Origin of the sequence: Enterococcus sp. DIV0167 (assembly GCF_050541555.1) — a bacterium.
Lineage (GTDB): Bacteria > Bacillota > Bacilli > Lactobacillales > Enterococcaceae > Enterococcus > Enterococcus faecalis.
Window position 1 is genome coordinate 2,570,858 of record NZ_CP172933.1, and the last position, 115,343, is coordinate 2,686,200.

The window sequence follows — 115,343 nt, forward strand, 5'->3', positions numbered from 1 at the left end:
TATCATGAATACCTAATAAATATTCAGGTCGCAATATATTTTTTTAGATAAATGTGCTATAATGAAAACGAAAAGAGAGATATGCATCAACATACCTCTCTGATGTAGAGCCGTTTAAGACGGTGACCAATTTAGTTATAAAAAATAACCGTACTCGATCAAAGTAAACGGTTATTTTTTATTGTCATTTTTAACAGCTTTTTAGTTTCCAAGGACCAATACTTTACTATTAGCAACGAAGTTCACGGTCCTTTGTGCTTGTCTCCACGTTCATTTCTTTTGCTTATTGTTTAAATCCTACTAACGGAAAAATGAAATCAACGAATTTTATCCCCGCATAAAAACATAGGGCAAACATCAAAATCTTAATTAAGATTTTGACAATTGGTCGTTCAGTTATCTTTTTCATTTGTATACTCCTTTCCAATATTTTTAAAGCTCCAACCTTTTTAATCTTTTTGACATCTATATTTTATCTAATTATAATAAAACTCACAATAGAGGAAGCATCATTTTTTCATTTCCTTTTTATTCCTTGATTAGTAGTTCAATTTGTAAACATATCATTCTGATAAAATAGGAAAGGTGGTTGTTATAGTATCGAAACAAAATTATCTACAAAGAAAAAAACACTTCTTTATCTCCTGTTCACTTTTTTGACAGCCCTACCCAGCATAGAAGCATTAACTGGAATGAGCTTAATAGCTATAAAAAATAACGAAAAAGCCTTGATTATCTTTGATAGTGTACTATCTTTAATTATTATTATCGTGCTGTCAGTTTTCTATAAAAAAATAGTAAAGAAAAAAAAGCAAGCTATCTTTAAAAGTCTATTACTAGCTATTGGCATGTTCTTATTTTCTATTATTCTAAATTTACTTTTCTCACGCATTCCTACTCCAGAAAATCAACATTATATTAATGAAGTCCGAAATGTAGCACCTGTTTTAATGGCCCTTCATACTAGACTCTTTTCACCTATAATAGAAGAACTCCTGACTCGTGGCATTTTTATGAACTTATTTTTTATAAAAAACACCTCTCGAAGTGTCTTATGTAAAATATTTTTTTCTGGTCTTTTTTTTGGTCTTAGCCATGGACTATTACCATCAATTTCCATGCTTTTTTATTGTGGAATGGGCTGGGTTTTAGCCTCTACCTATTATTTCTGTAATAACAATCTCACGTATCCTCTTGCTATTCATTTGCTATTAAATAATTTATAATACACAAAAAAACCCGCCCACATCAGAAAAATGATGTGGCGGTTTTTTGTAATTATTTATTTTTTGTTTCAAATAACGGACTAACTGGTTTGTTTTCGTGGATACGTTTAATCGCATCTCCGATTAATTCACCAACGCTGACTTCGTCAATTTTAGCAATTTTACGATCATCAGATAGGTAAATAGAGTCTGTTACAACTAAGCGTTCAATTGCTGAATCTTCAATACGTTGTAAGGCTGGTCCTGATAAAACGGGATGTGTACAAGAAGCGTAAACGTCTTTTGCTCCGGCTTCTTTCAATGCGTTTGCAGCAAGAGAAATTGTCCCCGCTGTGTCAATCATGTCATCAATTAAGACACATGTTTTGCCTTCCACATGACCAATGATATTCATTACTTCTGCTACGTTCGCTTTTGGACGACGTTTGTCAATGATCGCAATTGGTGCTTTTAAGAATTCTGCCAATTTACGCGCACGCGTTACACCACCATGGTCAGGGGAAACGACAACGACGTCATCGCCTTGAATGCCGTGTTCGATGAAGTAATCGGCAATTAATGGTGCACCCATCAAATGATCCACTGGAATATCAAAGAATCCTTGAATTTGGACCGCATGTAAGTCCAATGTCAACATTCTTGTTGCGCCAGCTTTTTCAATCATGTTTGCAACAAGTTTAGCAGTGATTGGTTCCCGGGCACGTGCTTTACGGTCTTGACGTGCATACCCATAATAAGGCATAACCACGTTAATTGTTTTAGCACTCGCACGTTTTAACGCATCAATCATGATTAATAGTTCCATTAAGTTATCGTTAACAGGGCTACTTGTTGATTGAATGACGTAAACATGTGCACCACGAATACTTTCTTCAATATTCACTTGAATTTCGCCATCACTAAATTGTGTTACAGAGCACTTTCCTAGCTCCACACCCACAGCATCCGCAATTTTTTCTGCTAAGGGACGATTAGAGTTCAAAGAAAAGATTTTCAATCTTGGATCAAAATAATGTTTCGACATTAGAACCTCCACTTTCTATTTCAGCCAATTCGTTAAAACTGAACAATACTTTCCTTCTAAAATAATAGTAGTCCTAGCCAAATAAATCAAGAGATTTTCTGTATTTCATACAAGATATTCATCAAAAGTCGCTTTCTTCTAACTATTTTATCGTATTTGTCTAAAAAATGAGGATTATTTGAATAAAGAAAGGTACTCGCCATAGCCTTCTTTTTCTAAATCTGCCACTGGCACAAATCTCAAAGCTGCCGCATTAATGCAATAACGTAAGCCGCCTTCTTGGAGTGGGCCATCAGTGAAAACATGCCCTAAATGTGAATCTGCTTCTTGACTGCGAACTTCTACTCGGTGCATGCCGTGACTAAAATCAGCTTTTTCTTTGACGCCACGTTTTTCAATTGGTTTGGTAAAGGATGGCCAGCCGCAACCAGCATCGTATTTGTCCAGGGAGCTAAACAACGGCTCGCCACTAACAATGTCTACATAGATTCCGTCTTGGTAAAAGTCATCATATTCTCCTGAAAAAGGGCGTTCTGTTGCGTTTTCTTGTGTGACGGCATATTGAAGATCCGTCAAGGTTTGTTTTAATTCTTCTTCTGTTGGTTTTGTCATTCTGTCCACTCCTTTTCTTCTGTTCAATTTATTGGGTTCAATGATACCACGTTTGCCAAACAGGCACCTAATAGTTTGCATAGTAAAAGACAGTCCTTTCTCTTTTGACGAATGAAAAGGACTGTCTTTTATTAGTTGAATTCTTTTAGTAGTCGGGCTACTTTGGCAATTGGTAAGCCCATAATGGCGTAATAATCGCCGGCGATTGCTTCAATTAGTAATGCCCCTTGTCCTTGGATACCATAAGCGCCTGCTTTGTCGGCATATTCTGCGGTATCTAAGTACGCATGGATTTCCGTGTCTGTCAGTGGATAAAACGTAACGGTTGAATGAACTGTCGCGGAGCGCTCTTTTTCCCCTTGTTTCAACGTCACACTTGTATACACGTCATGTGTTTTGCCACTTAACAGGCGCAACATGCGATAACCGTCTTCCCGAGAAGTCGGTTTACCGAGGATTTCTCCCGCCAATGCCACAATTGTATCGCAGCCAATGACTAGTGCTTCGGGGGATTGTTCTGCTATAGCCGCTGCTTTTTGGGCAGCCATTTGCGCCACATATTCTGCTGGTAAGCCGTCTTTGCCAACAGTTTCATCGATATCGGCTGGTGCAATCGTAAAAGTTGGAACCACACGCTTTAATAACTCCTGACGGCGAGGAGATTGGGATGCTAAAATAATTTGCATAAATTGATGACGCCTCGTTTCTTTTTAATGGGGGTCTTGAATGCGTTTAAACATTCGTTCCATATCTGAATTCGTAAAATGAATCAGCACCGGACGTCCATGCGGACAATTAAACGGATTTTCGCACAAGGCTAAATCTTTTAATAGCACGCGTGCTTGTTGCTCATTGAGGTAATGATTGGCTTTGATGGATCGCTTACAGCTCATCATAATGGCAGTTGCTTCACGGAATTTTTTCACGCTGACCGAGCCAGTTGTTAGCAACATGTCAATCATCTCGCGAACAATGCTTTCCTCTTCGCCTGCAGGATACCAAGTTGGGTGCGCCCGCACAATGAAACTATTTTGTCCAAAGTCTTCCAAATGGATGCCGACTTCCGCAAGGGTTTCTTTCTGCTCTTTAATTTTCAAGGCATCGCTATTTGGATAATCAATAACGATTGGTACCAATAGTTCTTGTAAATCATCACTGACTTCGCCAATTTTTTCACGGAAGTACTCGTATTTAATTCGTTCTTGGGCAGCGTGTTGGTCGATAATAAACAGGCCATCTTTGCTTTGTGCGAATAAATAAGTTCCGTGCATTTGACCGAAGTATTCTAGCTCAGGAAAACGTTCTGTCGGTCGTTCTTCTTCCAACTTGTTCAGGGCTTGTTTCAGTTCTCTTTGGCTCGCAGCGCTATTGGCATCGAATTCTGGGTGAAGTTTCATTTCTTCTTGGAAAACCTCGTCAGCAGCCTCTGATGAACGCAGAGAAGGTTCTGAATCAGGCACTTCAGTTATTTTCGTTTCTTCGGCTATTACCTGTTGCTCATTACTAGCTGTTTCCCAATGATTTGCGGAATCAGCAGCTGCCGAAGAGGTTTCGTAAGCTGACGTTTCTTCCGCTACACTCGTTGATTCTGGCACTGGCGGCGCAAATGGGTCGTCCATTGGATCCACTGCTCTTTCTGTCTGGTTGACAGTTTCAGGGGCGCTTGAGACTGGTGTTTCGTCTGTCGCATGTTCCGCATAGAAGCGACCCGTTGCAGGATTATAGCTTAAGCTGCCCGGTCGTTGTTTTACCGCAGGTTGTTCAGTCGATAAAGGAATTTCCATTTGTTCGGCTTTAGGTTCTGGCGGTAGTTTCTTTTTAAAACGCAAATTGTCTGCCGCATTGGGAATCAACTGTTCTTGGCTCAACACTTCTTGAATCGCCTGTTCAATTAATGCCATTAAATCTTTTTCTTTACTTAAACGAACTTCTTGCTTAGTAGGATGGACATTGACATCGACTAACAGCGGATCCATTTCAATTTCTAACACAGCAATTGGAAAACGCCCCACCATTAGTTTCGAACCATAGCCGGCTACAATTGCTTTATTTAACGCGAAATTTTTAATATAACGACCATTGATAATCGTTGATAAATAGTTGCGGCTGGCCCGTGTGACTTCTGGCAATGAAACATACCCTGTCAAAGTAAAATCAAGGTCTTTTCCTTCAATTTTCAACATTTTCTTTGCGGTACTAATGCCATAAATCCCGGCAATCGTTTGTTTTAAATCACCATTGCCTGTTGTACTCATCATTTTGTGGCCGTCATGAACCAAGCGAAAAGCGACTTTAGGGTGGCTTAACGCCAGACGATTGACAATGTCACCAATATTGGCCAATTCTGTTTGGATCGTTTTGACGTATTTCAAACGAGCGGGCGTATTATAAAATAAATTGGAAACGGTCATTTTTGTGCCTTTACGGAGGGCTGCTGGTCGGTTTTCTTCGACCTTGCCCCCTTTTAGAATCACATAGCTGCCTTCTTCTTCCTCAGCTGTGGCAGTTTCGACAATCATTTCAGAAACTGAGGCAATACTTGGTAAGGCTTCGCCTCGGAACCCCAAGCTGCGAATTCGGAACAAATCATCTCTTGTATGAATTTTGCTTGTGGCATGGCGCTTGAAGGCATTCAGTACATCTTCTTTGGCAATTCCTTCACCATTATCAATAATTTGAATGGTTTTCAAGCCAGCTTCTTCAATAAAAATATCAATTTGGGTGCTTCCTGCATCCAATGCATTTTCCACTAATTCTTTGACGACAGAAGCGGGACGTTCAACAACTTCACCAGCAGCAATCTGGTTGGCTAGTTGTTCGGATAGTTCTTGAATTTTCCCCATTTCACGACCTCCTAACCGGTTCGGTTCCTAATTAGATACGTTTTTGCAATTGATGAAGCATGTTTAACGCATCTAGTGGTGTCATTTCTAATAGATTCATTTTCTTCAATGTGTCAATGACACTTAATTCTTCTGTTGAAACTTCTTTAAATAATGAAAGTTGCTCGGTTTCTTCATGGACTTCTGAAACTTCTTCATGATGAACTGAACTTGGAATCGTTGTTTCTTCCGCTTCTAAAGCGGATAAAATGGTGGCTGCTCGTTCTAAAAGCGAGCTTGGTAAACCAGCGATTTTAGCAACATGTATCCCATAGCTCTTATCAGCAGGTCCTTCCATCATTTTATGAAGAAAGACCACTTCGCCATCTTTTTCGACAGCGCCCACGTGAATATTCTTCAAGCCTTTTAAGGTTTCATCTAGAACAGTTAGTTCATGATAATGTGTAGAGAATAACGTTTTGGCTTGTACTTCACGATGGATATATTCAATGATGGCTTGCGCTAGCGCCATTCCATCATAGGTTGCCGTGCCGCGTCCTAATTCATCAAATAAAATTAGGCTGTTAGGCGTGGCGTGCCGCAGTGCTTGGTTGGCTTCCATCATTTCTACCATAAAGGTACTTTGCCCTGCAATTAAGTCATCAGAGGCCCCAATCCGTGTAAAAATTTGATCAAAAATTGGCATTTCAGCACTTTCCGCTGGTACAAAACAGCCAATTTGCGCCATGACCACCGTCAAAGCCAATTGACGCATGTAGGTACTTTTCCCTGACATGTTTGGTCCAGTAATCAAGAGAATATCTGTTTCTGGGTTCATGCGGATACTGTTTGGAATGTATTCTTGATGCCCTAAAACTTTTTCCACGACTGGGTGTCGTCCTTCGACAATCGCCAAATTTTTCGTGTTACTTCTTAACGTTGGTCGAACGTATTGATACCGTTCACTAATTGTTGCAAAAGATTGTAAAACATCAACCGCACTAATGGTTTTAGCCAGTGTTTGCAACCGATCAATATTCGTTTTCACTTGTTCTCTCACGGCCAAGAACAAGTGATATTCTAGTTCAACTGATTTTTCTTCAGCTTCTAAGATTAAACGCTCTAATTCTTTTAGTTCTGGCGTAATAAAGCGCTCCGCATTAGCTAATGTTTGCTTACGCTCGTATTTTCCTTCTTCTAAATTCGCTAAATTTGACTTAGTGATTTCAATGAAATAACCAAAGACCCGATTGTAACCAATCTTCAAGTTTTTAATCCCTGTTTCTTGGCGTTCTTTCGCTTCTAACTCCGCTAACCATTGCTTACCATTGCGCATGGCATCACGGTATTCATCTAATTGGTCGTTATAGCCGTCTTTGATAACATTTCCTTCAGTAATTTGTAAGGGGGCTTCTTCATTAATCGCCGTCGCAATCAATGCCACTAAATCTTCAACGGGGTTTAAGTCGACTAACAAATCATCCCATTCCCCTTGATTGATCCCGACAATTAACTGTCGAATCGTTGGTACTTGTTCTAAAGAGGTCCGTAATTGAATTAAATCACGCCCATTCACACTGCCGAATGCCACGCGTCCTGCTAACCGCTCTAAATCATAAACGTTCGTCAATGCTGCTTGCAAATCCAAGCGTTCAAAATAGGCATTTAATAAGGATTGCACCATTTCTTGACGCGCCTTAATTTGACGTTCCTGAATTAGCGGACGATCCAACCATTGTTTCAACAAACGGCCGCCCATAGCTGTTTTCGTTTCATCTAATAGCCACAATAGAGTCCCTTTTTTCTGTCCTGTTCGAATCGACTGACTCAATTCTAAATTGAATTTAGAATAATGATCCATTTTCAAGAAATGATCTGGCTGATATTCCACAGCTTTCTGAATATGGGACAAGCTCCGCTTTTGGGTAACGGATAAATAAGATAATAATTTGCCTGTAATTTCAATTTCTAATGGATTAATCAGTTCATTGGTTAAAAAACTAAACTCGGCATTTTCTTCCACCGTTTCTTGTGTCGAAAAGATAATATTTAAACGTAAACTTAAGTTCTCTTTTAACGATTCAGGAATCCCTGAACCTAGGACCATTTCTTTTGTTTGCAACGCAGAAGCTTCGTTTAAAACGCCCTCTTCATCAGCCAAGACTGCTGTTTTTAATTCGCCTGTACTCAAGTCTACATAGGCAAAACCGAACTGATTACCATCTGTTAGCACAGCGGTTAAGTAATTATTGTCTTTGGCTTCCAAGCCTTTACTATTCATCACCGTTCCTGGCGTTACCAACTGGACCACTTCTCGTTTGACCATGCCCTTGGTAGTCTTTGGATCTTCCACTTGCTCACAAATCGCTACTTTATAGCCTTGCTCAATCAACGTATCAATGTAGCCTTGCGCGGCATGATAAGGAACGCCACACATAGGAATCGGATCATCCGCATTGCGGTTACGACTGGTTAACGTCAATTCTAAGATTTGCGCTGCATTGATAGCATCTTCATAAAATAATTCATAAAAATCACCTAAGCGATAAAATAAAAACGCATCCTTGTATTGGGCCTTAATGGATAAATATTGTTCCATCATGGGTGTATTTTTTGTCTTTTGTGGCATTTAATTCCCTTCCTTCTCTAGCTCTTCGTTCACGCGGTATTGAATGAGCGCCGTGACATGTTGGACTAAGTCATTGGCTTCGATCAGTTGTTCGCGGTAGGCTACAACGAGTGGGTGCTCATCAAATTCTTTTGTTTTCGCATCAGCTCGTTGAATGGCTTCTTTTTCAGCAGTTGGTTTGCCATAGTGAGCAAATTGAACCGCATCTTTTTGCGCAGCTTTAATTTCTTCCACTAATTCTGTCAGCTTTTTGTTTTTCTTTACCTTTTCTTCAATCGCTTGGTAGCGCTGAATGACTTCATCTTGTCCAATTAAATGTAGCAATTTTTCTAATTCTTTATTACTTTGTGCATCTAAATTCAACGGCTCCATTTTTTCACCTCCATCTTTCACCGGCACTTTTTCTATAAGAGCAGAAAAAGTTAACCTCTTAATGATCCGAGATTAACTTTTCTTCTATTATTCTTGAAACGGGCGATCTTCGCTAATCTGAATCGGCTCAATCATCTTCGCTTGGCCCGTTTGGTCATCAATCTCTAAAATACAGGCAGATAAAATCGTCCGACCTGTTTCGACTACCTCAAAGCGCTTCGGCAATGCTGTCATAAACTTCTCAATAATCGGTTCACGCTTCATTCCTAGAATCCCATCATAAGGTCCGGTCATACCGACATCACTTAAGAAGGCTGTCCCTTTCGGTAAAATCCGAGCGTCATTTGTTTGAACATGCGTATGTGTTCCAACAACGGCTGAAACTTGGCCATCTAAAAACCAGCTCATGGCTTGTTTTTCACTCGTCGTTTCGCCATGAAAATCCACAAAAATGAGCGGTGTCCGTTTGCGAGCGATAGCCACTAGCTCGGCGGCTTTCTTGAAAGGATCTTCCAATGGCACCATAAATGTGCGGGCCTGTAAATTAATCACCGCTAGTTCCAATTGATTGACTTTCACAAAAACCATTCCTTGACCAGGCACATCTTCTGGAAAGTTCGCTGGACGAACCATTTTCTTCGCATCATCAATGAATTCAAAGATATCCTTGTTGTCCCACGTATGGTTACCCATCGTAACAACATCGACACCATCTTGCAAAAATTTCTTATAAATCTTGCCAGTAATTCCCCGACCAGATGCCGCATTTTCACCATTGGCAATGGTCACTTGTGGACGATATTTTTTCTTTAATTTAGGGACATACGTTGCTAAGGCTTCTCTTCCTAAAGAACCGACAACATCTCCTATAAATAATATACGCAAAAAGGTTCCTCTTCTCTTTTTAACATCTCTTGTTTATTATAGTTGTTTTCGCTTTGAAAAGAAAGTTTTGGTTTTAAAAGATTAAAAAAAGTGTCTCAACGAACAATCCTTGCAATTGTTCGTTGAGACACTACACGCGATACTTATTCGCTTTTTATTTTATTTCGCATAGTCTACGGCACGTGTTTCACGGATAACCGTTACTTTGATATGTCCTGGATAATCCAAGTCATCTTCAATTTTCTTCCGAATGTCTCGAACTAAACGAACAGATTCTAAATCAGAAATTTCTTCTGGTTTCACCATGACACGAACTTCACGTCCTGCTTGAACAGCAAAACTTGAATCAACGCCTTCAAAACTATTAGAAATATTTTCTAAGTTTTCTAAGCGGCGAATGTAGTTTTCTAACGATTCACTACGTGCACCTGGACGGGCTGCAGATAACGCATCTGCGGCTGCCACTAAAACAGAAATAACTGAGGTTGCTTCCACATCACCATGATGCGAGGCAATGGCATTAATAACTACTGAATTTTCTTTATATTTCGCAGCTAATTCTGCGCCAATCTCAACGTGAGAACCTTCAATTTCATGATCCAATGCTTTCCCAATATCATGTAGTAAACCTGCACGTTTGGCTAATTGAACATCTTCGCCTAATTCGGCGGCTAAAACGCCAGCCAGTTTTGCTACTTCGATTGAGTGGTTCAAGACATTTTGACCATAACTTGTTCTGAAACGTAAACGGCCTAAAATTTTAATTAAATCAGGATGTAACGTATGAGCACCTACTTCAAAGGCTGCTTGTTCTCCGTATTCACGAATCCGTTCATCCATTTCTTTACGTGATTTTTCTACCATTTCTTCGATACGAGCGGGATGAATCCGACCATCTTGGATTAATTTTTCCAAGGTCATTCGAGCGATTTCTCGTCTGATTGGATCAAATCCGGATAACACAACCGCTTCTGGCGTATCATCAATGATTAAGTCAATCCCTGTTAATGTTTCCAATGTACGAATATTACGTCCTTCACGACCAATAATGCGACCTTTCATCTCATCATTTGGTAAAGTGACCACGGAAACAGTTGTTTCAGAAACAGAATCGGCGGCGCAACGTTGAATTGCTAGGGAAAGCAAGTTCTTCGCTTTGCGATCAGATTCTTCTTTGGCACGTTGTTCTGACTCCTTGACCATCAAGGTTAGTTCATGATTCAACTCTTCTTCTGTTGACTTCATAATAATCGATTTTGCTTCTTCTTTTGAAAGGGAAGCAATTCGTTCTAATTCTTGATGTTGCTGATTAATTAAGTTTTCTACTTCTTTTTCTCGCTCATCAATTAATTGCTGTCTAGCACCAAGTTTCTCTTCTTTTTCTTCCAGTGAGCCTTCACGTTTTTCAAGAGAGTCATCTTTACGATCCAACGTTTGTTCCCGTTGAATTAAACGATTTTCTTGAGATTTAAGTTCTAATCTGCTTTCTTTCAACTCACTTTCAATTTCTGAACGATACTTCTGGTTCTCTTCCTTAGCTTCTAGCAATGCTTCTTTTTTCAGTGTTTCTGATTCTTTCCGAGCGTTCTCGAGAATACTCGACGCTGAAATTTTTGCACCATTTATTGCTTTATCATGACGTGACTTTGCAATAACAAATCCTAAACCAAGACCGACAATCAAACCGACGATAGCGAGGAGAATATTTAAAACCATATTTCCACCTCCATACTATCTTTTTGTTAATTCATATCTTGTAGTTTTTTGATAAACTAAAATCAATTATCAATATGCCTACTTGCATATTTGTGCATACACACAATTTTATTCTAATGTTTGTCGCGAAAGGTGTCAACTTAAAAAAGCCCTTTCTTTTGGAAAGGGCAGCAAATATTAGACAACGTCACATTTTTAGGTTTCCGCCGTCACGAATTGTTTAAATTTTAGAACAAACGCCGCATAGTCTGCTGTTTGACTAAGCTGCTTGATGTGGATGGGTTCGGACATGGACAACAGTCTATTTAACAATTTAGTTCTAAACAAAAAAAGACAACACCTGTCCTGTTCAGTAAGTGTTGTCCTTCTTCTTAACGAGTCGTATTCACTCGTTATTTATTCATCTAAGGGTAGTTCTTCTTGACCTTCTGCTTCTTCTGTAATGGTTGAACCGTCACCGATGCCATATGCATCACGGACCAATTTAGACACTTCTGCCATCATTTCAGGATGATCCGCCATGTATTGTTTGGCATTTTCACGGCCTTGGCCAATTCGTTCTTCTTTGTAGCCATACCAAGCACCACTTTTACTGATAAGGTCTTTTTCCACAGCCATATCTAGTAATTCGCCTTCTTGGGAAATCCCTTGGCCATACATGATATCAACTTCTGCCACTTTAAATGGTGGCGCCACTTTGTTTTTAACGACTTTAATTTTTGTGCGGTTACCGACGATGTCTGTTCCTTGTTTTAACTGCTCTGCACGACGGACTTCTAGACGAACCGTTGCGTAGAATTTCAATGCACGTCCACCAGGAGTTGTTTCAGGATTTCCGAACATCACGCCAACTTTTTCACGAATTTGGTTAATGAAAATAGCAATTGTTTTTGTCTTATTAATTGAGCCTGATAATTTACGTAGTGCTTGAGACATTAGTCGAGCTTGTAAGCCGACATGGCTCGCTCCCATCTCACCATCAATCTCTGCACGAGGAACTAACGCAGCAACCGAGTCGATGACAACGATGTCAATCGCACCACTTGAAACTAAGGCATCGGCAATCTCTAAGCCTTGCTCACCCGTATCTGGTTGAGATAAAAGTAATTCATCAATGTTAACGCCTAGTTTCTCCGCATATTGAGGATCCAATGCATGCTCAGCATCGATAAAAGCGGCTGTTCCACCATTTCGTTGCACTTCTGCAATTGCGTGTAAAGAAACAGTTGTTTTACCTGAACTCTCAGGACCATATACTTCAATAATTCGGCCACGTGGATACCCACCTACGCCCAATGCAACATCTAACGCTAAAGAACCACTAGGGATAGTTGAAATTTTTTGATCAGCTTTTTCGCCTAATTTCATAATAGAGCCTTTCCCAAAGTTCTTTTCAATTTTTTTCAGTGCGGCATCTAAAGCCACTTTACGATCATCTGCCAATGGATAATCCTCCTTTAATTTATATAAACTTATTTTTCATTTCCTGTTAGTAGGTCTATCATATCTCTTTTGTACCAAAAAAGCAAGAAAAAACCGAACAAACATTCGCATATTTATTTTTTATTAATGATTCGGCGCCGCAAAAGATCTAACCCTCGCATAACCGCACTCTGTCTAATATAATTTCGGTCACGGTTAAAATGGAAACATTCTGCAACGGTTGGTTGGCCTTCTTCCGCCAGCCCAATCCAAACAGTGCCTGTCGGTTGACCTTCGAGTGGGTCACCAGCGACCCCAGTAAATGATAAGCCATAGTTAGATTTAGCTAACTGACGCGCTTTCTCTGCCATTTCTTTGGCACACGCTTCACTTACCGTGCCATGCTCTTCTAAAAGTTCATGAGAAATTCCTAAAAAGTTCTCTTTTGTTTCTTGCGAATACGTCACGAAGCCTCCCTTAAAAATCTTCGAAACGCCCGCAATTTCCCCCAATGTACTTTGGAATAGGCCAGCGGTGAGGCTCTCAGCAGCCGTGACGGTTTGTCTGTTTTGTAATAACAAATCCACTGTTACCTTGGCTAAACTATTGTCATCCCCATACCCATAAAAATAGTCTCCCACTTTAGCTAAAATCTTTTCTTCCGTCGCTGTTAATAATTCTTCGCCAGCTACTAAGTCTTTTGTTTTAACTGTTAAACGAAGTGTCACTTCATTAGGCTTAGCATAAGGCGCAATGGTTGGATTCGTTTGGTGCGCAATCAACGATTGAATCTCGGTCACCAGCTGTGATTCACCAATGCCATAAAAACGCAAGACTCTTGAAATCAATTGTTCTTCTTGTGGAAACGCATCAATCAATAAAGGTCGTGCCGCTTGTTGGAACATCGGAATTAATTCATTGGGCGGCCCTGGTAAGAGCAAATAGCTTGTTGTGCCTTCTGTTACGAAAGAACCAACCGCTAATCCTGTCGGGTTTTGAAGAACTTGTCCACCTTCAATGGCTAACACTTGTCGTAAATTATTTTCCGTCATTGGCCGCTTAGACTGTTGGAAAAACTGGTGCAAGCGGTTCAATCCTTCTTGATCTTCTACTAATGATTTATGGAGATGTTGTGCAACAACTTGCTTGGTTAAATCGTCTTCTGTAGGTCCTAGCCCTCCACAAAGGACAATTAAATCACTTCTTTTTTCTGCTTCTGTTAGTAGCGTTTCTAAGCGGCCGCCGTTATCGCCAACAACGGTCTGATAGTAAACATCGATGCCTAGCGCAGCTAACTCTTCTGATAAAAAGGTGGCGTTGGTATTCACTACTTGTCCCAGTAATAACTCTGTTCCGACTGCAATGATTTCTGCTTTCATTGATTTCCCCTTCTCTAATAACATACGTAGTTAAACTCACTTTCCATTTTAGCACAACAAAATTTTTACAAAAGAATTTGAGCTTCAGGAAATAATTTTTTTATCAGGAAATTTATTAATTATTACGAAAAAAATGTTCATTTTCTCACAATCCGTTGTATAATAACGTTATATCGAAAGGAGAGAAATGAATGAGTGTAGTAGTAGGACTTTTGGGTCTATTAGGGTTACTTGTCAGCGGGGGACTGACTATCAAAGCATTAATTAAGAAACAACCGAAAAAACAATATGGCTATGCCGCATTAGCAAGTGCCGCTCTATTTATTGGTGGGGTTGCCACGACAGATTCTTCCCCAACGCTTTCACTTGATGCAGAGAGTGTTGAAACCGATGCCAATGGCTCAGCCACCATCAAAGGCGAATACGATGGCAGCAGCAAACTAACGGCCAATGGCAAGGAAGTAAAAACGAAAGACAAAACGTTTGCTTACAAAGTAAAACTGTCCGATGAAAAAACGCAAAAAATCACTTTTGTTGCTGAGAAGAAAGATACCAAAGTTGAAAAATCAGTCGAAGTCACACCGTCAAAAGAATTTATTGCGAGCATCACAGATTCTGAGCAAGAATTGGCCAAAACAGAAAAAGCCTTAGCTTACGCTGAAAAACAACCTTCTCAGAAAAACTATGATGAAGCCGCAACCTTAGTATCTTCATTAAGTCAAGAATACGAGGAATACAATGATCGCCTTGAAAAAATCAAAGAAGCAGTACCTGTTGATAAAGCAGTTACAACTGCTGAAAAGTCCAAAAGTAAAAGCGATTATCAAGCAGCTGAAAAATTAGTAGCTGCTGCCCCAGTTGGCAAAGAAGGATTTCAACAACGATTAACGACTGTTCAAACCGCTATCGCTGAAAAAGAAAAAAATGAACAATTAGTCGCCAGTGCGACAGCCGCTGTTGAAAAAGCTGAACAAGAACCAACCAATGAAGCTTACTATAATGAAGCGATCAAACAAATTGATGCTTTAAACTCCCCAAATCAAGCTTTAACAAAACGGGTAGCCGTTGTTAAAACTCAATTAGATGCCCACAAAGAAAAACAACGAAAAGAAGCAGAAGCTCAAAAACTAGCTGCTGAAAAAGCGCAAAAAGAACAAGCCGAAGCGGCAGCAAAAGCGCAAGCTGAAGCAGAGGCGCAACAAGCCGCACAGGCACCAGCGGAAGTCGAGACGGCTGCTGCGGAAGCACCAAGCGGTAACGCCTTAATTAAAGGGTCACGTAATGGAATTTATCATGTGCCTGGAAGTAGATATTATAATAGAACCACTAATCCAGTGGCTTGGTTCTCTACTGTTGAAGAAGCAGAAGCAGCAGGATACCGAGCACCCAAACAGTAAATACATTAGCAATAATTAATCAAACAAGAAAATGGGGCCTCCGTTGTTTTAACGGAGGCCCCATTTTTCTTGTTTCTTTTATTGATACACACTAATTCGTTGATTTGGGTGTGCATTACTTTCCACTTCATCTAACATGGCAACGGCGTAGTCTGCGTAACTAATGTAGCTGTCACCTTGACTATTGGTTGTTAATTCTTCGCCAGCGATTTCATAATGGCCTGTCGCAGGACCATCAGCATCAAACATGGCTGCAGGACTAATATAGGTCCAGTGGATGTTTTGAGCTTCTTTCAATAAGTTTAAAGCTTCGCCCATCGCCGAAGCTAATGGCTGAATTTCTGCTGGGAATGATGGTGTATCTTTTAATTGAGTTGTGTGTTCTGGGTCCACATACAAGGTTCCAGCGCCCCCAACGACAAACAAGCGCGTTTTTTGATTGGTTAAAATCTCAATCAAATGCTGGGTAGATTTGGGGAAATCTTGCACATTAGGGAATCCTAAGGCACTAATTAATACATCAAACGCTTGAATATCTTCTGTTGTTAATTGATAAACATCTTTTTCAATGGTCGGTGTGCCATCTGTTATTTTTGAGGAATTACGAACGATGGCTGTCACGTCCATCCCGCGACGTTTAGCTTCTGCTAAAAGTAATTGTCCTTCTTTTCCTGTTGCTCCTAATACTGCTACTTTCATGTAAATCATCCTTTCATTTTTAAATAGAACTAAAATAGTTACATTTGACACTTTAAAAGTAGAGAGATTACTTATCTCTCTTAACTTCTATTTCATGAATCACATCTGCTAAGGTGATGCTTTTCAATTCTTCTTCCATTTTTTGTTGCACTTTAGTAAATTCAGTTTCTAGTACCGATTGGATATTTGCCCCAACGGAACAGTTTGGATTAGGATTCTGATGAATATTGAAAATCTCTCGTTCCAATTCAACCGCTGTATAAATTTCATACAGTGAGATCTCTTCTGGTTTCTTTAATAAGGTATTTTTATTGGCTCCACGCATGGAATGAATCAAGCCGGCTTTTTTTAACTGGCTCATTAGTCGTCGAACAACGACTGGATTCGTATTCACGCTCGAAGCAATGTATTCAGAAGTCACTTGTTCTTGAGGACCTGTTTCAATCAAACTTAAAATATGAATCGCAACACTTAATTTCGTTGACATGGCCATGTCTAATCACTCCAAACTAAATGTAACGTTATTTGTTACATTTACAGAATACGCTGTTTCGTTTTATTTGTCAATGAGAAACCTCTGACTATTCAAAATAAAAATCATTTGTTGAAACAACACGGGCCCCAAACGGCATTAACGCTAATTTCGCCAATTTAAAGGATTGTTGCCCAAACGGAATACCGATGATTGTCAGACAAAGCAACAAGCCACTAATACAATGCCCAATTGCTAATGGTAGTCCACTGATAATCAGCCAAATAATGTTTACCACCAAAGATACGCCGCTATCACTATACACGACTCGCTTTTTAAACGGCCAAAAGCTCAACCCCGCTAATTTAAAACATTGTAAACCAATCGGAATACCAATGATTGTAATACACCAAATCACGCCTGCGAATAGCCAAGATAAGCCACCAAAAAAGCCGCCAAAGATGAACCATAAAATATTGCCAAGTGTTTTCATTCTTGTTCCTCTACTTTCCTCATTAAAAATTATGTATGTGAGTAAGTATACCATGAAAGCTTCTTTTTGTTTCAAACAATATTGTAAGGTCGCTGACTCGTTAAAAGACGAAGACGCTATTTCATGATACAATGAAGAAACTAACGATAAAGGAGCAGACTTCATGGACTTACATTTAACCGTTGATCTAAAAAAAACAAAGACACTCATTGATTTAGCCGATCAGGCCCACTTAATCATTGAACAAACAACTAAATTACCGAAAAAAGAGGCAGCGATTCTTTTCTTGCTAAGAGATAACCAACTAGTTGCTTTAGGACTTGCTGAAGAAAAAGCTACATATAAAGAAGTTTCTTTTGATCACTCGATTTTATTGAAACCGACTTGGGACACAGAACTTGCCTATTTAGCGCAAGCTTTCCTAGATGATGCGAAAGAAAGTGGTTTAACATTGGAAGCAACCCCAACGACAGTCAAAATTCCGAAAAGTGCGGTAGCGACAGTGACTAACTATAAAGAAACAGTCACCTTTATCTTGGAACGTTTTGGCTATTCTCTGTTTAAAAAACCGGCGCCGAAAAAAGCCAGACCAGCCAAAGCACGCCACAAATGGACAAAAGAAGTTAGCCAAATTCCTTTTTATATTGATACTCGACAAAGCAAAGCAACTGTTTTTTGGCAAAAGCGCAATGAAATGCTTATTAAAGCTGGCGCGACAATGATGCCAGAAGCCCCTTTAAATAAAGACGGGTCTGTCGGTTTCTCCGCTAGATTTGGTGAAAAACTTCGTGATGAACGCAAGGGCCAATTTAAAGACTTTGTCACAACGGAAGATATCATCTTAAAAAGCGTTAATGAAGTCGGCTTGTTTCTCTATTTTGCTGGAACAAACAGCTGGTTAGAGCTAGTTGATGAGAACGGCAAAACCTTAAATGAATGGACTGTGGTGGAATAAACCTTATAAAAAATGTCGCACCTGATTTTTATGATTCAGGCGCGACACTTTTTTAATTTAAATAACTTTTTGCTATCGCTTGATACTTATCAATCATATCTAAATAATTATCAATTTCGACATATTCGTCGACTTGGTGTGCAGTAGTGGTCACACCTGGTCCAAAGACAACGCAATCAAATGTATTGTCTGATTTAGTAAATTCAGCTAAGTCTGTGGTCCCAGCGCTTGTCACTAATGGTAATGGTTGATCAAATTGGGCTTGAATGGCTTGAATTAACGCAGAATCTTTCTCAGCTTTTACAGGAATTTTATTGTAATCAATCGTTAATTCTAACTGATGTTTTTCTTTTTTGTTCAATTCATCGACAATTTTTTGTAATAATGCAATGACTTGGTCGTTGCTGAATTCTGGAATTGAACGGATATTCCCTTGCAAGGCTGCTTGACCTGGAATACTGTTCACTTGTGTGCCACCTTTAATGACGGTTACATTGTGAATCGTTCGACCCAATTCAGGATTTTCATAGTTTGCTGTGACTTCCGCCATTTGTTGGTTTGCTTCTGTAATAAATTCGTTCAAATTATTAATCGCGTTAATGCCTTCTTCTGGCATCGAACTGTGGGCTTCTTTTCCGTGTGACACAACAGAATAGTTAATTGAACCCATGTGCGCATACATCAAGTTATAATTGGTTGGTTCTCCAATGACTAAGGCACTTAAATCATCCGCATAGCCTTTTTCAGTTAATTGGCCAGCACCTAGCTCACCGACTTCTTCACCAACTGTACCTAAAAATTTAACCGCTCCATTTAATGGAACTTCCTTTTCTTTTAATTCAATCATTGCTAAAACCATTGCGACTAAGCCGCTTTTCATGTCCGTTGCGCCACGGCCATACAATTTATTTCCTTCAATATGGGCCGCAAATGGCGGGAAAGTCCATTGACTTTCGTCCCCTTCAGAAACCACGTCCATGTGGCCACTAAACCCTAAGACTTTTTCTCGGTTTTCACCTAAATAAGCAACCAAACTACTACGATTTGGTGCATAAGAAACAAGTTCAGAAGGGATCTCATATTTTTTCAAAAGATTTTGTAAATAGATTGCCACTTCTTCTTCGTTTCCATTTACAGATTTAATTTTAACCACATCTTGTAAAATACTAATTTTTTCTGATTTTTCCATTGCCATTCGCCCTTTCTTGTTATGCTTAATTCTAGTGTACGCTTCTCTCAGTAAAACCGCAACTGACTTGGTTAGGTCAGCAAAAAACACGCGACAGTTTTAAGAAATGTCGCGTGTTTTTTGCTGAGTTTATTTTAAATAATTAGGCGCTGCCAATTCATTCTCAATGACTTGATTAGGAATCACAAATTCAGGGGTGCCCATATAGTAAGGCGCAATCTCTCCTTGAGGAAACACAATCACTAATTGGTGTTTTTCATTGATATAGAAAGGTTGGTCCTTTTTAATTTTTTTGAAGGGTTGAACATCACTGGGGGCATCCTCTTTTTCGGACCAGTATATTTTATTGCTATCGTTCTTCATTTGGTCTGCTATTTGTTGTTTAATTTCACTACTAATGACATCAATGTAAAAATCATTTTTAAAAATTAAGGGGAGTGAAACGACAACATTGGCTCGTTTGTCGATGGTGTCATATTTCGTTGTCGTCGCAGAACTGCCTTTAATTTCTGTGAAGGTTCGCTTGACCACTAGGAAGCGACGGTCGTCCACAACTTTTTCATAATTTCCAGTGACTGAAACACGAGAACCATCAAACAATTGCCCTTTGACTTGTTGAAATTCTGTTTGGGCTTCTTTCAAGTATTTTTTGTTGAGCGTGTCGGCTACTGAAGATTCTTGGGATGTTTGGATTTTAGGGACATCGATGTTTACTTCACTTTCCTGTTTTTTCGCTGTCAACGTTTTGATGGTGACTAATTGAACAATTTTATCTAACACAGGAATGTTGCGGGCTGCTTCACTAAAACCTGGAAACAAATTGACTGATAAGACAAAGCCACAAGCCACCACTACACTACTTTGCAGTGAGCGGTTTCTAAAACGAAGCCAGGTGTACCGCTTTTTCTCTTTATGAAAACGCGCTTTGACTTCCGCTTGTAGATCCGTTGGCAACGGTTGTTGGCGGTATTCTTTTGAAAAGTTTTTAACAACACTTTTTACAAAATCTTCCATTATTTTTTCGCTTCCTTTCTTTTACTAATTCAATAGACTTCGGAGTTCATTCAAACTGCGGTACATCTTCGTTTTAATCGTGTTTTCGTTAATATCCAGGATCAAGGCGATTTCTTTTAGCGTAAATCCTTCAAAAAATTTTAATAGAATAATTTCACGATTGGGACTATCTAATTGATTAATAATTTCTTCAATTTCTAAAAAACTGCGTTGGGGATTATTTAAAAGGGCTAACACATGTTCATCTTTTTCAATATGAACAGCTTCTCGTTTCTTTTTACGCCAATAATCTGTCGCTACAGAAAGCAGAATTCGAAAGAACCACGCGTCAAAATCCTTAATATCGGGTCCTTTTTGGATGGCCTTCAGTGCCTTTTCAAAGCTTTCTTGAATCACATCCAAGGCATCTTCTTTCGAATGTGTATAGTTAAAGGCAATGCGATACATTTTTTCATATTTGGTATCCACAAGCGTTTCTAACGCGCGAATTTGTTTTTTTCTTTTCCAACCATCGAAAACCATCGATTTCTGGAACCTCCTTTCCTGTACACTTATATAGACGAATCACAAGCATAAAAAGTTTCAACTTTTTTATTATTTTTAATTTTTATATTCTAAAAGAAAAAGCGCGGTACAAAAATCACTTTGGATTTTTGCTCCACGCTCAAAATCTGATAAACGGCGGGAACAGAACCAGCTCCTTCGGAAATAAGCCGAAATTATCCAAAAATTAAAGAACAATTTCTGGAAATTTCTTCTTATTTCTCGGAGCTAAGCGGTGCTGTCCCGACCTTGTTTTCTTCTCCCGAGTGCGGTCTTAGTGCACTCAGCGTTTTAATAAAATGCGACCAATCAACAGGACGTGGTGGCGCTAGCCAAATAATTTGAGTAATCTCAGGCCAATCGACAAAATGAATATCCGATAAAATTAATTGTACACTTTCATCTACATGTGCTTTGAAAATGATATTCCATTCCGTAATTTTTTCAATATTTTTTTGTATCATACGATTATAGGCTTCACCAAAGGAAAAGTCGACACACAATGTAATCGGAGCCAAAACTTTTTTCAATGGTAACGCATCCACCATTAACAACAGATACCGATAAAATAAAAACTGTCTGGCATCCCAAACAGCGGGATTCGTTTTTTGTTCTTGAATAAATTGTCGACTAGCAGAAAAATACTCTGTATACGTTTCTGCAAAGTAGGTTATATCCATTTTGCGATAACTATAGTTTGCTTCTATTGGAAAATGGAACAATTTAAAATGTACGATTGTTACTTTTTGTTCAAAACCTTGCAGGACTTCCTCGGAAAGCTGAAATTGTATTTTTAAATAGCTTAACAAGTCACGATTCAATTGTTGAATTTCTGCAAATCTTTGGCAAAGTGCTGCTGAAGCTACTTGAAGCCACTCTTCAGCAATTAAAAATAAGAGTAAATAATTGCCTTCGTTTGTTCGTTGTGGTTCTGGGATTTGAAGACTCTCTAACCAATTGAAAACATTCTGCTGATTGTCACCGGCTAATTGTTTTAACACTTGCGAATCTACTTTTTTCTCTACATAAAACTGTTGCTGCGTTCGTACTAAAGAAACCGCCAAAAAATGAAAACATTTAGCTTGTGCATAGCCCGCACGCTGATTAAGATGAACCTTCTCAGAAAAAAATAGCTCAAAGTTCCGAATCTGCTCTAAAACTTTTTTACCGTACAATGAAAAATCACGTTGGTATAATTGTAAAAAAACCAGTGTTGTTACTTCGCGTAAATTGGTTTCATTTCCCACCAAGTGAAATTCTTTATTAATTGTAATTTGATAATTTTCCAGCATTTTCTTTAATTCCTTGAACTCCTTATAAGCCAATGTGTGACTAACAAAGTGTTCTAACGCAAACTCATTTACAGAATCAAAACGCTGAAAAAAGAAATCTTGAAACATAGCAAAACGTAACGACTCTTTAATATAGCAATCAATCAAAGTAGCAGAAGTTTCCGTTCCTGATTCATTAAGCGTTAAGAAAATACCATCGCTCACAATTTGAAAATCCTCTGATAAACCAAATTCAATAAAATCAGCATTTAATTCAGCGACCGTTTTGTTCACGATAAATTCAGATAATTCTAACTCCTGCATTACGGTTTCTTTTGACTCTGTTAACATCGGTGCATTTTCCAGTAACTGAAATAAGGCGATTTTTCTTTTATCCACTTTATTTAAAAACATCATCAATATCATAGACTTCTCTCACATCCATTTTTTTCCCATACAATCCATTTCCTGAAAGAAAGTACCCAACCGCTGCTAAATAGCTTTCAGATTCTTCATCGCCGCCTGCACCAAGTCCGTTAGGAAAGACAAAATCTTTATTCACTTGTAGGGGATGAGCCGTTGTTTCTTTTGTTTGTTTCTTTTTTTCTTTTGACATTGCCGGTTTCTCCACAGGTTTGTCTTTTTTCTTGGGTGAAGGCTTTTTTTCTTCAGAAGGAACCGTAGTTTTTTGATCTTCCTGAGGGGTTGGCGCAGGTTGTTCCGGTTCTGACTTTTCCTGAGGGGTGATTGATTCTGGTTTTGGTTGAATTTCTTCCGTTGGTTCTAAGGGATTATAAATAGGTGTCGCCAATGTTTGAATTGGTTCTATTTCGACAGCCGTAAAAATTAGCAAAGAACTAAATAAAAAAAGATACTTTTTTCTCATGGCTTCTCACTCTCTCTACCTCTACTTTATGGGAAGCAATTCCTTGTAAAAGTACCTTTACTTTTACAAGGAAAACCCTTTTTGTCAATAGATAGCCCTTTTTATTGCTCAGATTGTTGTTCTTCCTCTTTTTTCTTTTTACGATACAAGAAGAAAATCAATAAGAGCAGCGCTAGAATGATGAATGCAATCAGTAGATACAACCACCAATTGGTTCCTTTAATGGTTACGTCTTTTTCATTTAATTCTTTAGCAACGTCCCCAGAAATAGTAAATTCTTTTGTAAATTCCCATTTGTACAGGTACCGTTCTTCACCATTGGCGCCTTTGACTTGATAGGTGCCCTTTTCATCTTTTACACCATAGGCCGTTGATTTCAAGACATATTTCCCTGGCGTTAATCGTTCCCCTTTTAAAGAAATTGGGTAACTAAAGTTAGAGTTTGGCGCCACTTGCATATCCTCAGTATCGGATTGGTAAAGCGTTTCGCCTCCTTTTGAAACAGTGTTGATTAAATGTAATTGGTTTAAGTAGGCCGCTTGTGGGTTTTGTAAAGAAACATTGATGACGTTTCGCGCGTTGACTTGGCCTGGTTTAACCCCCAGTAATTTTAAATCTGGTTGAACCTTTGTCTCATTTTGCTGAAGAATAATAGCCACAACATAGGAGTATTCATTATTAATAGCTAACCCTTTTGATTGATCCGCAGAAGTCGTGGTTTCTTTCTTTTTCTCTTTGAGTGTTATGCCGCCAGCCATCACGCCATCAAAAGAATCTTTAGGCATCGTGATGGTTAAAGGTAAGGTCTTTTGGGAATGCTTCGGCAAGATGATTTCTTTCGGTGTTTCCACATAATCTTTTAAGTTAAAGCGTAAAGTTTTGTCAGGTTTGATCCCGTTTTGGCCATATTCTACTACGCCATTTAAATTTGTTGTCGCTGAGTTCACCGTATTTTCAATGATAATGTCTTCATCTGTATCATTGCGTAACTGAATTTCTACGGTTTGTTTGGCACCAGGCGCCATTTTTAAGTCAAAGTAGGTTTTTGATTTATCCACTTGATTTTCGGGAATTGTTGGTGTGACCGCAAAATTAAATTCAGAAGCGTGCGCCTCCACGCCAATCCAGCCAAATAACATACAAGCGATTACCGTTGCATATACTTTCCATCTGTTCATATTCATTCTCCTATGTCTGTCATTCTTTGTTGTATTATAAGCACCAAAAGACCGAAAGATAAGCCAAAAATTTTTGACTTATATCCCGATCTTGCGTGTATGCTGTCGTTCTTAGTTTCCTGTGTTAGCAGGTGTATCTGTCAAAGTCCAAGTAAAAGTTGTCGTGTATTTTTTCGCATATTTTGTGGTTGAACCAGGTACTTCTAATGAAATACTTGTTTTAGCAGCATCTACACTATCGCCCCAGCTCATTAAGTACGTACCCGCACCTTCTTTATCGCCAGCAGCCATGACCACTGATTCAGCCCCAGTTGGGTTTAATTCAATCGTAGCTGGCGCTGTCGTTGGTTTTGCAGATTGTGAAGCTGAAACCACGCGTCCGTTGCTTAAAGTTACTTTGGCCGCTGTTAGTTCTTGGTTGGCTTCAGTTTTGAATTGACCATTTTGTTTTACTTTTAACGTCCAACCTGTTTCAGTCCCACGATTATCTGAGACTTGAACAAAGTTTGGGCCTTCTTGGTCGGCACCAGCGTTATCTTTGTATTTTTGTGTTTCTGCATAGTAGGTCATATTTTTTGAGGTAATCGTTTGTTCCCCAAAAGATAAGCTAGATGCATAGTCAATGGATAACGGACCTGCTGTCCCTGGCTTAGGCCCTGTCGGATCAGTTGGATCAACTGGCGTAATTGGTTTATCCGGATCTGGATTCGTCGGATCAACTGGATTCGTTGGGTTCGTATTTGGTGCAAATTGAATCGCTCCGTTTGTTTGGTATTCACCACCGTCGACTGCTAATGCACTCATTGGTACAAGTGCCAATGCGCCTAAAGTTGTGGTTGCCATCAATGTCATTACTTTTGTCTTTTTCATTTATTTCCCTCCATTATTTACTGGTACATCTGAAAGTAGCCAAGTCAAAGTTGTTTTATATTGTACTGCATCCTTAGGGGTTTTCCCGGGAACAGTTAGTGAGATTGCCCGTGTGATTGTGGCATTTACTTGCTGTCCTTGTTGATTTTTTTCGGTCACTTTTTCTGCTTGCCCCCACAGCGTGATCCACGTTCCAGCGCCGGTCTTTTCTGGGGCTTGCATGACAACAGTTTCTGCGCCCGCAGCATCTAATTGAATGTTTGCGGTAGCAGTTGGCGGCAATACGTCCGTCGCATTTGAGCGCACACTGGGCTCAGTAAAGGCGACGGTGGCGCCTGTTAATTCTTTGTGTAATGTTTCTGCATTACGAAATTGACCATTTTGTTTCACTTTTAAAACCCAGCCAGCATTGGTTCCCCGTAAATCACTTACTTGTACATAATTAGCAGTTGCCAATTCACTTGCTGAACCATCTGGATTTTTATAGGTTTGCGCTCTGGCAAAATACGTTTGATCCTTATTCGATATCTCATTACTTCCAAAATCCAAACTTGAGGCATAATCGATGGAAAGTGGCCCAGGTGTGCCTGGATTAGGTCCATCAGGATTCGTTGGATCGACTGGTCGAACTGGTTTTTCTGGATCGGGATTTTCTGGATTTACTGGATCCGTCCCATCTGTGCTTGGGGTAAAAACAATCGACTGTTCGCTATCAAAAACGACCGTCGCCGCTTCAGCAGGAACAGTGGCGCCAAGCAACATTGTTCCGAATAACAAGGAGTAGACGACTGTTTTTTTCATTTACTTAGCCTCCAACATTCGTTGGTACAGATTTCAATGTCCATGTTAAGGTCGTACGATATTCTTTTGCTAATTTAATCGCTTTACCTGGGACATTTAATTTCACGGCAGTAGCACCTTCTGTCGCATCTTTCCCAAAACGATAGACCCAAGTCCCCATTCCTTTACCATCTTCTGCTTTGACTAATTCTACTTCTGTTCCAGGAACAAAGGTATGTGCTGCTGTTGGTGTTGGCGCGTATGCGGCATCAACAATCGATGTCACACCTGCATTGGCAATCGACAAAGCGGCCCCCACTAATTCTTCATTTTGGGCTGTTTTGAATTGCGCATTTTGTACAGCGCTTAACGTCCAGCCTTCTTGTGTCCCACGTTTATCCGTTACCTGAACATAGTTGGGACCTGTTGTTCCATCTTTAAATGTTTGAATTTGTGCGTAATAATCTTTCGTATCGGAAGTGATTTTTTGGGCGCCAAATTGAAAGCTTGAAGCATAGTCAATTGATAAGGGGCCTGCAGTTCCTGGTTTTGGTCCAGTTGGGTCAGTTGGATCTTCTGGTTCAACTTTTTCATCTGGATTGGTTGGGTTAACTGGCTTCGTTGGATCTGTATCTGGTTCAAATGTAATGGCGCCATTACTTGTATAGTTCACGTTAATGTCTTCCGCAAATGCTTGTTGTGTCGCTAAGACACCGCTAAATCCTACAATCCCTACTACTGCTAATACTGTTTTTTTCATCTTCTCTTCTCCTTTTAATAAATAATATGCCTATAGTGATAAGGCTGATTCCCAAATAAATAAATGGTGCTTGATTGGTGGTACCTGTCGCTGGTAATCTTCCTTGTCGCGACCCATATACGCCAGAAGAAAGGACGGATGAAGCGCCTCCGTCAGCTGGCTTGGTGGGTTCGGTCGTTGTGGAAGAATTACTAGTCGCTGTTGTCGACTCTTCTGTGGGATATTCATACGTTCCATAAAAGGAGACAACACCACTATTTTCATAAGCTGCTTCCCCAAACGCAGTGTCTGAATGACAGAAGCTGAAAAGACCTAAAAAACAACTAAGCAAAAGGTATTTTTTCATCTCACTTCTCTCCTCCTTGTTATGGTGCCATGACTAATGACCATGACAATGTCCCTTTGAATTCGCCAACTTTTTGTTTCTCGACTGGCACAGATAGTTTAAGTCCCCGTTGGTTTGCCGCACCCCAACCTTGGTTAATTGTATAACTACCTGAACCGGAGCCTTCATTTTCTGTAACAACCGTATCTCCTTTATTGAGTAAAAATTCTCCTTTGTCTGTAACCAATGACAAATCTTCCAATTGATCTGTGCCGTTCGTTAAGGGATTCGTTACCTGAACATTCAGTTTCCAAGGCGTGCTTTCTGTCCCGCGTGTGTCTTGAACGACTAAATCATCTGAAAGAGTTGGCCAGTAAACTTCTGGCTTGGCAGAAATTTTTTGTTTGCCAAAATCAATTGTTTTAGGTACTTTTTCTAACGTTAATTCACCTGAAATAGACACATTGACTTTTTTATTTAACGTTTCACCAGCTTCTGTAAATTGATAATTGGCTGGCACTGTTTTGGCTAATTCTTCTGGTTTCGCTTGCTGAATGGCTTGGAAGGTTGCGGCATCAAGACTTGGTGTTTGATTGGCCCGACCATCTGCGAAAATCACCGTTGCTTGTGTCCATTGTGCCAACTCGTCTGAATTCGTTAAGCCATTTGCTTCTTTTAATTTCAAATGCGCACTTGTCGCATACAAGGCAAACGAACGATCTTTGGCAAGGACACTTTCATTTTTCACAACAACTAAATGAACCGTTTTGTTTTGCAAATTATCCCCTGACGTCCCTGCTTCTAATTGAATATCATGTGTCCGCGATACAGTTTTTTCTGCTAACGGCGCTTGAATTTGTGGTAAATCCGTCTCTTTTAATGAGGTTTTGAAAAACGGCCGACCTTTTGCGCCAAGCATTTCTATTACTTTATCGACAGTCGTTAGTTGCGCTGCCTCATCTTCTGTGACAATCACCGATTGCCCCGAAAGTTCCACTTTATTTGAAAATTGAACTTTCACCTGATAACTGTAGTTCATATTCGTCGCTTTCCATGAAAGCGGGGTGGTATCTTTTTGCTCTGGAATTTGCTCTATCGCGCTCCCAACTTCACTAGATTTAACCGTTCCTTGGTGCAACCAAGAACCTGTTACTTCGTCAGGAAGGAAGCTTAGGGTTGGTGTTAAAGCACTTGAGGTCGGAATCATCAAACGTCCTTTTTGAACTTTTTGTCCAGCTACTTCGGTGCCCCACGCTTGTAAGGTTAACGGCGCATTGCCAGCTTTGACCTCTTTTACATCATGAGAAATAGTACCTGCACCTGCCACAATCCCAGGCGTTTCCACTTCGTAATCGATGATGGAGCCAGGAATTGCTATTCCATAGCCATTGGCGCCCTTGCTCACATCGTTATCGCCAATAAATGTTTTTCCAGTCGCTTTTTCAATCCCATGAAACGTTGTTGGCGTAAGTTTTATAGCATTATTGACCGTTGGATTAATCGTCAAGACCTGATAGGCTTTGACATTTCCAAACCAAGTCCCTGTGCTATCCACCAAAGCAGTTGTATCTGTCGTTGGTTTAATCCATAAAAGTTCATCTTTTGTTGGATCGACAGCTTCAAAATCCGCAATGTTTACTTTACCTGTACCAGGAATTGTTTCTAATGTTGCATGATCCTGAACCGTTAGTTTGCTAGCTGAAATTAAATTGGCCGTGTTGGTGATCCCAATTCCAGCGTTTTTAGATAGATGAATTGATCCGAATTCATTGTAAGTCGTACTGTGGTTCGCGGCAGTAGCAGAAACGCCATTTTTGATGTTCCCACCATTAGCCATTAATTTAATGCCATTAGTGACATTCAATTCCGTAAAGTTGACAACGCCTAAGCCTGTCGCATTTAGTGGTTCTGTTTGATAGTTATTGGTGCCGTCAACGTTAGTCCCAAAGTTAAAGGCCACTTTATTTGAACTAGCATTCACAATTGCATTAGTGAAATTATCTGTTGATGAACCACCGGATAAACCGTTAATACTAACTGCACCTTGAACATTTGCGGTAACATCACGTAAGATTTTTCCGCCACTGATATTGGAATACTGTGTCGCATATAAATTTCCAATACTAGAACCCGCTGCTTGAATATTCATTGTAATCTTGCCGTTCTTGGTATACGCAGCATTGGTTCCACCATCACCGTAAATGCTGGCCCCATTTAAAGATTCCACACCTGTTTTAGTGAAAATATTTAAAGTAATTGTGTTTGATTCATCCGTTCCTAGTGTCGTATTTTGACCATAGGGCCGACCACCAGTAATGTAGGTATTACCAGGCAACTTAAACTCTCCGTTGTAATTTCTTAAATCAATTAAGAGTTTGGCATTTCCAAGAAGTGAGCCCGCATTGGTAATCCCACCTGAAAAACCGTTCGCGCCTGTCCGAGGAGTTCCTGAGAAATTTCCTCCGTAGATGCGATTGTCTGAATTACCAGTAATTGTATGGCCACCGCTTGCTCCATAAGAAGCGCCCATCGAAGCATTAATTACTCCTTCATAAACCGTTACACCGACATTCCCAACATTTTTGGCATCATTCCAGCCACCGCCTGAAAGAAACCAATCGACTTGACCATTATTAACGATTGTTTGACCGTTTCCATAAACTCGAGCTGCTTGATAGCCTGTTCCTTCTAATGTGTCAGCAATCCCGCCATTCAATGTGTTAGAAGTATTGCCTTCAACGACACCTGAAAAAGAGCCACCATATGTCCAGCGAGCAATGGTATTATTTAAAACAGTCTTAGTATCTCCTTTTATATAGATATCCCAAGTATCATTACTAGCAGGATAGCCGCCGCCACCAACAATATCCCAACCTGAATTATTACCACGACTTTTATTGGTCGTTGAATAATCTAAGCTTGTCGGTTTTGCGCCTGAATAAGCCATACCATCGCCACCTAAAGACCCATCACCATTCGCTGTTCCCACTTCAATTGTTGTATTTCCTTCGATATAACCGCCGCGGCCAGCTGCAGTTGAGTAAATTGCACCATTATTAAACGAACCGCTGACTAATTTAGAAGAAATATTTCCGAAAACTTTAAAAGCTGCTGCCGATTTGGCTAATTCTGCTCTTTGCTGTGGTGTATAAGCATCATACGTTGCTTCATTTGAGGCCCCAATTTGACTCTTGTTAAATTTCGAAACATTGTTACCAGCACCGCCGTTAAAATCATTAATACCACCAGCGGTATTCGTTCCTGCTGTAACCACATTCGTAATATCTCCGATGATCGTTCCAGAATATTGGTTGCCTCCTTCAAAATCTGCACGACCCGCACTATACAACTGTGTATTTAAATTTGTAGTAATTCCATCAGTCACACGATTCGTTCCTATATCGCCGCGGGAAGAGCCACCAATAAAACGTTGTCCCGCTGTATACCAACGGCCATATCCAGAAATATCGTTTGTTACTTTTCCACCAATATTTCCGTATTGAACACCGCCATAATACGTACTTAATTGGAAACCTGTAGCAGCATTCGTAATCGCAACCTTTGTTGAGACGTTACCAGTAACATTCGCTGTGTTGGTTGCGTTGGTCCCATAACCGCCCCCATAAATTGAAGCAATTCTGCCACCAGAATCATTGACAACCAATGAAGTATTCCCAGTCACTGTCCCAATATTGGCGCCCCCACTTAATGTATTTAGTCCGCTCCGTGTATTGTTAATAACAATCGTAGGATTTCCAGCTAAATTACCACCATTTTGGTTTCCGCCATAGAAATTCCATGTCCCTGTACCTGTACTATTTACTGTTAAAGTTGGGTTTCCTGAAACATCTCCTGTATCCGTTCCACCGTATACGGTCAGACCGTTTCCACTAGAGCCGCCATTCAAGTTCAAACTGTAACCATTTAAATACATATTCGTACCTGTATAGTTTAGATTTCTCAAAGTGATGTTTGAGCCAAAATAGATATTTTGATTAAATCCTAACGTCTTAGAACCCGTTGGCGCCGTTTGATCCATACTAATCGGATCCGCGCTGTTTCCAGTAATCACTAAATGATTGACCTTGCCTTGCAAGGCGTAAAAGGTCATATTACTTGCCGTAACGGTGTCAGGAATCACTTTAGCGGTGGTCGCCGCACTCGTCGTAATATTGTTTCCTATATAAAGAGTGAAATCGCCATTGTTCCCCTGTTGATACAAATCAAACAAGGCTTCTTTCAAGCCAGCCTCTGTCGATGCATATTCTTTGTACGCTGCTCCATCTCCTGCAGGACTTGGCACAACAATCACTTTTGTTTTATCCGCAGGGTCAATTGTGTCCGCAATGGACTGATCAACTGAAACAGCTCTGGCCATGCGTGTCAGTTTCTGTTTAAAGACAGCCGTAAGTTGTGTATCTTCTGAAAACTCTAATTGAAGAAGTTCTTCATTTGTATATGTTTTGCCTTGATAAGACCAGCCAACGAAAGTCGCATTTTCCTCACTATTCGCCCATTTTGGTAATTCTTCTGTCCGAAGTGGCTGATTTTTTTCTTTTACCACTTGATAACTTTTGGCATCATTTAGAAACAAAGCTTGATCCGTTGTTTCAAAGGTCAACGTGATTTGCTTCTGCTCTTCGCTTGGTTTTGTTTCTGTGGAAGAGGTGGTTACTTTTTCTGTGATAGCACTAGATTCCGTCATTGATGACTGTTCTATAGAATGTGCGCTGCTTTCTTTTGTTGCTTCACTTGTACTGGTTTCTGCTGTTTTTGGCTGTGTCTGCGTACGTTCTGTTTGTTGCTCCCCTTCAATCGCCCACGCTGAAACAGATAAAAATGGTTGTACAAGTAAACAAGTTGCCAATAAAACAGCGATTTTCTTTTTCATTAACTTCATCACTCCTCCCTCGAAGTAAACTTTCCACAACCAACCTATGGCTCATAGTATACGAAGTTTTCTTCTGATTTTTTTAAAGATATTTTCTTAATTTCAAAAAAAAAATTTATTTTTTAATTTTCTTTTTGTTAACTAAACGAATTTTTTGCTGTTTTTTGTAAGATAAAATGTTAATTTGTTCACAAAAATAACAAAAACGTTGTTTTTAACATTAAAATTAACAAACGAGTTCGTAGTATAGCACGGATTTTTTCTCATGTAAACATCATTAAATAAACATTTTTGTTTAATTTATACATATTTCCCAGCTAAAAAAATGACAAAAATAAATAAACAGAGGCCTTAGAAATATTTCTAAGGCCTCTGTTTATTTATACGTATTCACAAACTGGAGTGTTTCTTGGTAACATTGTTTAGCTTCTTTTGTTTGATAGTCGAACTGATATTCATGGGTGATCGTTGCTTTCTTATCTTTGAAAAAGAGAGCTGAAACTGGAACATTTAAAGTTTTTAACCGCTGAACCAAGGCTAGTCCTTGTTCTTGGAATGAAAAGCTATTGCCATCTGTTAGATACGTCGGGGGAAATTCTTTGGTGACTTTATCCACTAAACTCACTTCTTGCAGTTCTGCACTCGTCTGCCAGTCTTTAGTGCCGAGCAAGGACCAAGCCACTGTTTTAACGAAAAATTTCATAAAACGATTATCACTTTGTTGGTTGACCATTTGTTTCAAATCCACCGGACCACAATACGAGAGTGTGCCTTTTAAATGGTTAGCTGGCAACGCTGCAGTCATCCCTAGTTCTTTGGCATAGTTGGCATTGGTTTGAACTGTTGCATATTGTAGAGCAATCTGTGCACCCGCACTGTCCCCGCCAATAAAAAGCTTAGATAAATCTAACATGGGATACGCTTGTTTCTTTTCTAATAAAAATTGAACAAGTTCATTGACCTGCTGGAGCTGGCTTGGATAAGGTGCATCTGGTGCTAATTCATAATTCATTGAAATAAAGGCAACTGAGGAATCAGCCACTAAACGTGTCGCAAACTCTTTCATCCCAGACTTATCTCCTCCCACATAGCCACCACCATGGACCCATAAAACGACTGGTACCGCTTGTTTTGACGTTTGGGGATAATACAAATCAAAGGTATTCTTTTTTCTTGAAGAAGGGTATGTTTGATTTTCTTGCAATTGGACATTGGGTAATGCTTTATCATAGGAAGCTGAATCTTTTATTTCAACTTCACCTGCGAATAACTGGTTGATGACCCAAGCGCCTGGCTTAGGAGATAATTGAAAGGCGAGAAACACGCCTAAGCAAATAACCACAAGGATTCCTAACAACCAAAGGATAAAACGTACGATTTTTCTTTTCACTCTATTCACCTGCTTTAATTTGTAGCAAAATTATAGCATGTTTTTTAGCCAAAGCGTTTATTTTGAAACAGCTTTTTTAGAATTTGATGTACTTTTATCATTTGAAATGCTTTCTTAAAAGCTGTAAAATGAACAAAATGACTTTAACCTTTAGGAGGTTGCCAAATGAAAGCTCTGATTTCCATTGATTATACGAATGATTTTGTCGCCACAGACGGAAAACTAACCACTGGTGCCGCTGGGCAAGCCATTGAAACGGCCCTTGTTCAACAAACAAAGCACTATTTTGACAATGGCGATTTTGTGGTTTTTGCCATTGATGGGCATGACCCCCTAGATCGCTATCATCCTGAAAATAAACTTTTCCCGCCCCACAATGTCTTAGGAACTGACGGGCGTAATCTGTTTGGCTCGCTAGCTGATTTTTATCAAGCTCACAAAAATGAGGCAACCGTTTATTGGATGGACAAACGGCACTATTCTGCTTTTAGTGGCACGGATTTGGACATTCGGTTACGAGAACGAGGAATTACAGAGCTTTGTTTAACTGGTGTTTGTACAGATATTTGCGTGTTGCATACGGCTGTCGATGCCTATAATTTAGGCTATCAATTAATGATTCCCGAGCATGCCGTTGCTAGTTTTGATGAACAAGGACACGAATGGGCGTTACGCCACTTTAAACAAACTTTAGGAGCAACCATTCTATAAAAAGACTGGTCAATCCTTCCACGCGCCCTATCTATACTCAAAAAATCGTGTGAACAACACAAAAGAGCCTGGGACAAAAATCACTTTGGATTTTTGTCCCAGGCTTAAAAATTGATAAACGGCGGGAACAGAATAAGCAGAGACTGCTAGCTGATAGAAATTAGCTACTCATAAAAAAGTGAGGAAGCCCACTTTTTTATAGACCAATGACCGTTGCAAAGAAAGGAACCACTAAAACAGTAACTACACCAACCACTACGACAGAAATACTAGCCATAGCAGCCTCTGTTTCACCCATTTCCATGCCAACTGCCACACCTAGGGCATGTCCGGCCGCACCTAAAGCTAAACCTTTGGCGATTGGATTGTTAATCTTAAACCATTTCAATGCAATTCGACCCAAGGCATAGGTTAGTACACCATTGAAGATTACGGTAAACGCCGTAATAGAAGCAATGCCGCCAACAGTTTGAGAAATAGGTACGGCAATCGCTGTTGTAGCAGCTTGTGGTAAGATTGAGGCCACTAAATGATTATCCATGCCAATCACTTTTCCTGCAAAATAAACAGCCACTAACGAACCAAAAGAACCAATTGTTAACGCCGTTAAAATTTCTAACCAATAGTTTTTCAACACGTCTCTCTTTTTATATAAAGGAATCGCAAACGCTACTGTCGCAGGTTCTAGAAAGAAGCTGATATATTTGCCACCTTCATTGTATTGCTCGTAACTAATTCCTGTTACTTTTAAAACGACAACGCCTAAAATCATCGCAACGAATAATGGCGTAAATAAGAAGAAACCTTTGCTTTTTTTAAACAACCAAGTACCTATGCCAAATACAGCTAATGAAATAATAATACCAACATACGGATTCATGCGCGAACCTCTCCTTTCGCTTTCTTCGTTGCTGCGGGTTCTTTTTCTTTTCGAGCATCTTTCATATGCAATAAAAAGGCGCCCGTCCAACCAGTCGTTGCTAGTAACGCTAATGTTGCTACTAAAATAACAAAAACAATTTGAACGCCAAATTGTTGCATAATCCCTAAAGAATTAACTAAGGAAATCCCTGAAGGAACAAATAAAAATGTAATAACCGTTGATAAGCTATTACCTAGCCCTTCCACTTGCTCCAATTTAACAACTTTTGTACATAAACCAATGAACAATAACACCATGCCAATTACTGAAGCAGGCATTGGTATTGGGGAAATGAACGCCAAGCCGTTGGCGATTAACATAATAATGGCAAAAACTGCTGCTTGTTGTAAAAATGAATATACTTTCTTTTCCATTCTTCTTCGCTCCCTTTTGTCTGTTTTCTATGGGTTAAGTATATAAAGAAAACGTTTTTTTAAGGGCTTTTTTTCATGAAATGCCAGAATTTCTTCACCAAATGCAAAAATCACCACTTGAAATGCATTCGACATTTCAAGTGGTGATTTTTTAACTTAAGCCAAGTTTTTCTTTAAATTCTTTGACGTATGAACGGCTAACAGGTACTTTTGAGCCGTTGGTTAAAATTACTTGCAACGTGTTATTAAACCACGGCTGAATTTCTTGAATTTTTGTTCGATTCAAGATGAAACTTCGATGCGTTTTAATAAAGAGCGCGGCAGGTAATTTTTGTTCAATACTGTTGAGGGTTCCTGTCATCTTATAAACTTGTTGATCCACAAAAATGCTCAGTTGCCGTTCTTCGACAGAAACGAGGTAAATATCTTCTGGCGCCACAAGATAAATGCGGTCTTCCCCTTGAATAGGTATTGCTTCAGATTTCGGTCCTTTTTCGGCAGTGTTTTCTGGGACAGCTTGAGCCATTTCTTTCGATGCTTTTTCAATGACTTGTGTTATTTTTTCTTCTTCAAAAGGTTTCAAAATATAATCTTTTGCATTCACTTGAAAGGCCTTTAACGCATATTGATCATAGGCGGTTGCAAAGACCAAGTAGGGCGCTTTTTTAAGATGGGTTAATTTTTCCGCTAAATCAAACCCGCTTTCATCGGTCAAATGAATATCTAAAAATAACAAATCTGGCTTTTGATCCATCATCTCTTCCATTGCCTCCGCCACAGAATCCGCTTCTGCAACGCTCGTCACTTGCGGATGTTGGGAAACAAGATAGCTCAATTCTTCTCGTGCTAAAGGCTCATCATCAACGATTAATACGTGCATCTAACTCCTCCTGTTCCATCGGGATTTCTAAATGAACATGGCTCCCGCCTGTCTCTAAATTTTCAATTAAAAAACAACCTTCTGATCCATAAAGGTTCGCCATTCTGCGGGACAAGTTTTCCAGTGCCGTGCCGGTGCCTTTTTCCGAAGTCACTGTTGTCTTTCCTAATAGCAAGCGGCGTTCTTCAGGAATCCCTTGCCCATTGTCATACACATCCACATGTAATTTGTGTTGTTTTGCTTTGACCACTACCCGGACTTGATTGTTCTCCTTCCGGCTGCCAAATGCATGCTTGATGGTATTTTCCACTAACACCTGAATCGCATACGGCGGTACTTTTTCTGAAGCAACCGCTTCTTCCACGTCAAATGTTACTTGATAACGATTCGGAAACCGTGCTTGTTCTAATGACAAATAGGCTTTTACTTGTTCTAGTTCTTGTGAAACTGGGATCGTAGTTTGCACGGCTCCCTGTAAGTTGCCTCGAAAGTATTTACTTAATTGAAGCAATAGTTTCCGCGCTTTTTCACTGTCTTTCCGCATTAATGCGGAAATAGTATTGATGGCATTAAAGAAGAAATGCGGGTTCACTTGCGCTTGCAAGGATTTAATTTCAGCTTCTTTAAGTAATTTTGATTGTACTTCCGCTTCACCTAATTCAATTTGTGAAGAAAAAATTGTCCCAAGACCTTCTGCTAGCTGCTCCTCGACATGCGTTAACTGCGCTGGATCCGTAAAGTACATTTTTAAGGTGCCAACAATTTGCTGATGGGAAAATAATGGAATCACAATCGCCGCTTGCAACGGACAATTAGGGTCCGAACAACCAACTTCTTCTTTGGCATGCGCGATGGTCATTTGGCCCGTCCGTAACACTTCCCGAGAAAGCTCTGTAATGACTTCTAGCTCTGGAATATGATGATCGCTTCCTGCACCAACATGAGCTAAAATTTGATGACTGTTTGTCATGCTAATCGCACTGACTTTTGTATAATGCTTAATAATCTCCGCAACTTTTTTGCTGGAATTTTTATTGAGTCCTTCTCGAAAATATGGCAGTGTTTCCGCTGCTAATTCCAAAACATCGTGCGTCTGAACCGCTTTGGCCTGCTCTTCTTGTTTCAATGTCGTCGTTAGAATCGACATAAAAATGAACGTTCCTACGCTATTTAACAAAATCATCGGCAGCGCAATAAAACGAACCAACGTGGCCCCATCCGATAGATCACCGCTGAAAAAGAAAATAAAAATCATCTGAATCATTTCCATGCACGCTCCGACAATGGCAGAAAAGCCGGCAGACGGAAAAACGGTTTGCTTTGCCATGCGGCTCCCTAAAAAACCGGCAATTAAGCCAACAATTAAAGAAGCAGGCACATAAAAGAAACTATGCCCCCCGCCTTGAATAACCCGATGAAAGCCAGCAATTAAACCAACCGTACTGCCGACAATCGGACCACCCACTAATCCAGAAACGCCAATTACTAACGTACGCGTATTCGCAATGGAAGCATTGCTGCTTAAATAGGTTAGTAAATTATTGGGGACAATCTGATTCTTAGCGATTTCGATACCTGTAAAATTAGAAATAATAGCAAATAAACCAAAAATCAAAATCAACTGAACTTTTGAAGACATTTTTTCACGACTTAATAAAACACGCTTAAAATAAGGCACATTCACTAAAAGAAAGGCCAGTAAAATAATTAAGCCCACCCGTTCCATCATTAAAATAAATAATTCGACCACACCGGCACCTCCTTCCTATTAACTATACTATAAATCAAGGAAAAGAAAAAAATGAAGCTTCTCAAAAAGAGGCTTCATTTTTTCTATTCATTAAAACGCAGGAATATTGGCGCCTTTAGAATTTTTCTTGATGTATTCAGCAACTTCTTTTGTTGTCATCGCTTCTTTTAAAACCTTGATTTTTTCGCTATCTTTTTCGCCTTTGCGTGTCACAACTTGCAATGCGTAATGTTTACTTGCTTCTTCATCTTCTAACAAGATCGCATCTTTCGTTGTTAAACCAGCAGGTTCTAAGTAGGCTGGGTAGCAGAACACCATAGCGATGTCTTTTTCATCATAGGCTTTAGCTAAATTCAGTAAATCAATGCTTTCAAAAGTGATGTTTTTAGGATTTTCCACGACATCTTCCACCGTGCCGTTAAAGCCGACACCTTCTTTTAATTTAATCACGCCGTTTGCATTTAAAATTGCTAAAGCACGACCTTCATTGGTTGGATCGCTAGGAATCCCCACTTTGGCATTTTCAGGTAAATCTTTCGCATCTTGATATTCTTTTGAATAGAAACCACCAGCAAAATAATAAATCGGTTGCACAGCCACTAAATCAGCTTTTTTCTCTTTGTTAAACATTTCCATGAAGGGTTGATGTTGCGCAAAATTAGCATCCGCTTCGTCATGTTGCACGGCATCGTTGTAGGCAACATTGTCGCTCACTTCCATAATGTTAATTTTGTACCCTTTTTTCTCAGCTTCTTTCTTGGCAATCTCCAAGATATCTTTTGAAGATTCCAATTGCACGGCCACGGTAATCTCCTTGTCTTCTTTCTGATCTGCTTGTTTATTTCCCCCACAGGCAGCTAAAATAACTGTTGCAATAACAGCGAATGTTGCTAAATAAAACTTCTTCATTCTTTTGTCCTCCTACTTTCTTTTGTCTAGTTTTTGGGCAATGAAGTTCCCAAGCATTTGTAAAATGAAGACCAGTGCAATCATAATCACAATGGCAACATACATAATACCGTATTCATACCGTTGATACCCGACACGAACTGCAAAATCGCCAATCCCGCCGCCACCAACAACACCCATCACCGTGGAATATGAAACCATACTCACTGTCGTGGTTGTGTAAGCAAGGACCAATCCGCTACGTGCTTCCACCAATAAAAAGTGCCAAATGTATTGGACTTTCGAGGTGCCTAACGAATTAGCTAAAAAATAAATTTCTTCTGGAACATCCAACAGCACTTGTTCAACCAAGCGAGCAAAAATCGCGATCGCAACAATACTCAATGGCACAGATGAAGGAATTGGGCCAAACGCCTTTCCTAAAACAGAACGAGTAACTGGAATCAACGCAATCACAAATAATAAATAAGGAAACGAACGAATAACAGTTACAATGAAATTTAAAACCCAGTATAGCCAAGGTTGATGCCCTTTGACTTTCGGATTAGCCAAAAATAGTCCTAAGCCTAAAGGCAAGCCGACAAGCAAACAGATAGCCATCGAAATCGACATCATAATCCCTGTTTCTTTTAAGCCCACCAGCATAGATGGCCAATATTCGGCAAAGGTTTCTGAAAAAGTCATGGGCGCAAACTCCTTTCCACTTTTTCTAAATAGGAAAGCGGTTCTTCCTCATATTGCTGAGGATTATTCAGAAATTCGCCAATTAACTGACCTTTTTCCATCACTAAGATACGATTACATAAGCGCTTCACGGTTTCTAATTCGTGACTGACAAAGAAAATAGTCGGTCGGAATTCCTGATGCGTCTTATGTAATAGTCGAACGACACTTTCTGTATTTTCTTCATCTAATGAACTCGTTGCCTCGTCACATAATAACCATTTTGGATTACGGCTCAACGCTCGAGCAATAGAGACACGCTGTTTTTCCCCACCAGAAAGCTGAGCAGGATACGCTTCTGCCTTATGGGCCATATCAACAAACGTTAATAAACGCTCAATTTTTTCAGGCTGTTTCTCTTTTAAAAGTTTCAAAGGCAACGCAACATTATCATAAATTTTCAAATTTTCTAACAAATTGTAATGCTGAAACACCATCCCCATTTGTTGTTGCTGCTGGCGAACTTCTTTTTTAGAGAAGGTTTGAACATTTTTGCCATCAATACGAATCTCCCCTTCACTCGGTTGTTCCATTAAATTCAACAAACGTAACAACGTGGACTTGCCAGAGCCACTTTTCCCAACAATCCCAACGATTTCTCCTGGTTGGACAGAAAAGTGAATATTTTTTAACGCGTGTGTCTCTTGATAGACTTTCGACACATTCACTAACTCAATCATGATTACCTCCTAAAGGCCGACAAACAAACTATAACAACTAAAAAAACTGTATAACAATTAAAGTAATTCTGTGAAACGATTTAAAAAAACTATTACGAATTAAAAAATAACACACGTTTCGCAAAACAGCGTTATACCAGAGATGTAACTACTTACATCATCTACTAAAACAGAAAAAAAAGCAACCTTTTTATTTGTGAAAAAAACACTATCTGTTTTTTGTCTGTATTATTTTGTACAAATGAATTAAAAATTTCCTGTTTCTACAGCTATTTCCCTACGCTCCTCTAAAAAAAGACATTCTCAGAAACGAGGCATCCAAAAAGGGAAAAGCGCTCGTAACGATAATGTCTCTAATAGTTTACTTTTTAAAGACAACTGTTTCTTCGACAGTAATTCTTTCAGCCAATGATTGAATCACTGGACAGTTTGGGGAGACAAGCTTCAAACACCGTGTCGCCCGTGCTTGAAAGGCTTCTGGAACAGACACATAAAAGAGAATCGTCACCTGTTTTAATGGTTGTGCGCGTCTCTCTACTTCTCTTGAATACGTGACTTCTATTTTTTCAAACTCAAAGGGAATGTGCGAATTTTCCAAAACGGATTGATACACGTACCCCCCACAAGCGCCAATTGCCGAAACGAGCATTTGAACTGGCGAATATCCCTCTTCTTTTGCTAACACCCAGCGCGCTGTTTTCGTTTGTAATTCAAATTTTTCCACACCACGAATAATCGTCAAACGTTCTACCATTGCCATCTTCACTCCTTTTTACTCTTTCTTAAAAGATACTACAAAACAGCGCTAAAACAAACATTTCTAACTTCTCAACTTAGCAAGTCCTAAAAAAAACGAAATTCTAACTTGACAAACAACGCAACACCTGATAATATACTTTCGTTCAAATCGTAACCATTACGATTTAGATTTTATAAATCCAAAAAGAAAGGAAGTGCCTTATGGCTAAAAAATCAAAAATTGCTAAAGCAAAAAAACAACAAGCAATGATTGCAAAATATGCGCCTATTCGCCAAGCCTTAAAAGAAGCTGGCGATTATGAAGGTCTTAGCAAATTGCCAAAAGATGCTCATCCAAGTCGCTTAAAACTCCGCGATCAAACAGATGGGCGCCCACGTGGCTACATGCGTAAATTTGGCATGTCGCGGATTCGTTTCCGTGAATTGGCTCACCAAGGCTTGATTCCTGGCGTCAAAAAAGCAAGCTGGTAACTCATTATTTCGATAAAGACAACTAGCGAGGACGGTCGCATTTGGGCTGACCTCGCAGCCCCCTTTATCTTTTATACGCAATTAAAAAAATCAAATTGGAGGACGGTACTATGCGCCAAACCATTACGTTAGCTTGCGCTGAAACTGGCGAGCGCCTTTACTTAACAAGTAAAAACAAACGAAATACACCAGAAAAATTACAGCTGAAAAAATATTCACCAAAATTACGGCGCCGCGCACTTTTCACTGAAGTCAAATAACAGGAGGAAAACTTGATGGGCATTCCAATCACCATTGTTTCTGGCTTTTTAGGCGCAGGAAAAACAACCTTAATTAACCATGCGCTTGCGCAGTCACCGTTTCCTAAAGAAGAAATTATTATTATTGAAAATGAATTTGGTCAAACAGGCGTTGACCACGCATTACTTTTACAAACCACGGAACGAATTATTCAATTAAATAACGGTTGCATGTGCTGCAGCTTACGAGGAGATCTTCTTGCCTCTTTATCAGCAATCTTAGAAGTGTACCAAGAAGAACAACAACCCATTGCCCAAGTCATTTTAGAAACAACGGGCATTGCTGATCCGCAACCAATCATTCAAACAATTTTAACGACCCCGCACATCAAAAATCATTTCTATATAGACAGTCTCTTAACGGTCGTTGATGGGCATCATTGGCAACAACAGCTTCAAGAAGCCGAAGCCATCAAACAACTGGCCTTAGCAGATCGCCTCTTTTTTTCTGTCAAGGAACCAGCAGACAGCACTCAGCTACCAACGTTCCAAGAAACCCTTCGTACCATTAATCCTTTTGCTGATATTTTATCCTTTCAAGCCAACGAGCCTCTTTTGGCTAGTGACTTTTTTCAATTAAATAAGTTTACGGCAACACTTACAGAACACGAAATGACTCATTCCCCGCATGAGCACGCCCATGAGCATCATCACCATACCTTTCACTCCCTTACGTTAACGGCGTCCTCAGCCCTCAACGAACCTCTTTTCACTCGTTGGCTTGATTGGTTAATGTATACACATCAGGAAAAGTTATACCGTTTCAAAGGGATTCTCGCCTTACAGGAGCATGACTTGGCCATTGCCATGCAAGGCGTCAACCAGCAAGTGGCCTTTCAAATGACGAATCAACCCCCTCAAGAAACGACAATTGTTCTGATTGGCAAAGAATTAGAGACAAAAAAAATCCAAGAAACCTTTCAAACCCTCAACAAAATAGCTACTCCGTAAATTAATTTTTTACGAAATGGAGGTCCTATATATAATGGAAAAAACTGACTTATCTAGCGCTTATCGTCGACTGAAAAGTCCCAACATCAAAACACGAAAACGCGCACTTAAAATCATTAAAGAACATAAGCGCAATAAACAAAAGAAAATTGCGTAATTCACTAAAGGAGCACACCTATGAAAAAATTTACTCTTCCCCTGTTAGCCGCCTTAGCGCTAATCCTTTTCGGCGCTTGCGGCAAAACAAACACCTCTGATAAAACTGCTGACGGTAAAGAAAAACTATCCATTGTCACGACTTTTTATCCTATGTACGATTTCACTAAAAATATTGTAGGCGATGAAGGAGACGTCAAATTGTTAATCCCTGCTGGTTCTGAACCCCACGATTATGAACCATCCGCCAAAGATATGGCTACCATCCATGATGCGGATGTTTTCGTTTACCACAATGAAAATATGGAATCTTGGGTACCAAAAGCTGCTAAAGGCTGGAAAAAAGGAGCCCCGAACGTCATTAAAGGTACCGAAAACATGGTCTTACTTCCTGGCAGTGACGAAGACGGACACGACCATGACCACGAACATGGCGAAGAAGGCCACCACCATGAATTAGACCCGCATACTTGGGTTTCACCCCATCGTGCCATCCAAGAAGTTACAAACATCAAAGAACAATTAGTCAAACTTTACCCTAAAAAAGCCAAAACATTTGAAACAAACGCAGAAAAATACTTAACAAAATTAACAGCCTTAGACAAAGAGTTCCAAACAGCTTTGAAAGACGCTAAGCAAAAAAGTTTTGTTACCCAACATGCTGCATTTGGTTATCTTGCCTTAGATTACGGCTTAAAACAAGTGCCAATAGCTGGTTTAACACCTGAACAAGAGCCCACTGCAGGGCGTTTGGCAGAGTTGAAAAAATATGTCACAGACAATCAAATTCGCTATATTTATTTTGAAAAAAATGCCAACGATAAAATTGCTAAAACGTTAGCTGACGAAGCAAATGTTCAATTGGAAGTCCTAAACCCGCTAGAAAGTTTGACACAAAAACAAATGGACAATGGCGAAGATTATCTTTCTGTAATGAAAGAAAACTTAACCGCTTTGAAAAAAACAACAGATACAGCTGGGAAAGAGGTTCAGCCAGAAACCTCTGAAAAAATAGAAAAAACCGTGGCTAACGGCTATTTCAAAGACAGTGAGGTGGCTGAGAGAACACTGACAGATTACGCTGGAAATTGGCAATCCGTCTATCCTTTATTAAAAGATGGCACATTAGACCAAGTCTTCGATTACAAAGCGAAACTGAAAAAAGATAAAACACCAGCCGAATACAAAACCTACTATGATGCCGGCTATCAAACCGATGTCGACCACATCAACATCACTGATTCCACCATTGAATTTCTGGTCAATGGCAAACCACAAAAATTCACCTATAAAGCAGCCGGTTATAAAATTTTAAACTATGCAAAAGGCAACCGTGGCGTCCGTTTCCTTTTTGAAACAGACGATGCCAATGCTGGGCGGTTTAAATACGTCCAATTTAGCGACCACAACATTGCACCAACGAAAGCCGCTCATTTCCACATCTTCTTCGGCGGCGATAGCCAAGAAAGTCTGTTCAATGAAATGGACAACTGGCCAACGTATTATCCAAACGACTTAAGCAAACAAGAAATTGCCCAAGAAATGATTGCGCATTAAGCATTCAAAAGAGAGGAGGTAGCATTAGCTAAAATGCTGCCTCCTCTCTTTTTTTATTTAGTCAAGCACACCATGTTCTGCTTCAAACGTCGCTAACAACTGGCGCACTTCATCCGTTGATTTTGTATTCATTAATTGTGCTCTTAAATCACTGGCACCTGGAAAGCCTTTAACATAAATTTTAAAGAAGCGATGCAGCCCAACAATGGAGCGAGGCACCAATTCTGCATACTTGTCTTGCAAATCCAATTGTAAACGTAACAAGCCCAGTAATTCTTGTGGCGTATGTGTTTTGGGTTCTTTTTCAAAGGCATAAGGATTTTTAAAAATCCCCCGACCAATCATGATGCCATCTACACCATATTGTTCTGCTAATTCTAGGCCCTTTTGACGATCGGGAATATCCCCATTAATCGTAATTGTCGTTTGCGGTGCGACACGGTCCCGAATAGCCATAATTTGCGGAATGACCTCCCAATGGGCATCCACTTTGCTCATCTCTTTTCGTGTTCGCAAATGAATGGATAGATTCGCAATGTCTTGCTCTAATAAATGCGTGATCCACGCCTCCATTTCCGCCATTTCAGTAAACCCAATGCGTGTTTTGACACTAACAGGTAAGCCACCTGCTTTGGCGGCGTCAATCAATTCAGCCGCAACTTCTGGGCGCAAAATCAGCCCGCTGCCTTTTCCACGCTCAGCCACGTTAGGCACAGGACAGCCCATATTTATATCTAATCCTTGAAAGCCCATCTCCGCTATGCCGATACTCATTTCACGGAAAAATTCCGGTTTATCTCCCCAAATATGTGCCACCATCGGCTGTTCATCTTCTGTAAAAACGAGGCGCCCGCGCACACTGTCTTTCCCTTCAGGATGACAATAACTATCTGAATTAGTAAACTCTGTAAAAAACACATCTGGTGCCCCAGCTTCTTTCACGACATGACGAAAGACCACATCAGTGACATCTTCCATTGGTGCTAAAACAAAAAAGGGCTTTGGCAATGTTGCCCAAAAATTCTTGCTCATCTTCATATACTCCGTTTCTGATTTTTTCTTTATTTTCAACGACAACTTGTCGACATATTCTGGTGCGAAACATTGCTATTATACAGGGAAATGCACGAAGAATCAAAAAAGGCATACTTAGAAACAAGAAAACTGTCTGAACCTGCTCGCTAGAATGAGTGATTCAGACAGTTTAATCTTTTTACGGCTTAACTACGTAAGCCACGCCCTGTTTCTACAAGGTACCAACAAATGCCATATAAAACGACAATAAATAAGATTAAAATGGTCATAGAAATACCAATTGGCACATCTTGAACCCCTAGGAAACCGTAGCGGAACCCAGAAATCATGTAAACAATCGGATTAACTTTTGAGACAGCTTGCCAAAATGGCGGCAACATGGAAATGGCATAGAAAACCCCACCCAAATAGGTTAAAGGCTGTAACACAAAGGTCGGCACAATCGATACATCATCATAGGATTGCGCAAAAATACCATTTAACAAACCAGCTAAAGAAAAAAGAATCGCTGTCATCAATAAAGTCATGATGACCATCAGCCAAGAAACAACGTGCAATGGGACAAAAAATAGAGAAATGATGGTGACTAACGCACCGACCAAAATACTACGACCAACGCCACCAATCACAAATCCCCAAATAATCACATGAGTTGGAACTGGCGCCACGAGAATTTCTTCGATATTTTTCTGGAATTTTTGTGAGAAAAAGGAAGATGAAACATTGGCGTACGAGCTTGTAATGGCTGACATCATAATTAAACCTGGCACGATAAATTCCATATAAGAAAAACCGCCCATGTCGCCAATTCGCCCGCCAATCATTTTCCCAAAAATCACAAAATATAAGGACGTCGTAATCACTGGCGGTACCAGTGTTTGGACCCAAATCCGTAAATAACGGTTGGTTTCCTTCACAGCTAAACTTTTTAAAGCAGTAAAATACAGACTAAACATGTTGATCCTCCCTTTGGTACGTATCCTCAGTAATCTTCAAGAAGAGCTCTTCCAAACGGTTGGACTTATTCCGCATTGACAATACTTTGATTCCTTGTTGACTTAGCTGTTCAAACAAGTGATTGACTCCTTGGTTTCGTTCTACTTCCACCGCTAACGTTAACTCGTCCTCAAATACGCTTTGATAGCCTTCAATAACTGGCGCCTGCGTATAAGGTGCTAAATCAAAAATAAACGTTTCAAATTGTAATTTTGCTAACAAGTGCTTCATGCTGGTGTTTTCAATCAATTCACCAGACTGAATAATCCCAATGTTGCGACACAACATCTCAGCTTCTTCTAAGTAATGGGTCGTCAAAATAATCGTGGTTCCCTGCGCATTTAACTCTTGTAAAAAGGCCCACATTTCACGGCGCAATTCAATATCGACACCTGCAGTTGGTTCATCTAAAATCAATAACTTCGGCTCATGCATCAGCGCACGAGCAATCATCAAGCGACGTTTCATTCCGCCAGAAAGCATTCGAGCCCGTTCGTTCCGTTTTTCCCATAAATTGGATTGTTTTAAATACTTTTCACTCCGTTTCATGGCTTCTTTACGAGACACCCCATAATAGCCCGCTTGATTGACCACAATCTGCTGGACCGTTTCAAACGGATTGAAGTTAAACTCCTGCGGCACTAACCCAATCTGTTGCTTCGCCCGCACCATTTCCGTATCTAAATCATACCCAAAAATTTTGACTTTCCCCGAAGTCTTATTAACTAACGAGGTCACAATCCCAATCGTCGTTGATTTTCCTGCGCCATTCGGTCCCAAAAGAGCATAAAAATCGCCTTCTTCGACTGTTAAATCAATCCCCCGCAACGCTTCAACACCTGAAGCGTACACTTTGCGTAAATCTTGTATCACAAGAGCATCAGTCATTCGTAACTCTCCTTAATGTATAAATATTCATGAATATTATTGTAACACTTCTCGATAAAAACGGGGGTTATTTTGATTAAATTTCACAGTTTTGCTTAGCTATTTTTCAACAACAAACTAGCCAACGATTAACGTGTTTATTTTGATTTAAAACTGTTTAAACAGTTTCAAGAACGTTAAACTCCTTTCAAATCAAGGATTTAGAGTTCTCTTTTTTTGGCACAGAACTTGCTTTATATAAAAGTGAGGTGAAAAGAATGAAAAGAAAATTTTTAATTGCTAGTCACGGAAACTTAGCGAAAGGCTTCCAAAGTTCCTTGGATATTCTCGCAGACAAAGGAAAAGAGCTGGCGGTCATCAATGCCTATGTGACTCCTGAGGACTACACGCCAATTATTCAAACGTTTCTTCAGTCCCTTGGCGCAGAAGAACAAGCTATTATTTTAACAGATTTATATGGTGGTAGTGTCAATCAAAAAATTGTTCAAGAAGTCATGACGACAAAACCAGACAATGTTTTTATCATTTCCAATGCCAACTTAGCCATTGCCTTGTCGCTGATTTTCTTAAAAGAAGGCGCAAAGCTAACCAAAGAAGATATTCAAGCAGCAATTGCTGAAGCACAAATTCAATTCGTTGAATTAAACCCATCAAATGAAGAAGAAAACTTTTTTTAGGAGGAAATTAAAATGATTACACAAGTACGAGTAGACGACAGATTAATTCACGGCCAAGTAGCCGTAGTTTGGACCAAAGAATTGAATGCCCCCTTATTAGTTGTAGCGAATGATGAAGCAGCCAAAAACGAAGTAATGCAAATGACGTTAAAAATGGCTGTCCCTAATGGCATGAAACTATTAATTCGCTCAGTCGATGATGCGATTGATGTCTTTAATGATCCTCGTGGTAAAGACAAACGAATTTTTGTAATTGTGAACAGTGTAGCGGATGCTACTAAAATTGCGAAAAACGTGACAGATATTGAAAGTGTGAATGTTGCCAACGCTGGCCGCTTTGATAAATCAGATCCAGCCACCAAAACAATGGTTTTCCCAAGTGTCCAATTAAACCCTGAAGAGTTAGAAGCTGCCAAAGAATTAGCCAGTTTGACTCATGTGGAAAGCTATAACCAAGTCCTACCAACCAACTCAAAATTAAGTCTAAAACAAGCCGTCAATTAAAAGGAGGAAATGAACAATGCTTATGCATGCAACAATGGCAGCCTTAGCTGTATTTATCTGTTTTGCTGGGAATTATTTAACTGGTCAAAGTATGATGGAACGTCCCTTAGTCGTTGGATTAGTCACAGGAATTTTAATGGGCGACATGAAAACAGGGGTTCTAATGGGAGCCTCTCTGGAAGCAATTTTCTTAGGAAATGTTAATATCGGTGGTGTTATCGCAGCGGAACCTGTAACTGCGACTACTTTAGCCACAACGTTTGCAATTATTTCAAATGTCGAACAAAAAGCCGCCATGACGTTAGCCGTACCAATTGGGATGTTAGCCGCTTTCGTGGTGATGTTTTTAAAAAATGTCTTTATGAATATCTTTGCTCCTTCTCTTGACAAAGCAGCACGTGAAGGCAACCAAAAAATGGTTGTAACACTGCATTACGGAACGTGGATCATTTATTATTTAATCATCGCTTCGATTTCATTTATCGGAATTTTAGCAGGAAGCGGGCCAGTAAATCTGTTTGTTGAAAGTATTCCACAAAATTTGATGAACGGCTTAAGCGCAGCTGGCGGACTTTTACCTGCCGTTGGGTTTGCCATGTTAATGAAACTGTTATGGGATAATAAATTAGCCGTCTTTTACATTTTAGGCTTTGTTTTAACCGCGTACCTACAATTACCAGCCGTTGCGGTAGCGGTCATCGGGACAGTAATTTGTGTCGTGAGTGCCCAACGGGATGTAGAATTTCGTGACATTCTAAAAAGAAAACCTGCGGCGTCTTCTGCGGTTGAAGGCAGCGCGAAAGAAATCGAAGAGGAGGACTTTTTCGCATGAAGTTAAAAGAGAATTTATCTAAAGAAGAGAAAAAAATGATGCGCTCTGTTTTCTGGCGTTCTTGGACGATGAACGCTAGCCGGACAGGAGCTACACAATACCACGCAGTGGGTGTCATGTACACTTTACTCCCAGTTATCAATCGTTTTTATAAAACCAAGGAAGAACGGGCCGAGGCATTGGTGCGTCACACCACTTGGTTCAATGCAACCATGCATATCAATAACTTCATCATGGGGCTCGTTGCTTCGATGGAAAAACAAAACAGTGAAGACGAAAATTTTGATGCTAGCTCTATTACAGCGGTTAAAGCCTCACTAATGGGGCCACTTTCAGGCATCGGTGATTCCTTCTTCTGGGGCATCTTGCGTGTCATTGCTGCCGGTATTGGGATTTCATTAGCCAGCACTGGTTCGCCATTAGGGGCGATTGTCTTCTTACTTTTATACAACGTCCCTGCGTTCTTAATTCACTATTATGCGTTGTATAGCGGCTACTCAATCGGTGAAAGTTTTATCCAAAAAATGTACGAATCAGGCGGAATGAAGATACTCACAAAAGTATCGAGTATGCTAGGCTTAATGATGATGGGCAGTATGACTGCTTCAAATGTAAAATTCAAAACGATTCTTGAAGTTTCCGTTAAAGGAAGCGAAGACGTAGTTAAAATCCAAGACTATTTGGATCAACTATTCGTCGGTATCGTACCATTAGCCGTGACATTACTTGCTTTCTGGCTATTACGCAAAAAAGTCAATGTTAACGTAGTGATGTTTGGCATCATGTTCTTAGGCATCTTGCTAGGATTACTAGGCATCTGTTAAAATTGAAACAATAAACATTTAATTATTAAACACTTAGAGCCTGAGACAAAAATCCAAAGTGATTTTTATCTCAGGCTTAAAAGCTGATAAACGGCGGGAACAGAAGCACCCCCTGTCCCGACCTCTCTTTTGGAAGGACGATGAATCATGCGCTTGGAGACCTACCAACACTTAGTTGATATTTTAGAAACCAGCAACACCCCGATGAGCACACAAGAAATTGCCACAAAAATTCAATTAAGCCGCTCGGTAACCAGCTTATACTTAAATAAATTATTGGAAAAAGGTGAAGTCCAACAAACGGGAAAAAAACCCGTTTATTGGCAATTAACCCGTGCAACAACCCCTACGACCGATGTGTTTCGACAATACATCGGTAGCCAAGGCAGCGCCAAAAAAGCCATCGAACAATGCAAAGCCGCTATGTTGTATCCCCCATTGGGTATGCCTTTATTAATCCATGGAGCCAGTGGCGTCGGCAAAAGCTTTTTGGCAAAACTGATTTATGAGTATCTGAAAAATGAACAAATCATTGGCCTGGAAAAATTCTACACCTTTAACTGTGCCGATTACGCCAACAATCCCGAATTGCTATCATCCATTCTCTTCGGCCATACCAAAGGCGCATTCACTGGGGCTGAATCAGAAAAACAAGGACTCTTGGCCCAAGCTAATAATTCCGTACTCTTTTTAGATGAAGTACATCGATTATCCAACGAAAACCAAGAAAAACTCTTTCAGTTTATGGATACAGGAACCTTCCGCCCCATTGGTGAAGAAGGAAAAATGGTGCATTCCAAGGTCCGGCTACTATTTGCGACCACCGAAAACCCGAAAAAAGTCTTATTACCAACCTTTTATCGCCGAATTTCCGTAATCGTCTCACTTCCGAACTTCAAAGAGCGCCCCATTCGAGAACGGATTGCGATTTTGAAAAACTTATTTCACCGAGAAGCGAAACGAATGACCAAAGACATCAACGTGGACGAAGAAATCTTTACGGCATTATTAGCAAATGACGAACCTGGCAACGTGGGAAGTTTATCCAACAAAGTGCAGCTCCTTTGCGCGTCGCAATTACGAAAAACTTTGCCCAATCAACCCGTCGTCATTGGCGATGCGACTCAACCAATGATTACGATTCCTTTAGACAAAGAAGTGTTAGAAGAAAACACACTTTCTTCCGATATTTTCGCAACATTTGAAGCCTTATTTACAAAAGAAAAAACACTGGCCCACTTAAAAACTGAACTGACACAATTCATTAAATATTGTTTAGACGATGAAATAACCTTGGAAAATGATTATTTTTTACAAAACCTAGTCACGGAAGTCCAAACCAAAAACAAACTAATTATTAACCAACCTGAGCAAACTGAAAAACCAATGAAAGATGTTGCTAAATTGCTGAAAATTTTACCGCCAACATTTAACGAAACAGTGCTCCTTCCAGTCCAAACACAGTTAAAAGAACACTATCCGCGAACGGTTTCCCTCGTGAAAAACTTAGTCAGTCCGCTGCCAGAAGAATACCGTTTCTTGACAGAGGTACTCTTATCTGTATTACTCAGCGGAGAAATTTCTGAAACGATTCCTTACCAAGCGCTCCTCGTGGCGCATGGTGAATCGACTGCCACAAGTATTCAAGCCGTTGCCAACAAATTATGTGGTACCTATATTTTCGATGCGATTAACATGCCCTTAACCTCCTCCGTCCGAGATATCGTCGCCGAAGTTAAAGACTGGCTTTCTCAGCGGGACACATCACAAGGCGTCATTATGCTCGTCGATATGGGTTCCCTGACACAACTTTATAAAAGTTTGAAACCGCAAATTCTTGGAGAACTCTTGGTGATCAACAACCTGACCACTGCCTATGCGTTGGAAATTGGTCATCAATTAATGAACGAACAACTTTTCTATGGTATTGCTAAAACCGCTGAAAAAAAATTTAAAACCGATGTACAGTACTTTGAAGGCTTTTCAGTGGAAAAAAATATCATTGTCTCTAGTATTTCAGGTCTGGATATTGCCAAGCAAATCAAACAAATCTGTCAAAAATACCTGTATACTGACATTAAAGTCATTACTCTAAAATACAAAGATTTGGTGAACACGTTAGACATTGCCAACGCCGAAGAAAATTATTTAAAAGAAACCTCGCTCATTTTGACGACGTCCTACTTAGATAATCATACGAATGTTGCTAGCGTGAACCTCTTAGACATGTTAGACGAAGATGCAGGAACCCAGTTGATGGAACCTTTCCAAAACTTGATGCATCCCAATAACATTGATAGCATGATTAACGAGTTTGTTCACTTCTTCTCGAAAGAAGGCTTGTCAGAAAAACTAGAATTTCTAAATCCTGACGTCATTATTAAACAAGTCGAAAACGTTACAAAAAACATTGAAAAACGCTTCGACCTCACACTCAGCGGCAAAATGAAATTTAACTTAATGATGCACAACGCGCTCATGGTAGAGCGGACAATGCTCGGCGTTGAAGACTATGAAATCCCTGCTAACCTTGAGGAACTAACCATTAACCAAAAACCATTTTTCCAAAATGCTAAGAACATTTTCTATACCCTAGAACAGTTTTATCGAATAGAAATTTCCAACTGGGAACTCTATGTGATTTATGAAATTTTGTCTTCTCGGTGAGAGGGGATGGGAAAAGCCACTTTCCTCTGGAAAGTGGCTTTTTTTAGTTTGTGTTCTGCGTTAAAAATTCATACATATTAGGTTCTACAGGTGTTTCTAAGGTAAAGTCTAGTTTAACGACGCTTTTTTTCTTACCCTCTTTGTCTTGTTTTTCGACTTGTTGGATAGTTTCTTGAAGAGGGACTACTTCGCCTAGATAATAGAAATCTGTTTCATTATTTAATGAACCTAATCTGCAAATTTAAATTAAAATAATTTTTGTTATGTTCTGTGTATATCTTACCAAAACCATGTCTTCCTTGTGATCCATTTTCAAGTTTTGTATTTAAAAATAAATATTTTTTTAATGCATTGCGATTGTATATATGAAAACAAGCTAACTCCCCATCTTTTTTCACTACAATATACCCTCCTGTTGCTTCGTCATCTCCATCCCAGCGCTTGCTAGGCATCATGCCTAACGCAGCATTCATTAATAATTGCTTAACCTTATGAATTGTCAAATCCAGCATATCATTATCAGGTATGTAACTGGTTTTGTAGACTTCGTCTAATTTTGTAATTTGATTGATATTTGAATATAATAATAAATCTGCTATAATATTAGGCATTTTATAGTCTATCATCTGTAAGTTAAACTTAAAATTATCATTTACACATTCTTTAAAATTTAGAGTTATACCCTTATCTATTAACTCTTTTAGCCTTACCGAAGGCCCTCCTTTTAACTGATTTATCCTGTTAACTTCTTCAGGATCTAGTCGTTTTGATAATTCATATCTAAAATTAGTTGCTCCACTAGCATTTAACAAAGTCGGAGCAGACCCTAGCTGAGATTTTATACTAAAATCTAATACTGGTTCGGAACTTGTAAACGAGTCTCGTACTTGAATAGTTATATCGCTCTTTGTATCATTATCTGCGGTTAATTTTTTTATTTTTATACTTTTTAAAAAGCTTTCTATTTCAGGAATACGATTATTACCTCTTCCTTGAATTTCCTTAATATGCTTTAATAAAAAATTAGAATAATAAATAAACTCAGATACATCAATCTCTAACTGAAAAGATTTGTCCATATCAACTATACATATAACAGCACCAGATCTATTGTAATCATATGTACCATTAAATTTCTCTGTACGTATGACTTTTAAAATATTATAAAATATATCTTCATTCAAATTTAAAAATTCGTCTGAACCATATAATTTCCCTTCTGCTAATACCTTTAGAAAAACATATAGTTCACTCCACTCACCTTTGTTCCCTCTTATTTCGCTCATCTAATCTATCTCTCCCAATGCTTGCAACATTTTTATTATATGCTGAGCAATGCTCTCAATTACAGGAATTGTTACTGCATTTCCAAATTGTTTATACTTTTGAGTATCAGAAAGATTATCTGGAAATTCAAAATGATCAACCCCAGAATTATCAACGAAAGCATAGTTTATAAATCCTTGCAACTTTCCCCACTCTTTAGGCGTCATATTTCTAACACCTTTATTATTAATTGGAGTATGCTTATTACTAACGATCTGTCCAGCAAATTCTGTACTGTCTATAACTAAGTTTCTTTCTTTACCTGAACCACCAGTTGCTAAAACTGCATTTGAAATTAATGGTCTCTTTCTAGCTGGATCATTTACAACCATAAAACCAAACCCATTACCTTTAGTAGAATGTCTTTTTTTATGATTTTCTAAGGTATTTAGCATACCTTCTGCTAAATAATATTTAGCAGGAGCATTGACTTCAAGTAAATCGTTTAAATCATTATATAAATTTAAGTCATTTCTACCATTAGGTAACTCTTCTAAAGTTTCTAATAGAGCATCTTTACCAAACTTTTCGTTGCTAAAACCGACTATATATACTCTCGGTCGATTTTGAGGAACTCCAAAATTCCTTGAATTTCTTATAAATTGATTACGCTCCCAAGTCAAATTTCCATAGTCGTCTTCATGAACACCAATTATAGAGTAATTCAATTCATGAACTAAAACTTCCATAATAGTAGAGATAGTATTTCCCTTATCATGAGAAAAGAGATTATCCACATTTTCTAACAAAAATACAGAAGGTTTGTTTTCTTTTATTATTTCCGCAATATCAAAGAAAATAGTGCCTCGTGTAGAATCTAAGAAACCTTTTTGTTGGCCCGCTCTACTGAAAGATTGACAAGGAAATCCCGCTAATAATACGTCAAACTCTTCACTAAGTAATTTATTTTTAAATTCTCGAGAAGTGACATCGCCTGTGGGGTCTTCATTAAATATATGTTTATAGGTTTTTATAGCAAATGGATCTATTTCAGCAGAACATACGTTAGTAAATCTCCCTGTTAGTTCAAACCCTCGTCGTATTCCTCCGATGCCCGCACATAAATCTATCATTTTTAAAGTCATTATTCATCACCACATCTTTTAGTATTCTGATATTATAGCATATCTGAGAGCTAAAATATACAAAAAAAGAACGTATGTTCAAAATAGTGAAGATAATATTTATTAATAAGAAATTATAATATATTTCTAGTTTTGTTCAACCTCATAATACGGGATATATCATCAATCTCCAAAGCATCTGCAATACGTTCAATGTGTTCCAAATAGATTCTTTTTCGCTTGCCATTCGCAAGATTACTGAGATTAGATGGTTCAATACCTGATAATCTCGCTAATTCTCTCAGAGACATATTTCTTTCAGCTAGTAAGTCATTGATCAATACTTCTACTTTAACCGATGTTTTTTCTTGACTCATAGTCATTTTCTCCTTTCTAACTGTTGTCTATATAAACATCGTATAGTAAACTATTTTTATAGTGTTGTTCGTATAGACATGCATTTTATATAAAAGGAGTGTATTTATGAGTAAAGTAGAAAAAGAAAATTTCGTCAGTTCTATCCATGTATACAGAGCAATTCATCGTATGACTCAACAAGAACTTGCAGAAAAGGTCGGTGTTTCGAGACAAACCATTCTTCAATTAGAAAAAAATCGCTATAACCCTTCTTTATTATTAGCTTTTAGGATTGCTAAATTTTTCCATGTGAGGATTGAGGATATATTCGTTGTTAATGAAAGTTAAATAGAAAAATATACAAGTAAACAAAATTAGAAAATTAATTAAAAAGAAATTTATCCTCTGCATAAGTGTATTTTTAGGAGGCGTATAATTTTGAAATCAGGCTCCGTCATTCTATTGGTAATAAAGATAAGCGTGTAATCAGCCTATAAGACTTGTATAGCAGAAATAACACTGTAATTACTACAACAAAAAAAGACACTTTCCAAATTGGAAAGTGTCTTTCAAAATGATAATTGAGTGGCACTCGATTCCCAAGGAAATCTTCGTCCCAGATTGTTTTCGTAAGCGAACACGTTCGCAACGACTCCAAATAATTAACGTTTTGAGAACTGTGAAGCTTTACGAGCTTTTTTAAGACCTGGTTTTTTATAATAGTTCAATAAATAACTTCAATTTCTTTATATTTATTATTTTACTCCACAATCATGTAAAGTCTATTTTAACAAATTACAATAATTTTCTTATAGGTCGTCCCTTAAGCTCGTCCCAATTCTACTCTTTATTCATCACCATCTATATGATCTTTAAATCCTTTTTGGATCAATTTTCTAGCAGGACTTAACTTATCATCTTTTTTATATACTATTAAATAATCTTCAAGCAGTTCGATACATTCTTGAATAGATTTTTCAGGATATTTTTCCATGATGTATATAATGTACAAATATTTTTGATGGTATTCATCATATTTAGAAGCTATATAGTTTCTTTCTATCTCATAATATTTTATTATCAGATTAGCTAAAAATTCAAAATCTAATGTTTCTACATCAAAAATATCATCATAATATTTTTCAAACAACGCTTTTTTCTGATTAGTTGCTCTATCTGGATAACCTTTATAAGAGTACAATAACTGAGCCGTTTTCTCCATTGAGATTCGATGTATATATTTTCCATCTTTTTTTCCCGTATCACCTGATTTACGAACGTATAAAATACCCATTGCTTCTAAATATGCTCCTATTTGAATTTGGTAGTTACTAATCGACTTCAAATCAATAGAAGATATTGCATTTTGACTATTAGTATATTCCGCTATATCATTAGTTAATTCTTTATCTGTTTCTGTTTGAAATAACCGCACCAACACCTCGGCATTCGCTAAGCTCTTTTCATCAAACTGGCTTTTGTTAAACTCATATATAGTTCTTAAAGTTTGTCCACCATTAACGATTTGAAAACCATTAATTGTACATTCAAATTTTTTATTTCCATTTTTATCTCCAGCAGTAATGTTTTTCGCTGTCATTGTTATTCCGTTATTAAACATAAAAAACTTATTAGGATCTTCTTCAATAGTTTTAATAATATTTTTATTAAATTTTGTAGTAGCACCTAAGTATCCTCTTACATTATCAAATAATAAACTTAACTCTATTTCTTGTCCTTGTAATTTGCTATAATCTGCATTTATATTATTTCTTAACTCTTCATCTTTACAAGTAATTCTAATTAATTCTGCTAAAGGCAGTTTAATTAGATAAGATTTACTAGACGACAATTTATCAATCTCATATGTCATTACAGAAGTACTATCCACCATAAATTTCGCACTTAAATCATCAGGAAACCCTGAAATATATGAAACAATATCATCTAAAACTACAGTTTTCACTTTCATACCATAACTATCTTTAAATTGGTCCACCGTTGGATTTTCTAATTCTAAAGCCCGATTTTCATTGGAAACCATAAATAATTCAATAGTCCAAATATCTGCAGAATTTAAAGCTTCGATTATTCTATTAATTTTATTTTTAGTTATTGATGTAACCTTATCTGTATCTTCACTAGCGATATGAATTAAAAATTTGGTAACATCTATCATGTCACCCAATTCTTGTCCTTTTTTAACTTTAAAGCTATCTCTATATTTAAAGTTAAACAGTTGTATCTTTCTTTCTTCCTCGTCAATATTAACTGCATCAACACCTAAATCATTGTTTTTTTGTTTATAAACAATGCTTCTAAAATCTGTATCAATAACCATGTCTACTAAATCACTTATTTCTTTAACATTAGTTATACACTCCAACGCTAATAAATAAAATCCAAATCTAGAACCATTTTTCTCCATTTGCTCGGGAGTCAACTTTAAAAATTCTGAATATTTTTTAGATTTCATATTTACCGTTTTAAAATCGTTAATGTTAGCCATGTACTTCTCCTTTTAATACTTTTTCATCCATTATATCATGATCATGTTTAATAAAATGCCAATCTAGAACAATAATTTTATTTTATGTTTTTTCTTAAATTTATTTGTTACAGACTATCAATTAATTTCAAATCCTCAATAGTTAATGTCGCATCTGATGGTAAAACAGTTACTAAATTATTTGGTAGATTTACTCCCTTAGTCATTCTTTCCACGAGATTATCAGCTAATACTACTAAATCATTTTCATGTTCATTACAAAATTCTATGATTCCGTAAAGTTTACTCCATTCATAAGCTTTTGTATTATAGAATTGTAATTGTCCTTCCGTTTTAAAACCTATAGTCCTCTCAATTAACGAACCAAGTATAGGTGGACGGTCAGTACACCAAAAAATTTTGATTTGCTTTTCAGATGCTTTTTTTAGCCAGTCAGCTATATATTGAGGAATAGCTAATTCCATTCCCATACTGTCAATAATAACCATATTAGGACCACCAACTTTTAACGGAGCAATTGTATCGTCTATATCTAATAATAAATATTTCATTCTATCTTCCCCAATCTATTTTTTATAATGTCATTTCTCTTTCATTCACAATTCTAATAATATCATCTATACTTATTGGTTTATACTTAATCATGTCAACACTTACATTAACTGCGTTTATTCCTAACATTCTATTAAAAAAATCAACTTTATTACTGTGTACATGACCATATAAGTGAATTGAATGTTTATAATAATCCTCCCACTCTAGTATAGGGTAGTGAAATAACACGAATTTTCTTTTGTTATATATGAACGTATAGTAATCTTTTACCCATTCAAAATGGTGTTTTTTAAAATTCTTATCAATTAAATATTCTTCATGATTTCCTTTTATAAGATATTTTTTCCCACGTAACTGCTTTAAAATACTATTGGCATTTTCTCCTGTACATTGATACATAAAATCTCCTAAAATATAAATCTCATCATCAGTAGAAGTTACAGTATCATTCCAATTTTTTATTAATTGATTATTCATATCATCTATATCTTTGAAAGGACGTTGACTAAATTCAATAATTGGCTCATGAAAAAAATGAGTATCAGCTATAAAATATTTCATCTACTTTCTCCTTAAGAATTTTCAATTTTTAATCTTTCCAAATATCTTCTAAACAATTTGGACATTGATAATGAGTATCTGTTTTCAATACATATTTTTTTATTCTAAACACTTCAATAATTTTATCTAGTACTTCATCATTTGATAAAAAGAACTTATCTAAATAAATAATACTATTGTCATTGCTTTCATTATATATCACTCTTCCTCGAGGCACCTCAATATAATCGTCTGTATTAAATTTATAAGAAAGAGAATCAAATAAACGCCAATGGTCTACATTACTATCATATAAACCATTTAAATATCTCCCTTCGTCATAAGAGATTGAATCTGAAATAATCTCATTATTATTTATAATAAAAAATATTCCAATTTTACACATAATTTAATCCCCTCTCATTTTTTCACTTAATTATTAATATATACGATAATTGATGAACTGATTCAACGTATCTGCTGAAATCCAGTTCGTTGGAATAACTTCTAGCATACCATCATCGTAAGCCAATAAATCGCCATCTCCTGAGAAAGCAATATTTGTAACTACTTTTGTTGGATGAATATTGAAAGTATCTATTCCTATTAAATTTAAATTATTAGTTAACTCAATTTTATTAACTGGAGTATGTCCAACTATTTGACATAAATAATTGGGATTTGGATACACTAGAAGATCCCTAGTAAAATCTGCCCATATAGGAGAACCTAAAAACATACTTCCTCCTCTGGAAATTCCCACATTCTTTTCTAATTCATCTATTCTAGATATATATTCTCTATTTATTTTATCGAAATGCCATTCCTCAGGTTCAATTCCCTCACAGTACCCTGCATGACTAACTAAATAATAATCTAATCTAAAAGCTACTTGTAATTCTAATTCAAATAACAAATTGCGAGTCTTTATAAAGAAATTTTTATCTTGTAAAGAATACGCTCTAGGTTGATTAGTCAAATAAGCTGCGTCATGGTTACCTAATAAAAATATACAATTAATTCCTTTAGACTCCATTTTTCGTTTCCAGTTCAATAAATAATTTAAATCATTTATAAATAGCTCAACATTAAATTCCTGAAAGTAGTCATCCACGTAATCACCTATAAATATGATTCTTTTACATTTTAATTCATATGTTTTTCTTTCTATGATTGGTAACATTAGACGTGCTTTTAAATGTAAATCTCCAACTAACAGTGTCTTCATATTATGCTCCCCTCTAACATCATTTTCTACGCTCTTCGTTCAATCTACCTTCAAATTTCTCGTACATTGATAATTTAACTACATTAGGAGTATTTACATACGTTTCAGTTATCTTAGTGTCAGAATGTGTTAGAGCCTCTGAAATTTCACTCATAGACGCTCCTCCTTCTCTCGCCAGGGTTGAATAAGTATGTCGTAATTTATGAGGATTTAATTTTACTAATTCAGGATTTCTTCTACGAATTGAATTCAAACGATAATTCAAATAATCAATATGTACTGGTACATTAATTTCTCCTTTACCATTAACATAAGTAAATAGAAATTGTTCCTTAGTCTGTTTAATATCAATTTGTTTCAGCTCTATTTTTTGATACTCTTTCCATTCTTTTAGTAACTCTATCAAAAATGAAGGTATTGCAATTTTGGTATTTTTCTTACCTTTTGTTGACTTTAACTTTCCAACTTTTGATAAATTTTGTGTTAATAATATATAACCATTCTCAAAGTCTATATGTTTCCACTGCAAAGCATAACTTTCACTCTTACGATCCCCAATATTCAATGTAAGCATAAATAAAACATAATCTTGCATAATTAAAATACCTTCATCGTATTCCTTATTTACCACGTCTAACCATTCAATAAGTTCTCGAGCCGTCATTGATTCCCCCAACCAGTTCACGCTCTTCTTTTAACTTTTGTTTTTTAGGAGCTGAAACATATCTTATTACTTTTTCTATTCGATTATATTCAATGTAATCAAGTAATTCTGCCATTTCAAAAACTTGATTAACATATCCTTTTACAACTTTTATATTAGCATACGTTTGAGATAAGGAAGTTAGTTGTCTCAAAACAAATTCTTTATTTTCATTAAGCCATTTTATCGAGTAATCGCCAAACATTGGTAAAATATGAATTCGAAATATATCTTCTGTATTTTGAATTGTTACACTACTAGGTATTTGTCTAGTTCTTCCTGTTGAACCAGTTTTATACATATCTAACCATGTTTTTTCATAAAATTTTTGAAACTTAATATTTCCTTTTATCTCTAATGCCCTAGAATTCTTTTCTTGTATAACTCTTTGTATTTTTTCTAATATCTTTTTTTCATCTTCTTTAGCCTCTTTAAGAGTTTTAAAGGTCTTTTTATATCTTCCTTTTACACCAGTAATTTCTTGTACTTCTTTAGGATAATAAACTTCTACTCTGTAAGTTCCGTTTTTATTTTTAGTAATTGCCATTTTACTACCTCCAATTAAAAAGCTGAAACATACTTAATATACTCCAGCTTTATTTTAAATAGTTTCTAACGATTGACTAATCCAATCATCTACAGCACATTTGTCATATCTAATTGAACCACCAATAGATATTTTAGGTAAACCAAGTTCTATCCACTTATCAAGCGTATTATTAGAAACATGGAGATACTTGCACAAATCTTTTTTCTTTAAATATCTTTGCTCTAACCCTACATCTTTTCGAGCCTTTCCAATTTCTTCAACCAAAGAATCATAAATCACCATTCGAAGATTATTCAGTTGATTATCCTCTAAAATAATTTTAACTTCACTCATTGGAACACCACCTTCTTAATAATTTTCTTCATTTAAAATTTCTAAAATTCTCTGCTCTATTAATGTTCTATCTGCATCTGTTATTTTCTTATTTCCCATTAAGATTAATTCCTTTAAGTACATTTCAGCATACTGTTCTCCATATGTTTGCTTAAAAGTTTCATAAATCATACTGATAGATTTAACAGTTGATTTTTCTATCCATTGCTTCTTTTCTTTTAGAGTGATTTTTTCTCTTACAATTTTTAAAGGTATTTTTTCAACATCATTAATAAATTTATCCCACCATTTCATATTTGGTAGTCTGCTTTTATTGTGAAAATCCTTTTTCCCTTTTTGTTGTGTTTTAAAACTATAATGCGCTGATAAAATACCTTTAATAATAGTATTTAATGGTTTACTACTAGAGATTTGATAAGCTACTTGCATTGCTTTATTTTCTGTAATTTCTAGCTCCCATCTAACCCATTTATCAACTAAAACTACCTCATCATTATTATCTAATCGTTCTTGTTTCTTGTCATAAATTCTTAGTATTTGTGGACTTGAACCAATATATAAACTATAACCTAATAGTTTACCATCTAAAATTCTACCACTATTGATTTCCATAAATTTATGACTTTTACTTGATAATTGACCTCTTTTAACATAATCTTGTAAAACTTTAACAGAAGGACTTGAAGAATCATATATATCTAATGCTAAATCAATTCTCGTAACTTTTCCTTCTGAACATATTATTGTTTCAATTAAAGCTTGCCAATGCCATCCCTTTGCACTAGACATATATTCTTCATACTGTCTACAACCCTTGCCTGACATATCAACTAAAACACTACTATGCTTTTCTGAATTATGGATATTTATATTAGCAAAACTATAACATCCAGTATATGAAGGGTATGGAGAACTTTTTATTTCATTTGTAAATTCAAAAATAGAAATACACAATATATTCTCTGCAATATCCTTTACAGTACTTTCAGGAATTGAAAATCTTAAATAATCAATCAAACATTCATTACTTTCCTTTGTTTTCAACAGTATTACCCAGAGTAAAATTTTCTGACATAACTTTTACATCGTCAAAAACCCAAGATTCTGCCATAGGTTTTCCTTGACCGACAAAAAGTTTCTTTTGTATCTTTTTAGGTAAAATACTCATCTTTTCAAATGTAATAGGAATAAACTCTCCATCTTCATAAGTGTCTAAAATAGGAATACTATCTTGATTCTCAACAACAACTGTTATCGGAGAGCCAATTTCAGTTCCACCATTTTCAAGAATCAATTCAATAAAAGAGCGATCATACACTTCGAAGAAAATATTATACTGACCTGTTTCAACTAATTCACCTACAGCATTTTTTTCCTTAACAATTCTAGTCGTTAAACCTTCTTTTTGTACAACCATACTTTTAGGAATTTTAAATTGATTTCATTTCAAATTTTAATTCCCCAATATTAATATTTTCACTATCATTTAAAGCCTGTAGCTTTGAATTCTTTAAAATTAATTTTGTCATATTTACCATCCTTTTGTTATTTAATCACCCCAACATTCGGGATTCTAAAAATCACCTAACTCTTAGTTATATAGCTAAGTACAGAAAATCAATTTGAGTTAGATACACCCGTGTTACTCACTGGGTGATAAGCTTAATTTTGTTTTTTTATGTTGGCAAAATTCGCCAACTAGCCATCATATTTTCATTAAGTTTATTTGCCACTCCGTTTGGCGTTAGGAACGCCACATAAACTTAACAAAAACATGACGGAATTTGTCTTTTATTCCATATTATTCACTTTCTCATTACTCAATCTACTACTATTTATTTTTTCTATTTCTCCTAAAAAGTCAAAATTTTTATCAATAAATGGCGTTTCAAAATAAACTGGTTGTTCTGTAACTGAATCAATAAAAATATAGCCACCTCCTTTAATTGTTACTGTTCTATATTCAATATCAGTTGAACCAAATAGCATTTGCCTACCATCTTGAGATAAATTCGAAAGACCTGTTCTAACTTGTAATTGATCTCTAATAGCACCACTTAATACAGTAGTATCTGGTCTTTGTAAAATTATTTCTGCAAAAACACCACATCCTCGACCTTTTAAAACAATGTTATATAAATATTTTTCTATTTCTTCCTTAGTCTTCTTATCAACTGTTTTCATCAACGCTGCATATTCGTCTATGAATAGCACTACAGGAGGATACCCTTTGAAATCTACAAATGTTTTACCAAATGCCGAAATATCATTAAACATTTCTCTATACCTTTGTTCTACCAACTCAGACACTTCTCTTACCATCTTCGCTATTAGATTGGGTTCACACGCTACTTTTTCAGAACCAAATCCAGTCACAAATTTATATAAATATAAATCACTAGCTTTTGGATCACATATCCTAATATCAGCTCCATTCCAAGAGTTAAACTTAATATCTGACATTTGCGAATATGCTAAAATTTTGGAGTTTATAAAAAAACTCTTTCCTGAACCCGTTGAACCTATAGTTAAACCATGACTAACTTTAGATATATCAAATACTAAGGTTTCAGTAATTCTCATTTTTGTTCCTTTAGCGAGCTTTACACCACTGGAAACCTCAATCCTTTTATCTCTATACTTTAAGAAAATAAAATCAATATAAGGCATTTCTTTTAATACTTTTTCCAGTTCCATTCCCATAGTCGCCTCTAGCGTTTCAGAAAAGTCTTTTGAAGATGATACTTTAGTAAATCTATCGCCATCACGATACACACGAATACTAACCTTATTTTTATCAACTTTATAAAATATCCGAATAGCTCGACTAATAAATTTTTCTTTAGCTATTCTTCCATTTCTCGTTACTTCTGAATAATCTTCGTCATATAGTTTTAGGCTTTCAATCATATAGATAATATTTTTTTCAATTATTTCATTAAAATTATTCTTTCTCTGTCTAATCTTTTTTATGATTTGATGATGTATCACTATGCTTAATATTAAAAAAAATACCCATGATAAACCTTTAAACATATTCAATAAAATAATATTTAGCATAAAAATAAATATATAAATTATTTTCCAATTGAGTTTCAATTTTCTAGGATATACGACCTCTATCCATTCATCTTTTATAAACATTCTAAACCTCTTTCTGAATTACGTGTTAACACAAATACACAAAATGTTTTTTAAAAAAATATTTAAGTCGTTAAACCTAAATATTTTTTCCTTCAACTTTAGAATAGTACTCTGCAAATACTACTAACTTTATTACATAACTAAGTCTTATTAATCTTTTACCTGGTTCTTTAGAACGCCAAGTATCTTGATAAGTTTCTAACTCACTTAAAATTTCATCATCTATATATAATCTTGGCGTAACTGTTGTTTCCTCTGAAAAGTCTACTTCCGATAACTTTCTTTTCATTAGTTTTTGGATTTTGCTCCAATCTTCCAAAGAATAATGTTTCGTATTTCTATATGCTTGTTCTATTACGCTACCACTGGTTACTTTCAAGACTATATTGCAAGAAATACCATTCAATACATTAGGACTTATATCAAATAACTTTTTTTCTAAATTTTGAATAAGTCCATCATTCATCTGTTCTCGTAATTCCAATTCCTTATAATTAATTAATTCGTCTATCCATAGTTTAGTTTCATAAGCTAAACGAACGGTTTTATTTACTCTTGTCAAAATAAATCCTCCAATTTATTTTCTTTGGTCCATATTTCTTCAGAACTTCTTGGCCACTCACTATTTTTTTCATTATTTAACTCTCTTTTTATATATATTCCTCTCTCAGTGATACTTCTATTCACTCTAAAAAGGAATTGTTCTATTTGAGATTCATCATTAATTTTCGCATATCCACTAAAATGACCGTCCCAAAATTCAACTGGTTTTAACGATTTATCTAAAAATGAATGTAGATAATATTTCTCTACGAATGATTCCCATGCATCTAAAGGTAATAAAAAATCATAGAAACTTTGTAATGTTAAATCCCAATAATCTAATACTGTAAAACTTCCTCCTCTTCCTGTGTTCATCCAGTTAGGTAAAACAGTAAAATTTCCAATCGTATGTGTTAATTGAGCAAAACATTCAAACTCTTTTAAATTGTTCTTTATTATAGAAAATTTTTGATAGTTTTTATCTTTCAATAGCACTTCATACTGATTTCTTAAATATTTGTTTTTATTAACTCTTATTTCTTCATATATTTCATCTTTATTTTTTGATAAAATAATAGCTTTATGAAAAGTTGTTGTGAATGAATTCATTGTTTCTCCACGTATGGAGTCATCAAATTCTATTTGCCACTCTAATAAGTTATACATAGGATATACTTCTTTGTCACAGTCACCATTGATACCGATATATTTTTCATCAAATATTTTAGTATATTTTAGAGAATGAGCGTTATCGATCAATAGTCCTAATTTGTATTTCAAAAATAAAGAAATCCCATCATCATCATTGCTTTCTGGAGCATAGCATTTTTTAAAGTCCCAATTCCAACTCTCTTTTTCAAAATTTTCTAACCAATTTTGTATATCCATATCGAGCCTTCTCTCTTATTTGTGTTAACACAAATATACGTTATAATTTTAAAAAAAAGCAAGCATATATTTTTTATTTTCATATTATACGTCCCAACTGTAGTCCCAAAATACAAAAAAAGACACCTTCCAAATAAATGGAAAATGTCTTGAAATGTTGATATATAGAATATATTAACGTTTTGAAAACTGACTAGCTTTACGAGCTTTTTTAAGACCTGGTTTTTTACGTTCAACCATACGTGCGTCACGAGTAAGTAACCCAGCGCGTTTTAAAGCAGAACGGAAGTCAGGATCTACTTGTAACAATGCACGAGCGATTCCGTGACGGATAGCTCCTGATTGTCCAGCATAGCCACCACCGTTTACGTTTACGATTACATCGTAAGCGCCTTTTGTTTCAGTTACGCCAAATGGTTGGTTGATAACTTCACGCAAGTCAGCATGTGGAATATATTCTTCTACGTCTTTTTTGTTTACAGTAATTTTACCAGTACCTGGTACTAAGCGTACGCGGGCAACTGCATTTTTACGACGGCCTGTGCCGCTATATTGTACTTGTGCCAATGAATTTCCCTCCTTAAATTAAGTTCGTGATATCTAATACTTCTGGTTGTTGTGCAGCATGTGGATGCTCAGCTCCACCGTATACGTTCAATTTAGTAAATTGTTTACGTCCTAAAGTGTTTTTAGGTAGCATACCTTTTACAGAAGTTTCGATAAGACGGCGAGAGTTTTTGTCGCGTAATTCACCAGCAGTCACTGATTTTAATCCTCCAGGATACATTGAGTGACGGTAGTAAATTTTGTCTGTAGCTTTTTTACCTGTTAATTTTACTTTATCAGCGTTAATTACGATTACGAAATCTCCAGTATCCACATGTGGTGTGAATGTTGGTTTATTTTTACCACGTAGTACAGAAGCAACAACTGCTGATAGACGTCCTAAAGGAACATCTGTTGCATCTACTACGTACCATTTACGTTCTACTTCGCCAGCTTTGGCCATATATGTTGTACGCACGTTTCTTTCCTCCAATTTTGTTTTCGATGTTTGACATACACTTGAGTTTCCGGGGCTCATTGTGGGGCAAACAATACCATTTAATATTTTACCTTCAATCACTGATAAAGTCAATGTTTTTCTGCGCTTTCAGAAAATAGATTTTCACTTATTTTTTCGTGCCTTTTAAACAGAAAAAAACCGCCAACGTCAACGTCAGCGGCTTTGGGAGTTGTTTTAAATTATGCGTCAATACCAGGCGCTTTGCCAAGTTTGGCTTGTAACATCCAAATATTTTTTTCGATGTCTGTTTTGTTTGCGATGAAAATGTCTTGTGTGCAGTCGTCGCCTTCTTCACCAGAAACTTCGATTCCTTTTGCGTAAAGGTCTGCTAAATAACGGTAGCCTGCTACTAATTTTTCCATACGTTCTGGAATGGTGCGGTCCCAGTTACCAATTTCATCTTCAATTTTTGTATTTTCTGCGAATTCACGCAATGTTGAGAATGGAGAGCCGTCCAATGTGATTAAACGTTCTGAAACAACATCTAATTGCTCATTGATTTGATCCATGTATTCATCCATTTGTGGGTGAAGTGTTAAAAATTCAGGTCCACGCATATACCAATGTGTTTGATGAATTACCACGGAAAATTGGCTTAAATCTGCAACGAGTTGGTTCAAAATTTCTTTTGTTTTTTCAAATTTCATTCTTTGTCATCCTCCTAAATATTATTTCTACACTCTTAGTGTAATATGAATTGTGAAAAAAGTACACTGAAAACCTTTCTTTTTTAAAATTATTATCAAATTATAATAATTACAATTAAGAATCTAATTAATTTCCTGAAATCGCTGTTTTTTCATCCGCAGTGACGACTTTTTGTTCCGCTTGAGTGAGGATCGTGTCGAGTGCCTCTGTCAACTGGTCAGTATCTTCTTTTCCTGTGACGAAAGCTAAAAAAAACTGATTCAGTCTCAGTTGCTCCGCTGCCGGCAAGTACCATTGTCCTTCTACTTGCTTAACCGTTAATGGCAGTTCAACTGGCTCATGGCTGACATTGATTTGTTGGATTTCTTTTTTTAAAACGTCTAACGTGTGCTGCATGTCTAGCGCTTGTGTCGCCTGTTGCGTTTGCTGAAGAAGAGCAGTGGTTGTATCTTCAATCGCCGTCACAAAATCTAAGCCCTTAATCTGAAAAGTGATTGTCGCTTGCCCATTCAATTCTTTTGTGGCTACTAGTTGATATGACGCTTTTTTCTTCACTTGAGCCAGTAATTCTGCGCTAAGCTTCTGGGCTTCAGTTTCGGTGACTTCAGCGTTCATTTCTTTTAAGCTATTGAAAAATTGCTTCTGGAACTGTTGACGGCTCGTCTGCAAATGCTCCACCAAGACTTTCGGTTCACGAAAAGTTTGAGAGAATGTCGCTGGCTTTTCTTGATAAATAAAGTAATCTACCAACTGTTGCGCTGCTTTTTCGCCGGAACGAGACGGTGCACTGCAGCTTGCTAACGCCCCAATGAATAACAGAAATAGTGGTAGTAGCTGTTTCTTCATTCCTCATCCTCATTTCCTCAAGTCTTCGTCTCTCTTCTAGTTAAGCAACTTCTCAGCCATTTGTCAAAGCTATTTACTATCAATTATTTGCGGAATTCTGCTAATTTTTGATAACTTTGTGCTAAAACTTGTTGGGTTTCTTGAAAAACAGGATACAGTTCTTGATAAACTAGCAATTGATCCGCCCGTGGCGTGACCGTTTCATGAATCAGCACCTGTTGCGCCGCTGCTTGTAAATTTGGTAACTGCCCTAAGCCTTGCCAACCTAGCAAAACAGCGCCTAATGCCGAAGCTTCGGTGCTATCAGTGAACGATAACGTTTCTCCCAGCACATCAGCCATGATTTGACGGAACACAGGGGAATCAGCAAAGCCGCCTGTCGCTCGAATCTCCTGAACGGGTCCACCGAGTTGTTTCAAATCTTCTAAAATGGTTTTTAAATTGAAACAGATGCCTTCCACCACCGCTCGAGCTAAATGTCCGGCATGGTGATTTTTGCGCAAGCCAATAAAACTTGCGCTCGCCTCTGCATTCCACAGCGGTGCTCGTTCACCTAGCAAATAAGGATGAAACAGTAAGCCATTTGCCCCGGCTGGCACAGTTGCAATTTTGGCCATAATTGGGTCATAGAGATCGGTCCCGTTTTGGATAGCTTGCTGACGTTCTTCTGCAAAAATCGTTTGGCTCGCCCAATCTAACGCAACTGCACCATTACTACTTGCGCCACCAATCACCCAGTGCTGTTCATCTAGAGCAAAACAAAACGTTTCACCTTGCGGATGCAAAAAAGGTTCCTCGACAATATACCGAAGTGCGCCGCTCGTACCAACGGTCAAAGTCGCTACACCCATTCCTAGCGCTCCCAAACCTAAATTAGACAATGGACCATCCGCGCCACCAAGAACTAAAACCGTTTCCTCCTCAACACCAAGCATCTCTTGCCAAGAAGGCGCTAACGCTGGAAAAATGAACGTTGACGGGGCAACTTTTGGCAACTGTTCCTCCTCAATAGATAAATACGCTAAAATCGACGATTCCCATTGCCGTGTGTGAATATTAAATAAACCCATTCCTGAAGCACTACTATAATCTGTCCAGTATTCGCCAAAGAAACGGTAAAAAATGTAATCCTTAATCCCAATAAACTTGGCCGCGCTCTGCGCAACGGCTGGCTGATTTTCCTGCAGCCAGCGAATCTTGTACAAAGGCGCCATTGGATGAACTGGCATGCCTGTCAATTGATAAAACAATTGGGCCGCTGGCGTTTCTTTTAACGCTTCCGCATAATCAGATGCTCGTGTATCAGCCCAAGTAATCACTTGGGTCAATGGGCGTCCTTGCGCATCCATGGCAATTAAGCCATGCATCGCTGAAGCAAAAGAAATGAGCCCAATTGGTTGATTCTTCACTTGCTGTGTGACGGTTCGAATACAGTTCACCACAGCTTGGAACAGCGTTTCTGGGTCTTGCTCCGCCATTCCTTCAGTCTCTTGAATTAATGGATAACGCACATAGCTAGAAGCTACGACTGTGCCATTTGCTTGAAAAGCCACTGCTTTGGCTTGCGTGGTGCCAACGTCGACACCAATCGCTAATTTTTCCATTTGATTCCCTCATTTCTTGTTTCTTTTATTATTCCTAACAAAAAAAGATTTGTCTAGTCAAACGAAAAAGTTTAAAAAAAGCGTAGTTTATTTTTAAGGAGGTAACCTATGTTTTTCTTGAGTCTCTTTTTGATTGGTGCCTGTTTCGGTTCTTTTTTATGCTTAGTGGCGGAGCGCTTACCAGTAGGGCGTTCTCTGTGGTGGCCCCCTTCCCACTGTCAAGGTTGCCACCAGCCTCTACAACTCTATGAATTAATTCCAGTTGTTTCGATTTTGCTGCAGCGCTTTCGTTGTCGAAAGTGTCAACAGCCAGTAGCTAAGAGTTATCTTTTAGCAGAACTTGTCATGGGCGGCTTAACCGCAAGCTGTTTTTCAGCTGGCCTGACGATTGATGCTTTGATTCTCTGGTGGTGGCTGACGAGTGCTTTCACATTATCCTTGATTGATTACTGGTATTTAGTGGTTGAACCGAAGATTCTTTATCCTAGTTTTTTTGTGCTTTGCTTACTGAAAGTGGCGGGTCAGCATTCGTTTTACTTACTGACTGGTCTTTTTTGTTTTTGTTTTTTCCAAGCCGTCTTACATTATTTTCCGGAAGCCATGGGGCGAGGGGATCTTTTGTTACTGGGTTTGTGGGGCTGTTTTTTACAGGTACCTCAGTTACTGATGCTACTATTTTTTGCCAGTAGTTATGGCCTAATCTATGGCTACAGCTGTAAATTTTTGGGGTATCCAGTTGAACAGACACTTCCTTTTGTCCCCTTTTTAAGTTTGGGCTTACTCACAATCAGTTGCTTATAGCAAATAAAAAAAAGCCGCAAGGAGCATGCTCCTTACGGCTTTTTAGGGTTTATTTATTGATGTTTTTCATCGCATCTTCAGCAGCCATTTGTGCTTCAATGTCTGAAATACTATAAACGTTTTCGCTAGCTACGCCAACTTCTTTTGGTTCCATGTTACGGTAACGAGCCATACCAGTACCAGCTGGGATGATTTTACCAATGATAACATTTTCTTTCAATCCAAGTAATGGATCTTTTTTGCCACGGATAGCAGCATCTGTTAACACGCGTGTTGTTTCTTGGAAGGATGCAGCAGATAAGAAGCTGTTTGTTTCCAATGACGCTTTGGTAATACCAAGTAAAACTGGACGACTAGTAGCAGGGACGCCACCAGCAACTAATGTGTCGTAGTTACGGTCTTTAAATTCTGCGATGTCCATTAATGTTCCTGGAAGGATTTCAGTGTCACCTGGATCCATTACGCGGATTTTACGTAACATTTGACGAACCATTACTTCGATATGTTTGTCGCCGATTTCTACCCCTTGCATACGGTAAACACGTTGTACTTCACGTAATAGGTAGTTTTCAACAGATAAAACATCACGAACTTGTAATAATTGTTTTGGATCAATTGAACCTTCTGTCAACGGTGCACCACGGTGGATGATGTCGCCTTCAGCAACTTTCATACGTGCAGTGTAAGGGACAGTATAGGTACGTGTATCTGTTTTTCCTTTGATGGTTACTTCTTTTTGACGTGTGGCAGGATCTTCAGAAATATCGATAACTTCACCGGTTACTTCTGTAATCACTGCTTGCCCTTTCGGATTACGTGCTTCAAAGATTTCTTGGATACGAGGTAAACCTTGCGTGATATCGTCACCGGCAACCCCACCGGTATGGAACGTACGCATGGTTAACTGTGTACCAGGTTCCCCGATTGATTGAGCGGCAATTGTACCAACTGCTTCTCCGACTTCAACGTCAGAACCAGTTGCCAAGTTACGTCCGTAACAGTGCTTACATACACCATGTTTTGTGTTACATGTAAAGACAGAACGGATGGTTACTTTTTCAATACCAGCGTCCACGATTTCTCTTGCAAGATCTTCAGTGATTAATTGATCCGCACCAATGATGATTGCACCAGTTTCTGGATGAACAACTGATTTACGTGTATAACGACCTAATAGACGTTCGTCTAATGGTTCGATAATTTCATTACCTTCACGAATTGCTTCGATTTCAAGACCACGGTCAGTGCCACAGTCGTCTTCACGAATGATTACGTCTTGGGCAACGTCAACTAAACGACGTGTTAAGTAACCTGAATCGGCTGTCTTCAAGGCCGTATCGGTCATCCCTTTACGAGCCCCGTGAGTTGAGATAAACATTTCTAAGACAGAAAGTCCTTCACGGAAGTTTGAGATGATTGGTAATTCCATGATTCGTCCATTCGGAGCGGCCATCAAACCACGCATACCAGCTAACTGTGTAAAGTTGGAGATGTTACCACGGGCTCCAGAGTCAGACATCATGAAGATTGGGTTACGAGCTTCCATACTTTCGATCAGTTTTTGTTGGATTTCGTCTTTGGCACCGTTCCAAACGCCGATTACACGTTCATAACGTTCGTCATCAGTAATTAAACCACGACGGAATTGTTTAGTAATTGTTTCAACTTGTTTGTGGGCAGCATCAATGATTGCTTGTTTTTCATGAAGAACCATGATATCGGCAATCCCTACCGTCATCCCAGCATAAGTTGAGTGTTTGTAACCTAAGTCTTTCATGCGGTCAAGCATTTTAGAGGTTTCCGTAATGTGGAATCTCTTGAAGACTTCAGCAATGATATTTCCAAGATTTTTCTTCTTGAATGGTAAAACTAATTCTTGCTCTTTAATGTGTGCAGGAATGTCTGTACCAGCTTCTACGAAGTATTTATCTGGTGTTTGAACAGTTAAGTTATAGTCTGTTGGTTCGTTCAAGTAAGGGAACTCAACAGGCATGATTTCGTTAAAGATGATCTTACCAACTGTGGTGATTAAGATTCGTTCTTTTTGCCAATCAGTAAATGGTTTGTCACCTAAAAGTGTTGTTTGAACCCCAATCCGTGAGTGTAAATGCACGTAGCCATTTTGCCATGCTAAAACAGCTTCGTTCATGTCGCGGAAGATCATGCCTTCCCCTTCACGGCCTTCTTCTTCCATTGTTAGGTAGTAGTTACCTAAGACCATATCTTGAGATGGTGTAACAACTGGTTTACCATCTTTCGGGTTCAAGATATTTTGGGCAGCAAGCATTAACATACGAGCTTCTGCTTGTGCTTCTTCATTTAGAGGCACGTGAACCGCCATTTGGTCTCCATCGAAATCGGCATTGTAGGCTTCACAAACTAATGGGTGAAGACGGATCGCACGACCTTCAACAAGAACAGGTTCGAAAGCTTGGATCCCTAATCTATGCAACGTAGGTGCCCGGTTAAGTAAAACTGGGTGTTCTTGGATAACTTCTTCTAAGATATCCCAAACTTCATCTTCGCCACGTTCGATTTTACGTTTCGCATTTTTAATGTTTGTCGCAATTTCACGTTGTACTAATTCACGCATTACAAATGGTTTGAATAATTCAATCGCCATTTCTTTTGGTAAACCACATTGGTACATTTTTAAGAACGGACCAACGACGATTACGGAACGACCAGAATAGTCAACACGTTTACCTAGTAAGTTTTGACGGAAACGACCTTGTTTCCCTTTCAACATGTGAGAAAGAGATTTCAATGGACGGTTACCTGGTCCAGTAACTGGACGGCCACGACGACCATTATCTATTAAAGCATCGACCGCTTCTTGTAACATCCGTTTTTCGTTTTGAACAATGATGCTTGGTGCATTTAAGTCTAATAAACGTTTTAGACGGTTGTTACGGTTGATAACACGGCGGTATAAGTCGTTTAAGTCACTTGTTGCAAAACGACCACCTTCCAATTGAACCATCGGACGTAAATCTGGTGGAATAACTGGGATAACATCCATTACCATCCAGCTTGGTTGGTTACCAGAGGCACGGAAGGCTTCTAAGATGTCTAAACGACGGATGGCACGTGTCCGTTTTTGACCAGAAGCTGTTTTCAATTCTTCTTTTAATTGCGCAACTTCGCCATCTAAATCGACGTTATCTAATAATTGTTTCACGGCTTCGGCACCCATAGCAGCTTTGAAGGCTTGGCCATATTGTTCACGTTTTTCACGATATTCGCGTTCCGTTAACAATTGTTTTTTCTCTAATGTTGTGTCACCTGGTTCGATGACAACGTATGAAGCAAAATAAATGACTTCTTCCAATGCACGAGGGCTCATGTCTAAAACAAGACCCATCCGAGATGGAATTCCTTTAAAGTACCAGATATGTGAAACTGGTGCGGCTAATTCAATATGTCCCATACGTTCACGACGTACTTTTGAACGAGTGACTTCAACGCCACAACGGTCACAGACAATACCTTTATAACGGATACGTTTATATTTACCACAAGCACATTCCCAGTCTTTGGTTGGACCAAAAATGCGTTCACAGAATAACCCTTCACGTTCGGGTTTTAATGTACGGTAGTTAATTGTTTCGGGTTTTTTAACTTCCCCATAAGACCAGCTTCTGATCTTTTCTGGTGAAGCAAGCCCTATTTGCATACTTTCGAATTTATTTACATCGATCAAAAGGAATTCCCTCCATTTCCTTATTTAGAGAAGCTGAGTCAGCAACTTGTTAGCAAATGGCAAGCATCACTTGAAAGAAGGTCTGACGACACTTGGAACAAGTAATGGCTTGCGCAGTTGCAACAAAGTCGCAGTTGAATCAACTCATCAGAGTGGTAGCGACAAATTAGTCTCTGTCTTCGGCTGTTTCAATTTCTTGAACAACGTCTTGTGCTTCTTCTTTCACGACTGATTCTGCTTCTTTTTCCAGCTGTTTCGCTGATTGTTGTTCCGCAAATTTGGTTAGTGCGTCAACGGTGATTAAATCATCATCGTCATCGTCCATATCGCGTAACTCAATCTCAGCTTCCTCAATGTCCAAGACACGCATGTCTAAACCAAGTGATTGTAATTCTTTCACTAATACTCGGAATGATTCAGGCACACCTGGTTTTGGAATTGGTTCACCTTTAACGATGGCTTCGTATGTTTTCACACGTCCGACAACGTCATCAGATTTGTAAGTTAAGATTTCTTGTAATGTGTAAGCAGCACCGTAAGCTTCCAGTGCCCAAACTTCCATTTCCCCGAAACGTTGTCCACCGAATTGAGCTTTACCACCCAACGGTTGTTGCGTAACAAGAGAGTAAGGTCCGATTGAACGAGCATGCAATTTGTCATCAACCATGTGGGCTAATTTAATCATATACATGACACCAACGGAAATACGGTTATCAAATGGTTCACCTGTACGTCCATCGTAAAGAACTGTTTTAGCATCGCTAGCCATACCAGCTTCACGAACAGTTTCCCAAACGTCTTCATCGGTTGCCCCATCGAAAACAGGTGTTGCGACGTGAATACCTAATTGGCGAGCAGCCATACCTAAGTGTAATTCAAGTACTTGTCCGATATTCATACGAGAAGGTACCCCTAATGGGTTCAACATGATATCAACAGGTGTTCCGTCAGGTAAGAATGGCATATCTTCTTCCGGCATAATACGGGAAACAACCCCTTTATTTCCGTGACGTCCCGCCATTTTATCTCCTTCGTGAATTTTACGTTTTTGAACGATATAGACACGAACTAACATGTTGACACCTGGTGATAATTCATCGCCAGCTTCACGAGTAAAGATTTTCACATCATGAACGATACCGCCGCCACCGTGAGGTACACGGAGAGACGTATCACGAACTTCGCGGGCTTTTTCCCCGAAGATTGCGTGTAATAAACGTTCTTCTGCAGATAATTCTGTAACCCCTTTAGGTGTGACTTTCCCAACTAGTAAGTCGCCATCTTGAACTTCAGCACCAATGCGGATAATCCCCATTTCGTCTAAGTCTTTCAACGCGTCTTCCCCAACGTTTGGAATTTCACGGGTAATTTCTTCAGGTCCTAATTTTGTATCACGTGCTTCTGATTCATATTCTTCAATATGCACAGAAGTGTAGACATCGTCTTTAACTAAACGACGGCTCATGATAATGGCATCCTCGTAGTTGTAACCTTCCCATGTCATGAAGGCAACTAAGACGTTTTGCCCTAAAGCCATTTCGCCTTCTTCCATAGAAGGTCCATCCGCTAAAGTATCGCCTTTTTCAACTTTTTCACCTAAGTGAACAATTGGGCGTTGGTTGTAGCTTGTTCCTGAGTTAGAACGACGGAATTTTGTAACCATATATTTGTCTAATGCGCCATTGTCGCGACGAACGCGAATTTCTTTTGCATCGACGAATTCTACGACACCGTCATGTTTACATAGTAAAGCAGCACCTGAGTCATGGGCTGATTTATATTCCATACCTGTACCTACCCACGGAGAGCGTGGTTGAATTAACGGCACCGCTTGACGCTGCATGTTGGCACCCATCAAGGCACGGTTGGAGTCATCGTTTTCTAAGAAAGGAATACATGCTGTTGCGACTGCGACTACTTGTTTTGGTGAAACGTCCATGTAGTCAACTTTGTCTACGGCAACTTCTAAGTTTTCACTTTGTAGACGCGCCATAACAACATCATTGGCAAATGTGCCATCTTCATTTAAAAGTGAGTTCGCTTGCGCTACGATATAATGGTCTTCGATGTCTGCTGTTAAGTAATCTACTTGATCAGTAACACGGCCTGTCGCACGATCAACACGGCGATAAGGCGTTTCGATGAAACCAAATTTATTCACTTTCGCATAACTAGATAAACTATTGATCAACCCGATATTTGGTCCCTCAGGCGTTTCAATTGGACACATACGACCATAGTGAGAGTAGTGAACGTCACGAACTTCATAACCGGCACGGTCACGAGTCAAACCACCAGGCCCTAAGGCTGATAGACGACGTTTATGGGTTAACTCACCTAATGGGTTTGTTTGGTCCATGAACTGTGATAACTGTGAAGAACCAAAGAATTCTTTGATACTTGCTACCACTGGACGGATGTTAATTAATTGTTGTGGTGTCAATGTTTCTGTGTCTTGAATAGACATTCTTTCACGAACCACACGTTCCATACGGGCTAAACCAATACGGAATTGGTTTTGTAATAATTCGCCTACTGAACGGATACGACGATTACCTAAGTGGTCGATGTCATCGACATTGCCGATATCTTCCATTAAGTTGAAGAAGTAGCTCATTGAAGCAACGATATCTGCTGGACGAACTGTTTTTACGCTGTCGTCTGGATAGCCGTTACCAATCACATTTACGATACGTTCAGGATCTTTTGGTGAAAGAACTTGAATCACTTGGATTGTCATTGGTTCAGTTACTACCGCATCTTCACTTGGATAGTAAGTTACGCTGTTTAAGCCGTTGTCAATGTATTCGCCTAATGTTTCCATGATTTGGTGTGTTAAAACCGTGCCTTTTTCGACAATGATTTCACCAGTTTCTGGATCAACTAGCGTTTCCGCTAAGGTTAAGTTTAATAGACGTGTTTTTAAGTCTAATTTTTTGTTAACTTTGTAGCGACCAACGTTTGCCAAATCATAACGTTTTGGATCAAAGAAACGTGCAGTTAACAAGCTACGTGAGCTATCTGCTGTTTTTGGTTCGCCTGGGCGAAGACGTTCATAAATGTCTTTCAAGCCTTCTTCTGTACGAGAATCACTTGCGTTTTTGTGTAAATCTTTTTCAATTGTGTTGCGTAAGCTTTCGCTGTCGCCGAAAATTTCGAAGATGGTATCATCTGAACCGAAACCTAAAGCACGAACTAACACAGTTAAAGGAATTTTACGTGTGCGGTCAATCCGAACATAAGAAATGTCTTTCGCATCTGTTTCCATTTCTAACCATGCACCACGGTTAGGAATGACTGTTGAGCCAAAACCTTCTTTGCCGTTTTTGTCCACTTTTCCATGGAAGTAAACACCTGGAGAACGAACTAATTGGGAAACGATAACACGTTCTGCCCCGTTGATGATGAAGGTACCCATTTCTGTCATTAATGGGAAATCGCCGAAGAATACTTCTTGGGATTTAATTTCACCTGTTTCACGGTTGGTTAAACGTAATGTTACATGTAATGGCGCAGAATAGTTGGCATCATGTGCGCGGGCTTCTTCTACTGTGTACTTTGGTTCTTTTAATTCATAGTCAACAAATTCTAAGGATAAGTTTCCTTGGAAATCATCAATTGGTAAAATGTCTTCAAACATTTCACGAAGTCCCTCATCTAAAAACCATTGATAAGAGTCTGTTTGGATTTCAATTAAATTTGGTAATTCCAATACTTCACTGATACGTGCGAAACTTCTACGTTCGCGATGCTTTCCGTATTTTACTACGTGTCCAGCCAAGCTCTTCACCCCTCTAGTTATAAGTCTATCAAAACACCGATCCGAAAAATTACATTTACGTTACATATATTAAATATATGTAACAAAAAGCATTTTTTGCAGTTTTTAAGCAAAAAAAAACCAAAAATAGAACATGCTTCCGAAAAATTTTCTGGCGTTTCTACTTTTGTTTTCCTATAAAAAACCGGAACGGACAATATTTCGCTCCTGCTTCGTCACTTTCAGATAGTTTTTGCTCTATAGATTCTACTACCTTTGTCTAGAAAAGTCAAGGGTTTCTTTAAGGTTTTCTTTTTCATAAAAAGGAGTTTTTTTGTAAAGGGTTTTAATGAAAAAAGGAGCCTGGGACAAAAATCACTTTGGATTTTTGTCCCAGGCTTAAAATCTTATAAACGGCGGGAACAGAACCAACTCCTTCGGAAATAAGCCGAAATTCTCCAAAAATTAAAGAGCACCGAGTAGGTATCATGCAACATCAACTCTTTCCTCGTTGTGTTTTATGACAATTTTCGGAAATTCCTTCTTATTGCTGAGAAACACTATTTGCAAAGCAAATAGATGTTGAACAGTACCTACTTGGTTCTCGGAGCTAAACGTTTCTGTCCCGACCTCATTTTTTCAACAACTAGAAAATATATTCAATTATTTGGTCAATTTTCGCCATATCTTTTAATGGCAAATGCTCAATTTGACTTAATTTTCTTTCAGTGAAGTCCAAAGATTTCAGTTGTGAGATCACTACTTGCCCATGGGTTTCTATGTCATCGGGCAACGTATATCGAGTGGGAATATTTTTAATGGTGGAAGTAATCGGGCAAATCACAGCAAACATGGTTTTCCGATTAAATTCATATCTTGACACGACTAAACCAGGCCGTCTCTTCTGAATCTCTTTACCTGCAGCAGGATCAAAATCAATCCATACAATATCTCCTTTTTTGGGAATGTACTTCTTTTCAACGTTCATTAAAAAAGTTCTCTCCCCTCAGGTGCAAGATCATGCCACTCATCTTTTTCATAATACTCACCTTCTGGACCTTCACTAAATGGATCCTGAATTTTAGGGACTAATGTAATTGTACCGTCGTCAGAATACATCACAATATATTCTTGGTCGACTTTTGGTTTTTTACCATTATCAGTGGGTAAAGTTAAAACGACCGAGCTTCCTTGTCTTCTTGATTTAGTTGTTAGCATGAAATCACTCCCTTCGCTTCATTATACTATGCCTTTGCAATGATGGAAAGAATTTTAAATCACACTTAATGTGACTGAGTTTACTATATAATTCGATAATGCGCGTGGGACAAAAATCACTTTGGATTTTTGCTCCACGCTCAAAAACTGATAAACGGCGGGAACAGAAGCAACACTACGCGTTGCTCCGATCTCAACAACTTCTAAGGTGTTTTCTCGACATGCGTCTCGTCACAGTACAGCCTTCAAAAGAGCTACAGCTCTAAGAGTTGCGATGTTTCACTGTGAAGCATGAACAGATGAAATCATCGTACCTACTTATTTCTCGGAGTTAAACGCTTCTGGCCCGACCTCCTTTTCCCCTATCTTCTATTCACACAAAAAAACGAATGCAAAGATGCATTCGTTTTTGACTAACCGCCACCTAATAAAAAGTCTAGGACATTCATGCCGCCGCTTGTTTGGCTGCGGTAAAGTTCGGTGTAGCCGCATTGGGTACAGCTAATTGTAATAAATTTTTTATTTTGAACATCAAAAATTTTCGCAAAGTTCCCACCTGTTGCTTGAAATTGGTCCGACACATAGTGCATGTTGCCACATTTCTCACAAACATATTGTTGCTTTTCCATTCCCCTCACTCCTTCTCAATAAAATAAGTATAGCAAACGCCTGCTTCATTTTCCTCCATCCTAAGATGGATTTTTTCACTAGTTGACCAAGCCTTTTCCTTTCCGCTACAATAAGCATAACGAATCGGAGGAAAAAATATGTCGACAAAAAGCCAAGTCCTAACTTTATTGATGAAACAAACGCCCGCATTCCTTTCGGGCGAAGAGATGGCACAACGTCTGTCCTTATCTCGCACAGCTATTTGGAAAGCAATTAATGAATTGAAAAAAGATGGCTATCAAATTACTAGCGTGCAAAATAAGGGGTATCGCCTTGAGAAATCAGATGTCCTTTCTGCAGAAGGCATTCAGTTGGCATTATGGCCCCAAACGCCGCCTTTAACAATTACCGTCCTAGAAACATCTGAATCTACCATGACCGATGCTAAGCGGGCGATTTTAGACCAGACGCCCGACAATACTTTGATTGTTGCTGACATGCAAGAAATGCCGCGGGGCAGGTTCGGCCGACCATTTTTCGCTACGCCAGGTAAAGGGATTTACATGAGCATGGTGCTTCAACCGAACCAAAATTTTGAAGAAATCGCCCAATATACTGTGATTATGGCCGTAGCGGTCGCTCGAGCAATGGATGCTCTGGCAGGCGTTCACACAGAAATTAAATGGGTCAACGACCTTTATTTAAATGGCAAAAAAGTTTGCGGGATTTTGTCGGAAGCCATGAGCAATGTGGAAACAGGGCAGATTTCTAATGTTATCATCGGCATGGGGATTAATTTTTCAATTACAGAAACCGAATTTCCTGAGGACATTCGGCAGAAAGTGACTTCCCTTTTCCCAGATGGTGAACCGACGGCGACGCGAAATGAATTAGTCGCCAACATTTGGAATCATTTTTACCAAATTTTAGACGAACGTTCAACGAAAGACTTTTTAGAAGAATACCGACAACGCTCCTTTGTGATTGGCAAAGACGTCGCTTTTACCCAAAACGGGCAAGACTTCCGCGGCGTTGCGACAACCATTAATGGAAACGGGGAATTGATTGTCCAGTTGCCTGATGGTACGTCCAAAACGTTGTCTTCTGGGGAAATTAGTTTGGACCAGATTGGTGAATGGCGTCGAGGATAAGTGGGGAAATTTAGAAAAAGAGCAAGAAAGCACCTGTCTAAATTTAAACAGATGCTTTCTTGCTCTTTAAAAATCAACTTCTTTTTGTGCTAACATTTCGCACAATTCTTTGGGGAAATTCGTATAGGGATTTTCATTGATTTTCATTTCTTCTAAAGGAGAAAACCAGTTTTTATTCGTATTCTGAAAAGCAATAGCTACTTTTTCTTCAAGATACTTACATACTTCTGCGCCTTTAAAATTTCGATAACTGTCTTTTAAATGCAGAACTTTCTCTAATCTCCCATATAAATTTTCTCTAGTCATGTATCGATTGACTTCCTCAAAGTGAAGTAATAACCAGAGTTCAAAGCATTCATTTGAAAAAATTGTCTTGATTTCAGGACGATGTCGTTGTCCACATCTTACCGCGTTTTCAATCGATTCTGTGGTTTGTTCGTCCTTGTCATACATAACATAAAACAAATCATAATTGTCTCGCTCCGCTTTTCCCATACTCCGAATACAGGAAACGGCGTATTCGACCAACGCCTCTCCTTGACGTCTACATGTTTTTACTTTGAGTTTACTTTTAATATTGACTGCAGAATATTTTCGTTTAATCAATCTAAGGTAAGCTTCTTCTGTTTCTCCTTCGCAAAAAATCATGACATTTGGTTTTAATTTCTTTCCTTTTTTTACCCTTTTTATTTTTGGCATACCAACTTCTACTCCTTTACCTTCACTGCCTGAACGATTTCACTTCGATCAATATGAGGAACACCACCAAACAGACCATTTAAATAACGGCGATAATATGTGATATCTCCGCGACCTTTTTTTGGGTCTGCTTCAAAGTCATACAAAGCGTATAATTCGCTGGCACCACGATAATTCTTATCTGTGAAGTAAATTTGATCCTTTCTCAATTGATTATCCATCAAATGAAGTTCATGGGAGGTCAAGATAAATTGTGTATTCGTCTCCATGGCATTGAACGCTTCTAACAATGTTCCTGACAACTCTTGATGAAACGCATCATCAAATTCATCAAAAACAAAAACTTTTTCTTCTGGATTAAATAAAATATTTAGCGCTAAGCCAATTAATTTTTTCGTCCCAGAAGATTCCAAATCATAATGAATACGTTCTTGTCCGACCACTTGATTCATTTCATCATATTGGTTATAAACAGAGTACAGCGAATACAGACTTTTCTTGACTCGACCAATTTCAATAGTCGGGTCTTTTTCTTGGATAATTCGTTCTAAAACAGCGGCTAATTTTTCTTGTTTCGAGTAATCTTCCTCTTTGTCTTTCACAGGAACTAGGTCAACCATGTTCATATCCGCAAGTTTCAAAAAGTTCAAGACTTTCTCTTTGTCTTTTTCATTGTTCAACCGTTCAATATTCCGTAAAGATCCATCAAAAATAACTAACTGATTGGCAAACCAACGAACGACATTCGTAGCGTGCTGATCATTTTTTGATTCCAACGTATGGATAACTAACGAATTAGACTTAATTTGTGTTTGGTATTCTTGATATTTTTCTGGAAAAACGGAAGATTCCGCACCGTCTCTTTTAAAATAATAAACAAAATCATCCTGCGTTTTGTCATAAATTTCTAAAGATTCCTTAACTACTTCGCGCGCTGTGTTAGCTAACGAATAGCGATACAAGACACTGTCATTAATAAATTCAATGATCATAACAGATGGGCTATGTTTAGTGAGAGGGTCTAACGCAAAAGGTTCATATAATAAAGCATCATTAATCGAAGCTTGTTCTCTTAAAACCAAAGTTTTTAACGCATTTAACCCACTCACTAAATTTGATTTTCCTGAACCATTTCCCCCAAAAACAATGGCACTCTTCAGTAACCTTAGTTTTTCTGGGTAATTTTTAGGCTTCACTTCGAAACGATTATTGACATACTTTCGTAAATACGCGCCTGTTTGTAGGGAAAGTGTTTGTTCCTCTTTAAAAGATAGAAGATTTTTGACTGTAAAATTAACTAGCATACTGTTCACCTCCTCGTTTTTTCATCTATTCTTTTATTATATCGTTAAAAGCAGATGCTGTAAAACGTTTTTCCGTTTTTAAAATCGATTTCCCAAAATAACGCTTTTCTCCCACACCTTTAAATTTATTTAAAAAACAATAAATTTTCTTAAACTTCATTGTGAGAACCGCTGCATAAATTCTATACTTCTAGCGTTAGATAAAATAACCTTGTTAGGTGAGGCTCCTATCCAAACATAGGCTATTGCGCAGAAATGTCGAAAGACACCAATGTGTAAAACAGGAATGGTCGAATTAAGGCTCTTCTAAAAATAGCTAAGAGAAATCTTTACGTTGGATAGTGCTAAAGCTCAGACGATGAGAACCGATTGGCTTGCTGTGTCCTGTTTAGTCGCAAGCGCTTATTTACGATCGATGCTGGCTTAGTCTACTCTTTCAAGGGAAAAAGAAAGGGATTCTCATGCAAACATCGAATAAAAAATTTCCACTTTATGCCCTAACAACGCTTGGTTTTACTTTCCTCACTTTGTTAGTGGCGGCTAGTCCAAATTGGTTTCAACAAATGGACGAAGCTATCTATCACATCAAATGGCAATTAAATGCCCCACTTTTAACAGCGGTCAATCTGTTAGCAAAAACAGCCACAATTGGACCAATGCTGCTATTCTTCTTATTATTGATGGTGTACCTTTTACGCAAAAAAGAAAAAATTCTAGCCTTTTGGGCTGTCAGTAACCTATTAGCTGTCGGCTTTTTAGGGAGCGTTTTTAAACATGTGGTGGGTCGGGCTCGACCAAACCTAGGCGCTTTAGCTGATCGAAGCTCTGCTAGCTTTCCCAGCGGACATTCATTATTAGCAATGGCGCTAGTCTGTACGATTTTGATCATTTTGGCCTATCTTCATGTCGAAAAAACCAAAGGAATCAAAATTTTCTTACTCACTTATTTAGTTTTGATTGTGTTAGGTCGCTTAATCTTACGCGTTCATTATCCTAGTGATGTCATCGCTGGGATGCTCCTAAGTTATAGCTGGATCAACTTTTCATTTCAAATTGTTCAACGTTATTTGCCGGCACCTGAACCAGAGGAAGCAGAAGTACCGACACAACGCCGGCGCCGCCATTCTCGTAAAAGAAAAAGTTTATTCGTGGTCTTTAGTTTAACCCTTTTATTTTTAGGCACACTTTCTGTTTCCGCTTACGGCGTCAGCATGTATCGTAATTTGCAAAAAACGGCGAACACCATGTATAAACCAAGAAAATCTTCCACGAAGAGTCCCGATTTAGCCAAAGGTGAGCCGGTTAGTTTCTTAATTATGGGAATTGCGAATGACTCAAAACGCAAAACCGATTACCGCTCCAACGCCTTAATGGTGGTTACAGTGAATAATCAATTACAAAAAACTACCATCACCAGCATCCCGCGCGACTACTATGTGGAAATGGCTGGCACCAATGGCGAATACAATAAAATCAATGCGGCCCACGTTTTCGGTGGTGCCGATATGCAAATTAAAACGGTTGAAAATGTCTTGCACATCCCAATCAATCATTACTTTTCAATTGATATGGATGCTATGAAGGACCTTGGCGATGCGGTGGGCGGCGTCACTGTTGACAATGCCTTTGCTTTTGACGCTGAAGGGATTCATTATCCGAAAGGCAAACAGCATTTAGGGGGCTGGGAAGCTTTACAATACGCGCGCATGCGTTACGAAGACCCCGAAGGCGACTATGGTCGTCAACGCCGCCAACGAGAAGTTTTAATCGAATTAACCAACAAACTACTTTCTTTTAACAGCTTGCTAAAATATCAAGAAATTCTGGACGTAATCGGCGAACATGGCGAAACCGACTTATCCTTTGACCAAATGATGGCAATGCTAAAAAAATACACCCCCGCACTAAAAACGATTGAAACCGATCAATTAAAAGGCTACGATTACACTGGCGATGGCGTGACAGGGATTGAAGGTATTTCTTATCAACTTGTGGAAGAGAGTGAACGCCAACGTGTCGAAAATGCTATTAAAGAACAAATGAACCTCTCTACAAAAGACACTGAACAATCGCAATAACGACTAAAAAGCAGCGCCCCTTAATGAAAGGGGCGCTGCTTACTTTGGCTAGTTAGACGGTCATTTCAAAAATATTAATTTTTGTCACCGTTAGTAACGGCTCTACATCAGAGAGGTATGTTAGCGCATAGCTCTCTTTTCATTACCATTATAGTACAATTGCCTAAAAAATATATTGGAAACTAATTATTTTTTGTTTTACATAGTATACTCTAAGCGTAGAGAAGTTATGGCGGCGGCAAGCGCACAGGAACATGCGCCTTGCGACGAGAATCGCAACGAAGTGAGAAGCGTAGGAGCAGATGCTTTCCCCTTTCGGTGGTGGTTCTTATGAATGTAAGTGCTAAAATCTATGAAAGGAGAGGCCTTTTGTCTATCGCAGAAGCTTTAGCTCTGATGATTAGTTTCGGTTCTTTTATCGCAACGTTAATCTTCGGAATCCTAAAAGCTGTTAAAGAAGACAAGAAAAAATAACCGTCTACTTTAACTGAGTACGGTTATTTTTTGTAACTAAAAAGGTCACCGTCTTAAACGGCTCTACACTAGAGAGGTATGTTGGCGCATATCTCTCTTTTCATTGCTATTATAGCACAATTGCCTAAAAAAATATATTGTAAACTAATTATTTTTTAGTTCTACATGGTATACTCTAAGCGTAGAGAAGTTATGGCGGCGGCAAGCGCACAGGAACATGCGCTTTGCGACGAGAATCGCAACAAAGCGAGAAGCGTAGGAGCAGATGCTTTCCCCTTTCGGTGGTGGTGCTTATGAATGTAAGTACTAAAATCTATGAAAGGAGAGGCCTTTTGTCAGCATATGAGACAATTCAGACGATCCTAGGGTTTGGTATGTTTACCATTGCTTTGATTGCACTGATTGTGAAATTGCTTAAAGAAGACAAAAAGAAATGACCGCTGTTTAACTTTGCCTAGTTAGACGGTCATTTCAAAATCTTTAAAATTTTGTCACCGTTAGTAACGGCTCTACACTAGAGAGGTATGTTACAGCATATCTCTCTTTTCATTGCTATTGTAGCACAACGCCCCTAAAAAGACCATCAATAAAAGATGCCCGAGCCTCCTATTTCAAGGCTCGGGCATTTTTATTTTTATGGGCCAGTCACTAAATTCCACGTGACTGCAGCTTGGTATTGTTGACCAGTCATGCCTTGACTAGCTGGTACTTCTAATTTGATATTATCAAATGCGAAGTCTAGTTGATAGACATTACTGCCAGTAAATTGTTGGTTGGCAACGATGTTCGTAGCCGTGTTATTTGCCGTTAAGTTAATGGCAGTCGTGGTGCCAATCATGTTTTTCAACTCCGTTGGTTGATTGTAATTGGAGAAACTTGAAACAGGAGCCGTGCCTAATAATAGGCGAGTCGCTGTTGGCAAGCTGTCTGTAGCTGATTTTGGTTGGGACAGTTGTGCCGTTAAGCTCCAATTCGGTTGAGTTTTCTTAATTCGCAGATAGGGATTGCGTGTACCGTTGCCGTAGTAATCAGCGGCTTTCTTCAGGCCATGCTGTTGTGTGTTTCCTGCAATCCCTATCTGACCAAAATTGAAAGTTGGGACACTGATGAAGCCTTCAGCCGTTGGTGTAACAATCGCCTGATCATTGTCTTTCACACGAACAGTTGCCGAAGCAGAAATGCCACTGTAATTCCCACTGGTGGTAATCCCTGCACGCAAGACTTGCCCCGCTGTCCCCGTCGCTTTGGTAGTGAACTGAACCGTGGCAGATTTCCCTACTGGGATGTCAGTCCCTAAGCTAACGCCATTAGTCCAAGTAGTCGCTGTGACTGGGACGGTTTTCGCCGTGCCGCCAACTGGTGTAACGATCATGGCAGTTGGTGCTGCTAAGCCAGTTGTCCAAGCCGTTGATTTCTTGATGGTCGCCGTAGTTAATGGTGCTTGGCTTGTATTGGTAATCGTAGCACGCCATGTGACGTTGCCGCCGCTAGTCACTGTTTCAGCTGTAGTGCGTGTTAAAGTAACACTCGCTTTTGCCACTTCCTCTTTATACACTGCCGTCATGTCGTCATTGCCATCAAAGGTTGTGTTATATGTTGGCGTCGTACTTGTTGTCAATGTGTTTGGTTTGGTTTTACCTTTGTACCAACCTTGGAAAGTATAGGCTTTGCCACCAGCTGAATAACTAGCTGGCAAAGCTCTCGCCGCCGTATACTTGAAGCTGTTGCTTGTCATTGGTGTTTGTTTCCCTTGCGTGAAACCTGTCGGTGGCGTGATTTTAGTACCCGCGGCATCAACGAAGTTTTCGGTGACTTGTTTTCGTGTGACTTTATAGTTTATCGTTTGCTTGTAGTCGCTAGTTCCATCGAAACCAAATAATCTTGGTTGGGAATTTGCACTAGTTAGAAATAATAGACTAGGAAGGACATCTCTTGTTAGTCCTGATTGGCCCCACCTTGCCTTAACAGAAAAAGTATTGTTCGTCTCTCTGTTAAACACTGTTTCAAAACTAGTAAAACTAGTCGTTGCTGAATCTGATAGAAGGTTGGTGCCAATGTCACTAATGGTCTCGTAGTCGTACAACGTAATGGTTTTCGTTGTTGCTTCCACTTTGTCAACATACTTCAATTCATTCGTAATATCAAAGTTGTTCAACGCAAAACCTTTATTTAAAACACCTGTTGGTAGATCAGAAAAAAGTTCATAATCATTAGGAATCAAGACGTTTTGCTTGGTTTCTACTTTATAGCGATTAGCAACGGTTGCCTCTTTACTTCCCACCATTGGGTAAAGCGAACCTGTTGCTTCAAAGGGACTAGTGGCGGTTTTTCTGAAAAATTCTGTATAGTTTCCAGAAAGCGTAAGTGGATTCGTGAACGCTTTTCCTTGTTCATCGACAAACTCTGCGTAGAATCCTGGGTGAACAGTGATTTCTTGGACTTCTTCATAAACCGCCGTCATATCATCTTTGTCATCGTAAGTGACGGCATAACTTGGTGTTTTCGTCGTTTTCATTTTGGTTTGATCAGTGCCTTTGTACCAGCCTTTGAACTTGTAATTTTTGTCCCCTACTGTGTAGGTATCTGGCAAGGCTTTGGCACTGGTGTAGGTGAAGTTCTCACTATCAATCACTACTTTGTTGCCTTGGGTAAAGCCTGTTGGTGGCGTGATTTTAGCACCGCTGGCATCGACGAAGTTTTCGGTGACCTTGCGATTGGTTAACTGATAGTAAATCGTCCCTACTGGCGTAACGTAAGAATTAAATAAACGGGATGCACCTGATACATACAATCGATTATACAGATACTCCGATTGTTCTGGAATTGTAGTAGTCGAATCATACTCACTCACTTTAAATTGTGTCGTTGTCATTTTGTTTAGTCCGTAATACAATGGCGCATTACTGGTTGGGTTACCGATTAATGTATTATCTGCAGTTGAATAACGATTCAACGTAGCTTGTGTATAAGCACTTCCTGTATAGACAGAGATATTTTCATAAAATTTTGGAATAGTGATTCTTGTATTGGTTGTTCCATAATTATTCACACCACCTAAAGATACATCTGCTCTAATCGTTTTGGCAGGAATCGTCACTCGTTTGGTATTTCCTGAATTGATCCCAGTAATCGATCCAAGCTTCGTATAAGTGGAATTAATTTCTTGTTGTAAATCGGTTGTAATTGTAAACGGCGTTGGCGATATAATCGTCCCTGCTTCATCGATAAATTGGAAATTCACAGTCTTACTTGGAAAATTGTAATCTTTACCTGTGTCCACTTCATAAACCGCCGTCATGTCGTCTTGGTCATCGTAAGTGACGGCATAACTTGGTGTTTTCGTGGTTTTCAGAGCTGTTTTGTCAGTACCTTTGTACCAGCCTTTGAATTTGTAGGTCTTGTCCCCTACTGTGTAGGTATCTGGCAAGGCTTTGGCACTGGTGTATGTGAAGTCATTGCTCGTAATACTTGTTTGTTGTCCTTGCGTGAAACCAGTTGGCGGTGTGATTTTGGCGCCTGTGGCATCAACGAAGTTTTCGGTGATTTTTTTGTGGGTGACAACTAAATTGTGATCTTGTTGGATAGCATAAAATCCGCTAGCACTAGCTTTATCAGGACCGTTAGAATATGGAGCTGTTCGGATTTCTGCTTGATAACCAATTGGTGGTGCTGGCGATGCTGACCAAACGGCTTGTCTAGGTTGATTAATTACATACGTATCGTTCGTTTTCACTAAACTAACATTCATAGGATAATCTCCAACATTTGGAGGATTTCCTATTCCCGTAGCACCAATATAGCGTCTGTATGTGTAGCCATTCGCAGGTGCTTTCAATTCAACCGTATCTATATACTTGGGTACAGTCAACTCAGGATCTTTCAGATAGTAAAGGCTTATATCTGATCTGTAAACAAAACCAATTACGGCTGTTTGACTAGGTAAAATAATATCAATCCCCGTCTCTGTGGGGATATTAGGGGCTACCATAGTTTGATCAGAATGGACAAACCACCCACTCGTAGTAGTAGTTTGAATCCATCTCGTTAGGCCCATCTCTGTTTTTAATTTGAAGTCTGATGTATTTAATGGCGTGTTATCCTTCGAAGTAAGATTAAGTCCCAACCGTGCTTCTGGAGTGACTAGTTGCGTCCTATTCCTTTCATTTCTAGATAACTCCCTAAATTGGGAATCAAGCGAGGCTAAATTTCCTGCCTTAACCCCAATCGCTCGATTCTGGATTTGTACTGGGAGTTGCGGTGTGAGTTGCACCTCCTGCTGAGCTTCCGCTTCTTTTTGCTCCGCTTTCACTGGCGGTGCTTCCTTCTTTTCTACCGCCACTTCTGCTTGTTTCTCTATTTCCTTTGTTACTTCTTCTCGACTTGTTTCAGTCGTTGTTTCTTGCGTTTCACTACTTGCTTGCGTTTCTTCCTTGACGCTACTTTCAGCGGTCGGACTACTTTCAATCGTAACGGTTTCCGCAACTGCCGCCACGCCAGAAAAGGCATTCACTAGCAAAGAACCACATAAGCCAATAGCTGCAAGACGTTGCCATTTATTTTGCTTCATGTCGTCCCTTCTTTCTATGTACCATTCCGACAAGGCCAATTAAGACTAAGCCGAGAATGCTAAGATTTGCCTGACTCTTGCTCCCTGTACGAGGGAGCGTTGAGCCAGTTGTGGTGGTCTGTGTCGAACCACCACTTCGTTGATCTCCTTGCGGAGGACCAGCTGGTCCCTTGGGATCAGTAGCTGGCGCATCTGTTTTCGGCGGGGCATCTTTAGGAGCGGGTGTTGTCGGATTTTGGTAAAATTCAATCCCCACCGAACTAGAACCACCATCAGATGCTTCAACATTTATAAAGAAACTAGGAGAAGATAGTAGACACACAATCATTAAATAACGCTTTTTTTTCATTTAAAAACCTCCTTTTAAATCAACAACAGATTTGAGCTTCTGTACAATTACTGCTCAAACAACCTTTTTTCATACCTCTATGATAACAAAGAAACCCCCTGTAGAAGTTGACGATTTTTACGCACCCTATGCGAAATTTTTGAAACACGTTGATAGAACAACGTTTACAAGCTCGTTATTTAATTATCGATAAACAAAAATGTTGTTCTACGCCTACTTTCCCTCGAAATCACGCGTTCAAAGTTTAAGTCTTTACTCTTTTTAACGAGAAAAGCTCAAAATGTTAGCATTAAAGACTAACATTTTGAGCTTTTCTTAATTATTCCGACGCATTCTTTTTAAAAAAAACAAGATTTTTTTCGCATTCCTCGCACTTTTTTAGGTTCTAACCAAGCAAGGCACTGATTAATAGCCCTAAAGCATAGGTGCCATTGAAAACCATTAAGTTCTTAATGGAATGGCGGAAACTTTTCGGCTGCGGCAATTCTTGTTTAAACGTTTGAATATTTTTCCAAATGACAGGCAAAGTGGCAAACGTGATTAACACAGGCCATTGATAAATACCACTAATGAAGCCGAATAAAATCACCAGATAACCAGCTAGCGCTAACACTTGAAACAGCACAATCCCTGCTGGGCGCCCGATATAATAGACTAATGTATAACGGTGGTTCTCAATATCCGTGTCTAAGTCCCGTAAATTGTTGGCGAGCATGATGTTAGCAATCGAACAGACCAAAGGCAAGGACGCCACGACAATCGCAAGCACCGCCCAGAGATTGCCGTCTAAGCGAAAGGCGCCACTGGCGAAATCAACCGTTAAGTAAAAAGGCGGATTGGTGACGACATTCAAGTAAACGGTTAAGACGAAGATGCCTAAGCCCATCGTGAAGCCACTGAAAATTTCTCCTAAGGGCATACGGGATAACGGAATCGGTCCATACGTGTAGAAAATCCCGATGAAGCAGCAAATTCCTCCTAACACAAGGAAGAGCCAACCGGTTTGAACCGTCAAGTACGCACCCACAACGGCAGTGAAGGCAATCATGGCGAAAATCATGTTGCGAACTAGTTGTGGTGAAACGCCTGATTGTCCGATAATATTTTCTTCATATTTGTAGACGTCCGATTTGGCTTTTTTGAAGTCCATGTAATTATTAATGGCGGTGGTGGCCATATCAAAGACCACCATGCCAATGAAGAAAACCAGCGTGTTGCCCCACTGGACTTCCCCAAAATAGGTCATTGAAAACAAGACCCCGATAATGAAGGGAAAGAGACTGGCAAGCTTCGTCTGAATTTCCACTACTTTTAAAAACACATTTAAAGACATTTTTAGTCGCTCCTTATTTCAAATCGGCCCGATTCCCCATCGTATAGCCAGAGTCTTTGCCGATTTCAAAGTTGCCTTCGATATCTTTGCTGATGTAGACTTTGTCGTCTTTTGTGACGAAAATGGCATCGGTTCCTTTCAGACTTTCGACATATTCTAGTCCTTTTTTGACGCCCATTGAGAAGACGGCTGTTGAGAGACCATCACCATCGATGGATTTGTCGGTGATAATGGTAACACCTGCGATGTCGTTATCAAACGGATAGCCAGTTTCACGATCAAAGAGATGGTGGTAGGTTTTGCCATCGACTTTTAAGTAGCGTTCATAAATTCCTGATGTGACTAAGGTTTTGTTGCTTTCTTTGACTTGACCTAAGACTGTGTTGCGGGCTTTATTCGGATCTTGAATCCCGACTGTCCAGTCCATGTCTTTGCCACGTGGGCTGTGTCCTAAGACGTAAACATTCCCGCCTAAATCGACGATAGCGGTGGTGACGCCGTTGTCTTTGAGGACTTTCACGACTTCGTCGGTGATGAAGCCTTTGGCAATTGCGCCTAAATCCAATTGCATGCCTTTTTCTTCAAGGTAAACGGTTTGCTCTTTGTCGTTGAATTTGACTTTCGTGTAATCGACAAGTTTCAAGGCTTGATCAATTTCGGCTTGGCTTGGTTTGCGGGCATCATCGAAGCCAATGTGCCACATAGAGGTGATTGGACCAATTGCCATGTCGAAGCCGCCGCGGGAGTCTTTGCTATATTCATAGGCTTTTTTCAACAAAGGATACAGGTCATCTGAGACTTTGACTGGTTTCACGCCTGCTTCTTGGTTGATTTCATCAATTTCTGAACCTGGTTGGTTGACGGTGATTTTATCGCCTAGTTCTTTGACACGGGCAAAAGCTTTCGGTAAGACGTCTTCTTTGCCATCATCGTAGATGCGAATTTGAACGTAGGTACCAAGCATTGTTTGACGGTCAGAGTATGGTTCTGTATTAATTTTCGCTTCTGGTTTTGAGGAACAAGCAGCTGCCACAAACAGCACTGCTAGAACACTCACCATGAGCAGAAGTTTCTTTTTCATAGGATTCCCTCTTCTTTCCTTCTTTAATTAAAAAATAAGTTCTCTTGCATAGTAGCCTTTTTTGGAAAAAATGAAAAGTCTTTCTCTTGGAAATTCACAAATTTCTGTGAAAAAAATTTGTGAAATGATGGACAGAACTAGCGAAGAAAAAGGGGCGGGAAAGTCAGCCAACCGACTTTTTCCCAACCCCTCAATGGTGTCAAGTAATTGCTGAAAAGCGTTTCAGGAACTACTTCACGATTCATTTATTATTACTTATTTTGTTACGATGTTGTCAACAACGATTTCAGTTGTGTCGCCTTTTTCAGCAGCGTTCACTAATTGTTGTGCGTAGTTGATGAATGAATGTGTGCTGTGTGTTGCACCAGTTACCACTTCAACACCTGCAGGTGAGCCGTCTTCTTCGCCCATTGCTTTAACAAATTCTTTGTTTAATGTTTCGATATATTCTTTTGGTCCAACGCCAGTAACGTCTTTCATTTTGCTTTCGTATTCAGTGTCATCTTTTTTAGATTTGCCGTCAGCGTTCACGTTATCGTAGTTAGATTCAGTTACTTTACCATCTTTCACAGTCATTGAGAATGTTGTGTGGTAGCCGTTTGAGTCATTTTTTTCTTTCAATGAGTACGTACCATCTTTCAATGTTGCCCCATTGTCGATTTCGATTGTGTCTGTGTTACCAGCTTGTGCTGCTTGGATTAATTGTTGTGCGTAGTTTTGGAATGATTCAGATGAATGAGTCGCACCAGTTACTACTTCCACACCGCTTGCGCTTTGTGCTTTAACAAAAGAATCGTTTAATTGTTTGATGTATTCTTTTGGTCCAACACCAGATTTTGCTTTCATGCTTTCTTCATACTTAGTGTCTTCTGTTTTAGATTTGCCGTCAGCATTGATGTTGTCATATTTAGATTCAGTGATTTTGCCGTCTTTTACAGTCATTTCAAAGACTGCACGGTAACCATTTTTTTCATTTTTTTCTTCTAATTTATACGTACCATCTTTTAAATCGCCACCGGCAACTTTTTTCGCTGGTGCTGATGATTCAGTTGATTTTTTCGTTTCTGAAGATGCTGCGCTAGAAGAGTTCGTTGTGTTGTCTTTCTTGTCTGCGCCACAGCCTGCTAATACTAAACTAAATAATGCAATTGCCGCAAAACCTTTAACAAATTTATTCACTTTCATTGATAGTCACCTTTTCTTTCATGATTTTCACAAACATTAAAAGTTTGTGATACATTACACATTATAATGGTTTTAAAAACGTTGTCAAGACCATCCCCTAAAAATATTTACATTTCGGTCTTTTTTTCATCAAAAACTCATCGTTGGAGTAAATTTGTTGACAATTAAAATTTATATTAGACAAATTCGTGAAATACTTATATAATGTTAGTCGATTGTGTACTTATTAATCATTATCACTATTTTACTACTTACAATATTAAGGAGCGGATTGTCAATGACAAAGCAAAATATTGTCGTTGTAGGTGCTGGGTATGCTGGCGTTTCAGCTACTAAATTTCTAGCAAAGAAATTTAAAAAAGATACGGACGTAACAATCACATTGATTGATCGCCATTCTTACCACACTATGATGACCGAATTGCATGAAGTAGCAGGCGGACGTGTTGAACCAGAAGCAATTCAATACGACTTACAACGTTTGTTCTCACGCAAGAAAAACGTAAAATTGGTAACAGATACTGTTACTGGGATCGACAAAGAAAATAAAGTTGTGAAAACTTTAGCAGGTTCTTATCCATTTGACCAGTTAATTCTGGGTATGGGTGGCGAACCAAACGACTTTGGAACACCAGGCGTGAAAGAAAATGGTTTCACCTTATGGTCATTTGATGATGCAGTGAAAATTCGTCATCACATTGAAGCAACCGTTGCTAAAGCAGCCATCGAACCAGATGCTGAAGTACGCAAAGCAATGTTAACATTCGTTGTCTGTGGTTCTGGTTTTACTGGGATCGAAATGGTCGGCGAATTAATCGACTGGAAAGATCGTTTAGCGAAAGATGCCAAAATTGATCCAGACGAAATTACATTAATGGTTGTTGAAGCAATGCCAACCATCTTAAACATGTTATCTCGTAACGATGCTGCCAAAGCAGAACGTTATCTAGAAAAGAAAAATGTTCAATTATTATTGAACTCACCAATCGTTGAAGTTGCAGCAGATCACATTAAATTAAAAGATGGTTCTGAAGTACCAACGCATACGTTAATCTGGACAGCTGGTGTGAAAGCAACTTCTGATGCCGCTGACTTTGGTTTAGAAGCAGCACGTGGTAGTCGTTTAGTTGCGAATGAATACATGCAAGCAAAAGGTTACGAAGACAAAAACATTTATATCATTGGTGACTTGGTTTATTACGAAGAAACACCAAACACACCAACTCCTCAAATCGTTCAAGCAGCTGAACAAACAGGTCATACTGCGGCTGCCAACATCGTTGCAGATATTAAAGGTGGCGAAAAACACGCCTTTAAAGGAAACTACCAAGGATTCATGGTTTCCATCGGCGCGAAATGGGGCGTTGCCAACTTATTCGATAAAATTCATTTGAGTGGTTTCTTAGCCATCATTATGAAACATATCGTTAACTTGAAATACTTCTTTGATATTCGTTCTGGTTACTACATGTTCCAATACATTATGCACGAAATCTTCCATATTAAAGATGATCGTTCTGTTGCTCGCGGACATACGTCTCGTTACGGCAATGTCTTGTGGAGTGTTCCGCTACGTGTCTTCTATGGTATGGTTTGGTTAGTCGAATCAATGAAGAAAATTGTCGGCAACGGCGATTACTTGAAACCAAGCACTTGGTTTGGTGACGGTTCTTGGTTCACAGATAAAGTCGTTTTCCCATTCCCTTGGTTACAAGAACAAGTAACAACAGGTGCTTCTCAAGCAACTGAAACAGCAACAACTGCTGCAAGTGGTGCGGCGGATGCGGCGGCAAGCGGTGGTGCCGATGCGGCAACACAAGCAGCGCACTTTGGTTTAAGCTACGCTTACGGCGAAACACCAATGCAAGTGTTTGATCACATGCCTAAATGGTTCGAAAGCGTAATGAAATTTATGATGCCAAACCAAGAAGTTGCTTTGTTCATGCAAAAATTCATGACAATCGTTGAAGTATGTATTGCTTTAGCATTGATTGCTGGTTTATTCACTTGGTTATCAAGTGCTGCTACAATTGGTTTAACAATTGCCTTCTGTTTATCTGGCATGTTCTATTGGGTAAATATCTGGTTTATCTTTGTCGCTTTTGCTTTGATGAACGGTTCAGGCCGTGCTGTCGGTTTAGACCGCTGGGTAATTCCATGGATTCAACGCAAACTTGGTAAAGCGTGGTATGGTACCCCGAAAGCTAGATACGGCGGTAAGTAAGCAATCGATAATCGATTGACAACTACGAGCAAAAGCTGAGACACATGTCTCCAGCTGACTATCATAGGATTTAGTATGTGGGACAGCAGTCAAGCATGACTTTTGTCCCACATATTTTCTTTTATATAATATGGTGGCTCAACTGAGGTCGGGACAGAATCGTTTAGCTCCGAGAACCAAGTAGGTACTGTTCAACATCTATTTGCTTTGCAAATAGTGTTTCTCAGCAATAAGAAGGAATTTCCGAAAATTGTCATAAAACACAACGAGGAAAGAGTTGATGTTGCATGATACCTACTCGGTGCTCTTTAATTTTTGGAGACCAAGTAGGTATTGTTCATCATCGAATCACTACGTTCTTCGTGATTCTCAACAATTTCGGCTTATTTCCGAAGGACCTTCAACTCTTAGAGCTTTAGCTCTTAGAAGTTGTTGAGATCGGAGCAACGCGTAGTGTTGGTTCTGTTCCCGCCGTTTATCAGTTTTTGAGCTTGGAACAAAAATTCAAAATAATTTTTGTTCCAAGCTCGTTCACTGTGTTATGATAGACAAGAAAAAAACACCAAAGGAGAGAGAAGAAAATGACGATCAAAGAATTCATTAAGAAAAGTCGCTTGAAAACATGGGACGTTATTATTATTGCTGTTTTAGTTCTTGGTTCTTTTCTGCCCCTTGTTGTTTTTGCCATGCAAAACCGTGGTCAAGAAGCGGCTACGTATCAAGCAGTCTTGAAAGTAGACAACAAAGTAATCAAAGTCTTTGACTTAAAAAAGGACGGCCCGCATTATACATATAAATACGAAGCAAAAGACGGTGATTACAACCTGATTGAAGTAGATGGTGATCGTATCCGCGTGAAGGAAGCCAACTGTGCTGACTTAGTGGATGTTCGGCGAGGCTGGATTTCCAAACCTGGTGAAACCCCGATTGCCTGTCTACCCCACAATTTGTTTATCACCGTGGAAGCTTCTGATGGGAGTGAAGACGGTAGCTTAATTTATTAAGCACGACAACTATGAGCAAATTACACAAGAATATTTATATTGCTATGCTCGTTGCCCAAGGGGTCATTATTGGCTTAATCGAAAATATGATTCCTTACCCTTTCGCATTTGCTCCTGGGGCAAAGCTCGGTCTAGCAAATTTAATTACTATTATTGCGATTTTCACCATGCGTAAGCGTGATAGTTTTTTCCTAGTCTGTTTACGTTTGATTTTAACGACATTACTGGGCGGTACACTTTCGACCTTTTTCTATAGTGCCAGTGGTGCCTTATTAAGTTATTTCGGCATGTTGCTTGTCAAGCAGCTGGGGCCAAAACGGGTCAGCATTATCGGGATTAGTGCCGTTGGTGGTTTCTTACACAACGTTGGTCAGTTGCTAACGACCTCTTTCTTTGCTCATTCGTGGGCGCCGATGCTGTACTTACCATTTCTATCTCTGTTTGGGTTACTTTCGGGGATTGCGATTGGGATTGCCGCTAATTATTTACTACAACATGTCCAGACGTTACGAAAATTCCAACTGAATTATGAACAAACAACGAAACATAAGTGGAGTCAATTTTTCTAATTGAAAACCTGTCCGCCACAATTAAAGGAGTCATCTTATGAATATACATCCTATGTGGAATACCTATCCTACGTTATCAAAAGAATTAACAACTACTCTTCGCTTGATGGAACAAGCGGTTCAAATCGATAATCAAGAGATTCAAGCTGCTGTCCATGACATGATTCATTCTGGCGGCAAATTGCTACGTCCAGCCTACCAACTGTTGTTCTCTTATTTTGGTGAACAGCGGGACCCTAAAAAGGCGACAGCGTTAGCGGCTTCCATTGAATTACTGCATACCGCCACGTTAGTTCACGACGATATTGTCGATGAAGCTGATACGCGTCGTGGCTTGCCAACATTGCGTTCGCGCTTTGGAAATAGCACAGCCGTGTATACAGGCGATTATCTTTTTGTTTGCTGTTTCAAGCTCTTATCTGATTATTCTTCTTCATTAAAAAGCATTCAATTAAATTCGCGCAGTATGGAAAAAGTCCTGACTGGTGAGCTTGGTCAAATGGACAATCGCTATAATTTCGAGGTAACGATTGACCAATATTTAAAAAATATTTCCGGGAAAACTGCGGAACTGTTTGCGCTAAGTTGTTTTGTCGGTGCCTATGAAAGTGGCACCTCCCAACGTTTTGCCAAACGTTGTGGTGAAATCGGCGAAAATATCGGGCTGGCTTTTCAAATTATTGATGATATTTTGGACTATACACAAACTGCCGATGCCATCGGCAAACCCGTCTTAGAAGACGTACGTCAAGGCGTGTATTCTTTGCCCTTGATTTATGCACTTGAAGCCAATCGTGAAGTCTTGTTGCCACTTTTAATGAAAAAAGAAACCTTGACCGATGAAGAAACACAGGAAATTTATCGTCTTGTCCATGAACTAGGTGGCGTAGAAAAGGCCCAACAATTAGCCACTCATTACACAGAAAAAGCGCTGAAAGAAATCAGCAAACTTCCTGAAACAAAGGCCCAAGCGAAAGAACAATTGTATGAAATTACACAAACGATTTTGACAAGAGAAAATTAAAAAAGCCGCTGGATCCTATTGAGGATTTAGCGGCTAGCTTTTTAGGTGATACCAAACATATATTTTATGATAGAATTTAAAAATATACTTGATTCATTAGTAGAAAGAGGTGCTACTATGACTTTTCTCCAGTGGTATTCTCATACCACGCTCAGCGAAATGTGGGCGTTTTATGAAAAAACAATCACGCATCATCCCTATTACCTTGCCATCTGTCTTAAAGATAAAGAAAATAGTTGTCCAATTGGCTACGTAAAAGCGGAAATGAACGATAGTCACGACTTTGGCACTTCGAAAGGAGTTTCTTCGGCATAAAGGGATTGTGACAGACGCCAGTAAATCATTGGTTTCATTACTGAAAAAAAGAGAGTATCCCCTATATTACAGCCACACATGATGTAGAAAATTATCACAGTGGAAATGTGATGAAATAAATCGGTATGACGTACTGTTACTAATACAGAGAACAATGGCAACCCAAAAATGTGCTCATTTCTGAATGTACCAGTTAAATTTAGATAATCACGCAGACCGTGTCTATAAAAAATATTGGGATACTTATCCTGACCACTTCATAGAAGACATTTGATGTAAGCTTGTTTCTTCTAAATCCTTTTTGCCGTTTTTATGTATTGAAAGCGTATACTAATAATTGAAAGGACGTGATTTTTTGCGTAAAGATGTACCAACTATGTTCGCTTAATTTAACATTTTTCCCAAGACAAGTAATATCAGCCTTGGAGACTAAAGCGAAAAGAGAGAAAAAATGAATTTACAATAAATAATCCATAGATTAGAAACTATCTATCAACAGACCGATTACAATGGTAGTTATGCACTTGTAACCGCTGATAAAATTTTAGCTAAGAAAAATTATGGGTTTGCAAAATTTAAGGAAAAACAGTTATTCACAGAAGCAACTCAAAGTTGTATTGGCTCTGTAACGAAGCAATTCACTGGTACCGCCTGCATGATCCTTCATGAACAAGGTAAGTTAAACTTGGAAATGCCAGTAGTAGCCTTTTTTCCAGATTTGCTAATCCCAAAAGCAATCACAGTTAAACATTTATTGACAATGAGTAGTGGTCTACCTGATTATCCAACGGAGCTATTCTTAAATAGTTTGAAAAAAATTAAAGAACAGAGACCAGAGCTAAACGAAAAACTTCAGGAATTTTATGCTGAATTTGCTACCGCAGAACAAATTTCTTTCAATAAATTGAAAACGATAATTGCTACTAAACCGATGGATTTTCAGGTTGGAACCCGAGTTTCTTATAGTAATACTAATTATTATTTATTAGGTTTGATTATTGAAAAAGTATCTGGACTCTCATTTGAGAAATTTGTAACACAAAAAATCTTGTCTCCTTTATCGATGGTAAAAACTTCCTTTGCCACACAAAATAGCATAGCAAGGAGCTATCGTAACATTGATAATGAACTACATGAATTTCCAAATACTTATCAATTACTATCTGCAGATGGCTGTATGGTCTCGACTATTAACGACTTATCGAAATGGCTACAAGCAGTTCTCAAAGGTGAAATTTTGTCGCCCGAAAGTTGGGATCAAGTTTTCAATCTCTATTTAAAAGAATATAATTGTGGTTGGATGAAGTTAGGAGATTGGTTTTACCATGGCGGTCAATATCTAGGTTTTTACTGCGAAATCTTTCTGCATCGAAAAGCAGGTCTAGGAAAAGTTATGCTTTATAATCGGGAAGCCACTTCTGAATTAGATCAATATTCTATGGATGAACGTTCCAATTGGCGTAATTTAATTCGAGATTGGTCATTTTCTCAAAATTAATAAAAAAGCTCTAATCCTATTGAAAGATTTAGCGGCTAGCTTTTTAGGTGATACCTTGGTATAATAAAAACGAAGAGAGCGTACTAGACATACGCTCTCTGGTAGACCGTTTAAGACGGTAGCTGAATTAATTAGGAAATAAACCCGTTAATCCTGGCTAAAGATTATGACGGGTTTATTTTTTGTCGTTTTTATTACTGATTTTGACAATTAATGTTGCGAAAGCGATCGCAAGCATCAATGCTTCAAAGACAGTCACTACTATTCCTTTCTAGGGAAAGAGCAAACAAGCAAAAACATTGGCAGTCCCCCTTTTTTTGAGAAATTGCCACCGTCATAAACTTCCTACTTGTGTAGTATAACACATTTATGCCTTCCTAGAATACGCTTACTTTTTTATTTACTATTCGACTTTTCCGTTTCAACTTGCTATAATAAACACGAAGAGAGCGTACTAGACATACGCTCTCGGGTAGACCGTTTAAGACGGTAGCTTTAATTGTGGATAAATAAACCCGTCAATCTTCGCTAAAAGTTATGACGGGTTTATTTTTTGTCGTTTTTATTACTGATTTTGACAATTAATGTTGCGAAAGCAATCGCAAGCATCAATGCTTCAAAGACAGTCACTACTATTCCTTTCTAGGGAAAGAGCAAACAAGCAAAAACATTGGCAGTCCCCCTTTTTTTGAGAAATTGCCACCGTCATAAACTTCCTACTTGTGTAGTATAACACATTTGTACCTTCCTAGAATACGCTTACTTTCCTGATTATTCAACAGCCGCTTTCTTTTGTAATAAAAATCGCGCACCGTTTACTGGGATAAAACGATTCAGCCAACTAAAATTTTTTAGACTAAACAGACCGACCATCTTTTTTGATGGTCGGTCTGTTTAGTCTATTGCTCCGCCCTTACTCCTTCTCCGACAATGCTCGCCAGACATCAAATGTTTGTTTTAAGCCTTGGACATTATGAACACGTAAAATTTCTACGCCTTGTTGTGCTGCATACAAGGAAGCAGCGGCTGAGCCAAAATCACGGTTGGCTGGTTCTGGTTCGTTCGTTAAAGCGCCGATGGTTCGTTTGCGAGAAACGCCGTATAGTAACGGATAATCTTGGTAGCGAAAGGCGTTAGGATCTTTTAACAGTTGAAGGTTTTCTGCGACAGTTTTATGAAAGCCAATCCCTGGATCGAAACAAATTTTTTCTAAGGAAAGCCCATATTTTTGGCATTGTTCAATTTTTTCTGTATAAAATTGGTGCAACTCTTCTTTTAAAGAAAGCGATTGGCGTTTTCTAGAATGCATAATCACAACTTGGACTTCAGGATATTGTGCGAGGACTTCTGCCATCCTCGGAGTGTCTAATCCTTTGATGTCATTAATCATTGTGGCGCCAGCTTGGATCGCGGCTTCTGCTACTTCGGGATAGTAGGTATCCACAGAAATCGGCGCTAGAGAAGTCTCACGTATTTTTTTTATTAATGGTAATACTCGGTCTACCTCAACTTGTGGAGAAACTTCTTCGTAGCCAGGACGTGTGGATTGGCCGCCAATGTCTAAAATATCGGCCCCCGCTTCTAGTAGATGAAGCGCATGTTGATAGGCCACGTCGACCGTTGTGTAGCTACCGCCATCAGAAAAAGAGTCGGGGGTCGTGTTGACAATCCCCATAATTTGGTAATTCTTTTTTAAATCAATCATTGTCACATTGCTCCTTTATCTGCTGAATCATCTTTCGTAAAGCCCGCATTCTAGGACTTATCTTCATTCGTTCACTCGTGGACAACTCCGCTAAGGTTTTGCCTCGATCTGGTAAATAAATAATCGGATCAAAGCCATAACCACCTGTACCGTGCGGTTCAACTAATTCACCAGTCAAAGTGGCTTCCGTTTGCAACAGTTTGTCGTCATCGAGTACATAGACCAACGTGGCTGATAAGGTTAACTCTCGAGTCGACTGTCGCCCTTCAAATAAGTGCAACAGTTCGCGGTTCTGTTCTTCCGGATTGGCTGAATGGAAAAAGCGGCTTGTATGAATACCTAATAAATCAGGAAAAGCAGTTAACGTTAAGCCGCCATCATCACCTAACACTGGGCGGCCAATTAATTGTTGGAAAAAGCGAGCTTTTAGATAAGCATTTTCAGCATACGTAGTGCCAGTTTCTGCAGGTTGTTCTTGACTGGTTGTATACTTTCGATAAGAGACAAGTTGAATAGCGGGGTCCTTAAGTCCTGATTGCATTTCTTTTAACTTACCTTGGTTATTCGTGCCAACAATAATTTCCATTTTCTAACGTATCTCCATTAAAAATTGATTTTTCCACTCTTGTTCTTTAAATAGTCCGGTAAATTGAAATGTTTTGGTGCTACTTTGTGGTGTTTTCACGCCGCGCATCGTCATACACATATGTTCCGCTTCAATGGCTACTGCAATGCCTTTAACGGGAATATTTTCTTGAAGTTTGCGGGCAATTGTCACTGTTAAATCTTCTTGAACTGTGGGACGTTTGGCACAATGTTCTACTAATCTTGGTAACTTGCTTAGTCCCAATACTTTGCCACCTTCTGGCAGATAAGCGACATGTACTTTTCCATAAAATGGCAATAAATGGTGTTCACACATTGAATAAAAGGCAATATCTTTTACTAGAACCATTTCGCCTTCATTTAAGCTATCAAATAATTTATAATCGTCAAATTCAGGTTCGGTTAATCCACTAAAAACTTCTGCATACATTTTAGCTACACGTTTGGGTGTATCAATGAGTCCTGACCGTTGAGTATCTTCCCCCACTGCTTCTAAGATTGTGGTAACTGCCTGCTCAATTTGCGCTTGTTTTTCCTGCTCCATCTCTACCATTCCTTTTCGCTTACTCGCACTTCTTCTTGATTGCCACTGCGCTGAATCCACGTAGCTATTGGCGTGCCCAATAGTTGTTCCTCTGCGTAAACATCACTTAAGGGAATCAAAACAAATGACCGTTTTGTTAATTCTTGATGAGGAACTTGTAAGTGGGGCAACGTGACTGACTGCTCCCCTAATAATAAAATATCAATATCAATAATCCGCGGACCCCAGTGAATTAATTTTTTACGTTTCATTGCTTGCTCAATCCCTTGGGTAACAGCCAATAACTCTTCAGCGGTATAGCTAGTATCAATTTTCAATACGGCGTTCAAAAAATCATCTTGGTCTGTATAACCGTAAGGATCCGTTTCATAAAGTTTTGAAGAAGCCACGACCTGAATCTGCGGGTCTTCGTTTAAATAATTGCGGGCTTTCACTAAATTTGCGTACGGATCGCCGACGTTACTACCTAATGCTACATAGCCAATCATCTATACTTCTCGCTCCATTTCAATTTCAATATTGTCAAAAAGGCCGGGCATCGGCACACTATATTTTCTAATTTTAATGATAATTTTGTTCAATTGTTCTTGATAATCTGCGGAAATATCATCTAAAATAGCACTCGCTAAACCTTCGATTAAATCGTACGAGTGATTGTTTACTCGTTGGGCAATCAATTCATTCACTTCGGCATAATTGACAGTTTGGGTGACATCATCTGTTCGCCCTGCCTCGGCTAGCGACAACTGCATTTCAAGGTCGATTTCTACTTGCTGTCCTAGACGTTTTTCTTCTGCCAAAACACCATTTTTTGTGAAAAATTTCAAGTTGTTGATTCTAATTTTATCCATCCTCTAACTCCCTACCCTCTGTTTTGCTGATTTTTTTAATCATAGCATATTTCTTGGAAAAGTCAGTAGTTAAAAGATGGAAAAGTGGTTATTGGCATGATATAAAAAATTACTTTTTATGAATCAAATAGTATAACTTGTGTATTCAAAAAAGAGCGTTGCATCAGCAACGCTCTTTTTTGGGGTTTATTCGCCTTTTATCGCATTGTTACAAATTCTTCTGAGCCTGTTGGATGAATCGCAACAGTATTATCAAAATCAGCTTTGGTCGCGCCCATTTTAATAGCGACTGCAAAGCCTTGTAGCATTTCGTCAACACCGATGCCGATGCCATGCAAACCGACAATTTTTTCTTCTTTACCGACACAGATTAATTTCATGTCGCATTTTTGACGGTATTCTCCTAAAGCGAAGTACATTGGCGTAAAGCTAGAGCGATAGATTTTCACTTGGTCTTCACCATATTCTTCAAGCGCTGCTTTTTCCGTTAAACCAATTGTCGCAACTGGTGGATGGGTAAAGACCACCGTTGGCACCAAGTTATAATCCAGATATAAATCGGTTTGTCCGTTAAATAAGCGTTCAGACAGGCGCCGACCAGCGGCAATCGCGACTGGCGTTAAGTCGATTTTCCCAATGACATCGCCGACTGCGTAGATGCCATTTTGTGTGGTATTTTGGAATTTATCTACTTTGACGTAGCCTTTTTCATCAAGAGCTACTTTCGTATTTTCTAAGCCTAATTGATCCGTGTTCGGCTGACGGCCTGTCCCGAAAATCACGGCATCTGTCGTGATTGATTCACCATTTTCAAATGTAATAACATACTCATTCTGCGCCGTTTTTTCAATTTTAGCTGGTGTTGCATTCGGATGAATTTGCATGCCCATTTCTTGATAGCGTTCTACGACTTTTTCAGAAAGCATGTCATCAAAGCTTCGTAATGGTCGTTCATGACGGAAGGCCCAATGTGTTTCTGCACCTAAGCCATGTAAGGTTCCTGCTAATTCGGCTGCGATGTAACCCGCACCGACAAAGACCACACGTTTTGGCATTTCTTCTAACGCAAAGAAGCCGTTTGAATCTAAGGCATATTCTTCTCCTGGAATACCTAGTTTTTTCGGACGACCACCTGTCGCGATTAAAATGTGCGGCGCCGTATATTCTGTTCCATTGACTTCAATTGTTTGCTCCCCAGTAAACGTAGCGTAACCATGGATACGTTCAATGTTGTTACTGTCTAAACCACGATTATACGCACCATGTAAGAAGTCAATATATTTTTCACGATTTTCAACTAATTGTTTAAAGCTAAAATTTTTGATTTCAACATCAAACCCGTAGCCTGCTGTGTCTCTTTCCATCATTTCCATCATGCTGCTGGCTTGCCACATGACTTTTTTAGGCACACAACCAACGTTGACACAGGTCCCACCAATTTCGTTGCCCTCAATTAAAAGGACGTTGGCTCCGTGCATTCCTGCGCGGTTAGCAGAAGCAATCCCGCCACTACCGCCACCAATAACAATATAATCATAGGTTTTCATTTATTCTGGCTCCCTTTCAATTTGAACTTTCTCCCTTATTATCGCAAAAAATAGCAAAAAAAGACAGTCGTATTACTTACTTTTGTTTAGTTTTCTGCTGCTTCTGTTTTATTGATTCGTTCCGTAAAAGCACTGGGGGAAAGGAATTCAATCGTAGCATTGTCGAAGGGAATTCCTAGTTATGATTGATTTACTTGGTTCATTTAACTACTTCTTGCTAAAATCTTCTAGAAAAAAAAGTTTTTTAATGATACAATTTAATTATTGAAACCTAAAATTATACCACATTTTATCTATATGTCAATTCTTTTGGTTTTCTTTTCAAAAATGACTTTTTCTTTTGAAAAAATCACTCAAAGGCTTGATACCACTCAGTTTTTTTACTTTTGATTTACTTTTGAATTTATTACTAAGGAGGGGACGTATGAATCAATTTATAGAATTAAAAGACGAAATCTTTTCACATCCAAAAGAAAGTTGGCAATTAGAGTACAAAAAATCACAGACTTCTCTTTCCAAAGATATCTGGAGTACATACAGCGCATTTGCAAATACTAAGGGTGGTATAATTATTTTAGGTGTAGAAGAAATACCCAACGGCTATAGAGTTGTTGGCGTTGATAAGCCAGAAATGATCCTTAGGGATTTTTGGAATCTTATTCACGACAAGAAAAAAGTGAGCGCTAATTTATTGAGTAATGAAGATGTTATTACATTAAAAGTTGCTGGAAAATCAATTATACAAATTAAAGTCCCAAAAGCTTCATTTGAAAGAAGACCTATTTATCTAAATGGAAATAAAACGAATACCTACATAAGAACAGATGATGGCGATCGAAAAGCAGATGATAATCAATTTAAATACCTAATTGTCGATTCTCAGAACGATATAGATACTGAGCTACTAAATAATTATACCCTGGACGATTTAAACACAAAAACAATTCAAGAATATAGAGAATTACTTTATAAAAATACTCAGGAGCAAAAATACTTAGATTATTCAGATGAAGAGTTACTTATAAATTTGGGTGTCCTGAAAAAGGATAGAATGAACAGCGATAATGTATATAAATTAACAACTGGCGGACTATTATTTTTCGGAAAATATCATTCAATTACAGACAGGTTTAAAAAGTTTCAATTGGATTATTTTAAGAAAAAAAGTTCATTAGATAGCGATTGGTTAGATAGAGTTTCCACAGGTGATATGAACTATCCAGAGATGAATATTTTCTCTTTTTACACTATTGTCATTGAAAAATTCGCTCTCGCAATTCCTGATACTTTTAGACAATCACAAGATATGACTCGCGGTTCCTATAAATCAGATCTATTATTATCACTAAAAGAAGCTTTGGTAAATGTCTTAATGCATGCGTATTATGATTCAGATCATGTCATTAAGATTGCAGATTACGATGATTATATTGAGTTCTACAATCCAGGAGAAATGAAAGTGTCTAAAGAAGAATTTATTCATGGAAGTTATTCAGTCACTAGAAATCCGATTATTTCAACTTTGTTTAGGAGAGTAGGAATTGCTGAGAAGGCAGGGTCTGGAGGACCTAGAATAATAGATGCAGCGACTAAAAATAGTTTAAAAGCACCTGATATTGATACCTATTTCGATGCAACCACTATCAAAATCTGGAAAATTAATATGAAAGATAGCCTAAAAGGTTATACTGATATTGAACAATTAATTATTTTATACTTGATGGATCACGGACAAGCAAAAATTAAAGATATTCAAAAAAATAGTGGGTACTCTGACTATAAAATTAGAAAAACCGTTACCAGCTTAGTCCAACAAGGTACTTTGTTAAACAAAGGAAATGGGAAATCAACGATTTATATGCTTAACTCAACAGAAGAACTTGGTATAATTGCGAACAAGAGGATTTTAAAACGCATTGAAACTGAATTGACTCGAAAGTAAAGATGAGACTATAGCACAAAAAGGAAACCCTCATATGCCAGAGGATTTCCTTTCTTTTAGTACATGTTCCCAACCACTTTTACTCGTAAGCGTGTTGCATTTTCTGGATGATAGGCGAGTGGTGTTTCTTCCACCTCGACTAACTCGATTGTGCCAGGAACTGCACCCGCAAGTTCAGCTTGTTGGACGGCTTTTTCTTGGGCATCGGCCAACGCCGCGTCTCGTTGGATTTTTGAATAGACATAAATTTGTTCGTATTGTCCGCTAATCTGAGCGATAGAGGCACCGATGGCATTCGCCACTGCCCCGTTTTCGTTGCGAATTAGCGCTTTAACACCTGTCAATTCTTCGGGGATGATAATACTTCCACCACCAACTAAAACGACCGTCACGTCTGCAGAACTGGTTTTCATGCGATCAATCGCTTCACTGACCAATTCGCCAATTTTTTGGTACACTTTTTCCGCAAACGTTTGGTCTAAATGAGCTACTTTGCTAGGATCACCGACTTGGGCATGGCCTAAGCGAACCGCAATATCAGTGGTCGTTAATTGTGTGCCGCCAAAAACAAGGGCCTCTTGTGTAATACGGTAGCCGACACTGTCGGGGCCAACTGTCACAGAACCATCTGGTTGTTCACGCACTAGACTGCCGCCGCCGACACCGATTGACACGATATCTGGCATTCTAAAATTGGTCCGTACTCCGCCAACATCAACGGCCAGTGAAGATTCTCTTGGAAAGCCATCCACTAACACGCCAATGTCTGACGTTGTGCCACCAACATCTAAAACAACCGCATCTTTCAAACCAGCTAAGTAAGAAGCGCCACGAATACTATTTGTTGGTCCACAAGCAATGGTTAAAATAGGAAACTGTTTGGCATACGTTAACGACATTAACGTACCATCATTTTGACATAAGTACACTTGGGCGTGATGAATTTTTTCTTGTTCTAAGGCTTGTTCAAAGCCTTCGCTGGTCACTTTAATTACTTTGTGCAACGCAGCATTCAAAATTGTTGCATTTTCCCGTTCAATTAAACCGACAGACCCAATCATTGAGGAGCAAGATACAGGAACATCTGCCCCTAACACTTCCTTCGCAAGCGCTTGAACAAACAATTCTTGGTCACTTTTTAAAGAAGAAAAAACGCCAATTACTGCGATTGCCTCTACTTCTCCTCGCCAAGAGGCCAAAATCCCACGTAATTCTTCTTCGTCCAGTGCAGTCAATTGTTGTCCATCATATTCGTAGCCGCCATGTGCTAAAGCATACGTTTCTGAAAGAGTGGCCACTAAATCCTTGGGCCAAGCTGTGTAAGGCAAGACCGAAGCGGTTGCTGGATAGCCCAAACGAAGGACCCCAACTTTTGCTAATTTTTTTCGCTCAACAATGGCATTCGTACATTGGGTCGTGCCCAACATTGCATGTGTGACTTTGGTTGGGTCCACTGCTGATTCTGCCAAGACTTTATTTAAGGCACCGGCAATCCCTGTTTGAATATCATCGGTTGTTGGAACTTTCACTGAATGAATCAAGTTTAATTGATGATCTAAAATAACAGCATCTGTATTTGTGCCGCCGACATCGATACCGATTTTATACATTTATTTGTCCTCCTTCGCTACTAAGTTTTCTAGTGGTTGATAATCCATTTCGTAGCCGAAATACCGAGGACCCACTGTTTCGATACCTTTTTTCGTTCGCCAAGCGGCATTCGCTTTCAAGCCCATTACTTGGACACGTTTGCCGTATTTCAAGCTTTCTGTTGTCACAGGCGTTAAAGTTTCTAAATCTACCATACAAATCAAATCAGGCGTCATCGCAATCACCTGACCATCTTTCTCGGCAATTAAATTTTCATTTTGAAAATGGACGACTGCTTCTGAACCAGCATCACTGTTTAAGCCACTCAATTTGACACGTCCCAAATTGAAGCCACCTTTTACTTCTCGTTCCACATCTAGAATTTTTCCTTGGAACAATTCAAACCCATCCGTAACTTCTACTAATGCTTGGCGTTTTTCTTGTTCATCTGCATAGGTACCTCGAATCACTTTGCCAATTTCTTCTGATAATGTCACGATGTTGTGAATACCATAGTCTTGTAATTGTTTGCCTGTCGCGGGATAAATGCTCACTAAAGCACTGGCGCCCATTTCAACCGTTTGAACACGAGCAAGACGTTCTGTCCAAGTATTATCAATCGTTTCCATAATGCCAATATTTCCTTTTTCATCGGTAATTGCCATAGGGGTCGCTGACATCCCATTCAAATGGAACGTTACCATAGGCAATTCTGGAAAGGCCCGACCCATACCATCACAATCCACCAAGGGAATGCCTAGCTTCGCTGCAACAACAATTGGAATCATTGAATTGACGCCCCCAGCTTCCATTGGAAAGGTTCCCGCAATCGTTTCTTGGTCTAAATATTTTCCTAACTTCTCAAAGACACGGACGAATTCGTCGCCTTTGGGAAATTTTTCAATTGCGACAGATGGGGCACCCATCATTGCGGCGGGTAGGAAAAAATCCTCCGCGGCAATTTCTTCTGGAGAAACCAGTTTGACAGGTCCGTTTTCTTCGATGGCGGACAAAGCCATCATTTTACCAATGTAGGGATCACCGCCACCTCCTGTCCCTAAAAAAGCTGCTCCTGTAGCTATATTCTCAATTGCTTCTGCATCTAAATAACGCATTCTCCGACACTCCTCTTCTTCATTCCATTTCTAATGATTCGGTGTTCGTCTGTTGACGTTTTGCACCGAAATAATAAATAACAAACGATAAAACAATGCCAATTAGCGGTTGGTTAGGCAATTGAGGGGCATTGGGAAAGAAACTCATAATCACCGGAATGCCCCCCACTGCAGCACCAATTAGCCATGAAAAAACACCTAATTTATTCACGCCAGGCGTTGGCTGCCATTTGGTTCGATCGCCTTTGTTAATCAACCAATAGGCAGCAATCATTACACCAGCCACTGGTGGAACCATCGCAGAAAGGACAGACATAATCGGCGTAAAGTAATTTAAGATCCCCACAACTGCTAATAAGGTTCCAATGGCGCCGGCCGCACCGACAGCGACTTTTTCTTTTTCTTTTGGAATATCAAAGACATTAATCAAGGCCAGTCCGCCAGAAAAAGCATTCACGGCATTCGTGGTCCAAGTTGCTAAAATTAGCGCAATAATTCCTAAAACTGGAAAACCGAGATTCATAAAAACTTCCGTGATATCTGCGGTGTTCGAAGCAATGGTCAAGACCGCACCAACGCCAATCATCAACAAGCCTGTCGGTAAAATCCCTAAGGTGGCCGCTTTAACCACATCTTTACGAGAAGAAACATATTGAGAGTAATCTCCAGCAATTACTGCGCCTAATGCAAAAGAACCGACAGTCATTGAAAGACCTGACATAAAGCTTCCTGCTGTTTGAGGTGTATATTGACTAACAGCTTCCCAACCGTTGTTTCTTAACGAAGCCACCAAGCCATAAAGACAAACCAGAACTAACACAGGAACCGCAAAATAATTCAGAATTTTCAATATTTTTATGCCATAAAGAGCCGAAATAAGCATGATAACTCCCCAGATTAAGGAAGAAAGCGACACAGGTAAATCAATGCCGTAAATTTTTAAAAAGTTCGTGAAGGCGCCGCCGCTGACATTGGCTTGCAAACCAAACCAACCTAAGCAAGCAATCGCTAGAATAATGGAAATAATCTTTTGCGAACCTTGAATGCCAAACACTTGAGAAGCGACTTTGACAGAAGGTTCTTGTAAGTCGGAACTTTGAATTCCTTGTAAAATCATTAAAATAACAATAATACCGTAACCAATAAATCCTGTTAACAAAGCTTCCCATAAAGGCATGCCTGCAACTAACGTTCCTCCAATAATTAATCCTGGCACGCTAATCATTGCGCCCGCCCAAACAAATGTTAAGCTAAGCCACGATTGTTGTTGCTCGTTTTTTAATTTCATTCTCATTCCTCCTTAATTATTTTTTCAATTATAACGAAAAATCAGTCATAGGTCTTTTTCAAATTGAAAAAAATATCGAGGAAGTTTTGGCTTAAAATAAAAAAGCAGACAATCGGCTACTGCCGATTGTCTGCTTTTTTCATTCATTCGTGACCAAGCGATATAAGATCATCGCCAAATAGACTTCATAGGCTTCGGCGGCGTTAGTCATATCATAGCCGAGCGCTTCATTAATTTTACTGATACGATATTTGACCGTATTTTTATGAACAAATAGGCGTTCGCCGCATTCTTTAAAATCACTACTTGCATCTAGTAAAAACGTTCCTAATGTCATTAACTGCTCTGATTCTTTTAAGAGAGGTTGGATAACTGCTAAGCGTTGTTGGATGGCTTCTTCTCCTGCTTGGAGACACGTCATCATTTGTTGAACTGTACGAATTTCCGCGATTGATAACACTTTTCTTTGTGGATAGACACGCTTTAAAAACGGCGCGACTTGATTAGCGGTTTGGTAGCTGACACGCACTTCAGTCGTGTTACGAACTTTCGGACAAAGGATGATTTCACCTAAATAGTCCTGATAGTCTGTGGCTTGCAAGTATTCTTTACTAATCGAGGCTTCAGGCTGTTTGTGTAAATAATTACCTAAGAGAACAATCAGGTAATTTTCTGTTTGCTGGACAATCGTTGTTTGGTAATAGTAACGTAGGAAATCTTTCAAATCTTGCTGAATAGCGTGGATTTCTTGTCCTTGTTGCCAAATAGGCAAAAGCCACATCGTTTCGACAGAAGAAATATCAATCATTAATTTTTTGGCTAATTGGTACATCTTATCACTTTCATCGTTAATGATTGCTTGGACTAAGGCATACTCACTGACTTCGTCATAGTTTTTCCCCCATAAATTCAGAGCCATCTGAACGACTTCCACCGCTTGATTCATCTCAAAAGAGGTTAACTGCTCTTCTTCTCGAATGAAGTAAAGCTTCAATGTTTGTCCATCTTTCTGAGGAAGTTTTTGCGAGGTAATGAAGTAGGTCGTTTCTCCTAGCGCTACTTTCTCTTGTGATTGATAAAGTAACTTGGTTAAGGGTAATTTCGTGCTTCGCGGCCAATTGATGGTGCTGATGATTTCATTGGTATAGGTGGTTAACGCAATGTTGACTTTTAAAAAATCGGATAGGATTTTCAAGGTCATTTCCACACTGCGGTTTTGTTCAGGCAAAAGGGAAACTTTTTCCAAGAGGTCCGTTGCAAAAGAAGCCATTTTATTTTTATTGACTAACAATTTCATGACTTCATAAATGACTTCGTTGTAGCGTAATGTGGGATCATTTTTAGGCATTTGGATTAAAATAAAACCTAAAGAATCCGCTAATTGAATCACTTCCTCTGCAACTTTCGGTACGATAATCCCAACGTAGTACAAGATTAGGCCTACTTCGCCTAATTCATGGAGATGCCGAATCGTTTCACATTGCTTCACCACATCATGACGAATGGCACAAAATGAACCAATCAAAATTTCACCAGCATGGTATTCATTTGTTTTGTGAAGTTTTTCCGAAAACAAAGACATATCAGAGACTTCTAAAAAAGAAAGAGAAGCAACAGATGTGTCCAATTGGTTTTTACCAGAAAGTACCGTTGCTTCTCGCAAAGACGGTAATTTTAATAAATCATTCACGCGGACACTCATAATTACTCCTCCTTTTGGCTAGTTTATTTTTTCTTACGAATCATATCGCCGACTGCAACAGGTTGCGTCACTTCCATTGTTAATAACATCATGGGATTAGGTGCCCGATCGATCGCTTCACCGTCTTCATTATACATCTCTTTAACGGTTTGGTGGAAATGGGTAAACCCGGGACCATAAAATTCAATTTCATCGCCGACACTGAAAAGGTTCCGTTGACGAATTGTCGCGACTTGCGTCTTTTCGTTGTACGCAATCACTTCGCCAACAAATTTATATTGTGGAATTTTACGACGTTCGCCGAATAATTGTTCATTTTCACTTGGTGTATTGTAATAAAAACCAGTTGCTAATTCACGTTGTGCTACTTTCCATAATTCATCAATCCACTCTTGTTGGCAGACATAGTTTTCAGGGTCTTCCATGTAAGAATCGACGGCTTTTTTATACACATTAGCGACTGTCGAAACATAGTGAATGGATTTCATGCGACCTTCAATTTTAAAACTATCGACACCATTTTCAATTAATTCTGGAATATGTTCAATCATAGACATATCTACGGCACTCATTGAAAACTCTTCTTCAACTTCCCCTTCACTGGTTTTGCTCCGACGTTCTGTCCCAAAAGGCATATCAAATAACTCGTATTTCCAGCGACAAGATTGAGAACAACCGCCACGATTGGCATCCCGCATCGACATATGATTGGACAAAGTACAACGTCCTGAATATGAAATACACATTGCTCCATGAATAAAGGCTTCAATCTCAATGTCCGTATTTTCACGAATCGCTGCAACTTCCTCCATTGAAACTTCGCGCGCTAAAACCACAC

Annotated in this window: 107 protein-coding genes, 1 pseudogene and 1 riboswitch (1 of these 109 cut by a window edge); of the genes and pseudogenes, 27 read left to right on the top strand and 81 right to left on the bottom strand. The window is 38.7% G+C overall.

Annotated elements, in window-relative coordinates; all coding sequences use genetic code 11:
• Positions 1–283: 283 nt before the first annotated feature.
• Entirely contained in the window at positions 284–409 is a 126-nt protein-coding gene (locus IGM09_RS12340) for a hypothetical protein (protein WP_002383214.1), read from the bottom strand.
• 283 nt (positions 410–692) lie between these two features.
• Between IGM09_RS12340 and IGM09_RS12345 the strand changes: the two genes are divergently transcribed.
• Positions 693–1,226 (top strand): CPBP family intramembrane glutamic endopeptidase, encoded by a 534-nt coding sequence (locus IGM09_RS12345; protein ID WP_002385180.1) that lies wholly within the window; start codon positions 693–695, stop codon positions 1,224–1,226.
• Positions 1,227–1,278: 52 nt separating this feature from the next.
• Here IGM09_RS12345 and IGM09_RS12350 read toward each other — a convergent pair whose 3' ends face one another.
• From IGM09_RS12350 to IGM09_RS12395, 10 genes are all read right to left on the bottom strand, one after another.
• Positions 1,279–2,250 (bottom strand): ribose-phosphate diphosphokinase, encoded by a 972-nt coding sequence (locus IGM09_RS12350; protein WP_002381060.1) that lies wholly within the window; start codon positions 2,248–2,250, stop codon positions 1,279–1,281.
• A 174-nt stretch (positions 2,251–2,424) separates the two neighbouring features.
• Positions 2,425–2,862, bottom strand: coding sequence for a peptide-methionine (R)-S-oxide reductase MsrB (gene msrB / locus IGM09_RS12355; RefSeq protein WP_002354871.1), 438 nt, complete (start codon positions 2,860–2,862; stop codon positions 2,425–2,427).
• A 131-nt stretch (positions 2,863–2,993) separates the two neighbouring features.
• On the bottom strand, positions 2,994–3,548 hold the full coding sequence (locus IGM09_RS12360; protein WP_002354869.1) for a Maf family protein: 555 nt from the start codon (positions 3,546–3,548) through the stop codon (positions 2,994–2,996).
• A gap of 24 nt (positions 3,549–3,572) precedes the next feature.
• On the bottom strand, positions 3,573–5,705 hold the full coding sequence (gene mutL / locus IGM09_RS12365; protein ID WP_010713705.1) for a DNA mismatch repair endonuclease MutL: 2,133 nt from the start codon (positions 5,703–5,705) through the stop codon (positions 3,573–3,575).
• 31 nt (positions 5,706–5,736) lie between these two features.
• Positions 5,737–8,313 (bottom strand): DNA mismatch repair protein MutS, encoded by a 2,577-nt coding sequence (gene mutS, locus IGM09_RS12370; RefSeq protein WP_033625193.1) that lies wholly within the window; start codon positions 8,311–8,313, stop codon positions 5,737–5,739.
• Positions 8,314–8,685 (bottom strand): RicAFT regulatory complex protein RicA family protein, encoded by a 372-nt coding sequence (locus tag IGM09_RS12375; protein ID WP_002354866.1) that lies wholly within the window; start codon positions 8,683–8,685, stop codon positions 8,314–8,316.
• An 87-nt stretch (positions 8,686–8,772) separates the two neighbouring features.
• Positions 8,773–9,570 (bottom strand): TIGR00282 family metallophosphoesterase, encoded by a 798-nt coding sequence (locus IGM09_RS12380; RefSeq protein ID WP_002354864.1) that lies wholly within the window; start codon positions 9,568–9,570, stop codon positions 8,773–8,775.
• Positions 9,571–9,729: 159 nt separating this feature from the next.
• Positions 9,730–11,286: a ribonuclease Y gene (gene rny / locus IGM09_RS12385; protein ID WP_002354863.1), complete on the bottom strand. Its 1,557-nt coding sequence runs from the start codon at positions 11,284–11,286 to the stop codon at positions 9,730–9,732.
• Positions 11,287–11,682: 396 nt separating this feature from the next.
• Positions 11,683–12,729 (bottom strand): recombinase RecA, encoded by a 1,047-nt coding sequence (gene recA / locus IGM09_RS12390; RefSeq protein WP_002354860.1) that lies wholly within the window; start codon positions 12,727–12,729, stop codon positions 11,683–11,685.
• Between the two features lie 113 nt (positions 12,730–12,842).
• Positions 12,843–14,087, bottom strand: a complete 1,245-nt coding sequence (locus tag IGM09_RS12395) for a competence/damage-inducible protein A (protein WP_033625194.1) — start codon at positions 14,085–14,087, stop codon at positions 12,843–12,845.
• A 191-nt stretch (positions 14,088–14,278) separates the two neighbouring features.
• Here IGM09_RS12395 and IGM09_RS12400 point away from each other — a divergent pair, with 191 nt between their 5' ends.
• Positions 14,279–15,484 (top strand): hypothetical protein, encoded by a 1,206-nt coding sequence (locus tag IGM09_RS12400; protein ID WP_010776189.1) that lies wholly within the window; start codon positions 14,279–14,281, stop codon positions 15,482–15,484.
• A gap of 78 nt (positions 15,485–15,562) precedes the next feature.
• Here IGM09_RS12400 and IGM09_RS12405 read toward each other — a convergent pair whose 3' ends face one another.
• From IGM09_RS12405 to IGM09_RS12415, 3 genes are all read right to left on the bottom strand, one after another.
• Positions 15,563–16,192 carry an NAD(P)-dependent oxidoreductase gene (locus tag IGM09_RS12405; RefSeq protein WP_016618615.1) on the bottom strand — a complete coding sequence of 210 codons (630 nt, stop codon included), beginning with the start codon at positions 16,190–16,192 and terminating at the stop codon, positions 15,563–15,565.
• A gap of 58 nt (positions 16,193–16,250) precedes the next feature.
• A complete protein-coding gene (locus tag IGM09_RS12410; RefSeq protein ID WP_002383201.1) occupies positions 16,251–16,676 on the bottom strand; it encodes an Rrf2 family transcriptional regulator in 426 nt (141 codons plus the stop codon).
• An 88-nt stretch (positions 16,677–16,764) separates the two neighbouring features.
• Positions 16,765–17,148, bottom strand: a complete 384-nt coding sequence (locus tag IGM09_RS12415) for a YccF domain-containing protein (RefSeq protein ID WP_002358999.1) — start codon at positions 17,146–17,148, stop codon at positions 16,765–16,767.
• A 163-nt stretch (positions 17,149–17,311) separates the two neighbouring features.
• On the opposite strand from IGM09_RS12415, the gene IGM09_RS12420 reads away from it, so the two are divergent.
• Positions 17,312–18,103 (top strand): hypothetical protein, encoded by a 792-nt coding sequence (locus IGM09_RS12420; protein ID WP_010713701.1) that lies wholly within the window; start codon positions 17,312–17,314, stop codon positions 18,101–18,103.
• Positions 18,104–18,155: 52 nt separating this feature from the next.
• Here IGM09_RS12420 and IGM09_RS12425 read toward each other — a convergent pair whose 3' ends face one another.
• From IGM09_RS12425 to IGM09_RS12480, 12 genes are all read right to left on the bottom strand, one after another.
• Entirely contained in the window at positions 18,156–19,292 is a 1,137-nt protein-coding gene (locus tag IGM09_RS12425; protein WP_002367472.1) for an ArgE/DapE family deacylase, read from the bottom strand.
• A gap of 129 nt (positions 19,293–19,421) precedes the next feature.
• Positions 19,422–20,306: an RsiV family protein gene (locus IGM09_RS12430; protein WP_033625195.1), complete on the bottom strand. Its 885-nt coding sequence runs from the start codon at positions 20,304–20,306 to the stop codon at positions 19,422–19,424.
• Between the two features lie 24 nt (positions 20,307–20,330).
• Positions 20,331–20,828 carry an RNA polymerase sigma factor gene (locus IGM09_RS12435; RefSeq protein ID WP_002360979.1) on the bottom strand — a complete coding sequence of 166 codons (498 nt, stop codon included), beginning with the start codon at positions 20,826–20,828 and terminating at the stop codon, positions 20,331–20,333.
• Between the two features lie 236 nt (positions 20,829–21,064).
• Positions 21,065–22,546, bottom strand: coding sequence for a helix-turn-helix domain-containing protein (locus IGM09_RS12440; protein ID WP_002378832.1), 1,482 nt, complete (start codon positions 22,544–22,546; stop codon positions 21,065–21,067).
• The gene (locus tag IGM09_RS12445; protein ID WP_002372750.1) at positions 22,521–23,006 is read right to left on the bottom strand and encodes a hypothetical protein; all 486 of its coding nucleotides are present in this window, start codon (positions 23,004–23,006) and stop codon (positions 22,521–22,523) included. The genes IGM09_RS12440 and IGM09_RS12445 overlap by 26 nt, the downstream gene beginning before the upstream one ends.
• A 101-nt stretch (positions 23,007–23,107) precedes the next feature.
• On the bottom strand, positions 23,108–24,190 hold the full coding sequence (locus IGM09_RS12450) for a DUF916 and DUF3324 domain-containing protein (protein WP_033625197.1): 1,083 nt from the start codon (positions 24,188–24,190) through the stop codon (positions 23,108–23,110).
• A gap of 105 nt (positions 24,191–24,295) precedes the next feature.
• Positions 24,296–25,054, bottom strand: a complete 759-nt coding sequence (locus IGM09_RS12455) for a WxL domain-containing protein (protein WP_002383195.1) — start codon at positions 25,052–25,054, stop codon at positions 24,296–24,298.
• Entirely contained in the window at positions 25,055–25,855 is an 801-nt protein-coding gene (locus tag IGM09_RS12460; RefSeq protein WP_002385162.1) for a WxL domain-containing protein, read from the bottom strand.
• Between the two features lie 4 nt (positions 25,856–25,859).
• Positions 25,860–26,594 carry a WxL domain-containing protein gene (locus IGM09_RS12465; protein ID WP_002354838.1) on the bottom strand — a complete coding sequence of 245 codons (735 nt, stop codon included), beginning with the start codon at positions 26,592–26,594 and terminating at the stop codon, positions 25,860–25,862.
• Complete coding sequence (locus tag IGM09_RS12470; protein ID WP_002354835.1) at positions 26,551–26,940, bottom strand: LPXTG cell wall anchor domain-containing protein; 390 nt, start codon at positions 26,938–26,940, stop codon at positions 26,551–26,553. The genes IGM09_RS12465 and IGM09_RS12470 overlap by 44 nt, the downstream gene beginning before the upstream one ends.
• A gap of 19 nt (positions 26,941–26,959) precedes the next feature.
• A complete protein-coding gene (locus IGM09_RS12475; protein WP_033625199.1) occupies positions 26,960–31,819 on the bottom strand; it encodes a hypothetical protein in 4,860 nt (1,619 codons plus the stop codon).
• Positions 31,820–32,186: 367 nt separating this feature from the next.
• Positions 32,187–33,200: an alpha/beta hydrolase gene (locus IGM09_RS12480; protein WP_033625200.1), complete on the bottom strand. Its 1,014-nt coding sequence runs from the start codon at positions 33,198–33,200 to the stop codon at positions 32,187–32,189.
• 165 nt (positions 33,201–33,365) lie between these two features.
• Here IGM09_RS12480 and IGM09_RS12485 point away from each other — a divergent pair, with 165 nt between their 5' ends.
• Entirely contained in the window at positions 33,366–33,911 is a 546-nt protein-coding gene (locus tag IGM09_RS12485; RefSeq protein ID WP_002372723.1) for a cysteine hydrolase family protein, read from the top strand.
• A 196-nt stretch (positions 33,912–34,107) separates the two neighbouring features.
• Here the strand turns inward: IGM09_RS12485 and lrgB are convergent, their stop codons facing one another.
• The 8 genes from lrgB to IGM09_RS12525 form a co-directional block, all read right to left on the bottom strand.
• Positions 34,108–34,791, bottom strand: coding sequence for an antiholin-like protein LrgB (gene lrgB, locus IGM09_RS12490; RefSeq protein WP_002372721.1), 684 nt, complete (start codon positions 34,789–34,791; stop codon positions 34,108–34,110).
• Complete coding sequence (gene lrgA, locus IGM09_RS12495) at positions 34,788–35,207, bottom strand: antiholin-like murein hydrolase modulator LrgA (RefSeq protein WP_002354829.1); 420 nt, start codon at positions 35,205–35,207, stop codon at positions 34,788–34,790. The genes lrgB and lrgA overlap by 4 nt, the downstream gene beginning before the upstream one ends.
• Positions 35,208–35,358: 151 nt before the next feature.
• A complete protein-coding gene (locus IGM09_RS12500; protein WP_002408379.1) occupies positions 35,359–36,087 on the bottom strand; it encodes a LytR/AlgR family response regulator transcription factor in 729 nt (242 codons plus the stop codon).
• Positions 36,068–37,837: a sensor histidine kinase gene (locus IGM09_RS12505; protein WP_002380990.1), complete on the bottom strand. Its 1,770-nt coding sequence runs from the start codon at positions 37,835–37,837 to the stop codon at positions 36,068–36,070. The genes IGM09_RS12500 and IGM09_RS12505 overlap by 20 nt, the downstream gene beginning before the upstream one ends.
• Positions 37,838–37,927: 90 nt before the next feature.
• The gene (locus tag IGM09_RS12510) at positions 37,928–38,746 is read right to left on the bottom strand and encodes a MetQ/NlpA family ABC transporter substrate-binding protein (RefSeq protein WP_010776195.1); all 819 of its coding nucleotides are present in this window, start codon (positions 38,744–38,746) and stop codon (positions 37,928–37,930) included.
• Positions 38,747–38,758: 12 nt separating this feature from the next.
• Positions 38,759–39,430 carry a methionine ABC transporter permease gene (locus tag IGM09_RS12515; RefSeq protein ID WP_002368484.1) on the bottom strand — a complete coding sequence of 224 codons (672 nt, stop codon included), beginning with the start codon at positions 39,428–39,430 and terminating at the stop codon, positions 38,759–38,761.
• The gene (locus IGM09_RS12520; RefSeq protein WP_002372719.1) at positions 39,427–40,149 is read right to left on the bottom strand and encodes a methionine ABC transporter ATP-binding protein; all 723 of its coding nucleotides are present in this window, start codon (positions 40,147–40,149) and stop codon (positions 39,427–39,429) included. The genes IGM09_RS12515 and IGM09_RS12520 overlap by 4 nt, the downstream gene beginning before the upstream one ends.
• Positions 40,150–40,510: 361 nt before the next feature.
• Positions 40,511–40,909 carry an OsmC family protein gene (locus IGM09_RS12525; RefSeq protein WP_002394733.1) on the bottom strand — a complete coding sequence of 133 codons (399 nt, stop codon included), beginning with the start codon at positions 40,907–40,909 and terminating at the stop codon, positions 40,511–40,513.
• A 200-nt stretch (positions 40,910–41,109) separates the two neighbouring features.
• On the opposite strand from IGM09_RS12525, the gene rpsN reads away from it, so the two are divergent.
• The 5 genes from rpsN (at position 41,110) to IGM09_RS12550 (ending at position 44,342) form a co-directional block, all read left to right on the top strand.
• A complete protein-coding gene (gene rpsN / locus IGM09_RS12530; protein WP_002354822.1) occupies positions 41,110–41,379 on the top strand; it encodes a 30S ribosomal protein S14 in 270 nt (89 codons plus the stop codon).
• Between the two features lie 110 nt (positions 41,380–41,489).
• Complete coding sequence (rpmG, locus tag IGM09_RS12535; protein WP_002354818.1) at positions 41,490–41,639, top strand: 50S ribosomal protein L33; 150 nt, start codon at positions 41,490–41,492, stop codon at positions 41,637–41,639.
• Between the two features lie 15 nt (positions 41,640–41,654).
• Positions 41,655–42,629, top strand: a complete 975-nt coding sequence (locus tag IGM09_RS12540) for a CobW family GTP-binding protein (RefSeq protein WP_002367488.1) — start codon at positions 41,655–41,657, stop codon at positions 42,627–42,629.
• A 34-nt stretch (positions 42,630–42,663) separates the two neighbouring features.
• On the top strand, positions 42,664–42,786 hold the full coding sequence (locus tag IGM09_RS12545) for a putative metal homeostasis protein (protein ID WP_002383181.1): 123 nt from the start codon (positions 42,664–42,666) through the stop codon (positions 42,784–42,786).
• Between the two features lie 20 nt (positions 42,787–42,806).
• Positions 42,807–44,342, top strand: coding sequence for a zinc ABC transporter substrate-binding protein AdcA (locus IGM09_RS12550; protein ID WP_033625201.1), 1,536 nt, complete (start codon positions 42,807–42,809; stop codon positions 44,340–44,342).
• A gap of 57 nt (positions 44,343–44,399) precedes the next feature.
• Here IGM09_RS12550 and IGM09_RS12555 read toward each other — a convergent pair whose 3' ends face one another.
• The 3 genes from IGM09_RS12555 to IGM09_RS12565 form a co-directional block, all read right to left on the bottom strand.
• Positions 44,400–45,374 carry a tRNA dihydrouridine synthase gene (locus IGM09_RS12555; RefSeq protein ID WP_010713692.1) on the bottom strand — a complete coding sequence of 325 codons (975 nt, stop codon included), beginning with the start codon at positions 45,372–45,374 and terminating at the stop codon, positions 44,400–44,402.
• A gap of 188 nt (positions 45,375–45,562) precedes the next feature.
• Positions 45,563–46,333 carry an ABC transporter permease gene (locus tag IGM09_RS12560; protein WP_002354811.1) on the bottom strand — a complete coding sequence of 257 codons (771 nt, stop codon included), beginning with the start codon at positions 46,331–46,333 and terminating at the stop codon, positions 45,563–45,565.
• Positions 46,326–47,261 carry an ABC transporter ATP-binding protein gene (locus IGM09_RS12565; protein ID WP_002354809.1) on the bottom strand — a complete coding sequence of 312 codons (936 nt, stop codon included), beginning with the start codon at positions 47,259–47,261 and terminating at the stop codon, positions 46,326–46,328. Before IGM09_RS12565 ends, IGM09_RS12560 begins: the two co-directional genes overlap by 8 nt.
• A gap of 257 nt (positions 47,262–47,518) precedes the next feature.
• Here IGM09_RS12565 and IGM09_RS12570 point away from each other — a divergent pair, with 257 nt between their 5' ends.
• From IGM09_RS12570 to IGM09_RS12590, 5 genes are all read left to right on the top strand, one after another.
• On the top strand, positions 47,519–47,938 hold the full coding sequence (locus IGM09_RS12570; RefSeq protein ID WP_002372713.1) for a PTS sugar transporter subunit IIA: 420 nt from the start codon (positions 47,519–47,521) through the stop codon (positions 47,936–47,938).
• 12 nt (positions 47,939–47,950) lie between these two features.
• A complete protein-coding gene (locus IGM09_RS12575) occupies positions 47,951–48,442 on the top strand; it encodes a PTS system mannose/fructose/N-acetylgalactosamine-transporter subunit IIB (protein ID WP_002354800.1) in 492 nt (163 codons plus the stop codon).
• Between the two features lie 16 nt (positions 48,443–48,458).
• Positions 48,459–49,274: a PTS mannose/fructose/sorbose/N-acetylgalactosamine transporter subunit IIC gene (locus IGM09_RS12580; RefSeq protein ID WP_002365419.1), complete on the top strand. Its 816-nt coding sequence runs from the start codon at positions 48,459–48,461 to the stop codon at positions 49,272–49,274.
• Positions 49,271–50,098, top strand: a complete 828-nt coding sequence (locus tag IGM09_RS12585; RefSeq protein WP_002360964.1) for a PTS system mannose/fructose/sorbose family transporter subunit IID — start codon at positions 49,271–49,273, stop codon at positions 50,096–50,098. The genes IGM09_RS12580 and IGM09_RS12585 overlap by 4 nt, the downstream gene beginning before the upstream one ends.
• A 147-nt stretch (positions 50,099–50,245) precedes the next feature.
• Positions 50,246–52,765 (top strand): sigma 54-interacting transcriptional regulator, encoded by a 2,520-nt coding sequence (locus tag IGM09_RS12590; RefSeq protein ID WP_033625202.1) that lies wholly within the window; start codon positions 50,246–50,248, stop codon positions 52,763–52,765.
• 43 nt (positions 52,766–52,808) lie between these two features.
• Here IGM09_RS12590 and IGM09_RS12595 read toward each other — a convergent pair whose 3' ends face one another.
• The 4 genes from IGM09_RS12595 to IGM09_RS12610 all read right to left on the bottom strand — a co-directional run bounded on the left by IGM09_RS12595 (position 52,809) and on the right by IGM09_RS12610 (position 55,538).
• Complete coding sequence (locus tag IGM09_RS12595) at positions 52,809–53,006, bottom strand: DUF3427 domain-containing protein (protein ID WP_258078205.1); 198 nt, start codon at positions 53,004–53,006, stop codon at positions 52,809–52,811.
• Complete coding sequence (locus IGM09_RS12600) at positions 52,981–54,051, bottom strand: HpaII family restriction endonuclease (RefSeq protein ID WP_033625203.1); 1,071 nt, start codon at positions 54,049–54,051, stop codon at positions 52,981–52,983. The genes IGM09_RS12595 and IGM09_RS12600 overlap by 26 nt, the downstream gene beginning before the upstream one ends.
• On the bottom strand, positions 54,052–55,176 hold the full coding sequence (gene dcm / locus IGM09_RS12605) for a DNA (cytosine-5-)-methyltransferase (protein ID WP_033625204.1): 1,125 nt from the start codon (positions 55,174–55,176) through the stop codon (positions 54,052–54,054). It abuts the gene before it with no gap.
• Between the two features lie 113 nt (positions 55,177–55,289).
• Complete coding sequence (locus IGM09_RS12610; RefSeq protein ID WP_373408701.1) at positions 55,290–55,538, bottom strand: helix-turn-helix domain-containing protein; 249 nt, start codon at positions 55,536–55,538, stop codon at positions 55,290–55,292.
• Positions 55,539–55,638: 100 nt separating this feature from the next.
• Here IGM09_RS12610 and IGM09_RS12615 point away from each other — a divergent pair, with 100 nt between their 5' ends.
• Positions 55,639–55,860: a helix-turn-helix transcriptional regulator gene (locus IGM09_RS12615; protein ID WP_002419650.1), complete on the top strand. Its 222-nt coding sequence runs from the start codon at positions 55,639–55,641 to the stop codon at positions 55,858–55,860.
• Positions 55,861–56,359: 499 nt separating this feature from the next.
• Here the strand turns inward: IGM09_RS12615 and IGM09_RS12620 are convergent, their stop codons facing one another.
• The 17 genes and pseudogenes from IGM09_RS12620 to IGM09_RS12700 all read right to left on the bottom strand — a co-directional run bounded on the left by IGM09_RS12620 (position 56,360) and on the right by IGM09_RS12700 (position 70,669).
• Positions 56,360–58,021: an AIPR family protein gene (locus IGM09_RS12620; protein ID WP_033625206.1), complete on the bottom strand. Its 1,662-nt coding sequence runs from the start codon at positions 58,019–58,021 to the stop codon at positions 56,360–56,362.
• A 107-nt stretch (positions 58,022–58,128) separates the two neighbouring features.
• On the bottom strand, positions 58,129–58,572 hold the full coding sequence (locus IGM09_RS12625) for a hypothetical protein (RefSeq protein ID WP_033625207.1): 444 nt from the start codon (positions 58,570–58,572) through the stop codon (positions 58,129–58,131).
• A gap of 22 nt (positions 58,573–58,594) precedes the next feature.
• A complete protein-coding gene (locus tag IGM09_RS12630) occupies positions 58,595–59,137 on the bottom strand; it encodes a metallophosphoesterase family protein (RefSeq protein WP_033625208.1) in 543 nt (180 codons plus the stop codon).
• Positions 59,138–59,165: 28 nt separating this feature from the next.
• On the bottom strand, positions 59,166–59,522 hold the full coding sequence (locus IGM09_RS12635) for a hypothetical protein (protein WP_033625209.1): 357 nt from the start codon (positions 59,520–59,522) through the stop codon (positions 59,166–59,168).
• 33 nt (positions 59,523–59,555) lie between these two features.
• A complete protein-coding gene (locus IGM09_RS12640) occupies positions 59,556–60,344 on the bottom strand; it encodes a metallophosphoesterase (protein WP_033625210.1) in 789 nt (262 codons plus the stop codon).
• Positions 60,345–60,363: 19 nt separating this feature from the next.
• Positions 60,364–61,594 (bottom strand): annotated as a pseudogene (locus IGM09_RS12645) (tyrosine-type recombinase/integrase).
• Between the two features lie 54 nt (positions 61,595–61,648).
• Positions 61,649–61,930 (bottom strand): helix-turn-helix transcriptional regulator, encoded by a 282-nt coding sequence (locus IGM09_RS12650; RefSeq protein ID WP_033625211.1) that lies wholly within the window; start codon positions 61,928–61,930, stop codon positions 61,649–61,651.
• Positions 61,931–61,945: 15 nt separating this feature from the next.
• A complete protein-coding gene (locus tag IGM09_RS12655; protein ID WP_104662196.1) occupies positions 61,946–62,974 on the bottom strand; it encodes a replication initiation factor domain-containing protein in 1,029 nt (342 codons plus the stop codon).
• Positions 62,955–63,347 carry a hypothetical protein gene (locus IGM09_RS12660; RefSeq protein ID WP_033625213.1) on the bottom strand — a complete coding sequence of 131 codons (393 nt, stop codon included), beginning with the start codon at positions 63,345–63,347 and terminating at the stop codon, positions 62,955–62,957. Before IGM09_RS12660 ends, IGM09_RS12655 begins: the two co-directional genes overlap by 20 nt.
• Positions 63,348–63,721: 374 nt before the next feature.
• Complete coding sequence (locus tag IGM09_RS12665; RefSeq protein ID WP_050588855.1) at positions 63,722–65,074, bottom strand: FtsK/SpoIIIE domain-containing protein; 1,353 nt, start codon at positions 65,072–65,074, stop codon at positions 63,722–63,724.
• 76 nt (positions 65,075–65,150) lie between these two features.
• Positions 65,151–65,636, bottom strand: coding sequence for a hypothetical protein (locus IGM09_RS12670; protein ID WP_104662195.1), 486 nt, complete (start codon positions 65,634–65,636; stop codon positions 65,151–65,153).
• Complete coding sequence (locus tag IGM09_RS12675) at positions 65,633–66,505, bottom strand: hypothetical protein (protein ID WP_050588856.1); 873 nt, start codon at positions 66,503–66,505, stop codon at positions 65,633–65,635. Before IGM09_RS12675 ends, IGM09_RS12670 begins: the two co-directional genes overlap by 4 nt.
• Before the next feature lie 174 nt (positions 66,506–66,679).
• Positions 66,680–67,072: a 30S ribosomal protein S9 gene (gene rpsI / locus IGM09_RS12680; RefSeq protein ID WP_002354786.1), complete on the bottom strand. Its 393-nt coding sequence runs from the start codon at positions 67,070–67,072 to the stop codon at positions 66,680–66,682.
• A gap of 13 nt (positions 67,073–67,085) precedes the next feature.
• Positions 67,086–67,514: a 50S ribosomal protein L13 gene (gene rplM / locus IGM09_RS12685; protein ID WP_048670019.1), complete on the bottom strand. Its 429-nt coding sequence runs from the start codon at positions 67,512–67,514 to the stop codon at positions 67,086–67,088.
• Positions 67,515–67,750: 236 nt separating this feature from the next.
• Positions 67,751–68,218, bottom strand: coding sequence for a Dps family protein (locus tag IGM09_RS12690; protein ID WP_002354782.1), 468 nt, complete (start codon positions 68,216–68,218; stop codon positions 67,751–67,753).
• 127 nt (positions 68,219–68,345) lie between these two features.
• On the bottom strand, positions 68,346–69,065 hold the full coding sequence (locus IGM09_RS12695) for a DUF5105 domain-containing protein (protein ID WP_033625215.1): 720 nt from the start codon (positions 69,063–69,065) through the stop codon (positions 68,346–68,348).
• Positions 69,066–69,148: 83 nt separating this feature from the next.
• Complete coding sequence (locus IGM09_RS12700; protein WP_033625216.1) at positions 69,149–70,669, bottom strand: gluconokinase; 1,521 nt, start codon at positions 70,667–70,669, stop codon at positions 69,149–69,151.
• Between the two features lie 108 nt (positions 70,670–70,777).
• Here IGM09_RS12700 and IGM09_RS12705 point away from each other — a divergent pair, with 108 nt between their 5' ends.
• Positions 70,778–71,470 (top strand): prepilin peptidase, encoded by a 693-nt coding sequence (locus IGM09_RS12705; protein ID WP_002424913.1) that lies wholly within the window; start codon positions 70,778–70,780, stop codon positions 71,468–71,470.
• 49 nt (positions 71,471–71,519) lie between these two features.
• Here the strand turns inward: IGM09_RS12705 and rpoC are convergent, their stop codons facing one another.
• The 5 genes from rpoC to IGM09_RS12730 all read right to left on the bottom strand — a co-directional run bounded on the left by rpoC (position 71,520) and on the right by IGM09_RS12730 (position 80,780).
• Positions 71,520–75,173 (bottom strand): DNA-directed RNA polymerase subunit beta', encoded by a 3,654-nt coding sequence (rpoC, locus tag IGM09_RS12710; RefSeq protein ID WP_002354777.1) that lies wholly within the window; start codon positions 75,171–75,173, stop codon positions 71,520–71,522.
• 166 nt (positions 75,174–75,339) lie between these two features.
• Entirely contained in the window at positions 75,340–78,954 is a 3,615-nt protein-coding gene (rpoB, locus tag IGM09_RS12715) for a DNA-directed RNA polymerase subunit beta (protein WP_002389470.1), read from the bottom strand.
• Between the two features lie 625 nt (positions 78,955–79,579).
• Complete coding sequence (locus tag IGM09_RS12720) at positions 79,580–79,921, bottom strand: type II toxin-antitoxin system PemK/MazF family toxin (RefSeq protein WP_002360937.1); 342 nt, start codon at positions 79,919–79,921, stop codon at positions 79,580–79,582.
• Positions 79,921–80,151, bottom strand: a complete 231-nt coding sequence (gene mazE / locus IGM09_RS12725; RefSeq protein ID WP_002354773.1) for a type II toxin-antitoxin system PemI/MazE family antitoxin — start codon at positions 80,149–80,151, stop codon at positions 79,921–79,923. Before mazE ends, IGM09_RS12720 begins: the two co-directional genes overlap by 1 nt.
• Positions 80,152–80,564: 413 nt before the next feature.
• A complete protein-coding gene (locus IGM09_RS12730) occupies positions 80,565–80,780 on the bottom strand; it encodes a zinc ribbon domain-containing protein (protein ID WP_002354768.1) in 216 nt (71 codons plus the stop codon).
• A gap of 138 nt (positions 80,781–80,918) precedes the next feature.
• Here IGM09_RS12730 and IGM09_RS12735 point away from each other — a divergent pair, with 138 nt between their 5' ends.
• On the top strand, positions 80,919–81,911 hold the full coding sequence (locus IGM09_RS12735) for a biotin--[acetyl-CoA-carboxylase] ligase (RefSeq protein WP_010776203.1): 993 nt from the start codon (positions 80,919–80,921) through the stop codon (positions 81,909–81,911).
• 66 nt (positions 81,912–81,977) lie between these two features.
• On the opposite strand, the gene IGM09_RS12740 is transcribed toward IGM09_RS12735, so the two are convergent.
• Positions 81,978–82,610, bottom strand: coding sequence for an RloB family protein (locus IGM09_RS12740; RefSeq protein ID WP_033625218.1), 633 nt, complete (start codon positions 82,608–82,610; stop codon positions 81,978–81,980).
• Between the two features lie 8 nt (positions 82,611–82,618).
• Positions 82,619–83,914: an AAA family ATPase gene (locus IGM09_RS12745; RefSeq protein WP_033625219.1), complete on the bottom strand. Its 1,296-nt coding sequence runs from the start codon at positions 83,912–83,914 to the stop codon at positions 82,619–82,621.
• A 203-nt stretch (positions 83,915–84,117) separates the two neighbouring features.
• A riboswitch (M-box (ykoK) riboswitch) is annotated at positions 84,118–84,284 on the top strand.
• A gap of 91 nt (positions 84,285–84,375) precedes the next feature.
• Here IGM09_RS12745 and IGM09_RS12750 point away from each other — a divergent pair.
• The 3 genes from IGM09_RS12750 (at position 84,376) to pepG1 (ending at position 86,903) form a co-directional block, all read left to right on the top strand.
• Positions 84,376–85,992, top strand: coding sequence for a phosphatase PAP2/LCP family protein (locus IGM09_RS12750; RefSeq protein WP_002372620.1), 1,617 nt, complete (start codon positions 84,376–84,378; stop codon positions 85,990–85,992).
• Between the two features lie 330 nt (positions 85,993–86,322).
• Positions 86,323–86,466: a putative holin-like toxin gene (locus IGM09_RS12755; RefSeq protein ID WP_033624079.1), complete on the top strand. Its 144-nt coding sequence runs from the start codon at positions 86,323–86,325 to the stop codon at positions 86,464–86,466.
• Between the two features lie 293 nt (positions 86,467–86,759).
• Positions 86,760–86,903, top strand: a complete 144-nt coding sequence (pepG1, locus tag IGM09_RS12760) for a type I toxin-antitoxin system toxin PepG1 (RefSeq protein WP_080270554.1) — start codon at positions 86,760–86,762, stop codon at positions 86,901–86,903.
• 197 nt (positions 86,904–87,100) lie between these two features.
• Here pepG1 and IGM09_RS12765 read toward each other — a convergent pair whose 3' ends face one another.
• From IGM09_RS12765 to pplA, 5 genes are all read right to left on the bottom strand, one after another.
• Positions 87,101–91,033 (bottom strand): WxL domain-containing protein, encoded by a 3,933-nt coding sequence (locus IGM09_RS12765; RefSeq protein ID WP_033625223.1) that lies wholly within the window; start codon positions 91,031–91,033, stop codon positions 87,101–87,103.
• Positions 91,020–91,382: an LPXTG cell wall anchor domain-containing protein gene (locus IGM09_RS12770; RefSeq protein ID WP_104845584.1), complete on the bottom strand. Its 363-nt coding sequence runs from the start codon at positions 91,380–91,382 to the stop codon at positions 91,020–91,022. Before IGM09_RS12770 ends, IGM09_RS12765 begins: the two co-directional genes overlap by 14 nt.
• A 385-nt stretch (positions 91,383–91,767) precedes the next feature.
• On the bottom strand, positions 91,768–92,715 hold the full coding sequence (gene menA / locus IGM09_RS12775; protein ID WP_002358958.1) for a 1,4-dihydroxy-2-naphthoate polyprenyltransferase: 948 nt from the start codon (positions 92,713–92,715) through the stop codon (positions 91,768–91,770).
• 13 nt (positions 92,716–92,728) lie between these two features.
• Positions 92,729–93,796 (bottom strand): FAD:protein FMN transferase, encoded by a 1,068-nt coding sequence (locus tag IGM09_RS12780; RefSeq protein WP_002354751.1) that lies wholly within the window; start codon positions 93,794–93,796, stop codon positions 92,729–92,731.
• Between the two features lie 255 nt (positions 93,797–94,051).
• Entirely contained in the window at positions 94,052–94,981 is a 930-nt protein-coding gene (pplA, locus tag IGM09_RS12785; protein WP_002367507.1) for an extracellular electron transfer flavoprotein PplA, read from the bottom strand.
• A 277-nt stretch (positions 94,982–95,258) separates the two neighbouring features.
• On the opposite strand from pplA, the gene IGM09_RS12790 reads away from it, so the two are divergent.
• The 6 genes from IGM09_RS12790 to IGM09_RS12815 all read left to right on the top strand — a co-directional run bounded on the left by IGM09_RS12790 (position 95,259) and on the right by IGM09_RS12815 (position 101,615).
• On the top strand, positions 95,259–97,205 hold the full coding sequence (locus tag IGM09_RS12790; protein WP_002354747.1) for an NAD(P)/FAD-dependent oxidoreductase: 1,947 nt from the start codon (positions 95,259–95,261) through the stop codon (positions 97,203–97,205).
• A gap of 581 nt (positions 97,206–97,786) precedes the next feature.
• Positions 97,787–98,209, top strand: coding sequence for a NusG domain II-containing protein (locus IGM09_RS12795; protein WP_002358956.1), 423 nt, complete (start codon positions 97,787–97,789; stop codon positions 98,207–98,209).
• 11 nt (positions 98,210–98,220) lie between these two features.
• Complete coding sequence (locus IGM09_RS12800) at positions 98,221–98,778, top strand: Gx transporter family protein (protein WP_002354743.1); 558 nt, start codon at positions 98,221–98,223, stop codon at positions 98,776–98,778.
• A 37-nt stretch (positions 98,779–98,815) separates the two neighbouring features.
• Entirely contained in the window at positions 98,816–99,802 is a 987-nt protein-coding gene (locus IGM09_RS12805; RefSeq protein ID WP_002354740.1) for a polyprenyl synthetase family protein, read from the top strand.
• Between the two features lie 117 nt (positions 99,803–99,919).
• Positions 99,920–100,117, top strand: coding sequence for a hypothetical protein (locus tag IGM09_RS12810; protein WP_010774056.1), 198 nt, complete (start codon positions 99,920–99,922; stop codon positions 100,115–100,117).
• Positions 100,118–100,604: 487 nt separating this feature from the next.
• On the top strand, positions 100,605–101,615 hold the full coding sequence (locus IGM09_RS12815; RefSeq protein ID WP_080270555.1) for a serine hydrolase domain-containing protein: 1,011 nt from the start codon (positions 100,605–100,607) through the stop codon (positions 101,613–101,615).
• A 913-nt stretch (positions 101,616–102,528) separates the two neighbouring features.
• Here the strand turns inward: IGM09_RS12815 and folP are convergent.
• From folP to gor, 6 genes are all read right to left on the bottom strand, one after another.
• Complete coding sequence (gene folP, locus IGM09_RS12820; RefSeq protein ID WP_010713671.1) at positions 102,529–103,320, bottom strand: dihydropteroate synthase; 792 nt, start codon at positions 103,318–103,320, stop codon at positions 102,529–102,531.
• Positions 103,313–103,906, bottom strand: coding sequence for a non-canonical purine NTP pyrophosphatase (locus IGM09_RS12825; protein ID WP_010713670.1), 594 nt, complete (start codon positions 103,904–103,906; stop codon positions 103,313–103,315). The genes folP and IGM09_RS12825 overlap by 8 nt, the downstream gene beginning before the upstream one ends.
• A 3-nt stretch (positions 103,907–103,909) precedes the next feature.
• Positions 103,910–104,479, bottom strand: coding sequence for a GTP cyclohydrolase I FolE (gene folE / locus IGM09_RS12830; protein ID WP_002381007.1), 570 nt, complete (start codon positions 104,477–104,479; stop codon positions 103,910–103,912).
• Positions 104,473–104,958: a 2-amino-4-hydroxy-6-hydroxymethyldihydropteridine diphosphokinase gene (folK, locus tag IGM09_RS12835; protein WP_010778032.1), complete on the bottom strand. Its 486-nt coding sequence runs from the start codon at positions 104,956–104,958 to the stop codon at positions 104,473–104,475. Before folK ends, folE begins: the two co-directional genes overlap by 7 nt.
• Entirely contained in the window at positions 104,959–105,321 is a 363-nt protein-coding gene (folB, locus tag IGM09_RS12840) for a dihydroneopterin aldolase (protein ID WP_002354733.1), read from the bottom strand.
• A 197-nt stretch (positions 105,322–105,518) separates the two neighbouring features.
• On the bottom strand, positions 105,519–106,868 hold the full coding sequence (gor, locus tag IGM09_RS12845; RefSeq protein WP_002354732.1) for a glutathione-disulfide reductase: 1,350 nt from the start codon (positions 106,866–106,868) through the stop codon (positions 105,519–105,521).
• 424 nt (positions 106,869–107,292) lie between these two features.
• On the opposite strand from gor, the gene IGM09_RS12850 reads away from it, so the two are divergent.
• Positions 107,293–108,810 carry an RNA-binding domain-containing protein gene (locus tag IGM09_RS12850; protein WP_002386215.1) on the top strand — a complete coding sequence of 506 codons (1,518 nt, stop codon included), beginning with the start codon at positions 107,293–107,295 and terminating at the stop codon, positions 108,808–108,810.
• A gap of 56 nt (positions 108,811–108,866) precedes the next feature.
• Here the strand turns inward: IGM09_RS12850 and IGM09_RS12855 are convergent, their stop codons facing one another.
• From IGM09_RS12855 to IGM09_RS12875, 5 genes are all read right to left on the bottom strand, one after another.
• Positions 108,867–110,420, bottom strand: a complete 1,554-nt coding sequence (locus tag IGM09_RS12855) for a hydantoinase/oxoprolinase N-terminal domain-containing protein (RefSeq protein ID WP_002419669.1) — start codon at positions 110,418–110,420, stop codon at positions 108,867–108,869.
• Positions 110,421–111,515: a DUF917 domain-containing protein gene (locus IGM09_RS12860; RefSeq protein WP_002354727.1), complete on the bottom strand. Its 1,095-nt coding sequence runs from the start codon at positions 111,513–111,515 to the stop codon at positions 110,421–110,423.
• Positions 111,516–111,534: 19 nt separating this feature from the next.
• Positions 111,535–112,809: a cytosine permease gene (locus IGM09_RS12865; protein WP_162782965.1), complete on the bottom strand. Its 1,275-nt coding sequence runs from the start codon at positions 112,807–112,809 to the stop codon at positions 111,535–111,537.
• Positions 112,810–112,942: 133 nt separating this feature from the next.
• Positions 112,943–114,505 carry a PucR family transcriptional regulator gene (locus tag IGM09_RS12870; protein WP_010706951.1) on the bottom strand — a complete coding sequence of 521 codons (1,563 nt, stop codon included), beginning with the start codon at positions 114,503–114,505 and terminating at the stop codon, positions 112,943–112,945.
• A gap of 23 nt (positions 114,506–114,528) precedes the next feature.
• On the bottom strand, positions 114,529–115,343 hold the 3' portion of the coding sequence (locus tag IGM09_RS12875; protein WP_002368523.1) for a peptidase U32 family protein. Its footprint extends 433 nt past the window's final position; the window shows 815 of its 1,248 coding nt (coding positions 434–1,248); its start codon lies beyond the right edge, outside the window; its stop codon occupies positions 114,529–114,531.

What these genes read in the sequence shown, in the direction of transcription:
- IGM09_RS12340 (WP_002383214.1), bottom strand. Translation starts at nt 409, where the DNA reads ATGAAAAAGATAACTGAACGACCAATTGTCAAAATCTTAATTAAGATT.
- IGM09_RS12345 (WP_002385180.1), top strand. Translation starts at nt 693, where the DNA reads ATGAGCTTAATAGCTATAAAAAATAACGAAAAAGCCTTGATTATCTTT.
- IGM09_RS12350 (WP_002381060.1), bottom strand. Translation starts at nt 2,250, where the DNA reads ATGTCGAAACATTATTTTGATCCAAGATTGAAAATCTTTTCTTTGAAC.
- msrB (WP_002354871.1), bottom strand. Translation starts at nt 2,862, where the DNA reads ATGACAAAACCAACAGAAGAAGAATTAAAACAAACCTTGACGGATCTT.
- IGM09_RS12360 (WP_002354869.1), bottom strand. Translation starts at nt 3,548, where the DNA reads ATGCAAATTATTTTAGCATCCCAATCTCCTCGCCGTCAGGAGTTATTA.
- mutL (WP_010713705.1), bottom strand. Translation starts at nt 5,705, where the DNA reads ATGGGGAAAATTCAAGAACTATCCGAACAACTAGCCAACCAGATTGCT.
- mutS (WP_033625193.1), bottom strand. Translation starts at nt 8,313, where the DNA reads ATGCCACAAAAGACAAAAAATACACCCATGATGGAACAATATTTATCC.
- IGM09_RS12375 (WP_002354866.1), bottom strand. Translation starts at nt 8,685, where the DNA reads ATGGAGCCGTTGAATTTAGATGCACAAAGTAATAAAGAATTAGAAAAA.
- rny (WP_002354863.1), bottom strand. Translation starts at nt 11,286, where the DNA reads ATGGTTTTAAATATTCTCCTCGCTATCGTCGGTTTGATTGTCGGTCTT.
- IGM09_RS12395 (WP_033625194.1), bottom strand. Translation starts at nt 14,087, where the DNA reads ATGAAAGCAGAAATCATTGCAGTCGGAACAGAGTTATTACTGGGACAA.
- IGM09_RS12400 (WP_010776189.1), top strand. Translation starts at nt 14,279, where the DNA reads ATGAGTGTAGTAGTAGGACTTTTGGGTCTATTAGGGTTACTTGTCAGC.
- IGM09_RS12405 (WP_016618615.1), bottom strand. Translation starts at nt 16,192, where the DNA reads ATGATTTACATGAAAGTAGCAGTATTAGGAGCAACAGGAAAAGAAGGA.
- IGM09_RS12410 (WP_002383201.1), bottom strand. Translation starts at nt 16,676, where the DNA reads ATGGCCATGTCAACGAAATTAAGTGTTGCGATTCATATTTTAAGTTTG.
- IGM09_RS12415 (WP_002358999.1), bottom strand. Translation starts at nt 17,148, where the DNA reads ATGAAAACACTTGGCAATATTTTATGGTTCATCTTTGGCGGCTTTTTT.
- IGM09_RS12420 (WP_010713701.1), top strand. Translation starts at nt 17,312, where the DNA reads ATGGACTTACATTTAACCGTTGATCTAAAAAAAACAAAGACACTCATT.
- IGM09_RS12425 (WP_002367472.1), bottom strand. Translation starts at nt 19,292, where the DNA reads ATGGAAAAATCAGAAAAAATTAGTATTTTACAAGATGTGGTTAAAATT.
- IGM09_RS12430 (WP_033625195.1), bottom strand. Translation starts at nt 20,306, where the DNA reads ATGGAAGATTTTGTAAAAAGTGTTGTTAAAAACTTTTCAAAAGAATAC.
- IGM09_RS12435 (WP_002360979.1), bottom strand. Translation starts at nt 20,828, where the DNA reads ATGGTTTTCGATGGTTGGAAAAGAAAAAAACAAATTCGCGCGTTAGAA.
- IGM09_RS12440 (WP_002378832.1), bottom strand. Translation starts at nt 22,546, where the DNA reads ATGATATTGATGATGTTTTTAAATAAAGTGGATAAAAGAAAAATCGCC.
- IGM09_RS12445 (WP_002372750.1), bottom strand. Translation starts at nt 23,006, where the DNA reads ATGAGAAAAAAGTATCTTTTTTTATTTAGTTCTTTGCTAATTTTTACG.
- IGM09_RS12450 (WP_033625197.1), bottom strand. Translation starts at nt 24,190, where the DNA reads ATGAATATGAACAGATGGAAAGTATATGCAACGGTAATCGCTTGTATG.
- IGM09_RS12455 (WP_002383195.1), bottom strand. Translation starts at nt 25,054, where the DNA reads ATGAAAAAGACAAAAGTAATGACATTGATGGCAACCACAACTTTAGGC.
- IGM09_RS12460 (WP_002385162.1), bottom strand. Translation starts at nt 25,855, where the DNA reads ATGAAAAAAACAGTCGTCTACTCCTTGTTATTCGGAACAATGTTGCTT.
- IGM09_RS12465 (WP_002354838.1), bottom strand. Translation starts at nt 26,594, where the DNA reads ATGAAAAAAACAGTATTAGCAGTAGTAGGGATTGTAGGATTTAGCGGT.
- IGM09_RS12470 (WP_002354835.1), bottom strand. Translation starts at nt 26,940, where the DNA reads ATGAAAAAATACCTTTTGCTTAGTTGTTTTTTAGGTCTTTTCAGCTTC.
- IGM09_RS12475 (WP_033625199.1), bottom strand. Translation starts at nt 31,819, where the DNA reads ATGAAGTTAATGAAAAAGAAAATCGCTGTTTTATTGGCAACTTGTTTA.
- IGM09_RS12485 (WP_002372723.1), top strand. Translation starts at nt 33,366, where the DNA reads ATGAAAGCTCTGATTTCCATTGATTATACGAATGATTTTGTCGCCACA.
- lrgB (WP_002372721.1), bottom strand. Translation starts at nt 34,791, where the DNA reads ATGAATCCGTATGTTGGTATTATTATTTCATTAGCTGTATTTGGCATA.
- lrgA (WP_002354829.1), bottom strand. Translation starts at nt 35,207, where the DNA reads ATGGAAAAGAAAGTATATTCATTTTTACAACAAGCAGCAGTTTTTGCC.
- IGM09_RS12500 (WP_002408379.1), bottom strand. Translation starts at nt 36,087, where the DNA reads ATGCACGTATTAATCGTTGATGATGAGCCTTTAGCACGAGAAGAATTG.
- IGM09_RS12510 (WP_010776195.1), bottom strand. Translation starts at nt 38,746, where the DNA reads ATGAAGAAGTTTTATTTAGCAACATTCGCTGTTATTGCAACAGTTATT.
- IGM09_RS12515 (WP_002368484.1), bottom strand. Translation starts at nt 39,430, where the DNA reads ATGACTTTTTCAGAAACCTTTGCCGAATATTGGCCATCTATGCTGGTG.
- IGM09_RS12520 (WP_002372719.1), bottom strand. Translation starts at nt 40,149, where the DNA reads ATGATTGAGTTAGTGAATGTGTCGAAAGTCTATCAAGAGACACACGCG.
- IGM09_RS12525 (WP_002394733.1), bottom strand. Translation starts at nt 40,909, where the DNA reads ATGGCAATGGTAGAACGTTTGACGATTATTCGTGGTGTGGAAAAATTT.
- rpsN (WP_002354822.1), top strand. Translation starts at nt 41,110, where the DNA reads ATGGCTAAAAAATCAAAAATTGCTAAAGCAAAAAAACAACAAGCAATG.
- rpmG (WP_002354818.1), top strand. Translation starts at nt 41,490, where the DNA reads ATGCGCCAAACCATTACGTTAGCTTGCGCTGAAACTGGCGAGCGCCTT.
- IGM09_RS12540 (WP_002367488.1), top strand. Translation starts at nt 41,655, where the DNA reads ATGGGCATTCCAATCACCATTGTTTCTGGCTTTTTAGGCGCAGGAAAA.
- IGM09_RS12545 (WP_002383181.1), top strand. Translation starts at nt 42,664, where the DNA reads ATGGAAAAAACTGACTTATCTAGCGCTTATCGTCGACTGAAAAGTCCC.
- IGM09_RS12550 (WP_033625201.1), top strand. Translation starts at nt 42,807, where the DNA reads ATGAAAAAATTTACTCTTCCCCTGTTAGCCGCCTTAGCGCTAATCCTT.
- IGM09_RS12555 (WP_010713692.1), bottom strand. Translation starts at nt 45,374, where the DNA reads ATGAGCAAGAATTTTTGGGCAACATTGCCAAAGCCCTTTTTTGTTTTA.
- IGM09_RS12560 (WP_002354811.1), bottom strand. Translation starts at nt 46,333, where the DNA reads ATGTTTAGTCTGTATTTTACTGCTTTAAAAAGTTTAGCTGTGAAGGAA.
- IGM09_RS12565 (WP_002354809.1), bottom strand. Translation starts at nt 47,261, where the DNA reads ATGACTGATGCTCTTGTGATACAAGATTTACGCAAAGTGTACGCTTCA.
- IGM09_RS12570 (WP_002372713.1), top strand. Translation starts at nt 47,519, where the DNA reads ATGAAAAGAAAATTTTTAATTGCTAGTCACGGAAACTTAGCGAAAGGC.
- IGM09_RS12575 (WP_002354800.1), top strand. Translation starts at nt 47,951, where the DNA reads ATGATTACACAAGTACGAGTAGACGACAGATTAATTCACGGCCAAGTA.
- IGM09_RS12580 (WP_002365419.1), top strand. Translation starts at nt 48,459, where the DNA reads ATGCTTATGCATGCAACAATGGCAGCCTTAGCTGTATTTATCTGTTTT.
- IGM09_RS12585 (WP_002360964.1), top strand. Translation starts at nt 49,271, where the DNA reads ATGAAGTTAAAAGAGAATTTATCTAAAGAAGAGAAAAAAATGATGCGC.
- IGM09_RS12590 (WP_033625202.1), top strand. Translation starts at nt 50,246, where the DNA reads ATGCGCTTGGAGACCTACCAACACTTAGTTGATATTTTAGAAACCAGC.
- IGM09_RS12600 (WP_033625203.1), bottom strand. Translation starts at nt 54,051, where the DNA reads ATGAGCGAAATAAGAGGGAACAAAGGTGAGTGGAGTGAACTATATGTT.
- dcm (WP_033625204.1), bottom strand. Translation starts at nt 55,176, where the DNA reads ATGACTTTAAAAATGATAGATTTATGTGCGGGCATCGGAGGAATACGA.
- IGM09_RS12610 (WP_373408701.1), bottom strand. Translation starts at nt 55,538, where the DNA reads ATGACTATGAGTCAAGAAAAAACATCGGTTAAAGTAGAAGTATTGATC.
- IGM09_RS12615 (WP_002419650.1), top strand. Translation starts at nt 55,639, where the DNA reads ATGAGTAAAGTAGAAAAAGAAAATTTCGTCAGTTCTATCCATGTATAC.
- IGM09_RS12620 (WP_033625206.1), bottom strand. Translation starts at nt 58,021, where the DNA reads ATGGCTAACATTAACGATTTTAAAACGGTAAATATGAAATCTAAAAAA.
- IGM09_RS12625 (WP_033625207.1), bottom strand. Translation starts at nt 58,572, where the DNA reads ATGAAATATTTATTATTAGATATAGACGATACAATTGCTCCGTTAAAA.
- IGM09_RS12630 (WP_033625208.1), bottom strand. Translation starts at nt 59,137, where the DNA reads ATGAAATATTTTATAGCTGATACTCATTTTTTTCATGAGCCAATTATT.
- IGM09_RS12635 (WP_033625209.1), bottom strand. Translation starts at nt 59,522, where the DNA reads ATGTGTAAAATTGGAATATTTTTTATTATAAATAATAATGAGATTATT.
- IGM09_RS12640 (WP_033625210.1), bottom strand. Translation starts at nt 60,344, where the DNA reads ATGAAGACACTGTTAGTTGGAGATTTACATTTAAAAGCACGTCTAATG.
- IGM09_RS12650 (WP_033625211.1), bottom strand. Translation starts at nt 61,930, where the DNA reads ATGAGTGAAGTTAAAATTATTTTAGAGGATAATCAACTGAATAATCTT.
- IGM09_RS12660 (WP_033625213.1), bottom strand. Translation starts at nt 63,347, where the DNA reads ATGGTTGTACAAAAAGAAGGTTTAACGACTAGAATTGTTAAGGAAAAA.
- IGM09_RS12665 (WP_050588855.1), bottom strand. Translation starts at nt 65,074, where the DNA reads ATGTTTATAAAAGATGAATGGATAGAGGTCGTATATCCTAGAAAATTG.
- IGM09_RS12675 (WP_050588856.1), bottom strand. Translation starts at nt 66,505, where the DNA reads ATGGATATACAAAATTGGTTAGAAAATTTTGAAAAAGAGAGTTGGAAT.
- rplM (WP_048670019.1), bottom strand. Translation starts at nt 67,514, where the DNA reads ATGGCCAAAGCTGGCGAAGTAGAACGTAAATGGTACGTAGTAGATGCA.
- IGM09_RS12690 (WP_002354782.1), bottom strand. Translation starts at nt 68,218, where the DNA reads ATGAAATTTGAAAAAACAAAAGAAATTTTGAACCAACTCGTTGCAGAT.
- IGM09_RS12695 (WP_033625215.1), bottom strand. Translation starts at nt 69,065, where the DNA reads ATGAAGAAACAGCTACTACCACTATTTCTGTTATTCATTGGGGCGTTA.
- IGM09_RS12700 (WP_033625216.1), bottom strand. Translation starts at nt 70,669, where the DNA reads ATGGAAAAATTAGCGATTGGTGTCGACGTTGGCACCACGCAAGCCAAA.
- IGM09_RS12705 (WP_002424913.1), top strand. Translation starts at nt 70,778, where the DNA reads ATGTTTTTCTTGAGTCTCTTTTTGATTGGTGCCTGTTTCGGTTCTTTT.
- IGM09_RS12720 (WP_002360937.1), bottom strand. Translation starts at nt 79,921, where the DNA reads ATGAACGTTGAAAAGAAGTACATTCCCAAAAAAGGAGATATTGTATGG.
- mazE (WP_002354773.1), bottom strand. Translation starts at nt 80,151, where the DNA reads ATGCTAACAACTAAATCAAGAAGACAAGGAAGCTCGGTCGTTTTAACT.
- IGM09_RS12730 (WP_002354768.1), bottom strand. Translation starts at nt 80,780, where the DNA reads ATGGAAAAGCAACAATATGTTTGTGAGAAATGTGGCAACATGCACTAT.
- IGM09_RS12735 (WP_010776203.1), top strand. Translation starts at nt 80,919, where the DNA reads ATGTCGACAAAAAGCCAAGTCCTAACTTTATTGATGAAACAAACGCCC.
- IGM09_RS12740 (WP_033625218.1), bottom strand. Translation starts at nt 82,610, where the DNA reads ATGCCAAAAATAAAAAGGGTAAAAAAAGGAAAGAAATTAAAACCAAAT.
- IGM09_RS12745 (WP_033625219.1), bottom strand. Translation starts at nt 83,914, where the DNA reads ATGCTAGTTAATTTTACAGTCAAAAATCTTCTATCTTTTAAAGAGGAA.
- IGM09_RS12750 (WP_002372620.1), top strand. Translation starts at nt 84,376, where the DNA reads ATGCAAACATCGAATAAAAAATTTCCACTTTATGCCCTAACAACGCTT.
- IGM09_RS12755 (WP_033624079.1), top strand. Translation starts at nt 86,323, where the DNA reads ATGAATGTAAGTGCTAAAATCTATGAAAGGAGAGGCCTTTTGTCTATC.
- pepG1 (WP_080270554.1), top strand. Translation starts at nt 86,760, where the DNA reads ATGAATGTAAGTACTAAAATCTATGAAAGGAGAGGCCTTTTGTCAGCA.
- IGM09_RS12765 (WP_033625223.1), bottom strand. Translation starts at nt 91,033, where the DNA reads ATGAAGCAAAATAAATGGCAACGTCTTGCAGCTATTGGCTTATGTGGT.
- IGM09_RS12770 (WP_104845584.1), bottom strand. Translation starts at nt 91,382, where the DNA reads ATGAAAAAAAAGCGTTATTTAATGATTGTGTGTCTACTATCTTCTCCT.
- menA (WP_002358958.1), bottom strand. Translation starts at nt 92,715, where the DNA reads ATGTCTTTAAATGTGTTTTTAAAAGTAGTGGAAATTCAGACGAAGCTT.
- IGM09_RS12780 (WP_002354751.1), bottom strand. Translation starts at nt 93,796, where the DNA reads ATGAAAAAGAAACTTCTGCTCATGGTGAGTGTTCTAGCAGTGCTGTTT.
- pplA (WP_002367507.1), bottom strand. Translation starts at nt 94,981, where the DNA reads ATGAAAGTGAATAAATTTGTTAAAGGTTTTGCGGCAATTGCATTATTT.
- IGM09_RS12790 (WP_002354747.1), top strand. Translation starts at nt 95,259, where the DNA reads ATGACAAAGCAAAATATTGTCGTTGTAGGTGCTGGGTATGCTGGCGTT.
- IGM09_RS12795 (WP_002358956.1), top strand. Translation starts at nt 97,787, where the DNA reads ATGACGATCAAAGAATTCATTAAGAAAAGTCGCTTGAAAACATGGGAC.
- IGM09_RS12800 (WP_002354743.1), top strand. Translation starts at nt 98,221, where the DNA reads ATGAGCAAATTACACAAGAATATTTATATTGCTATGCTCGTTGCCCAA.
- IGM09_RS12805 (WP_002354740.1), top strand. Translation starts at nt 98,816, where the DNA reads ATGAATATACATCCTATGTGGAATACCTATCCTACGTTATCAAAAGAA.
- IGM09_RS12810 (WP_010774056.1), top strand. Translation starts at nt 99,920, where the DNA reads ATGACTTTTCTCCAGTGGTATTCTCATACCACGCTCAGCGAAATGTGG.
- folP (WP_010713671.1), bottom strand. Translation starts at nt 103,320, where the DNA reads ATGATTGATTTAAAAAAGAATTACCAAATTATGGGGATTGTCAACACG.
- IGM09_RS12825 (WP_010713670.1), bottom strand. Translation starts at nt 103,906, where the DNA reads ATGGAAATTATTGTTGGCACGAATAACCAAGGTAAGTTAAAAGAAATG.
- folE (WP_002381007.1), bottom strand. Translation starts at nt 104,479, where the DNA reads ATGGTAGAGATGGAGCAGGAAAAACAAGCGCAAATTGAGCAGGCAGTT.
- folK (WP_010778032.1), bottom strand. Translation starts at nt 104,958, where the DNA reads ATGATTGGCTATGTAGCATTAGGTAGTAACGTCGGCGATCCGTACGCA.
- folB (WP_002354733.1), bottom strand. Translation starts at nt 105,321, where the DNA reads ATGGATAAAATTAGAATCAACAACTTGAAATTTTTCACAAAAAATGGT.
- gor (WP_002354732.1), bottom strand. Translation starts at nt 106,868, where the DNA reads ATGAAAACCTATGATTATATTGTTATTGGTGGCGGTAGTGGCGGGATT.
- IGM09_RS12850 (WP_002386215.1), top strand. Translation starts at nt 107,293, where the DNA reads ATGAATCAATTTATAGAATTAAAAGACGAAATCTTTTCACATCCAAAA.
- IGM09_RS12855 (WP_002419669.1), bottom strand. Translation starts at nt 110,420, where the DNA reads ATGTATAAAATCGGTATCGATGTCGGCGGCACAAATACAGATGCTGTT.
- IGM09_RS12860 (WP_002354727.1), bottom strand. Translation starts at nt 111,515, where the DNA reads ATGCGTTATTTAGATGCAGAAGCAATTGAGAATATAGCTACAGGAGCA.
- IGM09_RS12865 (WP_162782965.1), bottom strand. Translation starts at nt 112,809, where the DNA reads ATGAGAATGAAATTAAAAAACGAGCAACAACAATCGTGGCTTAGCTTA.
- IGM09_RS12870 (WP_010706951.1), bottom strand. Translation starts at nt 114,505, where the DNA reads ATGAGTGTCCGCGTGAATGATTTATTAAAATTACCGTCTTTGCGAGAA.